This window comes from Alteromonas sp. ABH2_165, assembly GCF_056159945.1.
Window position 1 is genome coordinate 1 of sequence record NZ_JBSWWF010000009.1, and the last position, 115,343, is coordinate 115,343.

Annotated in this window: 100 protein-coding genes and 1 pseudogene (1 of these 101 running past the window's edge); 74 read left to right on the forward strand and 27 right to left on the reverse strand. The window is 45.7% G+C overall.

Features of this window, described 5'->3' with window-relative positions; genetic code table 11:
- Nucleotides 1-60 precede the first annotated feature (60 nt).
- Both ACXAFQ_RS16760 and ACXAFQ_RS16765 read right to left on the reverse strand, forming a co-directional pair.
- On the reverse strand, nucleotides 61-342 hold the full coding sequence (locus tag ACXAFQ_RS16760) for a type II toxin-antitoxin system RelE/ParE family toxin (protein WP_303575698.1): 282 nt from the start codon (nucleotides 340-342) through the stop codon (nucleotides 61-63).
- Nucleotides 339-623, reverse strand: coding sequence for a type II toxin-antitoxin system TacA family antitoxin (locus ACXAFQ_RS16765; RefSeq protein WP_474824576.1), 285 nt, complete (start codon nucleotides 621-623; stop codon nucleotides 339-341). The genes ACXAFQ_RS16760 and ACXAFQ_RS16765 overlap by 4 nt, the downstream gene beginning before the upstream one ends.
- Before the next feature lie 205 nt (nucleotides 624-828).
- Between ACXAFQ_RS16765 and ACXAFQ_RS16770 the strand changes: the two genes are divergently transcribed.
- Entirely contained in the window at nucleotides 829-1,452 is a 624-nt protein-coding gene (locus ACXAFQ_RS16770; protein ID WP_474824577.1) for a Type 1 glutamine amidotransferase-like domain-containing protein, read from the forward strand.
- 585 nt (nucleotides 1,453-2,037) lie between these two features.
- A complete protein-coding gene (locus ACXAFQ_RS16775; RefSeq protein ID WP_474824806.1) occupies nucleotides 2,038-2,415 on the forward strand; it encodes a hypothetical protein in 378 nt (125 codons plus the stop codon).
- Here ACXAFQ_RS16775 and ACXAFQ_RS16780 read toward each other — a convergent pair.
- Nucleotides 2,341-2,685, reverse strand: a complete 345-nt coding sequence (locus ACXAFQ_RS16780; protein ID WP_474824578.1) for a sulfatase-like hydrolase/transferase — start codon at nucleotides 2,683-2,685, stop codon at nucleotides 2,341-2,343. The genes ACXAFQ_RS16775 and ACXAFQ_RS16780 overlap by 75 nt on opposite strands.
- A 592-nt stretch (nucleotides 2,686-3,277) precedes the next feature.
- On the opposite strand from ACXAFQ_RS16780, the gene ACXAFQ_RS16785 reads away from it, so the two are divergent.
- The 3 genes from ACXAFQ_RS16785 (at nucleotide 3,278) to ACXAFQ_RS16795 (ending at nucleotide 9,868) form a co-directional block, all read left to right on the forward strand.
- Nucleotides 3,278-5,617 (forward strand): TonB-dependent receptor, encoded by a 2,340-nt coding sequence (locus ACXAFQ_RS16785; protein ID WP_474824579.1) that lies wholly within the window; start codon nucleotides 3,278-3,280, stop codon nucleotides 5,615-5,617.
- A gap of 226 nt (nucleotides 5,618-5,843) precedes the next feature.
- Complete coding sequence (locus tag ACXAFQ_RS16790; protein ID WP_474824580.1) at nucleotides 5,844-8,150, forward strand: beta-glucosidase; 2,307 nt, start codon at nucleotides 5,844-5,846, stop codon at nucleotides 8,148-8,150.
- Between the two features lie 11 nt (nucleotides 8,151-8,161).
- Nucleotides 8,162-9,868, forward strand: a complete 1,707-nt coding sequence (locus ACXAFQ_RS16795) for a sulfatase family protein (RefSeq protein ID WP_474824581.1) — start codon at nucleotides 8,162-8,164, stop codon at nucleotides 9,866-9,868.
- A 243-nt stretch (nucleotides 9,869-10,111) separates the two neighbouring features.
- Here ACXAFQ_RS16795 and ACXAFQ_RS16800 read toward each other — a convergent pair whose 3' ends face one another.
- Entirely contained in the window at nucleotides 10,112-10,822 is a 711-nt protein-coding gene (locus ACXAFQ_RS16800) for a GntR family transcriptional regulator (RefSeq protein ID WP_474824582.1), read from the reverse strand.
- A 210-nt stretch (nucleotides 10,823-11,032) separates the two neighbouring features.
- On the opposite strand from ACXAFQ_RS16800, the gene ACXAFQ_RS16805 reads away from it, so the two are divergent.
- Both ACXAFQ_RS16805 and ACXAFQ_RS16810 read left to right on the forward strand, forming a co-directional pair.
- Nucleotides 11,033-12,076, forward strand: a complete 1,044-nt coding sequence (locus ACXAFQ_RS16805) for a Rieske 2Fe-2S domain-containing protein (protein ID WP_474824583.1) — start codon at nucleotides 11,033-11,035, stop codon at nucleotides 12,074-12,076.
- 19 nt (nucleotides 12,077-12,095) lie between these two features.
- Nucleotides 12,096-13,049: a PDR/VanB family oxidoreductase gene (locus tag ACXAFQ_RS16810; RefSeq protein ID WP_474824584.1), complete on the forward strand. Its 954-nt coding sequence runs from the start codon at nucleotides 12,096-12,098 to the stop codon at nucleotides 13,047-13,049.
- An 85-nt stretch (nucleotides 13,050-13,134) separates the two neighbouring features.
- On the opposite strand, the gene ACXAFQ_RS16815 is transcribed toward ACXAFQ_RS16810, so the two are convergent.
- Genes ACXAFQ_RS16815 through ACXAFQ_RS16840 form a run of 6 tightly spaced genes read right to left on the reverse strand, consistent with a single transcriptional unit; the run spans nucleotide 13,135 to nucleotide 18,554 of the window.
- On the reverse strand, nucleotides 13,135-14,268 hold the full coding sequence (locus ACXAFQ_RS16815; RefSeq protein ID WP_474824585.1) for an FAD-dependent oxidoreductase: 1,134 nt from the start codon (nucleotides 14,266-14,268) through the stop codon (nucleotides 13,135-13,137).
- Nucleotides 14,265-14,627 carry a Rieske (2Fe-2S) protein gene (locus ACXAFQ_RS16820; protein ID WP_474824586.1) on the reverse strand — a complete coding sequence of 121 codons (363 nt, stop codon included), beginning with the start codon at nucleotides 14,625-14,627 and terminating at the stop codon, nucleotides 14,265-14,267. Before ACXAFQ_RS16820 ends, ACXAFQ_RS16815 begins: the two co-directional genes overlap by 4 nt.
- A gap of 9 nt (nucleotides 14,628-14,636) precedes the next feature.
- Entirely contained in the window at nucleotides 14,637-15,560 is a 924-nt protein-coding gene (locus ACXAFQ_RS16825) for a VOC family protein (protein WP_474824587.1), read from the reverse strand.
- Nucleotides 15,561-15,572: 12 nt separating this feature from the next.
- Nucleotides 15,573-16,730: an alpha/beta hydrolase family protein gene (locus ACXAFQ_RS16830; protein ID WP_474824588.1), complete on the reverse strand. Its 1,158-nt coding sequence runs from the start codon at nucleotides 16,728-16,730 to the stop codon at nucleotides 15,573-15,575.
- Nucleotides 16,731-16,783: 53 nt separating this feature from the next.
- Nucleotides 16,784-17,572: a cyclase family protein gene (locus tag ACXAFQ_RS16835; RefSeq protein WP_474803103.1), complete on the reverse strand. Its 789-nt coding sequence runs from the start codon at nucleotides 17,570-17,572 to the stop codon at nucleotides 16,784-16,786.
- Nucleotides 17,565-18,554, reverse strand: a complete 990-nt coding sequence (locus ACXAFQ_RS16840) for a fumarylacetoacetate hydrolase family protein (protein ID WP_474824589.1) — start codon at nucleotides 18,552-18,554, stop codon at nucleotides 17,565-17,567. The genes ACXAFQ_RS16835 and ACXAFQ_RS16840 overlap by 8 nt, the downstream gene beginning before the upstream one ends.
- Before the next feature lie 150 nt (nucleotides 18,555-18,704).
- Between ACXAFQ_RS16840 and ACXAFQ_RS16845 the strand changes: the two genes are divergently transcribed.
- Nucleotides 18,705-19,604: a LysR family transcriptional regulator gene (locus ACXAFQ_RS16845; protein ID WP_474824590.1), complete on the forward strand. Its 900-nt coding sequence runs from the start codon at nucleotides 18,705-18,707 to the stop codon at nucleotides 19,602-19,604.
- 203 nt (nucleotides 19,605-19,807) lie between these two features.
- Here the strand turns inward: ACXAFQ_RS16845 and ACXAFQ_RS16850 are convergent.
- Nucleotides 19,808-20,160 (reverse strand): annotated as a pseudogene (locus ACXAFQ_RS16850) (IS110 family transposase); the annotation flags it as partial.
- A 108-nt stretch (nucleotides 20,161-20,268) separates the two neighbouring features.
- Between ACXAFQ_RS16850 and ACXAFQ_RS16855 the strand changes: the two are divergent.
- The 8 genes from ACXAFQ_RS16855 (at nucleotide 20,269) to ACXAFQ_RS16890 (ending at nucleotide 24,301) form a co-directional block, all read left to right on the forward strand.
- A complete protein-coding gene (locus tag ACXAFQ_RS16855) occupies nucleotides 20,269-20,544 on the forward strand; it encodes a type II toxin-antitoxin system RelE/ParE family toxin (RefSeq protein ID WP_474824591.1) in 276 nt (91 codons plus the stop codon).
- Nucleotides 20,531-20,827, forward strand: coding sequence for a HigA family addiction module antitoxin (locus tag ACXAFQ_RS16860; protein ID WP_474824592.1), 297 nt, complete (start codon nucleotides 20,531-20,533; stop codon nucleotides 20,825-20,827). The genes ACXAFQ_RS16855 and ACXAFQ_RS16860 overlap by 14 nt, the downstream gene beginning before the upstream one ends.
- A gap of 139 nt (nucleotides 20,828-20,966) precedes the next feature.
- Nucleotides 20,967-21,200, forward strand: a complete 234-nt coding sequence (locus ACXAFQ_RS16865) for a helix-hairpin-helix domain-containing protein (RefSeq protein WP_474824593.1) — start codon at nucleotides 20,967-20,969, stop codon at nucleotides 21,198-21,200.
- Between the two features lie 543 nt (nucleotides 21,201-21,743).
- The gene (locus ACXAFQ_RS16870) at nucleotides 21,744-22,043 is read left to right on the forward strand and encodes a hypothetical protein (RefSeq protein ID WP_474824594.1); all 300 of its coding nucleotides are present in this window, start codon (nucleotides 21,744-21,746) and stop codon (nucleotides 22,041-22,043) included.
- A gap of 280 nt (nucleotides 22,044-22,323) precedes the next feature.
- Nucleotides 22,324-22,557, forward strand: a complete 234-nt coding sequence (locus ACXAFQ_RS16875; protein ID WP_474824595.1) for a hypothetical protein — start codon at nucleotides 22,324-22,326, stop codon at nucleotides 22,555-22,557.
- Nucleotides 22,558-22,668: 111 nt separating this feature from the next.
- Nucleotides 22,669-22,923: a PspC domain-containing protein gene (locus ACXAFQ_RS16880; protein WP_474824596.1), complete on the forward strand. Its 255-nt coding sequence runs from the start codon at nucleotides 22,669-22,671 to the stop codon at nucleotides 22,921-22,923.
- A 76-nt stretch (nucleotides 22,924-22,999) separates the two neighbouring features.
- Complete coding sequence (locus ACXAFQ_RS16885; protein WP_474824597.1) at nucleotides 23,000-23,608, forward strand: HAD-IB family phosphatase; 609 nt, start codon at nucleotides 23,000-23,002, stop codon at nucleotides 23,606-23,608.
- A 21-nt stretch (nucleotides 23,609-23,629) separates the two neighbouring features.
- Nucleotides 23,630-24,301, forward strand: coding sequence for an HAD family hydrolase (locus tag ACXAFQ_RS16890; RefSeq protein ID WP_474824598.1), 672 nt, complete (start codon nucleotides 23,630-23,632; stop codon nucleotides 24,299-24,301).
- 32 nt (nucleotides 24,302-24,333) lie between these two features.
- Here the strand turns inward: ACXAFQ_RS16890 and ACXAFQ_RS16895 are convergent, their stop codons facing one another.
- A complete protein-coding gene (locus ACXAFQ_RS16895) occupies nucleotides 24,334-24,555 on the reverse strand; it encodes a hypervirulence associated TUDOR domain-containing protein (protein ID WP_474824599.1) in 222 nt (73 codons plus the stop codon).
- A gap of 143 nt (nucleotides 24,556-24,698) precedes the next feature.
- Here ACXAFQ_RS16895 and ACXAFQ_RS16900 point away from each other — a divergent pair, with 143 nt between their 5' ends.
- Nucleotides 24,699-25,298: a class I SAM-dependent methyltransferase gene (locus ACXAFQ_RS16900; protein WP_474824600.1), complete on the forward strand. Its 600-nt coding sequence runs from the start codon at nucleotides 24,699-24,701 to the stop codon at nucleotides 25,296-25,298.
- 219 nt (nucleotides 25,299-25,517) lie between these two features.
- A complete protein-coding gene (locus tag ACXAFQ_RS16905) occupies nucleotides 25,518-27,998 on the forward strand; it encodes a patatin-like phospholipase family protein (protein WP_474824601.1) in 2,481 nt (826 codons plus the stop codon).
- Nucleotides 27,999-28,059: 61 nt separating this feature from the next.
- Here ACXAFQ_RS16905 and ACXAFQ_RS16910 read toward each other — a convergent pair whose 3' ends face one another.
- The 4 genes from ACXAFQ_RS16910 to ACXAFQ_RS16925 form a co-directional block, all read right to left on the reverse strand.
- Nucleotides 28,060-29,250 carry an NRAMP family divalent metal transporter gene (locus ACXAFQ_RS16910; protein ID WP_474824602.1) on the reverse strand — a complete coding sequence of 397 codons (1,191 nt, stop codon included), beginning with the start codon at nucleotides 29,248-29,250 and terminating at the stop codon, nucleotides 28,060-28,062.
- Between the two features lie 145 nt (nucleotides 29,251-29,395).
- Nucleotides 29,396-29,863, reverse strand: a complete 468-nt coding sequence (locus ACXAFQ_RS16915) for a hypothetical protein (RefSeq protein WP_474824603.1) — start codon at nucleotides 29,861-29,863, stop codon at nucleotides 29,396-29,398.
- Entirely contained in the window at nucleotides 29,863-31,023 is a 1,161-nt protein-coding gene (locus tag ACXAFQ_RS16920; RefSeq protein ID WP_474824604.1) for a PepSY-associated TM helix domain-containing protein, read from the reverse strand. Before ACXAFQ_RS16920 ends, ACXAFQ_RS16915 begins: the two co-directional genes overlap by 1 nt.
- An 86-nt stretch (nucleotides 31,024-31,109) precedes the next feature.
- Nucleotides 31,110-34,976 carry a S8 family serine peptidase gene (locus ACXAFQ_RS16925; protein WP_474824605.1) on the reverse strand — a complete coding sequence of 1,289 codons (3,867 nt, stop codon included), beginning with the start codon at nucleotides 34,974-34,976 and terminating at the stop codon, nucleotides 31,110-31,112.
- Nucleotides 34,977-35,371: 395 nt separating this feature from the next.
- On the opposite strand from ACXAFQ_RS16925, the gene ACXAFQ_RS16930 reads away from it, so the two are divergent.
- The 7 genes from ACXAFQ_RS16930 to ACXAFQ_RS16960 all read left to right on the forward strand — a co-directional run bounded on the left by ACXAFQ_RS16930 (nucleotide 35,372) and on the right by ACXAFQ_RS16960 (nucleotide 44,507).
- Complete coding sequence (locus ACXAFQ_RS16930; RefSeq protein ID WP_474824606.1) at nucleotides 35,372-36,559, forward strand: thiamine pyrophosphate-dependent dehydrogenase E1 component subunit alpha; 1,188 nt, start codon at nucleotides 35,372-35,374, stop codon at nucleotides 36,557-36,559.
- A complete protein-coding gene (locus tag ACXAFQ_RS16935) occupies nucleotides 36,559-37,536 on the forward strand; it encodes an alpha-ketoacid dehydrogenase subunit beta (protein WP_474824607.1) in 978 nt (325 codons plus the stop codon). Before ACXAFQ_RS16930 ends, ACXAFQ_RS16935 begins: the two co-directional genes overlap by 1 nt.
- 10 nt (nucleotides 37,537-37,546) lie before the next feature.
- Nucleotides 37,547-39,271, forward strand: coding sequence for a dihydrolipoyllysine-residue acetyltransferase (locus tag ACXAFQ_RS16940; RefSeq protein WP_474824608.1), 1,725 nt, complete (start codon nucleotides 37,547-37,549; stop codon nucleotides 39,269-39,271).
- A 94-nt stretch (nucleotides 39,272-39,365) separates the two neighbouring features.
- Nucleotides 39,366-40,223, forward strand: coding sequence for a 23S rRNA (adenine(2030)-N(6))-methyltransferase RlmJ (locus ACXAFQ_RS16945; RefSeq protein WP_474824609.1), 858 nt, complete (start codon nucleotides 39,366-39,368; stop codon nucleotides 40,221-40,223).
- Entirely contained in the window at nucleotides 40,220-42,076 is a 1,857-nt protein-coding gene (locus tag ACXAFQ_RS16950; RefSeq protein WP_474824610.1) for a serine/threonine protein kinase, read from the forward strand. Before ACXAFQ_RS16945 ends, ACXAFQ_RS16950 begins: the two co-directional genes overlap by 4 nt.
- Nucleotides 42,069-42,929, forward strand: a complete 861-nt coding sequence (locus ACXAFQ_RS16955) for an acyl-CoA thioesterase domain-containing protein (RefSeq protein WP_474824611.1) — start codon at nucleotides 42,069-42,071, stop codon at nucleotides 42,927-42,929. The genes ACXAFQ_RS16950 and ACXAFQ_RS16955 overlap by 8 nt, the downstream gene beginning before the upstream one ends.
- Nucleotides 42,930-43,385: 456 nt before the next feature.
- Entirely contained in the window at nucleotides 43,386-44,507 is a 1,122-nt protein-coding gene (locus ACXAFQ_RS16960; protein WP_474824612.1) for a pyridoxal-phosphate-dependent aminotransferase family protein, read from the forward strand.
- Nucleotides 44,508-44,551: 44 nt separating this feature from the next.
- Here ACXAFQ_RS16960 and ACXAFQ_RS16965 read toward each other — a convergent pair whose 3' ends face one another.
- Both ACXAFQ_RS16965 and ACXAFQ_RS16970 read right to left on the reverse strand, forming a co-directional pair.
- Entirely contained in the window at nucleotides 44,552-45,292 is a 741-nt protein-coding gene (locus tag ACXAFQ_RS16965) for a DUF3307 domain-containing protein (protein WP_474824613.1), read from the reverse strand.
- Nucleotides 45,293-45,298: 6 nt separating this feature from the next.
- Nucleotides 45,299-45,931, reverse strand: coding sequence for a hypothetical protein (locus ACXAFQ_RS16970; protein WP_474824614.1), 633 nt, complete (start codon nucleotides 45,929-45,931; stop codon nucleotides 45,299-45,301).
- A gap of 302 nt (nucleotides 45,932-46,233) precedes the next feature.
- Between ACXAFQ_RS16970 and ACXAFQ_RS16975 the strand changes: the two genes are divergently transcribed.
- The 21 genes from ACXAFQ_RS16975 to rmf all read left to right on the forward strand — a co-directional run bounded on the left by ACXAFQ_RS16975 (nucleotide 46,234) and on the right by rmf (nucleotide 77,304).
- Nucleotides 46,234-47,463 carry a nucleoside recognition domain-containing protein gene (locus tag ACXAFQ_RS16975; RefSeq protein WP_474824615.1) on the forward strand — a complete coding sequence of 410 codons (1,230 nt, stop codon included), beginning with the start codon at nucleotides 46,234-46,236 and terminating at the stop codon, nucleotides 47,461-47,463.
- A 59-nt stretch (nucleotides 47,464-47,522) separates the two neighbouring features.
- On the forward strand, nucleotides 47,523-48,224 hold the full coding sequence (locus tag ACXAFQ_RS16980; RefSeq protein WP_474824616.1) for an SIMPL domain-containing protein: 702 nt from the start codon (nucleotides 47,523-47,525) through the stop codon (nucleotides 48,222-48,224).
- A 14-nt stretch (nucleotides 48,225-48,238) separates the two neighbouring features.
- Complete coding sequence (locus tag ACXAFQ_RS16985) at nucleotides 48,239-48,694, forward strand: GAF domain-containing protein (protein WP_474824617.1); 456 nt, start codon at nucleotides 48,239-48,241, stop codon at nucleotides 48,692-48,694.
- Nucleotides 48,691-48,981 carry a hypothetical protein gene (locus ACXAFQ_RS16990; RefSeq protein ID WP_070124669.1) on the forward strand — a complete coding sequence of 97 codons (291 nt, stop codon included), beginning with the start codon at nucleotides 48,691-48,693 and terminating at the stop codon, nucleotides 48,979-48,981. Before ACXAFQ_RS16985 ends, ACXAFQ_RS16990 begins: the two co-directional genes overlap by 4 nt.
- A 17-nt stretch (nucleotides 48,982-48,998) precedes the next feature.
- Nucleotides 48,999-49,658: an RNA chaperone ProQ gene (proQ, locus tag ACXAFQ_RS16995; RefSeq protein WP_474824618.1), complete on the forward strand. Its 660-nt coding sequence runs from the start codon at nucleotides 48,999-49,001 to the stop codon at nucleotides 49,656-49,658.
- A gap of 1 nt (nucleotide 49,659) precedes the next feature.
- Entirely contained in the window at nucleotides 49,660-51,711 is a 2,052-nt protein-coding gene (gene prc / locus ACXAFQ_RS17000) for a carboxy terminal-processing peptidase (RefSeq protein WP_474824619.1), read from the forward strand.
- Between the two features lie 93 nt (nucleotides 51,712-51,804).
- Nucleotides 51,805-53,139 carry a sodium-dependent transporter gene (locus ACXAFQ_RS17005; RefSeq protein ID WP_474824620.1) on the forward strand — a complete coding sequence of 445 codons (1,335 nt, stop codon included), beginning with the start codon at nucleotides 51,805-51,807 and terminating at the stop codon, nucleotides 53,137-53,139.
- A gap of 26 nt (nucleotides 53,140-53,165) precedes the next feature.
- Complete coding sequence (nhaC, locus tag ACXAFQ_RS17010) at nucleotides 53,166-54,641, forward strand: Na+/H+ antiporter NhaC (RefSeq protein WP_474824621.1); 1,476 nt, start codon at nucleotides 53,166-53,168, stop codon at nucleotides 54,639-54,641.
- A gap of 23 nt (nucleotides 54,642-54,664) precedes the next feature.
- Nucleotides 54,665-57,259: an aminopeptidase N gene (gene pepN / locus ACXAFQ_RS17015; protein ID WP_474824622.1), complete on the forward strand. Its 2,595-nt coding sequence runs from the start codon at nucleotides 54,665-54,667 to the stop codon at nucleotides 57,257-57,259.
- Nucleotides 57,252-57,485, forward strand: coding sequence for a DUF2835 family protein (locus ACXAFQ_RS17020; protein ID WP_474824623.1), 234 nt, complete (start codon nucleotides 57,252-57,254; stop codon nucleotides 57,483-57,485). The genes pepN and ACXAFQ_RS17020 overlap by 8 nt, the downstream gene beginning before the upstream one ends.
- Nucleotides 57,486-57,687: 202 nt before the next feature.
- Nucleotides 57,688-59,748: a DUF1302 domain-containing protein gene (locus ACXAFQ_RS17025; protein WP_474824624.1), complete on the forward strand. Its 2,061-nt coding sequence runs from the start codon at nucleotides 57,688-57,690 to the stop codon at nucleotides 59,746-59,748.
- A 10-nt stretch (nucleotides 59,749-59,758) separates the two neighbouring features.
- Nucleotides 59,759-61,123, forward strand: coding sequence for a DUF1329 domain-containing protein (locus tag ACXAFQ_RS17030; RefSeq protein WP_474824625.1), 1,365 nt, complete (start codon nucleotides 59,759-59,761; stop codon nucleotides 61,121-61,123).
- Nucleotides 61,124-61,201: 78 nt separating this feature from the next.
- Nucleotides 61,202-62,236, forward strand: a complete 1,035-nt coding sequence (locus tag ACXAFQ_RS17035; RefSeq protein ID WP_474824626.1) for a WD40/YVTN/BNR-like repeat-containing protein — start codon at nucleotides 61,202-61,204, stop codon at nucleotides 62,234-62,236.
- An 8-nt stretch (nucleotides 62,237-62,244) separates the two neighbouring features.
- Nucleotides 62,245-64,572 (forward strand): efflux RND transporter permease subunit, encoded by a 2,328-nt coding sequence (locus ACXAFQ_RS17040; RefSeq protein ID WP_474824627.1) that lies wholly within the window; start codon nucleotides 62,245-62,247, stop codon nucleotides 64,570-64,572.
- A 175-nt stretch (nucleotides 64,573-64,747) separates the two neighbouring features.
- Nucleotides 64,748-69,586 carry an NAD-glutamate dehydrogenase gene (locus ACXAFQ_RS17045; protein ID WP_474824628.1) on the forward strand — a complete coding sequence of 1,613 codons (4,839 nt, stop codon included), beginning with the start codon at nucleotides 64,748-64,750 and terminating at the stop codon, nucleotides 69,584-69,586.
- Nucleotides 69,587-69,649: 63 nt separating this feature from the next.
- Nucleotides 69,650-70,657, forward strand: coding sequence for a quinone-dependent dihydroorotate dehydrogenase (gene pyrD, locus ACXAFQ_RS17050; RefSeq protein WP_474824629.1), 1,008 nt, complete (start codon nucleotides 69,650-69,652; stop codon nucleotides 70,655-70,657).
- A 62-nt stretch (nucleotides 70,658-70,719) separates the two neighbouring features.
- Nucleotides 70,720-72,819 (forward strand): bifunctional 23S rRNA (guanine(2069)-N(7))-methyltransferase RlmK/23S rRNA (guanine(2445)-N(2))-methyltransferase RlmL, encoded by a 2,100-nt coding sequence (gene rlmKL, locus ACXAFQ_RS17055; RefSeq protein ID WP_474824630.1) that lies wholly within the window; start codon nucleotides 70,720-70,722, stop codon nucleotides 72,817-72,819.
- Entirely contained in the window at nucleotides 72,816-73,049 is a 234-nt protein-coding gene (locus ACXAFQ_RS17060) for a glutaredoxin family protein (RefSeq protein WP_070124644.1), read from the forward strand. Before rlmKL ends, ACXAFQ_RS17060 begins: the two co-directional genes overlap by 4 nt.
- Entirely contained in the window at nucleotides 73,046-74,974 is a 1,929-nt protein-coding gene (gene uup, locus ACXAFQ_RS17065; RefSeq protein ID WP_474824631.1) for an ATP-binding cassette ATPase Uup, read from the forward strand. Before ACXAFQ_RS17060 ends, uup begins: the two co-directional genes overlap by 4 nt.
- Before the next feature lie 12 nt (nucleotides 74,975-74,986).
- Nucleotides 74,987-76,756, forward strand: a complete 1,770-nt coding sequence (locus ACXAFQ_RS17070; protein ID WP_474824632.1) for a DUF3466 family protein — start codon at nucleotides 74,987-74,989, stop codon at nucleotides 76,754-76,756.
- Nucleotides 76,757-77,127: 371 nt separating this feature from the next.
- Nucleotides 77,128-77,304, forward strand: coding sequence for a ribosome modulation factor (gene rmf / locus ACXAFQ_RS17075; protein WP_070124638.1), 177 nt, complete (start codon nucleotides 77,128-77,130; stop codon nucleotides 77,302-77,304).
- Nucleotides 77,305-77,394: 90 nt separating this feature from the next.
- Here the strand turns inward: rmf and fabA are convergent, their stop codons facing one another.
- Nucleotides 77,395-77,913, reverse strand: a complete 519-nt coding sequence (gene fabA, locus ACXAFQ_RS17080) for a 3-hydroxyacyl-[acyl-carrier-protein] dehydratase FabA (protein ID WP_070124636.1) — start codon at nucleotides 77,911-77,913, stop codon at nucleotides 77,395-77,397.
- Between the two features lie 131 nt (nucleotides 77,914-78,044).
- On the opposite strand from fabA, the gene ACXAFQ_RS17085 reads away from it, so the two are divergent.
- Entirely contained in the window at nucleotides 78,045-78,305 is a 261-nt protein-coding gene (locus ACXAFQ_RS17085) for a hypothetical protein (protein ID WP_474824633.1), read from the forward strand.
- Here the strand turns inward: ACXAFQ_RS17085 and ACXAFQ_RS17090 are convergent.
- Together ACXAFQ_RS17090 and ACXAFQ_RS17095 are read right to left on the reverse strand one after the other, a co-directional pair.
- Nucleotides 78,302-79,822 carry a cryptochrome/deoxyribodipyrimidine photo-lyase family protein gene (locus ACXAFQ_RS17090; protein WP_474824634.1) on the reverse strand — a complete coding sequence of 507 codons (1,521 nt, stop codon included), beginning with the start codon at nucleotides 79,820-79,822 and terminating at the stop codon, nucleotides 78,302-78,304. The two genes, ACXAFQ_RS17085 and ACXAFQ_RS17090, sit on opposite strands and share 4 nt — an antisense overlap.
- Complete coding sequence (locus ACXAFQ_RS17095) at nucleotides 79,819-81,084, reverse strand: DASH family cryptochrome (protein WP_474824635.1); 1,266 nt, start codon at nucleotides 81,082-81,084, stop codon at nucleotides 79,819-79,821. Before ACXAFQ_RS17095 ends, ACXAFQ_RS17090 begins: the two co-directional genes overlap by 4 nt.
- Nucleotides 81,085-81,174: 90 nt before the next feature.
- Here ACXAFQ_RS17095 and ACXAFQ_RS17100 point away from each other — a divergent pair, with 90 nt between their 5' ends.
- The 3 genes from ACXAFQ_RS17100 to ACXAFQ_RS17110 are packed head-to-tail and all read left to right on the forward strand — an operon-like array spanning nucleotide 81,175 to nucleotide 84,279.
- A complete protein-coding gene (locus ACXAFQ_RS17100) occupies nucleotides 81,175-82,599 on the forward strand; it encodes a cryptochrome/photolyase family protein (protein WP_474824636.1) in 1,425 nt (474 codons plus the stop codon).
- Nucleotides 82,600-82,601: 2 nt separating this feature from the next.
- Complete coding sequence (locus tag ACXAFQ_RS17105) at nucleotides 82,602-84,143, forward strand: cryptochrome/photolyase family protein (protein ID WP_474824637.1); 1,542 nt, start codon at nucleotides 82,602-82,604, stop codon at nucleotides 84,141-84,143.
- On the forward strand, nucleotides 84,130-84,279 hold the full coding sequence (locus ACXAFQ_RS17110) for a DUF2256 domain-containing protein (protein ID WP_474824638.1): 150 nt from the start codon (nucleotides 84,130-84,132) through the stop codon (nucleotides 84,277-84,279). The genes ACXAFQ_RS17105 and ACXAFQ_RS17110 overlap by 14 nt, the downstream gene beginning before the upstream one ends.
- Nucleotides 84,280-84,324: 45 nt before the next feature.
- On the opposite strand, the gene ACXAFQ_RS17115 is transcribed toward ACXAFQ_RS17110, so the two are convergent.
- On the reverse strand, nucleotides 84,325-84,684 hold the full coding sequence (locus ACXAFQ_RS17115; RefSeq protein WP_474824639.1) for a DUF4870 family protein: 360 nt from the start codon (nucleotides 84,682-84,684) through the stop codon (nucleotides 84,325-84,327).
- 266 nt (nucleotides 84,685-84,950) lie between these two features.
- Here ACXAFQ_RS17115 and ACXAFQ_RS17120 point away from each other — a divergent pair, with 266 nt between their 5' ends.
- From ACXAFQ_RS17120 to ACXAFQ_RS17135, 4 genes are all read left to right on the forward strand, one after another.
- Entirely contained in the window at nucleotides 84,951-85,745 is a 795-nt protein-coding gene (locus ACXAFQ_RS17120) for a 3-keto-disaccharide hydrolase (RefSeq protein WP_474824640.1), read from the forward strand.
- 143 nt (nucleotides 85,746-85,888) lie between these two features.
- Nucleotides 85,889-86,779, forward strand: a complete 891-nt coding sequence (locus ACXAFQ_RS17125; RefSeq protein ID WP_474824641.1) for a LysR family transcriptional regulator — start codon at nucleotides 85,889-85,891, stop codon at nucleotides 86,777-86,779.
- Between the two features lie 328 nt (nucleotides 86,780-87,107).
- Nucleotides 87,108-89,798, forward strand: coding sequence for a TonB-dependent receptor (locus ACXAFQ_RS17130; protein ID WP_474824642.1), 2,691 nt, complete (start codon nucleotides 87,108-87,110; stop codon nucleotides 89,796-89,798).
- A gap of 123 nt (nucleotides 89,799-89,921) precedes the next feature.
- Complete coding sequence (locus ACXAFQ_RS17135) at nucleotides 89,922-92,297, forward strand: glycosyl hydrolase 115 family protein (protein WP_474824643.1); 2,376 nt, start codon at nucleotides 89,922-89,924, stop codon at nucleotides 92,295-92,297.
- A gap of 90 nt (nucleotides 92,298-92,387) precedes the next feature.
- Here ACXAFQ_RS17135 and ACXAFQ_RS17140 read toward each other — a convergent pair whose 3' ends face one another.
- Both ACXAFQ_RS17140 and ACXAFQ_RS17145 read right to left on the reverse strand, forming a co-directional pair.
- On the reverse strand, nucleotides 92,388-93,581 hold the full coding sequence (locus tag ACXAFQ_RS17140) for an MFS transporter (RefSeq protein ID WP_474824644.1): 1,194 nt from the start codon (nucleotides 93,579-93,581) through the stop codon (nucleotides 92,388-92,390).
- Between the two features lie 247 nt (nucleotides 93,582-93,828).
- On the reverse strand, nucleotides 93,829-94,155 hold the full coding sequence (locus ACXAFQ_RS17145) for a hypothetical protein (RefSeq protein WP_474824645.1): 327 nt from the start codon (nucleotides 94,153-94,155) through the stop codon (nucleotides 93,829-93,831).
- 958 nt (nucleotides 94,156-95,113) lie between these two features.
- On the opposite strand from ACXAFQ_RS17145, the gene ACXAFQ_RS17150 reads away from it, so the two are divergent.
- The 6 genes from ACXAFQ_RS17150 (at nucleotide 95,114) to ACXAFQ_RS17175 (ending at nucleotide 100,555) form a co-directional block, all read left to right on the forward strand.
- Nucleotides 95,114-96,244, forward strand: a complete 1,131-nt coding sequence (locus ACXAFQ_RS17150) for a ThuA domain-containing protein (protein ID WP_474824646.1) — start codon at nucleotides 95,114-95,116, stop codon at nucleotides 96,242-96,244.
- Nucleotides 96,245-96,491: 247 nt separating this feature from the next.
- Nucleotides 96,492-97,556 (forward strand): tyrosine-type recombinase/integrase, encoded by a 1,065-nt coding sequence (locus ACXAFQ_RS17155; RefSeq protein WP_474824647.1) that lies wholly within the window; start codon nucleotides 96,492-96,494, stop codon nucleotides 97,554-97,556.
- A gap of 75 nt (nucleotides 97,557-97,631) precedes the next feature.
- Entirely contained in the window at nucleotides 97,632-98,255 is a 624-nt protein-coding gene (locus ACXAFQ_RS17160) for a flavin reductase family protein (protein WP_474824648.1), read from the forward strand.
- 86 nt (nucleotides 98,256-98,341) lie between these two features.
- Nucleotides 98,342-98,695 carry a hypothetical protein gene (locus ACXAFQ_RS17165; RefSeq protein WP_070123728.1) on the forward strand — a complete coding sequence of 118 codons (354 nt, stop codon included), beginning with the start codon at nucleotides 98,342-98,344 and terminating at the stop codon, nucleotides 98,693-98,695.
- Nucleotides 98,696-98,786: 91 nt separating this feature from the next.
- Nucleotides 98,787-100,040, forward strand: a complete 1,254-nt coding sequence (locus ACXAFQ_RS17170) for a DUF945 family protein (RefSeq protein ID WP_474824649.1) — start codon at nucleotides 98,787-98,789, stop codon at nucleotides 100,038-100,040.
- 155 nt (nucleotides 100,041-100,195) lie between these two features.
- The gene (locus ACXAFQ_RS17175; RefSeq protein ID WP_474824650.1) at nucleotides 100,196-100,555 is read left to right on the forward strand and encodes a hypothetical protein; all 360 of its coding nucleotides are present in this window, start codon (nucleotides 100,196-100,198) and stop codon (nucleotides 100,553-100,555) included.
- Between the two features lie 32 nt (nucleotides 100,556-100,587).
- Here ACXAFQ_RS17175 and ACXAFQ_RS17180 read toward each other — a convergent pair whose 3' ends face one another.
- Together ACXAFQ_RS17180 and ACXAFQ_RS17185 are read right to left on the reverse strand one after the other, a co-directional pair.
- Entirely contained in the window at nucleotides 100,588-101,010 is a 423-nt protein-coding gene (locus ACXAFQ_RS17180; RefSeq protein WP_070123725.1) for a universal stress protein, read from the reverse strand.
- A gap of 69 nt (nucleotides 101,011-101,079) precedes the next feature.
- Nucleotides 101,080-102,708, reverse strand: a complete 1,629-nt coding sequence (locus ACXAFQ_RS17185) for an FMN-binding glutamate synthase family protein (RefSeq protein WP_474824651.1) — start codon at nucleotides 102,706-102,708, stop codon at nucleotides 101,080-101,082.
- A gap of 164 nt (nucleotides 102,709-102,872) precedes the next feature.
- Here ACXAFQ_RS17185 and ACXAFQ_RS17190 point away from each other — a divergent pair, with 164 nt between their 5' ends.
- The 4 genes from ACXAFQ_RS17190 to bfr (ACXAFQ_RS17205) all read left to right on the forward strand — a co-directional run bounded on the left by ACXAFQ_RS17190 (nucleotide 102,873) and on the right by bfr (ACXAFQ_RS17205) (nucleotide 106,597).
- A complete protein-coding gene (locus ACXAFQ_RS17190; RefSeq protein ID WP_474824652.1) occupies nucleotides 102,873-103,856 on the forward strand; it encodes an alpha/beta fold hydrolase in 984 nt (327 codons plus the stop codon).
- 91 nt (nucleotides 103,857-103,947) lie between these two features.
- The gene (locus tag ACXAFQ_RS17195; protein WP_474824653.1) at nucleotides 103,948-105,528 is read left to right on the forward strand and encodes a cation:proton antiporter domain-containing protein; all 1,581 of its coding nucleotides are present in this window, start codon (nucleotides 103,948-103,950) and stop codon (nucleotides 105,526-105,528) included.
- Between the two features lie 125 nt (nucleotides 105,529-105,653).
- The gene (bfr, locus tag ACXAFQ_RS17200; protein WP_070123721.1) at nucleotides 105,654-106,130 is read left to right on the forward strand and encodes a bacterioferritin; all 477 of its coding nucleotides are present in this window, start codon (nucleotides 105,654-105,656) and stop codon (nucleotides 106,128-106,130) included.
- Nucleotides 106,130-106,597, forward strand: a complete 468-nt coding sequence (gene bfr, locus ACXAFQ_RS17205) for a bacterioferritin (protein WP_474824654.1) — start codon at nucleotides 106,130-106,132, stop codon at nucleotides 106,595-106,597. The genes bfr (ACXAFQ_RS17200) and bfr (ACXAFQ_RS17205) overlap by 1 nt, the downstream gene beginning before the upstream one ends.
- A gap of 44 nt (nucleotides 106,598-106,641) precedes the next feature.
- Here the strand turns inward: bfr (ACXAFQ_RS17205) and ACXAFQ_RS17210 are convergent, their stop codons facing one another.
- Entirely contained in the window at nucleotides 106,642-107,094 is a 453-nt protein-coding gene (locus ACXAFQ_RS17210) for a hypothetical protein (RefSeq protein ID WP_474824655.1), read from the reverse strand.
- Nucleotides 107,095-107,325: 231 nt separating this feature from the next.
- On the opposite strand from ACXAFQ_RS17210, the gene ccoN reads away from it, so the two are divergent.
- The 10 genes from ccoN to uspE all read left to right on the forward strand — a co-directional run.
- Nucleotides 107,326-108,759, forward strand: a complete 1,434-nt coding sequence (gene ccoN, locus ACXAFQ_RS17215; protein WP_070123718.1) for a cytochrome-c oxidase, cbb3-type subunit I — start codon at nucleotides 107,326-107,328, stop codon at nucleotides 108,757-108,759.
- 12 nt (nucleotides 108,760-108,771) lie between these two features.
- Nucleotides 108,772-109,377, forward strand: a complete 606-nt coding sequence (ccoO, locus tag ACXAFQ_RS17220) for a cytochrome-c oxidase, cbb3-type subunit II (protein ID WP_070123717.1) — start codon at nucleotides 108,772-108,774, stop codon at nucleotides 109,375-109,377.
- Nucleotides 109,378-109,379: 2 nt separating this feature from the next.
- Nucleotides 109,380-109,553 carry a CcoQ/FixQ family Cbb3-type cytochrome c oxidase assembly chaperone gene (locus ACXAFQ_RS17225; RefSeq protein ID WP_070123716.1) on the forward strand — a complete coding sequence of 58 codons (174 nt, stop codon included), beginning with the start codon at nucleotides 109,380-109,382 and terminating at the stop codon, nucleotides 109,551-109,553.
- Nucleotides 109,554-109,557: 4 nt separating this feature from the next.
- Nucleotides 109,558-110,517, forward strand: coding sequence for a cytochrome-c oxidase, cbb3-type subunit III (ccoP, locus tag ACXAFQ_RS17230; RefSeq protein WP_070123715.1), 960 nt, complete (start codon nucleotides 109,558-109,560; stop codon nucleotides 110,515-110,517).
- A 144-nt stretch (nucleotides 110,518-110,661) separates the two neighbouring features.
- Nucleotides 110,662-111,141, forward strand: a complete 480-nt coding sequence (locus ACXAFQ_RS17235) for a FixH family protein (RefSeq protein ID WP_474824656.1) — start codon at nucleotides 110,662-110,664, stop codon at nucleotides 111,139-111,141.
- Nucleotides 111,138-113,510, forward strand: a complete 2,373-nt coding sequence (locus tag ACXAFQ_RS17240; protein ID WP_474824657.1) for a heavy metal translocating P-type ATPase — start codon at nucleotides 111,138-111,140, stop codon at nucleotides 113,508-113,510. The genes ACXAFQ_RS17235 and ACXAFQ_RS17240 overlap by 4 nt, the downstream gene beginning before the upstream one ends.
- A 5-nt stretch (nucleotides 113,511-113,515) precedes the next feature.
- Complete coding sequence (gene ccoS, locus ACXAFQ_RS17245; protein ID WP_070123712.1) at nucleotides 113,516-113,707, forward strand: cbb3-type cytochrome oxidase assembly protein CcoS; 192 nt, start codon at nucleotides 113,516-113,518, stop codon at nucleotides 113,705-113,707.
- On the forward strand, nucleotides 113,700-114,365 hold the full coding sequence (locus ACXAFQ_RS17250) for a sulfite exporter TauE/SafE family protein (RefSeq protein WP_474824658.1): 666 nt from the start codon (nucleotides 113,700-113,702) through the stop codon (nucleotides 114,363-114,365). Before ccoS ends, ACXAFQ_RS17250 begins: the two co-directional genes overlap by 8 nt.
- A 29-nt stretch (nucleotides 114,366-114,394) precedes the next feature.
- Complete coding sequence (fnr, locus tag ACXAFQ_RS17255; protein WP_070123710.1) at nucleotides 114,395-115,132, forward strand: fumarate/nitrate reduction transcriptional regulator Fnr; 738 nt, start codon at nucleotides 114,395-114,397, stop codon at nucleotides 115,130-115,132.
- Between the two features lie 101 nt (nucleotides 115,133-115,233).
- Nucleotides 115,234-115,343, forward strand: the start of a protein-coding gene (uspE, locus tag ACXAFQ_RS17260; RefSeq protein ID WP_474824659.1) for a universal stress protein UspE. It continues 811 nt past the right edge of the window; the window shows 110 of its 921 coding nt (coding positions 1-110); its start codon is at nucleotides 115,234-115,236; the stop codon falls past the right edge of the window.

The following is a 115,343-nucleotide window of genomic DNA, read 5'->3' on the forward strand; positions in this document are numbered from 1 at the left end:
AGCGGCTGTGTCACTTCGTTCCGATTATAGCCGCCGTGTTTGCGCCCCTAAGCAGGGCGTTCAGTTGCCTACAGGAAATTTTTGCTTCTGGTGTAAAACCCTTAGAATATGAATTACGTCTTCTCTTATGAAGTACGAAACAATCATTGACACCTCTGGGATAATTAAAAGCCGTCCAGGTATTCCTTCTCTTTCAACGCCCATCAACGGTTGCTGTATCAAGTTTTCAACTTTAGTCTCAATAATAGTGTCAGTTTTTTCAGCAGCAAGTGGGTTAAATTCGTATAAAAATTCGAAAATCACTTCTCGATCGTCCAATGAGTCTTTTTCCCAAACGATCATTTTTTGGCTCTATTCCTAATTTTCATCTTTCGCGCTTCCATGTCCAAGGAAGCTTCTTCATGAGTAACAAACTCACTTTTCCCACTATCCAATTTGCTAAACGCGGCGTTAACCTGTTCGGTAAGCCATTGGTCATGCGTCATAACTTTGCGTTGCTGCTCAGCTAGTTCTTCAGTAAGCTCTCTACAGGCATCACTTAAAGTACGCCCTTGGCTTTCAGCCATTAATTGAGCAAGGCGTTTCGTTTCTTCGTCTACTCTGAATTGTATGCGGGTATCCATTTTCAACTCCGTCTAGGTGTGCACACAAACGTTAGCACGGAATTTGAGTTTACGGCAACTAACAATTACATTAAGTCGCTCGCAGGCACGCTGGGACAGTAACACTGTGGTCTCTGTCGCTTCGCTCGGATTTTAGCCCACGTGTTACTGCCCCTTATGTGGGTGTTAAGTTTCTAGAGAAGTACGTGGGCAGGAAGGAGGTTTAATGAAAAAGATGTTTTTAGCTTCATCTTTCGTGGATGTGGCCGATTTATTCGTGAAATTCACCGAGGAAAAATGTGCAGGCAAAACAGTTACATTTATACCTACCGCGAGCCTTGTCGAAGAAGTGAAATTTTATGTAGACGCTGGAAAAGAGGCCCTTGAAAAATGTGGGCTAATTGTTGATGAGCTTGAAATTTCAACGGCAACAAAAGAAAAAATAGAATGCACGATTCAAAAAAATGATTACATCTATATTACTGGCGGCAACACTTTCTTTTTACTTCAAGAGCTGAAAAGAACAAGTGCGGACAAATTAATATCAGAACACATAAATTCAGGAAAAATGTATATTGGAGAGTCTGCCGGTTCCATTGTGCTTTCATGCAATATTGAGTATGTAAAAGACATGGATGATTTCACTGCCGCGCCGAACATAGGTACGTTTTCATCATTAGGTATGATTGATATTTATCCGGTTCCTCATCATACAAACTTTCCATTCAAAGAGTCAGTAGAGAGCATCATTTCTAGTTATGAAGGGAAGATGGCTCTTTGCCCAATTAGCAACACACAAGCAATTATCGTAAATGGGAATAAATTTGAGATCTGGGGCATCGAAACATAACAAATTACTGCACCGGAAAAATAACTCGCTGGCGCTCGTCATTTTCAGGTGAGTAAGGCGTTTTCTGAGTGCCTAGCCGCGCAAGGTTGTTTCTTCTGGGGCTAATTCAGTGACAGGCGAGGGTGGTTGTTCAACCGACAAGTCAATGAAGGGTGTTTCCAAAATCGCAAAGCCAGCACCCAGGCATTTGGCGTTTCTCAGCATAGCCATGTTGTATCGGCACGAACATCAGCGCTCTTTTGGTATCAGGCTTTAGAAGCGTTGCACTGTTAGACAGCAGTTGAAGAAGTAACAGCCATCGGTTTTCAGGTGTATCAGCACCGCCACCTCTCAGGCAACTTTTTCACATCTGGCTTTTCGTATCAGGTTGTTTTAAAGTCAGTTTATTGCTTCGAGTTATCAGAATTTTTATACCAGTGGTGGCAGCAAAGCTGCGAACGTTAGTCTCTGCGGTATCTAACAATCTGCTGTAGCCGCTCGCGGGCTCGCTGGGACACAAACACTGCGGCTGTGTCACTTCGTTCCGATTATACCCGCCGTGTTTGCGCCCCTAAGCAGGGCGTTAGGCATTTGAGATTGAGCACAATGAGCTTTAAAACACTTAATTCCATCACATCAGTTATCGCTCTCATATTGTTTGCCAACTTTCTAGTCGCCCCTGACTTGTTATTTTACATTTTTGGCGTTGATGGATCCGGTAGTGCATATTTCATTGGGAAACGGCTATCTGTTTTGTTTCTCGGCATTTCCGTATTAACTTGGTTTAGTCGTAATGCCAAGTATTCTGAAGCGCGACAAGCAATATGCCTAAGTATATTTATATCCATGTTTGCAATGGCTTTCCTCGGCCTTTTCGAGTACTTTCGGGGCTTTGCAGGCATCGGAATACTAATTGCTGTACTTACAGAAATGTTGATTGGGTATCTGTACTTTAAAAAATGGAACAGTGGTAAAAATGCCTAACAAACTGCTGTAGTCGCTCGCAGGCTCGCTGGGACACAAAGACGAAGTCACCAATGCATTTGTGAAGTGCACGCCGGTTGAAGCCAATTCATCAATATTGGGGGTTTGGTGCGTAGGCTGAATGAAGCCCATTCCGTCATATCGAAGATCATCAACTAATACAAATACAATGTTTCCCTTCTGGCCATGCTCGCTTTCAGTTGCCGAGGCCTGGACAAAAAGAGTAAATACACTGCAAACCGTGATTAAAACCTTTAATGTGCGCTTCAATTTATGCTCTCCAAAAAAAGTGCGCTGCCCTAGCGACTCACACTATTGCGAAACTTCTCAGTCGTCTGATGGTTCAAGCGAGATGTAATGTGATCATGTCGAGGTGAAGTAGGATATGGAAAAGTAATGCGTGCCCCAATCAAGCGCTGAGCTACCTGCAGTGAATGTAACCTACGGCGTGTATTTCGTCGCTGGTCATGAAACAAATTACTTTTAACATTTCAGTAACCACCGATCCTAGAAAAAGCCGCGGTCAGTTAAAAATCGAAATTACAGATACTAAATATCTCCATACTCGATAGACGTTGTTGCCGTTATTTTTTTCGATGTTTACTCGGCTCAATAGAGGAACGAAGTCCACGGTTTTAGCTGCGTTTAGAGCTCAGGTGTTAAACGTTTTGCTATGTATCATAGTTTGCGATAGGTGGGTATCACGAAATCGGAGTGTTCAAACGTTTCTATTTGGTTAAATTCTTGTAAACCGTTGAGTGGCTAGATTCAAAGACCGCTTTGTGAAACTAGCTAGCACATGTCGCACTTTAATAACGCGGCACAAATAACACTCTCGAATGACTACTGAGAAGAGGGACACATGAAAAGCACATCAAAATTTAAACAGTCAGCGCTGGTAACCCTTATAGCAGCTGTTTTTGCTCAATCAGCCGTTGCGCAGAACGCTGAAACCGAAGCCAAAGACTCTGAAGGTTTTGAAGTTATTATGGTTAAAGCACAGCGTACTTCGCAAGATATTCAGAAAGTACCGGTAAGTGTACAAACATTATCTTCTGACGATTTACAAAAACAAAGCATCAATGAAATCACTCAACTTTCAACGCTGGCGCCTACATTACAACTAGGGCAAGACAACACCTTTGCCATTCGCGGTATTGGCACTCAAGTGTTTGCAGAAACCATTGACCCGAGTGTGGCGTTGGCAATTGACGGCGTAAGCTTAGGGCGAAATGCGCTTGCTGGCCAACCATTCAATGACATTGCCTCCGTCGAAGTACTTAACGGTCCTCAAGGCTTGTTATTTGGTAAAAACGCATCAGCAGGTTTGGTAAACATTACAACAAGAAGGCCTGAGTTTGATGAATTCTCAGGTAATGTCTCATTAGAATATAACTACAGAGATACCACGCCCACAGATGCCAAAGGGCACATTATCAGAGGGACGGTAAATGTTCCTGTTTCAGATAATTCAGCGCTTCGTGTAAATCTGCTCAAATCGTCTCAAGATCCACTTATCGAAAACGTGTTTCCTAATGACGATGTAAGAACAGACTTAGGTCAGGATAAATCGGGGATTAAAGTTAAGTACCTTTATGAAGATGGCCCCTTTTCTTTATACGCGATTGCCGATTACAACGAAAACGAAGGCACGGCTGAGCGCTACAGCCGAACCTATCGAACCGTAGATCCAAACAGTGAGTTATTGGATTTTTTTGAGCCAGACAATATTGTTCCAGGCCCTGAAAATATGACCAACAATTCAGATGGTGCAATGTTTAACGACGTAGAGACAGGTGGAGCACAAGTTGAGTTGGCGTATGAGTTTGATAGCGGTATAGAGCTCATTAATATTGCTGCGTGGCGTTACTTCGAAAGCGATACTAATTTGCACAATGACTTTGCATCTAGAAGAGACATTGTTGATAACCCAAATACCAACGACTACGAGCAATATTCAAACGAAGTGCGACTCGTATTCCCAAAAAATGACGATTATTCAGGGCAGGTCGGACTTTTCTACTTTAATTCTACCTCTGATATGACCAACAGCTTAGACGTTGAAGGCCCTCCTCCATTTGTTGCAGTTGAGTTCCCATTTTGCGTTGGCGCAGAGATTTCTGGACCGCCGCCAGAATGTCCGTATAGCAATGACGTTTTCTTAGGGAACGACAGCGATACTGAGCTAAAACAGGAAAGCTATGCTGTTTTTGGTCAGTTCGACTTTTACTTGACCGATAAATTAACGGCTGTCGCAGGTGCTCGCGTTACGCAAGACGACATTTCAACAGACGTTTTACAAATGCAACGTAATTACTTTGTAGGGATAGGTGGCCCGCGTGGTCGATTCCAAGAATCAGTCGATAATACCAACGTCAGTTGGAAGCTGGGCGCTAACTATGAGTACACCAATAAGGTCATGCTGTACGCATCGATTGGGCAAGGCTATAAAGCACCTGGATTTAATACAGATAACCAAGGTAACCCTGATATTCCATTTGCAGTTGAAGATGAAATATCGACCACGTTCGAGGCCGGTGTAAAGAGCAGACTGCTAGATAACAAGGTTATCTTGAACGTGTCTGTGTTTAACACTGATTTTGATAACTACCAAGCGCAGTCGTTTAATCTAGACGCTCAAGCGTTCATTATTCAAAATGCGGCAAGCGTAACGTCCCGAGGTGCTGAGATTTCATTAAAGGCCATGGCAACTGAAAACCTCACGCTCCAATGGGACACGTCATTACTAGACGCAACGTTTGATAACTTTGAAGGTGCATCGTGTACGCCGGATTCTGAAGTTTGTGGTCCTGACGATGCGTTCTTTGATGCCTCGGGTTACACGCTTCCAATGGCACCTGATATTACTTCAACGCTGCAAGCAAACTATGAACAAGAGTTGACCGAAAACATGTACGGTTTTGTGAATGCAAACGTATACTATCGCTCGGAAACGTCTTATGGAATTGGTTCGCCTCAGAGAGAACTTGATGCAATAACAACCTTAAATTTGAGTGCCGGTATCTCTACCTACGATGGCTTAAACGTCTCTGTTTTCTGCAACAACTGTACTGATGAAAAGTATCCTGTTTCTATCGGTTTTGATGCAGGTGAAAACAATGAAGGGTTAGCCTCAACTGTACAGACATGGGGACTTAACTCAATGCGTACCATTGGTGTAAGAGTATCTCAAGATTTCTAATCAACTAAAGCGCTAGGCCTGCGCCTAGCGCACTTTTCACTCATTAAAGACCCAAAAAATTCGATATCCTGTAACTATCGTTTTTAACGATAGTTACATATCCAAATTATCAACTATTTCTCACTTTGTGATTCATTTAACATAATTTGTTAATTTTGTTTTAAAATTTTTCGACGATGTTGCGATTTACATGGCCTGGCAAACAGGGCAAAAGCGCGCATACTGCATGGAAAAAATTCATATGAAGTTTATAAAAAGATGCTCTGTTTTGATGGTTTTTCTTTCCGTACCCACTTTTTCTTCAGCTAATACGTCAGACGAGCTTAAACTTGGCCACGCGCCAGTTGAAGACATTGTTAGAGCAATGACACTAGATGAAAAAGTAATGCTTGTTCGAGGAACGGGTATGGCCATGGAAACAGGTGGCCCGCAAGTCGGTGTAACTAAAGATAAAGTGCCTGGGGCCGCAGGAACAACTTATGCGATAGAGCGACTAGGTATTCCTTCCATCGTTTTTGCTGACGGCCCTGCAGGTGTGCGTATTTCGCCCACTAGAGATGACCATGAAGCAACCTTTAACGCCACTGCTTTTCCTATCGCCACCTTAATCGGTTCAAGCTGGAACCTTTCTCTTGTTCAAAAATTTGGGCAAGCGGTAGGTAATGAGGCCAAAGCGTACGGCATTGATGTGATGCTAGCGCCTGCATTGAATATACATCGGCATGCAATGGGAGGGCGGAACTTTGAGTATTTTTCTGAAGATCCCGTTGTAAGTGGAATGATGTCTGCTGCGTATGTTCAAGGCCTGCAATACCAGGGGGTAGGTGCAACGCTAAAGCACTTTGTTGCTAACAACCACGAATGGAATCGTGATCAAATTGATGTAGAAGTAGATGAAAAAACGTTTAGGGAAATCTATTTAAAAGGGTTTGAAATTGCCATAAAAGAGAGCGCACCATGGGCGTTAATGTCTTCGTACAATAAAGTTAATGGCGAATATACATCCGAAAGCAGTGCTATTTTAACGGACACCCTTCGTCACCAGTGGGGGTTCGACGGCGTTGTGATGACGGATTGGTTTGGTGGCGATAATCCCGTAAAGCAAATGTCGGCGGGCAACGATTTACTGATGCCTGGTATGGATCATCAAAATGCTATCATCAAAGGTGCCGTTGAGAACGGTGCACTAGAAGAGTCTGTTTTAGATCGTAACGTTATCAATATTTTGAATCTAATTGTCAAAACCCACTCGTTTAAGAAAAGCACGGTCACCAACAAACCACCCCTTCAAGAACATGCCAAACTCGCTCGCGAAATCGCTACAGATGGGATGGTACTGCTTAAAAATGAACACCAGACACTACCTTTACAGGCTGGTGCTTCAGTTGCGTTGCTTGGTAATAGTTCGTATCAAACAGCGATTGGCGGCACTGGCAGTGGCGATGTTCACGAAGCTTACAGTATTTCAATAGCGCAAGGGCTTAAGAACGCAGGAATACGTTTGAGCGAGGAATTATCATTACGTTACGATAAACACATCGCAAGTGAAACTGCCAATTTGCCTGTATCCCACCACCCTTTAGCGGACATGATGCCAAGCCCTGCATTAGGTGAATTAGACATATCAACAACACTGGCTGAAGCGCTTGCACAAACCCACGATGTTGCCATCTTTACTTTAGGTCGCAATTCAGGAGAGTTCGTAGATAGAGAGCGTGAAGACTTTTATCTTACAGAACATGAACAGGCTCTTCTGACTGAGCTATCACGCGCTTTCTCGACCAAAAACAAACCTTTTATCGTTCTTTTAAATGTTGGCGGTGTAATCGAGACGCAGAGCTGGAAAGAAAAAGCTGACGCCATATTGCTTACTCATCTACCTGGACAAGAAGCGGGTAATGCAGTGGCTGATATACTTACTGGTGAAGTAAGCCCGTCAGGCAAGCTTGCATCAACATGGCCACTTAAGCTTGAAGATTATCCATCAGATAAAGGCTTTCCTGGTTTTATCACCGATAAAGAAGCAGAACCAAATGGCATAACCGGCTCTCAACCTTCTAAAGTTGTTTATCAAGAGGGGACACGAGTAGGCTACAGGTACTTTGATGCGGCGAACGAAGCGGTAGCTTTTCCTTTTGGCTTTGGCCTGTCATACGCTAACTTTAGCTATCAAAACGTGTCTTTAAGCAGTACGTCTTTTTCAGATGAGGTGAAAGTTAAGGTAACGGTTACTAATACCGGGGAGGTGCCAGCCAAAGACGTCGTTCAGCTTTATATTGGTGCACCACAAGGCCCACAATCCTTAATTAAAAAGCAGTTGAAGCATTTCGCTAAAACAACGCTGTTAGCGCCCAAGGCGTCAGAAGATGTAGTGTTTACCTTAACCGCAGAAGATCTCATGTCGTTCAATACAGAAAAAAACGCTTGGTACGCCGAGGCCGGGTTGTATGACGTGCATCTTGCTTCTTCATCTAAAAACATTTTTTCAACCCAGCCCCTTGAGTTGAAAAGCTCCATTTACCAGCCGCTTTAAAGGAGATTGCGATGTTAAGAAAAATTATAGCGATAGCATTATTAGCGGCGAATACGTCACAGGTAATGAGCGCTGAATTTGATGAGCAACGAGACAGCGAAAAGCCGAATATCGTTCTTGTTGTGGCAGAAGATTTAAGCGCGCGTATTGGTGCCTATGGTGACGACGTTGCGCGTACGCCAAACTTAGACAGCTTGGCTAACGAAGGCGTAATGTTCAACAATGTGTATACCATGGCTGGTGTTTGCGCACCATCTAGAGCGGGGCTTATCACTGGTGCTCCGCCACACAGAGTAGGTCTTCAGCATATGCGTACTGCAGACAGAGAGTATTTTGGTGTTCCGCCTGCACAGGTCAAAGCCTATCCTGAAATTCTTCGTAAAAATGGGTACTTTACTTACAACGATATCAAGACCGACTACCAATTTGCCAAAGGTGCCGTTGGCGTGGGGCCTTTTACTATTTGGAGTGCTAACGGAAATGTTCGCAACCCTGAAGACTCTCTAGTGCCTTCGGCATGGAGAACAAATGACCTGCAGGGTAAACCGTTTTTCCTAAACTTAAACCCTTTTATTACACACGAGTCAGCGCTGTTTATACCAGAAAATACGCCACCTCATTTAGAGCAAATGAACCAAATCAGTGAAGGGATCCGCGCAAACTACCAATTCAGTACACCCGACTTATATAAAATTACGGTGCCTCCTTATTTAGTCGATACAAAAGAAACGCGGCAGGAAATCGCGAGGTTTTATGAGAATATCGAGGTGATGGACCAACAAGTTGGGGCTGTCATCGAGAATTTGAAGAAAGATAAACTGTGGGACAACACCATCTTTATTTTTACCACCGACCATGGTGATGCGTTCCCTCGCAGTAAGCGCGAAGGGTTAGTTTCAGGTATCAAAGTGCCAATGATTATGCACATTCCTGAAAAATATAAACCTGATTGGATGCCAGGAAGTGGTCAAACGATAGACAGGTTAGTGTCTTTTGAAGACATAGCGCCAACCCTGTTGGGTTTTGCAGGCATCGAAAGGTTACCCTATATGCAGGGGGTTGATTTGTCTGATGACGCACCGGTCAAACGGCACTATATTTTTGCTGATCGTGCCAGAATGGACGCTGTCGATCTTCGCTCTTACTACGTGTTAGACGAAAAATATCAGTACGTACGCAACTACGCTACCCAACCAAATGGCTCTGAAATTAAATTCAGAAACGTACTCTCATCAGTTAAAGCGTTGAACAATGCTAAAGCGAGCAACACGCTTACAGCTCAGCAGAAAAAATGGTTCGACAGCAAGGTGGCAGAGGAGCTTTATGACTTATCAAAAGATGCTGAGCAGCTTGTTAACTTAGCGAGCAATCCTGATTACGCGCATGTTCTGTCGCGTTTCAGAGAGCAATTGGATAACTGGCGTAATCTTGGTAGTGACTACAACTTAATTGAAGAGAACGTATTAATTCAAGATAGCGGAAATCGTCATGACGCGCAGCAAACAACCCTTCCTGCCGTTGCCGAGATTGATGAGATCACAGGTAAAGTTTTCATAGCCCCTAGAACAGAAGGTGCATCCATAGGCTATAGCTATGACAACAAAGTATGGCAAGTTTATGATAAAAGCTTTGTACCAGATAGTGCGCACAATAAGCTTTTCATCAAAGCGGTACGCTATGGCTGGGCAGAAAGTGAAGTTATCACATTAATGTACTAGCAACCACTAAGCTGGCTCTGCAAGGCAGCGCCAGCGCCTTCAAAGGGATCTCTCTTTAAAAAAATCTGCTACAGCCTTCTAGTCCAGCTGTAGCTATTTTTGTAGTCTTTCAATACCTAACTATTTGCGGCGTTAGCGTTTTTGGCCGCGCTACTAGCGCTTGTAAAAACAAAGCATGCGCAGCCGCTTGTTGCAAAATAGCCGATAATTAAGATTCTCAGCGAGCCCTCATGCACCTAGGGCCTACATTTTTCTAGGCTTGTATAGCTTATACGTATTGGAATTAAATAAGTCGATATGATTGATAGTGGCAAGAGAGTGCTCTTTTAATAAAGCCTCCACACGCGCACCTTGGCCTTTGATCATGGCATCTGCAATAGCATGATGCTGAGTATGAGCGTATTTGAGGCGATGAAACTCTCTGTTTAATTGGTTCGGGTCGTATGCAATGGCACTTACCGAGGCGAAAGGAAAATGTTCATTTAGCTGCAACGCACTTTTAATCGACGTGTTTCCGCTTGCGTTGATAATAATATCGTGAAACGTTTCGTTCATCTGTTGATATGCTTCTATGCCAGCCTCGTCAATGCTGCCATCAACAAATAGTGCATCTCCCTGTGCCAAGCACGTTTTTAGCTGTTCAATTGTGTGCTCGCTGCATCCTATCTCAACCGCTTGTCTGGCTGCTAGCCCTTCAAGTACACCGCGCACTTCTACCGAATTCGTAATTTCTGTGACGGTGACTTCTTTTACTCGATAGCCTCTAGCAGGAAGCTTTTCAAGAAGTCCTTCCTGCGCTAAAGAGCGCAGCGCAATACGAACCGGGGTTCTTGATACTCCTAAGGCTTCTGCAGCTTGCGTTTCTGCCAGACGCTTCCCAGCAGGGAATTCACCCATCAATATTTTCTCTCGAAGAATACTGACTACGGCTGGGTTCGTTTTTGTCTCGCTCATAATTCACTTACATACATCGAAATTGGATCCAATTTACCGTTTTTAATCAGTGCAACTCAAGCCCTGTTTCCTGCTAGTTGGCGATTATCAAGGGTGCTTAGGACCTTAAAGGACACGTTATTTAATTATTGGATCCAATTTACGTTTAAATAACTTGATTTTAACGTATTATGGCATATATTGGATCCAATTTTGGATGGGGACAACAATATGAAAGAAAAAATTTATCCGCTAAATACCTGGTATGTAGCGTGTTATTCACATGAAGTAAATTCTGACAAACCATTAGCACGTACAATTTGCGATGTGCCACTGGTTTTTTTCCGCGATAGCAGTAAAACCGTTGCTGCGGTAGAAGATTTTTGTCCTCACCGCGGCGCACCTCTTTCGCTAGGCTATGTTGAAAATGGAAAGTTGGTGTGTGGCTATCATGGCCTCGTGATGGGGAGAGAAGGTAAAACCGACGCTATGCCCAAGCAGCGGGTAGATAAATTTCCATGCATCAAAGCGTTCAAAGTCGTCGAAAAGTACGGCTTTATCTGGCTGTGGCCGGGCGAACAAGACCTTGCAGATGAAGATGCGTTACCTAATCTATTTTGGGCTGATAGCCCTGACTGGGCTTATGGTGGTGGGCTGTATCACATTAATTGCGATTATCGGTTAATGGTAGATAACCTGATGGATCTCACCCACGAAACCTACGTGCACTCAACAAGTATCGGGCAATCAGAAATAGAAGAAGCACCAGTAAATACAAAAGTTGAGGGTGCACAGGTTGTGACCTCACGCTTTATGGAAAATATTGTAGCCCCTCCATTTTGGCAAGCGGCTTTGGAAGCTAATGATTTACCTAAAGAAGGAAGCGTAGACCGATGGCAAGTTTGTCGCTTCGACTTACCCAGCCACATTATGATTGAAGTGGGCGTAGCTGTGGCGGGAGAAGGCGGTATTAATGCGGCACCAGATAAAAGGGCTGGCAGTATCGTTGTCGACTTTATAACGCCAGAATCTGACCAATCCATACATTATTTTTGGGGAATGGCGCGAGATTTCAAAGTTGATGATACAACACTAACTGAGCAAATTAAGCAGCAGCAGGGAGCGGTATTTGCTGAAGATCAGGAAATCTTAGAAGAGCAACAGAAGAACTTAAACTTATATCCCGATAGGCAGCTTCTCATGCTGGATATCGATTCTGGCGGCGTTATGGCCAGAAGAATGATAACCCGCGCTATCAAAGCTGAAAGCCGTTAAGTTAAGGGAGATAAAGTTTATGCAAAACGTTAAGATAACACTTAAAGAAAAGCTCACCGATAACATTACAAGGCTTAAGCTAAGTGCCGTTGATGGTACAAGTCTGGCGTCATGGGAACCCGGTGCACACATAGAACTGCATTTAGCCAACGGATTACTCAGACAATACTCCTTGTGTGGCGCTACTAACAATAGCGTTTACGAAATTGCAATTCTGCGTGAAAGCAATAGCCGTGGTGGCTCGTCGTTTATTCACGATGAGTTGGAAGCAGGTCATGAGCTACAAATTAGTGAACCCAGAAATCACTTCCCGTTTACCCACACCGCTAAGGATACTACTGTGCTATTTCTTGCCGCAGGAATTGGCATTACGCCTATTTTACCTATGGCAGAGTTATGCGAGGAAAAAGGGCTGCCCTTTGAATTTAGTGTGTGTGCAACTAATTCCTCTGCAATGCCCTACGGCAACAGAATAAGGCAGTTGCCAAATACGAAGTTCTACTTTTCTAACGATACTCAGTCGTCTCGACTTAGCGTAAAGGACTATTTGAAAAGTAAATCTACCCATATGCCTATTTATGTGTGCGGCCCTCAGCGATTTATTGATGATGTTATAGAAAGTGCACTTGCGCTTGGTTGGAATAACACGCTAATAAACCGAGAGTACTTTTCAATCGATAAAAGTAGTCTTGAAAGTGACGAAGATAAAGCTTTTGATGTCGAGATAAAAAGTACCGGTCAAATAATTCACGTTCCAGCAGATGAAACCATTCTTACCACATTAGAAGACAGCGGCATTTTTCTTCCTGTTGCGTGTGAAGAAGGGGTCTGCGGTACATGCGTAACTAAAGTTCTGGAAGGTGACGTCGAGCATCGTGATGTGTTTTTAAACGAAGAAGAAAGAGCGGATGGCGCCTTGATGACACCGTGTTGTTCTCGAGCAAAAGGCACAAAGCTGGTATTGGATCTTTAACTTTAATAGGTTTTAGTTTTTTATATGTAAAGCAAAAAAGCTAGCAGTAAACTGCTAGCTTTTATTTTATAAGCACTTTAAAAGTTTAGATAGGCTGTGCTAAAGCAATAATAGATTCGCGCATAATTTGTGTGTGCTCTTCTTTATCGCCACCTTCTATTTCTATATGACATAAGCGAGCAGAATTTTCGACAACCATTCTACAGCGCTCCCAGCGTCTTTCTAAGAACGAATTGAGTGCCTGTTCAACTGTAACATCCTTTGCTAACTCTTCAGCTAAAACGATGGCACTTTCAATGCCTATGCACGCCCCTGAAGCTAAATGCGGAGTGGTTGCGGCCACAGTATCTCCAATCAGCACCACTCTTTTTCTATGCCAGGGGGCAGGTACTAAAAGATTTCCCAAAGCTCGAAAATCGATAAGTGAATTTTCATTCAGCATATCTTTAAACTGATTAACCATGGGGGCAGGGAAGGTACCCATTAATTCTTTCAGTTTTTCAACGTAAGTGGCGGGGTCGTATTTAGGTCTTTCCTTTTTGTCTTCTGTCAAAAACAGGTACATTTCATCTTTAGACATAGGGTTAACACCAACTTTCAAGTGCGGACCTACCCACATCATCGTATTTTTTACTTCAGGAAGTTTTGGCAGCACAGCGCGCCACACACCTTGGCCGATATATTTTGGTGCTTCAACTTCAGGAAATACATCTTTACGTACTTGCGAGTGCACGCCGTCTGCACCGATAACTAGGTCGTAGGTTTTGGTCGTACCGTCGGTAAAACTGACTTCTACTCCCTCGTCGGTATTAACCATTTCTTTATAGGTACAGCCTAAGCGCACATTCGCACCAGACGCCAGGGTTTTTTCGGCAAGGATCTTTGCAAGGGTAGGTCGCATAATTGCGCCTGCGCCTGGTATACCGTCAGCGTTGGCAACAGAGGGCGTAGGAACATGCGCTAAATGCAAGCCGTGCGGCGCAAATAAATCTAATCCGTCGTGTGCATGGCCTTGCTCTAAAAACTCATCCAATATCCCAATCGTTTTGAATGCTCGTAAAGTTGCACCGCCAATGCTGATACCCGCGCCGTCTGTACGCCAGTTTTCATCTATCTCCACTAAGTCTGTTTCTATATTACGCTTTCTCAATTCGATAGCGGCGGTCATACCTGAAAAACCGCCCCCAATTATTAAAACATTGCTCACACTTGATTTCATAATTTAAAGGCCTTTATTGTTTTTTTTGAAATCCAAATTTGTTGGTTCGATTCAATTCGTATTGGTATTTTTTGAATTCGCTGATGTTTACAAGGTCCTTGAATACAAACACCCGTCGCTATGTCGAATAGCGCGCCATGTGCAGCACAAACAATATGCTCGCCTTTTACATCAGTGTACTCATGTCGCTTCCATGGAAGTGTAGTATTGTTGTAGTGAGGGCAAACATCTAAATAAGCGAAAAACTGGTTGTTTTTTCGAGTAACGAAGAACGTATCTTTACCATTTTCGCCTATCTTGAACCCTTTTGCCTTCCCCTCCGGGATCTCTTGGGTACTGCACACTAAGTGTTCGTCCATAACGGCAGTCTATTTAGCAGGCGGTCCACCTGAAGGTGCCCACTTCTCTCTATGTTCTAACAAAAAGATTTGAGAGTAGTCTGGCCCCATGTTCGCTGCGCGCTCCTGCCACGTGTCGTCATGCTGATCCATATCGGCATCAAATTCCATATTGCAACCAAACGGACTTTTGAAATACCAAAACCAATTCGACCCATAAATGTGGCGACCGGGCCCCCAAAAGCTCTGATAACCTTTGTTCACCATGTTCGTGCCCGCCCTGACAACATCTGTCGGGCCGCCAAGGTGGAACGTAAAGTGCTCAATACCCTTCATGTGAGGTGGGGTCTTTATAAAGAACAACGTGTGATGGTCCGTTGTACCTGCTGGGCGCATAAACGCCCCAACACCGTTAAACCTGTCAGTGGTTTTAAAGCCCAGGCGCTGTTCGTAAAACTGTTCCATAGCGGCTGAGTCAGGCACAAAATATACAACGTGAGATAATGAGTGGATCTTCGGTGGCGTTGATTCGTCTACTCCGTTCACATTCACGCCACGGTTAATATCGCCCGGCGCATTTATTTTTTCTGACTGTAAGTCTGTTGTGTTGCGAAGGGTAATTTGAAAACCTAATACAAAGCCTAAATCGTCGACAGCTTCAATACTTCCGTCAGAAAGTACTTTTACTTCTCTGTCTTTAGACAATTCAGCGTTAATGGCATCTAAACTCGCTTGATCCGGAACACCGTAAACCGTTTTTCTAATGCTAGCGCCGGTTTCTAACGGTGCAGGTAATGAGGGGTCGTCTTTCAACCAAATTTCTAGGCCGGTACCGTCTTGAGCAACAAAATTGTGCTCATCTACTTGTTTAAGCCCATAATCCAAAACGAATTGTGTTGTTGCGTTTGTGTCATCTACACCAAAGACTAGCTTGTCTAAGCCAATAATATTCATCGTTTTTTCCTTCTAGGCAGTACGCGCGTTAAAGGTTTCAGCAACCCAGTCCGCGATGTATTGACCCGCGTTAGCACTGTTATCGAAACTCGAGTGTTGAACACCACCTTCTCGCTCGGTAAAAATCTTAAGTTCTCGTTTCGGGCTGTTTACAAGCTGCTCATAGGTTCTTTCTGCCCATTTAAGAGGGATTTGTGAGTCCTTCGAACCATGGGTGACCAAAAATGGCACTTTGATCTTTTCAACTTGCCCGTCTAAGTGAACGTTCTCGGCGATTTCCATGAATTCTTCCATGGTTTCTGCACCCCATACCCATTTCACGTGCGCCCAGTAATGCGGCACTGGAAAATCACCTTCCTTTTCTAAGCGACGCTTCTGAACATCTCGCCAATCATGGTTTGCACCCCAGCAAACACCCAAGGCTAAACGTGGCTCGTTAGCGACGGCGCGAGGGCAGAAATAACCGCCAAGCGATACGCCTTCCATGCCAATGCGGCTGCTGTCTATCTCTTCGCGCTGCTCTAGCCAATCAACAGCTGGAGACGTCCAGTGCTCGCTGTCGTAACGGGCATTAAGGCCCTGTAGTCTTAACGCTTCACCTGTTCCAGGCTGATCTAAAATCAACGAAGAAACCCCACGCTTGGCAAGCCAACCCGGTAAGCCAACGCGATATTTCATTTCTTTGGTTGAGTCTAAGCCGTTAACCTGGATTAACACGGGGGCGGGGCCTTCTACATTTTCAGCTCTGACATACAGTGCTGATATGTGTTTGCCTTCATAAGGAATTTCCACACGCTCACAGTTTTCTTTGCCCAAGGTAATAGATTTTTGAAAAAGCTCGAGCTGATGCTTATACAACTCTAGGCGTCCTGGCGCTTTGTGGGCTTGTAGGCGTTCGCACGTAATTAAGTACGAGGAAGCACGGTTGTATTTTTCAGCCGCTGAAAACAATCGGCCTTGGCTTTCATCTTCTTCGGCAAGCTCGACGAGTTTATTTGCCATTTTTGCCCAGGTATCACGAAATGCCTGCACACCTTCTTTGTCGGGTTGTTTTGCCGCTTCTTTTAATGGCGCACACATTTCTTCAATTTCGCCAATACGTGCACCCATTTCTATGGCCAGGTCGACTGACAGGTTCCAAACATAGTTTGTCGGGAAATATTTAAACATTGTAGTTTCCTGATTTTTCTGCGGCGCAAATGCGCCAAGTTAGCTCTGATAATTTATTTTTTTATAAATGCAACTGCGCGAACAAAGCCTGCAGAGGCGTGTTTAATTTTGTAAGGAAAACAAGAGATCAAAAATCCAGTTGCGGGCAACGCTTCTAAGTTGCTCAATTTTTCCATTTGACCGTAACCAATATCCCGACCTGCTTTATGGCCTTCCCAAATTAAGGATGCATCGCCGGTCTCGGCAAAGCGTTCACGTGTGTATTTGAAGGGAGCGTCCCAACTCCAGGCGTCAGTGCCCACCACTTTTACGCCTCTTTCAAGTAAATACATTGTGGCTTCGCGGCCCATGCCGACCCCTGCGTCTAAGTAACCTGGTTCACCAAATATCTTGCCTGCACGGGTGTTAACCACAACAATGTCCAGCGGCTGTAAATCGTGATTAATGCGTTGCAGTTCTTTTTCAACATCGCTGGCCGTAATAACGTAACCGTCTTCAAAGTCGCGAAAATCTAATTTCACACCCGGTTGAAAACACCACTCTAGAGGCAATTCATCAATACCGAATGCCGGCTTACCGCCATCAGTAGTTGAGGCATAGTGCCAGGGTGCATCCATATGGGTGCCGCTATGGGTGGTTATTGCAAGTCTTTCTGCCGCCCATGATTCGTTGCCAGGTAACTGATCGAGGGTCAGCCCCGGAAACATTGACGCCATTTCGGGCCAGCCTTCCTGGTGGTCCATGTAATCGATTTTGGGCAATAAAGGCGGTGGGTCGGTGTGTGGGTTATTATCTAAGGTCACCGACAAGTCGATAATTTCGTACTCTCTTGGGTTAAACATTCGAAGTCTCCAACTCTACGTTTTGGATAATGTCGCCAAACAAGCTGAAGCCATTTTTATCTGGCGCTCGCATCGTTATTTTTTCGCCCACTTTTAAGAAAGGCGTCTTGGGCTCGCCAAATTGAACAAGCTCTTTCGCGCGGAGTTCTGAAAGGCAGGCTTGGCCTTTGTTAGGTGTGTTATCAGATACCGTGCCCGAACCAATGACTGAGCCAGGTGGAAGGCTTCGTGCTACAGTTATATGCGCAATCAGTTGGTCAAACCCAAAGAACATTTTTGCGCCATCAGGTGCACCAAACCACTCGTTGTTTCGATGGATTTCTAAAGGTGCACAGACTTTTGAATCTTGCCAATGCACACCAAGTTCATCTGGCGTAACGGCAATAGGTGCGAAGGCTGTGTCGCCTTTTGCTTGTAAAAAGCCAAATCCCGTTTTCATTTCGCGGGGGGCTAGGGCACGGAAACTGACGTCATTTAACATGACGACCAAGCGAATGCTCTGCTTGGCCTCTTCTTGTGAAGCGCCTATAGGAACATGGCCGGTTATGACGCCGAACTCACCTTCAAAATCGATACCGTGTTCTTCTTTTGCGGCAAAAAGCGGTTCGCGTGGCCCCCTAAACGAAATGCCAGAGCCTTGGTAAACCAAAGGGTATTTGTCGGCGCCTTCAATAGGATCTAAGTTGAAGGCTCTTTGCATTAAGTGTCCGTGATTTAAGTAGCAAGAGCCGTCAAGCCAGCTCCAAGCACGGGGTAGGGGCGCTAAACATTGCTCGGGCTTAAAGTGAGACGCATTATTCGCGTTCCCATTATTAAGTAACTGATATCGCTTGTTAAGCTTGTCATAACACGCATCCCAATTATCCAGTGCAAACTGCATAGTAGGGGCAATATCACTAACCTCTGTACACAAACTATGGTCCTTAGAAACAAGTACTAGCTTGCCATCAGGCCCATTGCCTTTGAGTGACGCTAACTTCATTGAATAAAGTCTCTTCGTAATTAAAAGTTTTAATTATTGTTAACAGAAGATGTTAGTATTCAAAGTTACTAAGCAAAAATCGTTTGTGCCGATACGTGATATCTCAAAAACCGTTGGTACAAAATAGGTAGATAAGTTCTCGGGGTAGAAATGCGGTACGAAAAACTAGACTTAAACCTGCTGGTGGCGTTAGAAATTTTACTAGAAGAAAAAAACATTACGAAAAGCGCTTATCGACTGCACCTTTCGCAGTCGGCAACAAGTGGTATTTTATCTCGTTTGAGGGACTATTTTGATGATGATTTGCTTGTACAAATGGGTAAGCAAATGCACATCACGCCACTTGCCGCTGAAATGCAGCAGCCAGTCAGCGAAGTGCTAAGCACTATTAGAAACCGCATTATAGATAAGAAAATAAACACACCAGAATTATCAAATCGTAATTTCAAAATTATTGCGTCAGACTATGTAATGCAGGTGGTGCTGGCTGATTTATTGGCCTACGTCACGAAAATAGCGCCGAACATAACATTTGAATTTATGTCTACTTTTGCTGGTGATTTAGACAACCTCGCAAAACAAGGCGCTGACCTTATTATTGCCCCTTCTGCTTTCATGCTCGATGGCTATTCATCCCAAGAAGTTTTAGATGATGAGTTCGTTTGTATAGCGGATGAAAACAACAGCAAGCTAAATGGCCAAATTACCCTAGAACAATTCTCAGACATTGGTCATGTAACCATTGGCTATGAAAAAGCGAGTCAATTGAGCATAGAGAAATGGATGGTAGACTCAGATGAAGTTAACCGCCGCGTAGAAGTCATCGTCAACGATTTCTCTAGTATGTTTTTTACAGTTATAAATACCGAAAGGGTGGCCCTAGCACCAAAGCGTCTTGCTGAAATTAACGCAAAACATCTCCCTATAAAGATTTATGATATTCCGTTTAAAACGCCACAGTTGAATGAGTCTATGATGTGGCACCCAAGTTTAAATAACGACCCACTACACAAGTGGCTGCGAGAACAAATTCTTAAACATAGGCCCTAAAAAGGTTATAAAAAAGGCCTCTACGGCCTAGTATTGCTGCTGCCTAATCCCCCAGCCGTTGGGGCTTTTTCAATACAGCGTTAACCGTTGTCCCATAATGGTTAGTGCTGTATTTGTACCAAAACCATGCGTTTACTCACCTTCGACAAAAATCTATGAAATGAACAAATATTGATGCGCTTTCGCCATTATAAAAGCAGGGTGTAGTGGTGTAAGTCGCCTAATTCAGCTACAACACCCACAGCCACCAATAACCTGACACCCCGCATAGCTTGAATAGCTTTTACCACAGGATAATACCGCCACTGGTGAACATGATGAGTTAGCTCATTATCCAGCCGTTCTAACCGCCTGATGCGTTCTTCGATGGTTTGCAGCTGTTCCTGCAAAACGATTTGCTGAGCAGGGTGAGGTAATATGAGTTCGGTGAGCCAGCGTAAATGTTTCTTCGACCAGTTGACGTGCCTTCGTAACGAATATTGTTTCGAAGCAGTAAGGCTTTAAGCTGGTACTTGGCTTCTTTTAAATCCTTCATTACCGCTTCGCGCGCACGGGAATGCGGAGGCTAGCATTTCACAGGGAGTCATTGTGTCTATACGCGCCGAAAATTCCACTAGCAACTCGTAACCCATAGGGTTACAATGATTGCATGATTAAGAGTTTTATGCATAAAGGCCTGCAGAAGTTTTACGCTAAAGGAACCACATCAGGAATTCAGAAGAAGCATGAAAATAAGCTTCGTCTGATCCTGTCCAATCTCGATCAAGCCGAAACACCTGATGACATGGATTTGCCCGGTCTTTATATGCATAGACTCAAAGGTAACAGAAATGATATTTGGTCTGTCAGAGTGAGTGGTAACTGGAGAGTTACATATCGCTTTATTGGACGAGATCCGAAATCGTTAATTACGAGGATTATCATTAATGAATATGCATAACCCAGCACATCCCGGTGAGATACTCAAAGAACTTGTTATTGAAGCTCTAGAACTCACTATCACTGACGTCGCTCAGCATTTAAATGTTAGCCGCAAAACACTGTCAAAAGTTGTTAATGGCAAAGGAGCCATCACCCCAGAGATGGCACTTCGACTGGAACTGGTCTTTAGTAAGCCTTCAGCTGACCATTGGCTACGTTTGCAAAATGCTTTTGATTTATGGCAAACCCGGCAATATCAAAGTTCTTTACATGTCTCTCCCTACAATCTGGCGGCGGTATAAAGACGCTTATAACAATCACATTAAGCCGCTCGCAAGCTCGCAGGGACGCAAACACATGGGCAGCGTCACTTCGTTCCTAATTTTAGCCCATGTGAGATCGCTCCTTTTGCGGGTGTTATTTGTTTAAAGGATTATTGAAATGGCTTTCTCTGAATCAGAAAAAAATTCATTATTAAACGTCAAGGGCGTTGGCCCAACAGTCATCAAGCGGTTCGAAGAAATCGGGTTGGATTCTTTTGAAAAGCTCTCTGCACACAATGCCACTGAAGTTGTGAATCTTGTGGCTTCAATGCTTCACTCTAGATGCTGGAAAAATACGAAAGCCGTTGAGGCTGTAGAAGCTGCTATTAACAAAGCGAAGGAAAGCGTTTAGTTTATAGTGTGCTGAAGTAACCAATCCGTAGGCCGCAGATTGTTTGTCTTCGCAGATAATAATCGCATTAAGTTGTGTTACTGCCCTTAATTGGGCGTTATACCGATGATTAAACTATAAAGATTTATTACTTAACTATCGGAATATTCTTGTTAGTTGATTCAGCAATCTTGCAGTTATATAGGATTTGGTTTATATGTCGAGCAAGAACAGATAAGCGCGATTATTGTAGACAAAATCTTTCGTAATACGAGTAGCGAAACGCGTTCAAGTAGAGCGAAGGTTTTAAAGCTCAGCTACGATCATCCGTCTTTTGGACCAACAAATTATGTTTGCGATACCAGTATTCTTACGCCACTTTTTGATATAAATGACAAATTAAAGCTATCCATTTGGGGCAATAAAGTGTTAATAAACCACTGGTTTATGTGATGTTGGCACTGGCGTCATTATTGGTTTTCGGCATTCTATGCATTTATGTGTAGTATCAAATATAGTGCAAAGGTGTTAGCTAATAAGTGCAACCATTCATAAGGAATATAAATGCAAGATGCCACGATAAAATCGACTACAGCCACAGTTCAAAATGGTGTAGCAAAAGCTGATGGAAAATTTTGGATTACTGAAACTGAAATTCATTTTTCCCCATATAATAAAGACTTTGGACTTAGGCCTCTTAAAATTGAAAGGAGTTCAATTTCAAAAGTAGAAAAATGCTCTGGTAAAGGTGCGGGTATTCTGCCTATAACAACTGATGCAATCGAAGTTTCATTACTTGATGGTAGTTCATTCCAATTCATTGTGGCAAATCCTAACGAGTTAATTGTACTCCTTGGAAAATAACCAGATAATAGCAAAATTAAGCGGCTAGCAGGGACGCTCAAGCATGGGCCCAGTCGCTTCATTCTAATTTTAGTTGATGTTGATCCCATTTCATATGGGCGTTTTCGCTAATAGGATGCTAACAAATGAAAAAAGTTTCGAGGGTATTTTTCGTTCTCTTGCTATCAATGAATATCTCTGGGTGCGCAACGCTTGATATCAAGCCTTGGACCCTCGATGGAAAGAAATTAATTGGCCTAAAGTACATCATATTATGTTTATTTAAAGAAAAGGAGTTTCGATGACTGAAAAAGAGATAACCGACCTAGTGCGAAAGCACAGTGCAAAGCCATTATTTGGGGTAATTTTAACGCTATCAATCTTAATGTTTATCGTCGGTAAGGACACAGAAATTATAGCGATAAGTGTGGGTATCTTTGGTGCCAGTGTAGGGGCCTGTATGTATATCATCCGAAAAGTTCTGATTGATGTCTTTAAAAACAAAGGAAGTTCATCGCCTATTCCCCCAAGTTAAAGGGCGAGGTCAGGAAAGCTAAGTCGGTGGTTGTCGCTGTTTGATAGGGATTGCCTGTTAGGCTAAAGTAAAGGGACTGAGTTCATATGCTAAGAGCATCAAGGATGTTTTATGGAAACAAGGAAATTTTCAGTTCTCACGCGAGGCGAGCGCAGCGTTATCGCAGGCGTGTGTTCAGGCCTCTCTGAATACTTCGGGTTTCGAAAGAACGGCCTTAGAATTGCGTTTGTTGTCTTTTCATTTTTCTTCGCTTTACCGGTAATGATTTATCTCACGTTCTGGTTAATATTACCGAAATACCCAACTAGTCAGGCTATGGCCAGGCAATTACGAAGACAAGCGGGGCGTTTGAGTCTCGACAAGTGATAAAGATCGTGGTGAAGAAGATCTATCGGCGCTTCACATCAAGGCCATGATCCCAAAACAAAGAACAGTGCTTTAAATGAAACTAGTTTTAATCGACTTTGATGGCACTATCACCACCAAAGAGGTTTATACAAAATTTGTTTTAACGGCTACACACCCAATACGATTAGTTTTGGCTGGGCTACTTATTTCACCTGCCATCGTTTTGTATAAATCAGGGTTGTTACCGGCCAATAAAATGCGTCCACTGGTAGCAAGGGCCGCGTTTTTTGGTGTGTCGGAAAAATCATTAACCGAAAAAGCAGAGCGTTTTGTGGAAGATTATGTGCCCACGGTGCTTCGAGCTGACATGCTTGATACTATTCGTGGGCATCAAGAAAATGGTGATCGTGTCGTTGTCGTTTCCGCATCGCTATCGCCGTACTTGAATATTTGGTGTAGTCAGATGGGCATAGAAGTCTTGTGCAGTGATTTGGTAGTACGACGAGGGCGCTTTACCGGAAGATATCGTTACGGTGATTGCAGCTTGTATAACAAAGTTGAAGCAGTGAAGCGTCTCATCAATCTTAATGATGTCTCACATATCACCGCTTACGGCGATACCCATGAGGATTTTGCGATGCTTGATATGGCAAACACCGGTGTGTATCGCGGAAAGGCCTATGTGAAAACTACCGTTGGATGAACAAGGTCTCAATATAGTCCAATGCATGATAGGAATTTGGTTCTAGTAGATTTCGACAAAACGATAATTAATCGAGACACCGGCGACGCGTATATTCGTTTTATGTTGAGGCGTAGCCTGCTGCGAATGATCTGTGTCGTGCTATTTTCACCGCTAATATTCCTATTCATCTCATTTATTAAAACGAAAAAGTTCGGCTTATCAATATTGCTTTGGTTGCTAACCGCAGGAATGGGGCGGCGAAAGCAGGCTGATTTAAGACGCCAATTTATTAGTGCGTATCTGGCCGAACCCAACACGCGTATATTTGTTTCTGCGAAAAAAGCGTTAGCGCATCACATAGAGAAGGGGGATGAGGTTGTTATTGTGAGTGGCGCTTCTGCTTGGATGGTTAAGAGAATTGTCGCAGCTTTACGCCTGCCGGTTTCACACTTTTTGTGTTCGCAAGAACGGACCTTTATGCGTGGTCGCATTAGTCAATTTCACTGTTACGGCGCGAATAAAGTGAGTTCAGTAGAAAGACACTTTAATCTACAAGGCTATTTTCAAGTTATCGGTTATTCAGACAGCGCTTCCGACATTCCTTTGTTAGCGCTGTGCAATAAGCGAATAGTGATAAACCCAACATCGAAGTGCCGTAAGCGTTTCGTAGCTGCATTTGGAAACCACATCGAGGTGGTGAGATGGAAATGATGCGGCTTCCAAAACGTACCGAATGCTTCATTTTAGCCGGAAGATTTTTTGATTTCACTGTGTGATTTTAGCACTTCGCTGCCGTCAGCCTGTTCTATGAGATAAGCCGGGTCGTCGTCGCTCGCTTTGCGGGTAACTTTCGACCCCTGCAGTGTTTTTTCCACATCCTCATTATATTTTTTTCTAATCTTGCCTGACGCAGAACCATTACCCCATTCCCATTCAACTTCAGTGTTAATCGCAAAATTCTTCATTTAATGATGTCCTCAAAGGTATTTGGGATTTAAACCAATAAGCTTGCGTGTAAGATCAATGAATTATTGTTAATCGACTGAAGGCTGATAACATCGAAATAGAAACGCAAACATTTCACTGATTTACGGCTAAGGAATGAAGGATGACACCAGAGCAAACAGGGTTAGCCTACGACCAGATCACCCACCTTTGGACGCGGGATGATTTTAATCGTAAAAACGGTGTAGCTCAGCATAGAAAAGCGATAGCGTTTGCCAAAAATAAACAGAATGCGCTGGATGTTGGCTGCGGTTGTACCGGGCGTTTTATTGATTTGCTGCTAGAAGATGGCTTCGCTGTGTCAGGGATAGATATCTCAGCGAAAATGATCGCACTTGCTCGCCTACGTCATCCGCACTTAGATTTTTATCACACCGATATTTTATCGTTCAGCTCGAGTTCCCGATTTGATTTTATCACTGCATGGGACAGTATTTGGCATGTGCCACTACGTGAACAGCGGACTGTGCTTGCAAAAATTGTTTCCCTTCTTAAACCAGGTGGCATACTCATATTCACTTTTGGTGGTACCGACGAAGAAGGCGAACATTGTAATAATGCAATGGGCCCACAGGTGTGCTACTCAACGTTAGGGACGAATGGCTTTATAGACTGCCTGATGGCATTAGGCTGCAAAATAAAGCACCTTGAATATGACCAACTGCCTGAATTACACACTTATCTCATTGTGGAGAAAATCTGAGAAGTAAATTGGTCAAATGGCCTGGTTTATTTTTAATCATTTCTATAGGATGGCATGCGATGGAAACGCAGTGTTTGCCATTCGGGCTATCAGCAAGGGATTTGCTTTAGAGGCGCGGTTCTCTCTCGCTTTGTCTTACTGGTTTTCTTCCATCCATTTCAACTTTACTTAACGTTTAGGCGCAATGCCTGTTATTCAATTTTTTAAAGGACATAAGAAATGGGTAAAACTTTGAAACTTGGCTTCGCTATGGGCGGCGGCGTTTCTCTAGGATCATTCTCTGGCGCAGCACTCACGGAGTCAATCAAACTCGCCTTGTTATACGGCACAGATAAAGACGGTAACCCCTACGAAAACGTCGTTGTAGATGTGTTTTCTGGTGCCAGTGCTGGTGCAATGAGTTTAGGGGTGATGTTACGGGCACTCGCGTTTCCAGCGAAAGACACTGCGGTGCGGCAAGCGGCCTGGAAGAAACTGGCAACCGATTATGAAATCGATACCGCGTCTTGGACAGATCAAAAGCGCAAAGAGCAACTCATCGATGCTGAACTTGCTCAGCAAAAAATGAATAAGATCTGGACTGAAGAAATAACCCTCGACAAACTGCTTGAGCCTGAGGAAGACGGATTCCCGCCATTAATTAAACAAGCCGGAATTTTAAATAAAGCGGCTGTGACGAATATTGCGAAAGAATATCTGTTTCCTGATAACGGTGATAGTTACAACGAACCAGACAAAGCAACGCATCCTGTTCTGGCAGAAAGGGTGTTGTATAGCTGCAGTATTTCGAATCTGAATCCAATTATCGCCAATGTCGATGCGAAGTACCTCAAGGCGGTCAGCGATGATGAGCAGCCTGATTTAGCATCTGCCGACGCGCTAACGTCTAAATTTCACCAGGAACACCGAATCTTTGATATTAACTTTGGTTCGGTGTCTAACGATAAATTTTCAGACACGGATATTCACCCTAAGCGTTGGGTTCGCTTTCATTGGGGCGACAACATCGATAATGTCGCGTTTGATATTCGCGCAAGAAAGGACTGGCGACATATTGTCGCCACAGCCATTGCAAGTGGCGCATTTCCGGCAGCATTTGAACCAGTATCCCTTAGGCGTTGGCAGTGGGAATATCCCGCAGGCTTATGGATAAACCCATCTGTGAGTAGCTATGTTTACACTTATGTTGATGGCGGTACTTTTGCCAACTCTCCGGTAACCGAAGCCTTTAAGTTAGCGTCGCATATCGATTCTATTTCCCATTTAAACGACAAGGCGCCTTTTGAACGTCGCATCATCTTTGTCGACCCATTTGTTGGCGAAGAGGTATCTTATAACCTTCCTCATCTTAAATCTTTTCGTGATCAAAAGCCGCTGTCGTTGGTCAGTACCTTTGATGGCAACGATTTACTGTCACTTACTTCCTTGGATAAATTACTGCCAGCAGGAAAGAGTTTGCTTGGTGCAATTCATTCTCAAGCTTCTTCACAACACCACCATCGTAATTTTCAGATTGCAAATAAGCTCAAAATGCGAAATGAACTTAGGGATATGTTAGCGAAAGGCGTCATTGCCACTGAACAGGAGTTTCTGGATTTACGCGACAAACTGGGTGTACTGCTCAGCCAGTTTTCAAATAAAGCGCTTATTCCTACATTGTCTGCAAGCGTGGCGAATGAAATAGAGCGGCTTGCCCGTGAACCGGGTTCACTAGTAAGCGCACTAGAGGAACACGGGAAGGAAATAGCAACATCAACGTGGGATGTCATTACCGGTAAAGGGTTAGAGCATGTTGCTATGCAAGCCATGTTGTTTAGTTATATCGACTTAATTGCTGATCTGGAAGCCAAGAGCCGAAACAGTCAGTTGATCTCAATTGCACCGTTGGATTTTGACGACAACAATGAGATTAAAAAAATGATATTCCTTCCCGGCTCTCCGCTTGCGGGATTTGCGGGCTTTATGTCGGAACTGCCGAGTAAGTATGAAGTAAAAGTGGCTCGCTATTGCAGTTTTATCAAACTTCGAGAATCCCTTTTGTTCCCCAGAACACTGGCGCCGACGCGCGCCAATAAATATCCAGAAGAGTTTACTGATAAGGCCGCATTTAACGAAGAATACAAAGGCGGTTTGAAAAAACTCGCTTATCGAGTTGGAGAACTCGTCAGCACCTCAAATTTCATCAATCTGGGTTGGGCCAATGACGTCGTACTGACCTTCATCAAAAGTCGCATTGAAAAAGCGATAAACGAATTGAGTTACGTAAATAAGAAAACCGAATACGAGTTTCGCGTAAGGGTTGATAATAAGAAGTTTGAACTGGATGGCAAAGGCGTTGCCGATAATGATCGACACCCAGTGATGTTGTCTGAAGATGCAAAGGAACTCTATCTTATCTGCTTTGCCCAACGGGATTGGGCCATCAATGAGAGTGAAAGCGCTGCATTAAAATGGTCGGGCTACTACATTGAAGATGGGAAATTGGGTATCGATTTCGATTCCTGGGCATCTATTAATGATAATGACTTTGTTCAGATCCCTATGCCTAGCGACAAACAGCTCACGGATGCGGCAAAAATTGCAAATCCTATCTTCTATACGAAGGACGTGCTTAAAAAAGACAGCAAGCCGAGTACCAATGCGCTTAACGCGTTTTGGGAGCTTAGAAATGAAGTAACCCCGTATACGGATTTACTTTGAAAGTAAGTTTTTGTTCTGTAAAACTTGCAACAGTAAGGAGAGCGGCTTCATAGCCGCTCTATTAAAGAAACCACTTCCAGGCAATGAATATGGCTAGAAAGCCAAACAGATATGCCAAACCAATGTAGCTCAAGGTTGTGATGAAAGGCCCGGCTTTAACGCTGTCATGCAGTTCAGCTTTGCGCACCAGTTTGTGATTCAGCAAAGCAAACATGGGCGTGGTTATGAAGGCTAGCGTCATGGCAAATCCCAGCATGGCGAGCAGTGCAGATTTGAAAAACAGCACAATGATAAAACTTAATACGGCAACAAGAGACAGCACCAGAACAACATTGCGCTCTGGCATTTCTTTTTTACCATTCAGTAGCAAAATAGCCTCGGTAACGGCGCGGGAGTAACCATCGTAAACGGTGAGTGCTGAACCGAAAATACATAAAAATGCCACCACGGCGATAAGCCAGCGCGCCCATTCACCAATGGTACCCGCATACAAACCCACAAGCTGTTTGGAGAAACCGATACCGCCAGATGCGAGCGCTTCGCCACTTCCATGCAGTACCAGGGCACCCAGGGCCAGGAAAACCAGCGCAAGGATCATGGTAGTGAAGTATCCAAGGTTAAAATCAAATAAGGCAGACTTCGCGGTAACGGCTTTTTCTTCACACTGCTTTTTAAGCCATAAAGAGGTAATACCGGATATCTCAATGGGGGCCGGCATCCAACCCATAGTAACCACTAAAAAGCCGATAGCGGCCATGGTCCAAGGGGAGGGCGACACGTAATCATCGGGTGCTACTGCGCCGTTTTGCCAAGCGATGAAAGTCGCTGAAATTGTGGCGATGACGAGGGTGATCATGATTGCCTTCGATATCTTCTCTAGTGCCGCAAAATGACCGCCAATGAGAATAACCAATATGGCGATAAGAATAACGGCGGCAAGCAGCGGAACACTGATATCCATTGGCATGAAATAGCCGAGAAGACTGGCTGAAAACATCAATAACGCCGCCGAATTCACGACAGCTGAAATGATGTTCAACAATAATGCCATAAGCAGATAGCCTTTACCCAAGCGAAGATAGCCCGTTTGCAAGGTTTCACCAGCGCTGATGGTGTAACTCACCCCCGCACGGAAAAAAGGGTACTTAAGCAAATTTACAATGAAAACCAGTAAAGCAAGTTGCCAGCCGTATATTGCGCCCGCTTGTGTTGAGGCAACAAGGTGGCTGCCGCCAATTGCGGCAGTGGCCATGAGAACGCCGGGGCCTAGAAGTTGAGTAAGGTTACGTAAGGTGTTTAAAGAAAGTGTGGGGTGTGCCAACTCTGTGTTCCTGCTACAGATCCGTAATTAAAAACGCGTTGGCACAGTTTACATGAACAGTATAAAAATGCAGAGGTTAAACGTCGCTCAGGAGGTACGATGGAACTTGCCACGCACCCTGATGCAGTTTTCCATCCCAGGTTTGTAGTGTGATCCACACCTTATCACCGGGTTTGATAACTTCACTACTGAGTCCATGTACGTGTTGCCCGTGTTTCGTACCGTGAAGTACGCCAAGCTCATAAGACTGCGCCTCTTCAAAGGGTAGTGGCGACTCGCCAATGTTTAGAAAGGCCATACGAACGTCATCAACACTGCCTTGCTGAAATATAACCAGAAAGTCTTTTACGAATAAGCCGTCGTGCTGGTAGGGCATATTTTCATCATAAGGCATCGCAGTAAGCGAAAAATCACCGGCTTTAATTTCAGGTAGCACGGCGGGGAACTGCGGATTCAGCGCCTTGTAGATGAAATAAATAGGCAATGCCAGAATAAGCCCATTGATTAAATAACGAAATGAGGATTGCTTTTGTAAACGCGCCATTATGCCTCCTGAATGGGTGAGGTAGCGTTGCGTGTTTGGGGCTTTTTGAGTTTATTCACGCGTAAGTACCACATGATAAAGCCGCTAAGCGACATACCGCTAAGCAATAAGCCAAATACAAACCAAATGATTTTCGTCCAAATGCCACCAATAGTGCCATAGTGCAGTGGGTCGGCAATATGCAAAATGGTTTGTGCGGCATTCATGGTTGCAGGAGAGATCGTCTGCGTAATTTCGCCGTTCCACGGATTAATCGCCAATTGGAAACTGGCTGCGTCGTAGAATGGGTTAGCGCCACCGCCATATACCTTAAAGGTGTCGCGGTTGTGTTCAGGTAACATCACATATCCTGGACGAAAGCCTGGAAACGTTTGTTCAGCCTGTTCAAGCGCATTACTCAAGGTTACCGGCATCGCTGGTGTACGGTTTGCTTCAGGTGACAACATAGGTAATGACTGCTCTGAAAGGTGTTCGGGCCAGGGATCGATCTCTACATCGTTTTGCCATAGGACGGCTTGAATCAAATACCACAGCCCGGTGGCACTCATTATGAGAAGAAACCAAAGCGACCAGACACCAGCTAGCTTGTGCAAATCCGCCGTTAATGTGCGCGGGCCTTGATGACTCCTGAGTTTGGGATTGCGATAAGCCTGCCAGAACTTCTTGTACACCAACAGACCCGTAACGAGCGCACCGAGCATCACGATTGATAATGCGGAAACCAGGTAATAACCCACACTGTAGCTGCCATGCCAGGGAAAATATAACCAGCCGTGCAGTGTTCGCATAAAGTTGATAAACGTACTGCCGTCGTTAACTTCTTGAATTTGATGAAGGTAAGGATTCACATAAGCGACGGCATAGGGTTTGTCGTCTGCAGTGAACATCACCTCGTGCACCATATAGTCTTCGCGAACGGCAACGCCGGTTATATCTGCAGAAGGATAGGTTTCATTTACCAGTGCAACGGAATCGGCAGCAGTCCATGCTGATGTGTTTTCAGGGTTTGTGGCACGTACATTGGCATTAGTCAGCCAAGCAAATTCGTGACTCAGCACGGCGACGGTGCCGGTAAGACACACAAAAAAGAATAAGATCCAGACTGGCAGAGAAAACCAGCCGTGAAGTTGGAAAAGGAAGCGATTAGACACCCGAGCCATGAAACCCCTTTATAGCTATTGTTATTAGGATAAAGGGGATTCTAGTGAATATCGCCTCCAATGCAAATGATATTGATTCTTTTTTACTAGAGGCGACCTTTTCGAGCCACTCGGCGCCATGCAATAAGCGGAACAAGTAACAGAGTCATCATGCCAAAGCTACCGCCACCACTGCTTCCACCATTACCTCCCGAACTGCTACCGGAAGATTGTGCAGTAACACTCACCGATACCGTATCAGTTACGGTATTAGTACCATCAGATACGGTAACAGTATAAACAACGGTTGACCCCGCAGACGCGCTTGATGCGGTTTCAGAGAAAACTGCACCGTCTATACCGTTAATGGTGAAAGATAGGGTATCGCCTTCAGGATCGGTTGCGGTAGCTCGTATAGTAATTGTTCCGCCGACAACAACCGAAGATGGCGATGTAATCGAGAGCGTAGGGGCCTGATTAGCCGCACCTTCAATTCGTACGCCAGTGTAAGGTGCAGTAATTTCACTTTGCGTACCTGGAATGTTTGTCACCAAGGATGTGGTATTAAACACCAGCGATGCCGGCGTAGCATTGTCTTCTACGCGTACGGTAAAATTGAGTGTGGAAGCCGCTTGCGTTTGCGCACCTAAAGATTCTGAATCAGGCTGCGTGACCTCCCAGATGATCTGATCGCCAGTGAGCATGCCACCGTCAGATATTGAACCTTCAATGAGTGTGACGGTGTCAGGTAGGGTAACTGCAACACGATAATCTCTGTCTTCACCTGTCGTATTGTTGGCAATATTGACGTTAATGGTTTGCTCGCTACCGAGGGCGACGATACCGTCGTCTGGTACTGAAAGATAAACATCATCCTCACCCCGGTTTATTTCTACATAGCTGACGCCAATGTTGTCGGGTTGCGACGCATCTGTACCCAATGCGAACGCGCCAAAATAGCGTTCACCTTCTTCGCTGTTTTCCAGTTCCCAGATGACACGAATATCAAAAGGCGTAAGAGCAGAATTACTTTGTGGCCCAGTTACGGAAAGGTTACCTTCATCATCTGCATCAACAAGTACATAATCGATCATTAAACTATCTGTCCCTGATGTTGCTGCATCCCAGCCTTGAATAACGATGAACCAGGTTCCCGCCTCGGGCCGCAGTACATCCACTACTTCGTCAGAGTTGGAGGACGTACTTTCTTCTCTAACTTCGTCTTCATCTGCGCGACCATTACCGTTTTCGTCGTAAGCGAGGTATAAATCAAGATCGTCAGAATTGGAATCATATATTTCAGCGTAGAGCCGAAGGGCATTTTCGCTAACTTCAACATCAATGGTTACTATTCCGTCGTCACCATCAAAAAGGTCTTCAGGTGTGGGATCCTGTGAAATGGTTAGTGCCTGTGTTGTTAACGGGGTAAGTCCGTAGGAAACATAGTTAAACGATTCGATTTCTGTGGCGGCAATATCGCTAATGATACGGCTGTCTGCATCCCGCCGTGCTTCTATATTGACGTATTGCGGAATCGAACCATTCGTCGCGTAAACCGCTACAGGAATGTGAAGGAGTGGTGAGTCAGCATTAGTCAATTGAACAGAGCCAAAAGCCCATTCGTTACTACGAACAGACAATGAATCAATAGTGAACGTCAGCGTTTGCGACTGCCCGGCATTCAACGAAAAACTAGATGGGGTAACCGAAATATCCAGTCCGCTGGTCATAGTTTCCGAGGCAACGCTCCAACTTCCACTGCGGGTGGCAGTAACGGTACGCGTCCAGCTACAACTGAGCAGGCAACTTTCATCGACAACTGCCGGAATATTAAGTGAACGAGGCTCCCCTCCGTTTCGAGGATTAGCAGCCTGATAATTTGCCCGAGTCTCATTCATGATAAGGCCTGTCTGGGTTGCTGCTTCGACCTGTAATCGGCCTGCACCCATCTCGAACCAATCAGCATTAGTTTGCTGATCATCCAATTGAATATCGGTTTTAGCCGTCATCATCATCGCAGAGCGGATATTGTCAGGTGTCCATGTTGGGTGATCTTGTTTGAGAAGCAACGCGGCACCAGCAACATGAGGGCTCGCCATGGATGTACCCGATGAATAAGCATAATCAGCAGGTGCAGGACCGGTTTCGTCATGACCATAGTGTTCATCTGCCCAGGCAGCGTAAATATCGACTCCCGGTGCAGCAATCATTGGCGTAAGTGTACTAATAGACGTATTTGGTCCACGGGATGAAAAGTTTGCCACATTGTCTGCACTTTGTTCATCGGTGATAACGTCTGCAGTTGAAGCTGTTATCGTTGCAGTATGATTGCTTCCTGAAGCAAGCCAGTTTTTCAGTCTGTCGCCATCATCAGCATCAATATGGATTCCCGGAACGGCATAAGCATCACTTGCTAAGAAGCTATCGCCGCCCTGGACATTTGCCAGCACGTATCCACCCGCACCGCCGTCGGCAACATTTCGGGCTTTTTGAATGCGGGCAATATCGCCCCGATCACAAACAACAATCTGACCACTAAACGTATTGGCAGGATATGGCTCCAGACATTGTCCCGGATCGCCATTAGGATCATTGGCATTGAAGTAATCACCAGCGTAAACAATAGAGGCAGTTATCGCGTCAGTATTACTAAAACCACTTATGGCAGCTAATGTTGAATTACCGCCAGAAAAACCACGGATCTGCTTTGGATAAGAAACGGTGATACCGTGTGTTGTTGCAGCAACGGCGGTTAACCAGGGCGCATGTTTGTCTGTGGTAGAACCTGAAGGGCCATCGTTACCTGCTGAATGCGCAAGAAATATTCCCGCTGAATGCGCATTAAGCCATGCGGCATTGACAGAGGAATCCCAGGGGAATTCTCCGCCAGATATAGACATATTGATGGCGTCTACCTCACCGCTATCAATTATGTCTTCAAGTGCCTGTAGGATGATGGAATCAAGGCAACCTGTGTAGGTATCTTCTTCGTCACCGGGATAACAAACCTGGTAAGAAATAATATTTGCATGGGGCGCAACACCTGATATCTCTTCAAAAATATAACCGGTTTCAACACCACTACTGGCGGTCACGTCGTAATCAGGAATGACTTCGCTTACATTATAAAGCACGTTACCTGCTGCTGTTGCCGCAACATGTGAACCGTGACCATTGTAATCTTCACCATTTCTAGGAGGAGGCGAGGGGAATACATCAGAATCATTATAGGCACTTAGAATGCCCGAGTAACTGTACACGCCAATAAGTTTGTCATTACAGAGCGACGGATAGGCGCCTGCACAGTCGCCCAGGTAATTTCCGTTTCCGAGTGGATTGGTATGATTGTATCCATCCCCTCCGACATCCGCAAAAGAGGGGTGGTCGGTGTTGATGCCGGTATCCAGTATCGCAACCACCATACCTTCACCCATCACATCTGAGCCTGATGTTGTTTCAGTTCCATCCCATAGCGACGGTGCCCCAATAGTTTCAGCGCCAACATACGCATTTAATTTATGGATGGTATCTCTTCGAACTTTCTTTACGCCTTCGACATTTGCGAGTGATTCAGCCTGGCTTGCAGACATCTTGATAGCAAAGCCATTAAACGCTAATTGATACTGTGCTAACGGTGTCGGTAATGTGTCGTTCTCTTTAAGATAACTCAGCGCGCGTTGCTGACGGTTTTGTAGGTATTGCCGATATTGCTTTACCGCAGTAGTTCGCGTATTCAATTTAGACTGCGAACCCTTTGTACTTGTTGAGCGAAAGCCTGCGATATTTCCGTTGTAAGTTACGACTGGCTCTTCGTTCAGTTCGACAATATAAACCGCCTCGCCCGATTTATGATTAGCTGCGACGGTTGTGGCTTTATTTTTATTCGTTGCTGTTTCAGCTGCAAATAATGGCGGTGTGGTAAGTAGACTAAAGCTCAGCGCACATGAAACCGCAATGGCGATTCTGTCATTCATATTATTCTCCTTTTCAGGCGCTACTGTCTGGCAGGTCAAGACTACCCGGTTATCCAAAGTTTATCCTAGTTCCTGAATTTTTCTGCAGTTTTACATGTTCAGGGGACTAGAAATCAATCTTAGAAATTATACGTCGTGATATATGAACGACTAATGAACAGTTTCAGATGCAAAAATGAAAGTGCGATGCATTAAATGTAATTAATAAATTTTATTTATTTTAATGGATTGTTAATTCAGTAGGATGGGAGTACTACTTATTGCCTATGGACAAGGATGAAACTTCTTCCTAAGTGAATGGGCGGGCTCGAATAAGCAAGGTCTTTCCGATGAAACCACACTAGCATATTGAGTATCGATATTGCCATTGTGCATCACTCAATGAGGGCTTAGTTGTGCAAGACAGAAATCATCTCGCCAGCGTAAAAACCACCCATCAGGTAAAAATAATAGAAAATGGCCTGATAGACATTCCCATGCTGCAAATCTTGCAGCCAGATGGCAGCTTGCATGCGCAGGCTGACACACCAGATATAGCCAAAGAAACCGCAACCCGCATGTTGGATGTTATGCAATATATTCGCATATTGGACGAGCGCATGGTGGGTGCTCAGCGACAGGGACGGATCAGCTTTTATCTGGCTTCAACCGGCGAAGAAGCCGCTGCAGTGGCCAGTGCCGCAGCACTATCTGAAAACGACATGATCATGTCGCAGTATCGCGAGCAGGGGGCGTTAGCCTGGCGCGGTTACCGTACTGACCAATTTATGAATCAAATGTTCAGTAACGAAAAAGATCCCAATAAAGGTCGGCAAATGCCTATTCACTATGGTGACAAGGCGCTTAACTTTATGACGATTTCATCTCCATTAGGTACCCAAATTCCGCAGGCGTCGGGTTATGCCTATGGTCAGAAAATGGCGGGCAAAGAAGCCATTACCATTTGTTACTTTGGTGAAGGCGCTGCATCAGAAGGCGATTTTCATGCGGGTCTCAATATGGCGGCGGTACTACATTGCCCGGTAATATTCTTCTGCCGCAATAATGGCTACGCCATTTCAACCCCTGCCGAAGAACAGTTCGCTGGTGATGGTATTGCCTCTCGAGGTATAGGTTATGGCGTGAAAACCATACGTGTAGACGGCAATGATCCCTTGGCCATTTATGCTGCTACCCGACAGGCAAGAGAAATAGCGCTCAGTGATTCCTGCCCGGTGTTGATTGAAGCTATGACATATCGCCTAGCAGCTCACTCTACGTCCGATGATCCCAGTGGTTATCGCTCTAAAAACGAAGAGGAAAAGTGGCGTTTAAAAGACCCAATTTTGCGCTTGAGCAAATGGCTGGAAAATAAGTGTTGGCTCGATACCGATGCTTTCGAAAAGCAAAAATCGGAAACCCGAGAGAAAGTGCTTGCGGCGCTTAAGGAAGCGGAAAAAGTGCCGGTTAATCCCATTGACGATTTGGTCACCGATGTTTTAGACCACGTTCCCTGGCATTTAAAAGATCAACTTCAGTCTCTCAAACAACATATTGCCAAATATCCTGATAACTATCCTAAAACAGCAGGGAGAATAAAGTAATGGCGAAAATGAACCTGCTGCAGGCAATTAATAACGCCCTCATCACCGTAATGACAGAAGACGAACGGGTGATGGTGTTTGGTGAAGATGTGGGCCATTTCGGTGGCGTTTTTCGAGCTACCAGCCATCTTCAGGAAAAATTTGGTAAGGGGCGCTGTTTTAATACACCGCTCACCGAACAGGGCATTATCGGATTCGCTAACGGACTCGCAGCTCAGGGCTCAGTGCCTGTGGCTGAAATCCAGTTTGGCGATTATATCTTTCCGGCCTTCGATCAAATCGTCAATGAAACCGCTAAATTTCGCTACCGTTCAGGGGGGCAGTTCAGTTGCGGTACATTAACAATAAGAACACCTTACGGTGGCGGCATTTCCGGCGGTCATTACCACAGCCAGTCGCCAGAAGCTTTTTTTGCACATTGCCCTGGCTTGCGAATTGTGGTGCCGCGTAACCCATATCAAGCGAAAGGCTTGTTGCTGGCATCAATACGAGACGACAACCCGGTCCTGTTTATGGAGCCTAAACGCCTCTATCGGGCGTCTGTGTGCGATGTACCTGAAGATGATTATGAATTACCACTCAGTAAAGCTGACATTGTGCAGGAAGGGAAAGATATCACGCTGGTGGGCTGGGGCGCACAAATCGAAATTCTCCAGAAGGCTGCAGAGAGAGCGCTGGAAGATGGCATTAATTGCGAAATTATTGATTTACGCAGCATTGCGCCATGGGATGCCGAGACAGTCGCAGGATCCGTAATGAAAACCGGACGATTATTGATTAACCACGAAGCGCCGTTAACCGGCGGTTTTGCCAGTGAAATTGCCGCCACCATTCAAGACAAGTGCTTTCTGTATTTGGAAGCGCCCGTTGCGCGGGTTTGCGGTCTTGATACGCCGTATCCACTTTCTCACGAGAAAGAATACATGCCGGATGAGCTAAAGACGTACGAATCCATTGTAAAAACCATGCATTATTAAGGGCAATCTGATGAATACTGAATTTATTTTGCCTGATATTGGCGAAGGGATCGTTGAATGTGAGCTGCTGGAATGGCTGGTGGCTGAAGGTGATGTGATTGAAGAAGACCAACCGGTTGCTGAAGTGATGACAGACAAAGCCACGGTACAAATTCCGGCCATGCATGCTGGTACCGTGCGTACACTTCACTATCAGCCTGGTGATATTGCGAAAGTACATGCTCCACTTTTTGCTATGACAGTAGCGCATAACGATGTTGCACACGACACTGCTTCACCAGATAACGTTTCCCACGACGTAAAGGCCCATGGTGGTGCTGTGTCAGAAGATAAGCGAACTGATGCAGCTCAAACTGTAGAAAAGGCGAACACGTCAGATTCCACCTCTAATCAGGGAGAGGACTTTCTGCTTCCTGATATTGGTGAGGGTATTGTTGAGTGCGAAATTGTCACTTGGCAGGTGACTGAAGGCGATCAAGTTGCCGAAGATCAGGTCATCGTGGAAGTGATGACAGATAAAGCCGTGGTAGAAATTCCAGCCAAACATGCTGGCAAAGTAAGCCGTCTTTATTACAAAGAGGGTGAAATTGCCAAAGTCCATGCCCCCTTATTTTCTCTACTCGCTGACAATGTTCATGCATCGGCGAGTTCTGATAAGCAACCGCAGGAGCTGCAATCTCCAGAACAGCCGTTGCAAGGTCAAGAATCGTGGGCGCCATCACAGGAGCATTTAATAAATCGAGCTGAAGCCGCCGACCCGAAAGTGTCATCGAGGGAAGGCCAATTCGAGCCACCTGTGGTCATACCGGGTAAAGTGCTTGCCAGTCCAGCCGTGCGTCGTGTTGCCCGTGAAAAGCAGATAGATTTAACAGCCGTTAAAGGAACGGGTAAAAAAGGCAGGGTTCTCAAGCAGGATGTAGTTGCGCTAAGCGGAGTGTCGTCATCCACATCATCATCAGTTTCGCAAAGCCATAAGTCTGGTCAATCGACTTCCCATGCAGTAACAGAACGTCAGACACCTGTGATAGGAAATACCCGCACTGAAAAAGTTCGCGGCGTGCAGGCGACGATGGCCAGGCAGATGCAGTTGTCTGTGCAAACCATTCCGCATTTTAGTGTGAGTGATGAGTTGCAAATGGACAACTTAATTGCGCTTCGTAATGAACTAAAGCCTGTTTTTGAAGAACAGGGGGTTAAGCTCAGTTTTATGCCGTTTTTTATTAAAGCCCTGTCATTGGCTTTATCGGAGTTTCCCATCCTGAATAGTCAACTCAATGATGACGCTACAGAGCTGACCTATTTCGATGACCATAACATCGGTTTTGCGGTAGACAGTAAAATCGGTTTGTTGGTACCTAACATTAAGCGAGTGCAGGATTTATCGCTGTTCGATTTGGCTAAGCAAATGCAGCAACTTATTGATCAAGCTAGAGAAGGAAAATTATCCGGTGAGTCATTGAAAGGCGGAACTATTTCAATTTCCAACATCGGTGTGTTGGGGGGCATTACGGCCACGCCGGTCATAAACAAGCCCGAAGCCGCGATTGTCGCATTGGGTAAAACCCAGAAGCTCCCTCGGTTTGACGAAAAGGGAACTGTTACTGCCCAACATATCATGCAGGTAAATTGGTCTGGGGATCATCGCATTATTGATGGTGCTACCATGGTGCGTTTCAATAATTTTTGGTGCAGCTACCTGCAAGCGCCGTCGACAATGCTCATGCATTTGCGCTAACTAGAGGGAAAAGAGGAGCGATGGCTCCTCTTTCTGTGTTCGTTCAGGTTTCATGGTACAATGTGCATTCCTCTTCATTCGTAACGGATTGTTTGTGCTAAGTTATAAACATGCCTTTCATGCCGGTAATCACGCAGATGTGATTAAACACATGTGCTGGTTGGGTGTGATCAACTACCTCAAGAAAAAAGAAAAGCCTTTTACCTTATTCGACACCCATTCAGGGGCAGGCTGTTATCCGCTAAACAGCGAACAAACCCAGAAAAATCGAGAATACGAAAGTGGTATCGATCCGCTGGCAAATGTTCAACCTAATGCTGAACTGCTGAAGATGTACCTGGATGCTATGGATTTTTATTGGCAGCAACAGCAGTATCCCGGCTCTCCACTGATTGCCACGCGTGCATTACGTCCTCAAGACAGTGCCCATTATATGGAACTGCATCCAAATGAAGCTGACATCTTAAATGACGTAATTCGTGGTGTCGGTATGGGTAACGCACACGTTCATCATCGTGACGGCTTAGAAGGGCTAATCGCCATGACGCCGCCTAACCCCAATCGTGGTGCTGTGCTTATCGACCCGCCGTATGAGCGGTTTGATGAATATCGCGAAGTCAAAGAGGCCGTCACTAAATTGTTCCGTCGTTGGCAAAACGCCCAATTGGTGCTGTGGTATCCGTTGTTGTCTGCGCGAGCAGATAAAAAAACCGGTGCCAGCGAAGTCATGATTGAGGCACTTGCCCCTATGGCAAAAACAGCGTTTAGCGCAGAATTACACATTGATAAAAAAGAAAATGACACCGGCATGTATGGTTCTGGTGTGTTGGTCATGAACCCGCCATGGCAACTCGATGTCCAGCTTGACGCCGCATTGCAGGAAGTGTGTGGTCATCTTGGGCCTAACGCTATCAGCAAGATACGCTGGTTGAAACAAGAGAGCGACCAGTGACACAGGTCCGTGGTATCCGGCATTTTTATATTCCTGAAGATCAATCAGTCTATCTGTTGTCGCACAAAGATGCGGAAAAATTGAGAAACTGGGTTGAGCTTTGCACTCAGCAACTTCAGGCGCTGGGATACCGTGACATCGCATTGATTGGCAAAGGCGCCTTTGGTTTTGTGTTTGCCGGTGTGGCGCCTTCTGGCGAACAACTTGTGTTCAAATTCTCCCGTATTAATTTACCTGAACACGTTCAAGCCCGCTTAGAGGAAGAAGCCTTCATGCTTTCTCAGGTCGAACACGTTCGTGTGCCGGCACTGAAAGAATTCCAGCAAGTCGGCAAGCAGGCTATTTTGGTGATGGAACGGGCAAAGGGTTTGGATTTCGAACAAATCAGTTTGCAACAGGGCGCCTTATCTCCTCGCATCATTGTTCGTCTCGCTGTGCAGCTTGGAGAAATTTTGTTGTCTTTGCGTAGCCATCAAATGCGCAGTGAAATACGGCCCGTTGTTCATGGCGATATCAAACCTTCAAACCTAATGTGGGATGCCAGCAGTGAAACCGTCGGTTTGATTGACTGGGGATCATCGGTTTTTGCTCAGCTTGACGAGCATGGTCAACACGTTGGTAATAATGTGATGGATCTCATGTCCGCCGACATTCAGCAGACCAACTCCCGTCTTGGTGATGTATATTTTATCGGTAATGAACAGTTAAATGGTGCGTTGTCTTCTCCCCGTTTCGATGAACAAGGGTTGGCGAGCACACTCTATGCGCTGGCGTCCGGCCAGTCATGTCGCTTTGGTACTGCGGTAATCACTCCGCGCGCGCTCGGACTGCCTAAAATGCTCGCAAACATCTTAGAGTATATGCTCAGCGATGATCCGATAAAACAACGTCAGGGGGGCGACTACTTTTTTAATCATTTGCATGTGTTTAAAAGTATGGTGTTTACCCAAGATAAGCCCGTTGATCACAAAGCAATGATACCCACCTGGTGCACGCCGGTGAGTAAAGATATAGAAACCGTGGTGTACAGTTCCCGTAAATCATTTTTACGCGAAGTGGCTTCTGTTACCGACAGCGATTTACGTTACATCAATGATGCGCAGTTCGATCGCTACTATAAAAATTATCTGCAGGGCATGGGTGAAACCGAAAAAGCGTTTATCGCAGCAGTGAGTCGCCTTGGTCGTTATCCGGTGGTCGGCGGAATGGCGATTCGCTGGATGCCTGACGGTATTTATGTAGATTCAAGTTTAAACCTGTATGACGAATCATTGAAAATAGCTTTTGAGCAATCGGTCAATAATGTTATTACGCTTGCCAGGGCCATCCATCGCAAAGGCATTTTCAAATGCTGTTTGTTCAATGCTAAAGATACACTGCACATTGAACGAGCAAGCGAAGATGAACCTTTTGTGCCTCATGCTAACTGCGTTATTCCGTTTGAATTGTCTCGAATATCAGTGTTACAGGACAACAGTCGAACCCATTCTTATTTTGAGGATGGCGAGGATCCTGATGAACTGTTGCAACTGCCTGTCAGTATTATGTCGGTACTAAAAGAATTAAACACGATTCATCACACTGGCTGTGTAATTTTCGAGGCGCTACCCACCCATCTTAAAATACACAGTTATTACACGTTGCTCGACCACGAACAGCAGCAACGTTTTACCTTATTACTGGGCAAACTGGTTGCTGCGGTTCCGGATATTACCGGCATCGGGCTTTCCGGCTTTATGAAATTACCGTATAAAGATACGCGCTATTTTGAGCATCGGGCCGAATTACCCGAAAAATATTATCCCCGAAACCCCAAACAAGCGAACACGGAGACATCTGAAATCAATGGCTGATGTAAAACTTTCTTCACTGATGGAACTTGAAACTATCGAACAGGGCATTTACCGGGCACAGAGCTGGGATCTTGGCTTCCGGGCACTGTTTGGCGGCCAAGTTCTTGGACAGGCGTTGTCTGCGGCGTATAAAACGGTGGAAGAGGGCTTTGGTGCCCATTCATTTCATTCTTACTTTCTGTTACCGGGCGATGCAAAAAAACCGGTGATGTACGACGTTGAAATTGTGCGGAATGGTCGCAGTTTCTGTACTCGTCGGGTAAAAGCCATTCAGGAAGGCCGCAATATATTTTACATGACGGCATCGTTTCAATTACCGGAAGACGGTATGGAACATCAATTTGCTACGATGCCAGATGTGCCAGCACCAGAAGACATCACGCCGGATATCGCGTTTTACGAAGCCAATTTCGACAAGCTTGCCCGTCCTATGCAGGAAGCACTGAGCTATCACAAACCTATCGATATTCGTACTGTTGATGCGGTGAATTCATTTTCTGCTAAAAAGCGTGATCCCCAACGATACATCTGGTTACGGGCGCAGGAGTCACTTGAACCAGGCGCGCAAATCAATCAGGCCATGCTGGCCTATGCATCCGACTACCATTTTCTGAGCACAGCGCTTCAACCTCACGGGGTGTCTATGGCCGACCGGGCTTTACGCATAGCCACCATCGATCACGCCATGTGGTTTCACAAGCCGGTAAACTTCAATGAGTGGTTGCTCTATGTGGCTGAAAGTCCGTTCAGTGGAAATTCGAGAGGCATCGTTAAAGGCCAGATTTTCAATCAGCAGGGTGAGCTTATTGCGTCGACCATGCAGGAAGGGCTGATGCGAAAAGTGGATAACTGAGTCTTATCCTATCTGTACGGTATTTCTTCAACTGAATAAAAATGGCCCAGAACTGTCGTTCCGGGCCTAGGGGAATGGCTCATTGCTGAGCCGTGCGCTAACTTTTACAAGGGAGAAGTATTGTGAAGTTATTCACAACGGACTGTAACTATAGAACAAAACCGCTCACTTTATAAACAATTTTTTGAAAAAATTTAGTTATACATTATCAGAGACTTATTTTGAGTTCCATCCCTGATTAAAAAACAACAGCTTATTTCTGGTCTGACTTGCCTTCGAGGTGTTCAAAATTTACCCACAGGATGGTCACATTTTATTCAGCATTAGAGTGCTAATACCTTGTGAATGATCTATCAGTTTTCCCATTCATATCATTTATACTCGTGATGGGCAATTGTTCCATTGGGATGATAATGCCACAATAGTTTTACAGATAAATTGCAGCGAGGCACGACAATGACTACTCCTACGACTTTTATTCCACCTGAGCGTACCTTAATGGGGCCGGGTCCTTCAGATGTTTCTCCCCGTGTGCTGAATGCAATGTGCCGTTCTACACTGGGCCACCTCGATCCTTTATTTGTAGAGCTGATGGATGAAACCAAAGCCCTACTACAATATGCATTTCGTACTGAAAATGCGCTGACAATGCCTGTTTCTGCTCCGGGGTCGGCCGGTATGGAAGCCTGTTTTGTGAATCTTATTGAGCCTGGCGATAAAGTCATTGTTTGTATTAACGGTGTGTTTGGTAACCGCATGGTGGAAAATGTTATCCGCTGTGGTGGTGAGGCGATTAAAATTGAAGATGACTGGGGAAATCAGTCAGATTTAAATAAAGTGGAAGACGCCCTGAAAGCCCATCCTGATGCAAAAATTCTGGCCTTTGTGCATGCAGAAACGTCAACTGGCGTACGTAACGATGCGGAAACGCTCTGCCGGTTAGCGCAGCAATATGACTGCCTTACCATTGTTGATGCTGTGACATCATTGGGCGGTATTGATGTGAACGTAGACGGTTGGGGCATTGATGCCATTTATTCCGGTTCACAGAAGTGTTTAAGTTGCGTTCCAGGTTTGTCGCCAGTTTCGTTTAGCGACCGTGCGGTGTCTGTAATACAAAACCGTAAAACGCCCGTTCAGAGTTGGTTTCTTGATATGAACCTGATTGTAGGTTACTGGGGCCAGGGCGGAAAGCGTGCTTATCACCATACAGCGCCAGTAAATAGCATCTACGCGATGCATGAATCATTGGTGATGTTAAAAGAAGAAGGCTTAGAGAATGCCTGGGCTCGTCACCAGTCTGGTCATAAAAAGTTGGTCGCGGGTCTTGAGAAACTGGGCCTTTCCATGGCGGTTGATGAAGCATACCGTTTACCGCAACTGAACTCCGTAGTTATTCCTGATGGTGTGGATGATGCTGAAGTGCGCAGCCGCCTGTTGAATGAATTTAATCTGGAGATCGGTGCGGGATTAGGTGCACTGGCAGGTAAAGTCTGGCGAATTGGCCTTATGGGCTATGCGTGTAAAGACCGTAATATTGATCATTGTGTGGCGAGCCTGGATAAAGTGATCCGCTAAGTTCAATGACAAACTCTCTTGAAAAGCCGCATTAAGCGGCTTTTTTATCCTTTCAATGCCAGAATCAACCAGCCAACAATTAACGCCACCGCAAAGCTCATTAATGTACCCAACATCATGTACTCCGTGAGTCGCATGTCTCGCTCGCGAGAGAGGTCGCCCACCCGGAAAACGGTTTTGGTGGCCACCAGAAAGCCTAAGCCTGTGAATTCATCTACCAGAATAAAAGAGAGTGCGAGCAAGCGTTCCACATAGCCTATCCAACGACCCGCATTACTCAGGCTTTTTTGTTCTGGTGTTTGCGCATTTTGTTGTTTTAGCTTTTCGGTGTGTGTCGCCAACAGCTGTCCAATAAGAATACTGGCGGGTTTGAAAATGACGATGTATCCAAGCACATATAACAGATTGTTTTTGGTTAGATAGGTGTCGGTTTGAGTGATGACATCCCAAACCGGCTTTTCTTCCAGCAGCAACGCAACTAAGGCTATGACCGCGATGTGTGCCACTTGATCTATGACAAATGCGATGACACTGGTTCGGCCCGCTTTAGCCCAGTCGATTATAAAGTGCGTGGCGGTGATCAGTCCGGCTGTCATTAGCGCTTGGTCAAGGGTGACATCAGCCAGCCACAATGCCACTAAAGCGAGTATGGCATGAACACTGGCATGCAAATAGAGGGCAGGAGAGCGTACGCCTTTGTCGTTTCGGCTACTGATCCAGCGGTCTGGTTGCAAATAAAAGTCGCCGATAAAATGGGCAGCTATCAGTAGTAGAAACAGCGTCATTAAGCCTCATCCTTTTAGTGCATTAATGTAATCAATAAAGGGGGCCAGCAAGTCCCCACCGGCCGATTTTAGTCGCTCGCTGACATTCTGCCTTGAGGTATTGTTATTGTCAGCCAGAACTTGATGCGTTGGGAAGTTTTGTGACAAATATTGATACAGCAGATCCGCTTGTTTTTTACTGAGGCGGTTTAATACGTAGCTTAATTGACTACACATGATGTCCAGCGCGGTTTGTTGACCCTTTGTGCCTGATTGACCTGGCGCTAAAATAACCCTGAATTCTCTTCCTCGGGTGTTATCCAGGGTTCGGCCTGATAACACAAAGGCTTCGCCGTTAGAGGTCCCGGGACTTGATTCCGACAGCGTACCTTCACCATACGCTAGGGCCTGTGTGCAGTTTACTGCTACCTCGCTAATCTGGCTGTTCAGATAGAGCCTGATAGTAAATAATGCATGAATGGCGTGTTTCGGGTCGGGAAATACAACTTGAAAGCCATCACCTCGAAACAGTTCATAGGTACAACCTGTTTGCTTTTGAAGGTGATTTAGCACCGTGGTGAGCGCATTGATGGTTTGCGCATAATGTGTCGATGACAATCGGGTCGATTCGACTAAATCACCGGTCAGCACAGCAATCATTTCGCCTCCTGGGTAACAGCTCATGGCCATTGGTGGGTTTTATGCAAGGTTATAATCTTGCTTTATTAAATGCAAGTCTATAGCCTTGCTTTTATCAATGCAATACTCTGGGCTTGCAAATGCGGATTAGCGGTGAACGAAACCATTGTTATCATTTAATGATGTGAATACAAATTACCGTCGCCTGGTATCAAGGGCCGCTAAGAAGTTAAGGGCAAAAATAACCGCAAAAGTAGGCGAAATCAGCAGTACTGATCCGTTACACTGCCAGATAAAACCACTAAAACCAAAAATAAGGGATTATGCTTCATCGCATCTGGCTTTCATTTATCGTTCTGGCATTTATCGCCACTGTCTGGCAAGCCTTTTTCGGCCATGCACCGGGTGGGTTTCAGGATGTCATGCAGTCTGTTACCAGTATGGCTCAGCTCAGTGTGGATATCGCCATTGGACTTATCGGCGTATTAGCGTTTTGGCTGGGGATATTTGAAGTGGCCGAGAAATCCGGCCTCATCAGTAAATTTTCTCGTGTTCTGGCTCCTTTCCTTTGCCGCATTATGCCTGATATTCCTCGCGATCATCCTGCGCTTGGAAGCATCACCATGAACATGTCTGCCAATGTACTCGGACTCGACAATGCAGCCACTCCTTTTGGCATAAAAGCCATGCAGGACATGCAATCATTAGCCACAGACAAAGAAACCCTAACAAACAGTCAGATCCTTTTCTTAGTTCTGAATACGTCATCAGTCACCTTGTTTCCCATCGCGGTATTTTTGTATCGGGCAGAGCAGGGCGCAGCGCAACCCACGGATGTGTTTATTCCCATTTTATTGGCAACCAGTGCGTCAACGTTAACCGGATTAATTGTCACCTGCCTGATTCAGCGGGTAAATTTATTTAATCGAGTCGTACTTTTTTATCTGGTAGGTCTGTTTGGCTTACTGGGTGCTGTTATCGTGTATTTTTCGCATTTAGCAGCCAGTGAACTGGCTTCCCAATCGGCCATTGTTGCTAACTTTCTACTGTTTTTATTCATCGTGGTTGTGCTTGTTACCGGATGGAGGCGCAATCTCAATACCTATGAATTGTTTATCGATGGTGCGAAAAAAGGCTTTAATGTGGCTATTTCTCTGATCCCGTTTCTATTAGCTATGCTCATTGCCATCGGCATGTTACGGGCCAGTGGCATTCTTGATATGGTCAGTACGGGTATTGCCTGGGCTGTGACTGCGGTAGGTGGCGACGCCCGCTTTGTGGATGGCTTGCCCACGGCCATCATGAAGCCGCTAAGTGGCAGCGGTGCTCGGGCGCTGATGATTGAAACCATGCAGCATCATGGCGCAGATTCATTTTCGGGTCGCCTCGCGTCAGTGCTGCAAGGTTCAACGGAAACCACGTTTTATGTTCTGGCGGTTTACTTAGGCGCTGTGGGCATAAAACACGCTCGCTATGCCGTTGCGTGCTGCTTAGCTGCGGATTTCGCCGGAATATTTGCTGCGATTGTCGTGAGTTACTGGTTTTTCGGTTAAGCCCGTGTTCAGTTTACCTAGTAATAATGAGGTCTTTTCTCAATAAAAGGTAATTCACTATGACCAAACACATTTCTGTGCTCAAACCTGTTTCTTTAGCACTTGCACTGTGTCTTTCTTCGGCCATTGCCCAGGCCCAGACGACTGAACCTGCCATTCAAGTAAACGGAACCGGGAGTTATGCCGTTGTGCCGGATGCCTATACCATTACTTTCGTGATGGAAGAAAAAGGTGAAACGGTATCCAAGCTGAACACCAAAATGCAGGATGACATGCAATCGGTACTTAAATTTCTGCTCAAAGAAGGCATAGAGGAGAAACATGTACAATCGATGCAAATCAGTCTGAATCCCTATTACGAGTCAACGTCACAAGGTCGTGAACAGCGAGGATTTGTCCTTAGCAGACAAATTCAGGTAACCGATACGGATATAAATCATTATGATCGTATCATTGACGGTGCTTTATCCCGCGGTATAGATCGTATACAAGGGTTTGAATTTATCGCCAGCCAGCAGGACAATGCCTATGAAAAGGCCTTGATAAATGCTGTTAAAGACGCAAAATTACGGGCTAGCCTGTTGGCCGACCAACTAGGCGTAAAAATTGGGAAGGTATTGTCGGTAACTGAAACCGGTAATAGCTATCCTATGCCGGTGATGAGAATGGAAATGTCAGCCAAAGCTGATTTCTCTTCGGCAATGCCAGGAGAACAAATGATCGAAGCCCGCGTTAACGTGAGCTTTGCGATTGATGAATAATTTTGAGGTAATTTTTGAAAAGTACGCTTTACGCTGAATTACTGGCCCAGGCTAAAGGCCTGATGGCCGGAGAAGCTGACCTGATTGCGAATATGGCCAATCTCAGTGCACTCATGTTTAATCGTTTGGAAAACGTGAACTGGGCTGGCTTTTATCTTTATAAAGAAGAACAATTGGTGCTTGGTCCGTTTCAGGGCCAACCGGCTTGTATTCGAATTCCCATGGGACGTGGTGTGTGCGGCACCGCCGCGGCTGAGCGAACCTCCCAACTGGTAAAAGATGTTCACGCTTTTGATGGTCACATTGCCTGTGACGCTGCCTCAAACTCTGAGATCGTGATTCCACTGGTGTTGAATAACGAACTGATTGGCGTTCTTGATATAGACAGCCCAATTTACAGCCGCTTTGACGAAGACGATAAACTCGGCCTAGAAGCCTTAGCTGCTGCATTAATGGACAGTCAGCAATGAAAGAATACGTAGACATTCATGTTGTGCTGGCAACGCCAGCCGACATGGAAGACAATTTCGATGAGCCGGAAGAGGCTGCTGAACGAATAAATTTTATTCTTCACTGCATTTACGACCGTGCTGACGAAGACGTTGATACCCAGTGGCTTGAGCGTTTATTGCACTACACTTGGGAAACATGGCATCAAACCGGCAATTTATTGGACATTGAGGACGATGAATTGCTTGATTGGGTTGACCACACGCTGGCAACTTGGGATGATGCTGACAATGAAGAAGATTATTAACCACACGTAAAGTATTGATGGAATCCACAGAGAAGTTTGCAAACAGTAAAGAAGTCATCGCCTTTCTGGCAGAAACCTTTCCAAACTGTTTTTCCACCGAGGGCGAAGCTCGACCTCTGAAAATTGGTATTTTTCAGGATTTGGCTGCACGCCTGGAAAACGAAGAACGCGTAAGCAAAACGCTATTGCGCTCAACGTTACGCCATTACACTAACAGCTGGCGCTATCTGCACAGCATCAAGGAAGGCGCATATCGTGTCGATCTTGATGGCAATCAGGACGCGCAGATTGAGCAGGAACACGCTGATCACGCCAAACAACAGTTGGATGAAAGCAAAGCGAAAGCGGCTGAAAAGCGCAAAGCAAAGCAAAAACCAGCCGGCGATAAGCGACCTCCCCAACGTCGTCTACGTAGCGAAAACGGCCAAAAGCCTCAGCCACGGGTGAACAAGGGAACTAAATCCAATTCTGAAAGACCAACTAGAACACCCCCTGCAAAATTAACAGATGCAGATTGCCAGCCAGGCACAGCGGTTACCGTAAAACTCGGTAAAGCGCCAATGCCAGCAGTTATCACTGAAGTAGCCAAAGACGGTATTCACGTTCAACTCGATTCAGGCATGGTGGTGAAAGTTAACGCAGACGCGTTACGTTTGGCTAATACCAAGAGGTCGTAATATGAAAGAACTCCTTCGCATTTCCATTGCCAGTGCATTCCTCACCGTAGGAGTGGGAGCTGGAGCCACTACCACCACAGAACAGGCAGACGATACGCTGCCGGTACTGGAGCAGGAAACGCAACATAGCGTTGCTGCAAAACGGGTAGGGGCACTGTTCACACGGGCGCATTACAAGGAAATTGCGTTGGATGACGCCCTCTCTGAAAAAATCTACGATCGTTTCCTGCGCTCGCTCGACAGTAACAAACAAGTGTTATTGCAGTCTGATATTGATGATTTCGCAAAGTATCGTGATGCATTCGATGAAGCGCTGGCAAGAGGCAACTTGTCGGTTGCGTACAACATGTACAATGTGAGCGCCAAGCGTCGGGTAGAGCGATTCGAGTACGCGTTAAGCTTGCTTGACGAAGAGTTCGATTTTGAAAAAGAAGGCGATAAGTTTTATTACGATCGCGAGGAAGCCAGCTGGCCCGCAAACGAAGCTGAGCTTAACGAGTTATGGCGTCAGCGTGTTAAATACGATGCGCTGAACCTGATCATGGCTGATAAAACTTGGGAAGAAGCAAAAGACTTACTGACCAAGCGATATCAGCGGGCAATTAAGCGTTTACAGCAAGCAGAAAGTGAAGATGTGTTCCAAACCGTCATGAACTCTTTTGCTCGCAGCGTAGAAGCGCACACCAGTTACCTTTCACCTCGGAACGCCGATCGTTTCCAAATGGAAATGAACCTGTCTTTTGAAGGTATTGGTGCGGTACTCCAAAGTGAAGATGATTTCACGGTAATTAAAAGCATTGTACCGGGCGGCCCGGCTGACAAATCGAATGCACTTAAGCCAGAAGATAAAATCATCGGTGTGGCGCAAGACGATGAAGAATTCGTCGATGTTGTTGGCTGGCGCCTAGATGAAGTCGTTGACTTGATTAAGGGGCCAAAAGGCAGCACGGTACGTTTGCAGGTTCAAAAAGGGGCTTCTGACAGTAAATCTATGGCGGTGGTCAGCATGACGCGCGACAAGATTAAATTGGAAGACCGCGCTGCGAAAGGTGAAGTTTATGAGCCTGAAACCGGGCCATATGCGGGCGAGAAATTAGGGGTTATTACGATTCCCAGTTTCTACAACAACCTTAGCGTTGATGTGAAAAAAGAGCTGGATACGCTAAAAGCCCAGGACGTGAAAGGCATCATTGTCGATTTACGCGGCAACGGTGGTGGTTCACTTACCGAAGCAACCTTACTGACCGGTTTATTCATTGAAAAAGGTCCGGTGGTACAAATTCGCTACGGTGAAGGCAAGGTCAGTGTTAATCGCGATACTGACGGGCTGGTGACCTACGACGGGCCGCTGACAGTTCTGGTTGACCGTTACAGCGCATCTGCGTCGGAGATTTTCGCGGCAGCCATGCAAGATTACAGTCGTGCTTTAATTGTGGGTGAGCAGACCTTTGGTAAAGGTACGGTTCAGCAGCATCGTGGCTTAGGCCGGATTTACGACCTTTATGAAAATCCACTCGGCAGCGTTCAGTTCACCATTGCGAAATTCTACCGTATTGATGGCGGCAGTACGCAACATAAAGGCGTTGTACCAGACATTAAATACCCGTCACCTATCGATCCGGCTGACTGGGGAGAAAGTCAGGAAGAAAACGCGTTACCGTGGGACAGTATCGACCGTGCTAATTACACCACTTTTGGCGATAGCCAAAGTGCACTGGACGTATTGGCCGCCAAGCACAGCGCCCGGGTGATGAAAGATCCTGAGTTCATCTATCTTGCTGAAGATATTGATGAGTACAAGAAGAATAAAGACAAAGAATTTATCTCTCTTGTGAAGTCTGAGCGCGAAGCGAAAAAAGACGAAGCGCGCGAGCACGATTTGAAGCGTGCCAATGAGCGCTTAGCACGAATGGGCAAAGAGCCGGTGGAATCTTTGGACGACTTACCTGAAGATTTAGAAGAACTGGATCCGTTCCTCGATGAAGCAGCAAATATCACCTACGATATGCTGGATACCGGTAAGTACGCAATTCATCAACAAAAAACGCATTAATATCAAGACTACAGGGGCTGGTGCCAAGGCCAGCCCCTTTTTTGTGTCTATAAGAAAAATAAAACACTACAACAATAATAAAGGGAAACATCCATGGCAACGCGAGGTGAATTTTCATCACGGATAGGCTTCGTTCTGGCTGCAGCTGGCTCTGCGGTGGGACTGGGAAATATATGGGGCTTTCCTACACAAGTTGCGACCAACGGTGGCGCTGCATTTGTATTAGTGTACCTGTTACTGGCCTTCGTATTGGCTTATCCGGTACTCATGGCAGAGTTGATCATTGGTCGTTCTACCCGGGCCAATATGGTCGATGCGCTCACTAAAATATCCGGTAACGTCACAGGAACGCTAACTGGCTTATGGGGCTGTTTGACTGTTTCCGGCATTCTTGCTTTCTATGCCATTGTGGGCGGTTGGATGTTGTCATTTTTCTTAGATGGCATTGTTCGCGCACTTGGGCTAAACGACCTGTCACCGTGGATCACGGAATTCTCTACTTCCAGAAATATTCTATTTTGCCTCTGTTTCATGATTATGACGGCGGGCATCGTTTTGGGTGGTGTGAAGTCCGGGATTGAAAAATGGTCAGTGCGTTTAATGCCGTCACTGGTGGTTATCATTCTTGCGTTGATCGTTTATGTGAGTCTGCAACCCGGTGCAGGTGAAGGCTGGGCAGCGTACCTTTTGCCAGACTTTAGCCGCGTGACGGATCCTGACTTGCTCATAAGTGCCATGGGCCAAGCGTTCTTCTCCATGTCTTTAGGTGTCGGTACCATGCTGGTTTACGGCTCGTATGTGTCGAAGAAAGAAAACCTGCCCTCCATCGGTATGTGGGTTGCACTGGTAGATATCGGCGTGGCTATCATTGCCGGTATGCTGATCATTCCCGCCATGTACGTTGCATTAAATAACGGCGTAGAAATCTTTAATGCAGACGGCGCGCTTATTGACGGCGACCAACTGATTTTTACCGTTTTACCCGCATTATTTAACACCATCGGCACCGTGGGCATCTACTTATCCATCGCATTCTTTGCACTGATGGTGATTGCCTCGTTAACCTCTTCTATTTCTATGCTCGAAGTACCCGTTGCTTATCTGGTAGAAAATCATAAGAAAAAGCGCAGTACCGCGGTGTGGATCATGGCGGCGATTATTTTTGTTTCCAGTTGTACCATTATTCTCAATTTCGACGCTTTATTTGTATTGGTGATCACCGCTACTACTGAGTATAGCCAGCCGTTGCTTGGTTTGGTTCTGTGTATTTTCGCGGGTTGGGTATGGCGAAGAAATGCTATTCTCGAAGAGCTAAAAGACGGCTTTGCAGAAGCGGAGCATAGTTTGTTCTGGAAAATCTGGCCCTGGTATGTGAAGTTCGTCTGTCCGGTGGTTATCTTCCTGATGTTTACTCGTTCGGTTCTGTAAGTTTCATAATAAGAGTCATAACTACAATGAAAAAGACAATAAAAGATCCTTCACTTCTCGACGCACTCATTCCTATTGTCGCGCTTGTTATCATGATGGGAAGCGCGGTTTATCTGTTTGCAGACAACTCGTCTTACGGTCCTAATCAGATTGCACTGTTATTAGGAACGGGACTCGCAGCCATCATCGGCATGAAAAATGGCCATAGCTGGAAAGAAATAGAAGCCGGCATCGTTAAAGGTATTTCGATGGCACTGGGCGCTTGTTTGATTCTTCTGGCGGTGGGCTCCCTCATTGGTACTTGGATGTTAGCAGGCACCGTACCTACGTTGATTTACTACGGCCTTGAGCTGCTGAATCCTTCGTTTTTCTACGCCGCTACCTGTCTGATTTGTGCGGTTGTGGCTATGAGCATTGGTAGCTCCTGGACCACCGCAGCCACAGTGGGTGTAGCGCTCATGGGCGTGGCGACCGGTATGGATATGTCACCGGCGATTACGGCTGGCGCTGTGGTATCTGGTTCTTATTTTGGTGACAAAATTTCACCACTGTCTGAAACCACCAACCTGGCACCGGCCGTGGCAGGCACGGATTTGTTTGAGCATATACGTTATATGCTTTGGACGACCATTCCTAGTTTCATCATTGCCCTTATTCTGTTCACGGTACTGGGATTTTCTGAAACGGACGCTGCGTCGTTAGCACGTATCGAGCAAATGCAAACGCTACTGGCTGAATCCTTTAATTTGGGTTGGTATATGCTAATCCCGTTGGTTGTTTTATTAACCCTCGCTGTACGTAAAATGCCCGCCTTTCCTGCGGTTTCAATTGGCGCTTTGCTGGGTGGAATTTGGGCAATTGTATTTCAGGGCGATGTGGTGGCAGGTATGGCCGACAGTGCAGACTCAGAAGCCATCGGTACCTTAAAAGTAGTTTGGACTGCGCTGTTCGATGGCGTAAGTTTCTCCACCCCTGATGAAAATCTGAATGCGCTGCTTAGTCGCGGCGGTATGTCTTCAATGCTGAATACGATTTGGCTGATTATTTGTGCCATGTCCTTTGGTGCAGTGCTGGAGCGAGTAGGGCTGCTAAAACGTGCGGTGAGCGCTATTCTTATTGGAGCAAAATCTGCTGGTGATATGATTAGCCGCACCATACTTACCTGTCTTGGCACTAACTTGGTCACTGCCGATCAGTATATGTCTATTGTTATGCCAGGCCGTATGTACAAACAGGAATTTGAAAAACGGGGATTAAACCAACTCAATCTTTCCCGCAGTTTGGAAGATGGCGGTACACTGACGTCGCCGCTCATTCCGTGGAATACCTGTGGTGCCTACATGCAAGGTGTCTTGATGGTGCACCCATTTGAGTACATCTTTTACACGTTCTTCAACGTAATTAATCCTATCCTCGCAGTCATTTATGCGTATCTGGGCATTAAGATCCTTCGCCTGGAGCCTCCGTTCCCAAGCAGTGAAGACAAAGGGGAGCGCGCATAGTTTTTCTTTTATAAGGGGTTCTTATGAGCGTTAATGTTAAGCGTCGGCTGGATTACCAGCCGCCACTGTACACGATCACCAATGTGGTCATGCATGTACAACTTCATGCTACTGCAACACGTATCAAAACCGTGTCTACCGTCCAGCGTGTGGGTAACCATAATTCTCCGCTGTTTCTCGATGGTGAAAAAATGCAGTTGCTCAGCCTTGCGGTTAATGGCGAAGCCTACAACCTTTATTCTCACGTAGACGGTGGAATTTCACTTACCGAAGTGCCTGATACGTTCGAGCTCACCGTCGAAACTGAAATCGACCCGCAGAATAACAAGGCCCTTGAAGGCCTTTACCTGTCTAACGGTGTTTTTTGTACCCAGTGTGAAGCGGAAGGTTTCCGCCGCATTACTTATTTCCTCGACCGTCCTGATGTGTTGGCGAAGTATGAAGTTACCGTATCTGGCGACAAGAAAAAATATCCTACGTTGCTGGCAAACGGAAATCCTATCGCAAAAGGTGAACAGAGTGATGGAACGCACTGGGTAACCTGGCAGGACCCGCATCCTAAACCTTGCTACTTGTTTGCTTTGGTTGCCGGTGATTTCGATTTACTTGAAGACAATTACATCACGACCAGTGGACGCGATGTTAAACTTGAATTGTATGTCGATAAAGGCAAACGTGATAAAGGAGTCTTCGCCTTAGAATCACTCAAGCGAGCGATGAAATGGGACGAAGATACCTTTGGCTTGGAATACGATCTCGACATTTATATGATTGTGGCTGTTGATTTCTTCAACATGGGTGCAATGGAAAATAAAGGTCTGAATGTCTTTAACAGTAAGTTTGTTCTGGCCGATCAAGACAGTGCTACCGATGAAGACTTCTTCAACGTGGAATCTGTCATTGCCCACGAATACTTCCACAACTGGACTGGCAACCGGGTAACTTGCCGCGACTGGTTCCAACTGAGCCTGAAAGAAGGTCTTACCGTGTTCCGTGATCAGCAGTTTAGCGCTGATATGACCTCGGCGTTAAGCAACCGTATTAAGCACGTGCGGGTGATGCGAGAGCATCAATTTGCGGAAGACGCCAGTGCCATGAGTCATCCGATCCGCCCTGATGAAGTTATCGAGATGAATAACTTTTATACGGTGACGGTTTACGACAAAGGCGCTGAAGTCATACGCATGTTCCACACCTTGCTAGGTGCTGATGGTTTCCGTAAAGGCATGGATGAGTACTTCCGTCGTCACGATGGCCAGGCAGTAACCTGTGATGATTTTGTCGCTGCAATGCAAACCGCCACTGAGCGAGATTTATCGCACTTTGCCAAATGGTACAGTCAATCGGGTACGCCTGTAGTTGGTGTTTCACGCATGTACGACAAACAAAAGCGTACGTTGCATATCTCGCTTTCTCAGCACACACCTGCCACTGCAAACCAACAAGAAAAAGAACCTTTATATATTCCTGTGGCTTTTGAGTGTATCGACGATATCGGCAAACATTATCCCGATGACGACGGCCTGATTAAAGACGGTTTGGTTATTCTCGATAAGCCTAATGTTTCATTGATGTTTTCTGATGTGCCAGAGTCATGTCTACCGGTTGTGTTAGGGAATTTCTCTGCACCGGTCAAAGTGGAAAATCCTCTTTCGGCCAAGGAACTGCTGCAAATATTCCGTTTCGCAGACGATCCATTCAATCGCTGGGATGCAATGCAATCTCTGTATGATTGGTGTATCACGCAAATTGAGCTCGATAAGAAGGTACCTGACTCTGTGTGGAAAGCACTCGCCGACGTGATTGCTGCAGAAAAAGACAATCATGAGCTTTTAGGCGAATGTTTATCGATCCCAAGTTTTGAAACCTTATGCCAAAATCGCGTTGGTGTGGATGTGGCTGAGTTGGCTTCTGCCCGTCAATCATTCTGTGCGCAGTTTGCGTCAGAACTGCATAGTGCATTGTTAACTGTGTGGAACGGTTTTTCGTCAGTCAGTTATACGTATAAGCAAACAGACGTGAATGCGCGCCGCTGTAAAAATGTGGTGTTAGGTCATCTTGCCCGCACCGCCGACGGTGAAGCGCTTATCGAAAAGCAATTTGCTGAAGCTGATAATATGACGGATTCGCTCGGTGCATTGCGTGCAGCCCAAAGCGGCAGTGCTGAAGTATTCAACAGCTTAATGACCGCCTTCGAACAGAAGTGGAAGCATGATCCGCTGGTGCTAGACAAATGGTTTGCACTGAATGCGACCACTGAGCGTGAAGATATACTGGCCCACATCACCATGCTTAAATCCCATCCTCAGTTCACCATGGGAAATCCCAACCGGGTGAGGGCGCTCATAGGCAGTTTTGCTTTCTACAATCCGGTTGGCTTCCACCAGCCAGACGGGAGTGGTTACCAATACGTCACCGATTATTTGCTTGAATTGGATCAACACAATCCACAAGTGGCCGCGCGCATCGTGACACCACTAACGCAATGGCAAAACTATGCGGAGAAGCATCAGCAAAAAATGAAAGCGCAGTTAACGCGCCTCGTTAATCATGAAGGGTTAAGCAAGGACGTGTTCGAAAAAGTGAGTAAAAGCCTGGCTTACGAGAAAAGTGAATAAACCTGACGCTTTTTATTTTTTTACCTTGTCAATGTCTTATACAGACTGCCAGGCGCTTTATCAAAGCGCCGGCCAGTCTGCCATCCTGCTTTCTGAATCCGGCATTCGGGTTCAAGTTCCTGTTAGCCGCCTGCGTCCGTTTATCGACAGTCGTGGCCTGAAAGGGCGTTTTCGCCTGGTCGTGAGTGGCGATAATAAGATCAAAACATTCGAAAGATTACGATAATTTCAGCCAAAAACTGGCGATTCTTCTGATTCTGTTCAATAACTAGTTGAAAGAGAAAATTTTATTGCCAGTGTTAACTGGTACGATTAGTTCTTGCGAAACTGACAAAATGATGTAATCATTTTGTTAACTACCCAAGTTGGTCACACGTCTGCGCGTCGCTACCTGGTATCGTCAGCGCTGGATCAGGAGAATAAAAACTATGATAAACGGGCATAGCACATTTAAAAAGACACCAGTTGCCGCTGGTATCATTGCCTTACTTGCTACAGCCTCTCCGGCTACTGCCGCGAATTGGGAATTCGGAGATGCAACCATTACTCTGGATTCTACTTTCACCTTAGCGACAAGCATCCGTACTGAGGATCGTGATTATCGTCTTATTGGTAACAGCAACCACCCAAAGTTCGATTGGACAGGGTATAACGCCGCGACCAATGTGATTTATCAGCCTGCAGATGTGTGGGCCCAAGCCAGTGGTGATTATTCCTCGAATAACGACCTCGGCGATTTGTCCTGGGACCCGGGTAAAGCCTTTTCTACACAGATTTCTGGTAACCATGATTTAGACATTAACATGGGCGACTGGGGTTTCTTCACACGCGCTTTCTGGTTCTATGATTTCGTTCAAAACGACAACGATAATGTCGCGGTAAATCCTATCACGGGGCAGAAGCCTGATCTCTGCGCGTCACCCGGTGCTGAAGAGTTGCTTTGTAATGATTTTCGTATCTTAAGTTCCTACTTTTACGGTGACTTCTGGATTGACGACAAGCCGTTTTCTATCCGTATTGGTGATCAAGTCGTGAGTTGGGGGGAAAGTACGTTTATCCAGCACGGTATCAATACCACAAACCCAATCGATGTTAACCGTGCTCGTTCGCCGGGTGCTGAAATTAAGGAATTTTTTATTCCTGTTGGCATGGTGTACGCGTCTTTGGGTTTAACTGACGAAGTTAGTATTTCTGCATACTATCAGTATGAGTGGGAACGCAGCTGGTTGCCGGTTGCAGGCAGCTATTTTGCTACCAACGATTTTGCCAGTGAAGGCGGTCAGGCTAACAATATTCAGCTTGGTTTTACCGGTAACCCGGATATCGATCTGGACTTCCTGTTAACTTCGTTAAATGGTTTGGGTGACGCCCTACGTGCGGGTGCTGATGCAGGTACCATTGGTCAAGCGTATCTTGCTTATCCTACCAAAGTGGCAGTGCGCGGTTATTCTGATGACGCCCATGAAGATGCCGACGATCAAGGTCAGTACGGTGTTCGCCTGACCTGGTATTCTGAGGCATTAAATAATAGCGAACTTGGCTTCTACCACATTAATTATCATAGTCAGCGCCCACTGATTTCCGGTGTGACATCTGACTTTACCCAAGCCGGTATTGCCAGTGATTTAGCGCTAATCGCACAAAATCAAATTACCCGGGACAACATCACCGATTTAGAGGCGTTTACAGAAGCCCGTTTCTATTATCCTGAAGACATTAAACTGTACGGATTTAGCTTTAATACCAACATTGAAAGTTGGGCATTGGCCGGTGAAATTGCTTACCGTGTAGATGAGCCATTGCAAATCGACGATGTTGAACTGCTGTACATGGGTATGCCAGAACAGTTGGCCAACACGGGCTATCGTCCGGACCTGGCTGGTATTTCACAGCTAAACAATATTGATCGTGCGGTGGGACCTGGTGAAACCGCGCAAGGTTTTGTGTTCTCAGATACGGTACAGGCGCAGTTTACGTTAACCCAAGTATTCGGTCCTGCACTGGGCACAGACAATCTGATTTTCCTGGGTGAAGTCGGTTACGTGAGCGTATTGGACTTCCCCGATCCAAGTGTACTGCGTTTGAATGCGCCGGGAACGGGTAGAACACCGTCACTGGAGCCAACGGAAAGCGGTAACCCACGATTTGGTTTACACACCGGTTTGTCAAATGGGCCGGAAACAAACCCCTTTGCCACCGAAAATTCATGGGGTTATCGACTGTTGGCTGTCGCTGATTTTAATAACGTATTCTCAGGTGTGAACTTACGTACCCGAGCCACGTTCTCTCACGATGTAAGTGGTACCACACCGGACCCACTGTATGTCTTTTTGGAAGATTCAAAATCCGCCAGCCTGGCCTTTACGTTTAACTACTTAAATTCCTGGTCTGCGACGGCGTCATACAGTGCCTTCTGGGGCGGTCTGGGAACAACTAACCAGTTAGCCGATCGCGATTTTGTGTCGTTCAATATCAAGTATTCGATCTAAGGAGTATCGCATGTTTAGAAAAGCAGGACTTATCGCTGCTGCAATGACCTTAGCCCTGTCATCGACCACCGCATTGGCTGCGGTGAGTCAACAGGAAGCTGACAAACTGGGTAATAGCCTCACGCCATTAGGTGGTGATGCGTCAGCGAATGCGGATGGTAGCATTCCGGCTTATACCGGCGGCATTACTAGTGCACCGGCGGGTTACTCTGTGGGTGATCACCATATCAATCCATTCCCGGAAGATAAGGTGTTGTTCGAAATTACTTCGTCTAACTATAAAGAATATGAAGAGTTTCTGGCGCCAGGACAAATTAAGCTGTTTGAAACTTACCCAGACACTTATCGCATGCCGGTGTATCAGTCTCGTCGTTCGGCATCCAACCCACAGTTTGTGTATGATGCCACCAAGAAAAATGCGGTTAACGCTTCATTGATTGAATCGGGTAATGGTGTGACCGGTGCCGCAACCGGTATTCCTTTCCCAGTGCCGCAAAATGGTCTTGAGGCTATCTGGAACCATATTCTGCGTTATCGTGGACAGGCCGTGCAGCGTTTTGGTGGTCAGGCAGCGGTAACTTCATCTGGTGATTACAACCTGATTGGTTTCGATGAGAAACTGCTGATCCAGTATTCCGACGAAAACGCGAAGCCAGAAGAGCTGGAAAAAGACAACATCTTGTTCTTCTTCAAACAAAGTGTGACCGAGCCTGCACTGCTGTCTGGCAGTATTCTGCTAGTAAAAGAAACGGTGGATCAGGTTAAAGAACCGCGTAAAGCCTGGAAGTACAGCAGCGCCACCGGCCGCCTGAACGTTGTTCCGCAAATTGCGTACGACACCCCGGGAACTGAAGCGGATGGTCTGCGTACCACCGATGATTTTGATATGTTCAATGGTTCCCCAGATCGCTACACGTGGGAACTGAAGGGCAAAAAAGAAATGTACGTGGCGTACAATAATTACGATTTGCACAGTGATGAGGTGAAGTACGAAGACATCCTCAAGCCAAATCATATTAATCCGGATCTGACCCGTTGGGAAAAACACCGCGTTTGGGTGGTAGAAGCCAACTTGAAAGACGGTTTCCGCCATATCTATCAGAAGCGTACTTTCTACATCGATGAAGATAGCTGGCAAATCCAGGAAGCGGATATGTACGACAAGAACGGTGAGCTTTACCGTGTCGCATTTGCTTACGGCATCAATTACTATGATGTTCCAACCCAATGGTCGACACTGGATGTTTATCACGACTTAAACTCCAGACGTTACCTGGCTATCGGCCTGGATAACGAGACCAAAATGTATGATTTTACTATCCGTCCTCGTGAATCAGAATTCACCCCTAACGCGCTGAGACGGAGAGGCCGTTAATTTCATCCATGAAAAAACGGTTGGCAATGCCAACCGTTCTTTTTTCAACACTATGCGCTATTTAGGAAAATAATTTTTATGAAAAGCACGTTGATGGCAATCTTCGTATTATCTGCCGTGTTCAGTGCACAGGCCCAGGAAGCCTATCAGGCGCCACGGGTTACCGAGTCATTGCTTCTGGATATCGACCACACGGATTTTGTTGTTGCTGTGGGTGAACGCGGTCACATTCTTACTTCCTCCGACGGTGAAGTCTTCGACCAACAGGCCGTACCGACGACGACAACGCTCACTGCGGTCACGGTATTAGGCGATAAAGTCTGGGCAGCGGGTCATGATGCGACAATTCTGTATTCTGCCGATAAGGGTAAAACCTGGGTAGTGCAAATGGCAAAACCCGAGCTGGAAAAGCCCTTTTTCGATATCACTTTTTTCAATGAGCAACAGGGCATTGCCGTAGGTGCTTACGGGCTGTTTTTCCGCACTAACGACGGCGGCAGTACCTGGAAGCAAGAGCTTCACGCATCAATTTTAAGTGCAATGGATCAAGAGTACCTGGAAGAAGTAAAACAAGACTCGCCTGAATATTATGAAGAAGAGTTAAGTCTGATATTGCCGCACTTTAATAAGTTACGCGTTATTAACGATAAACTGTACCTGGTTGGTGAAGCGGGTCTGGTGGCAAGCAGCGACAACATGGGCGCATCATGGCAAAGACTGGAAATGGAGTACCAGGGCTCGTTTCAGGATGTCGCGCTTATCAACGATTCCACCATTATGTTAGCTGGCTTACGTGGAAATGTGTTCGTTCAACGTAACAACGAGGCATGGGAACAAGTGCCCACTTGCTTATCCGGTACATTAAATTCAATTTTGACCGACAACAGCGATGCCATCAAATTGTATGGCAACAATGGCATGATGGTAACACTCGAACATCCCATCCATGCCGTGAGCTACGACCCATGGGCCGCGCCTGGCCAATGTACGCCAGCAAATGGTTTCACTGCCCAGCAAACCAAAGATAAAGCCAGTATTGTCAACGTAACGCGATTCAATGGCCATCTTATCGCCGTAACGGCAAATGGCATTCAGCAATTAGAAACGGAATAAAATAACAAATGGCTAGCTTTACCACGCTATTAGAACGATTAATTTTCGGTTACCGAAAAGTGGTGGTGGCGCTCTTCGCTCTTGTCACCCTTTACCTCGGTTTTCAGGCGTCGATGATGCACCTCGATGCCGGATTCGAAAAAAACGTGCCGCTAAATCACCCGTATATGAAAACCTACATGGAACACCGAGAAGATTTCGGTGGTGCTAACAGTGTGCTGGTTTCAGTTTGTGATGCGAACGGCAATATTTATAACCAGCAATTCATGGACACGCTCCAACAAGTTCATGATGCGCTGTTCTTTGTTAACGGTGTAGACCGTTCCTCAGTAACCAGCTTGTTTGCTGCCTCAACCCGATTTACTGAAATCGTTGAAGGTGGATTTTCTGGTGGTCCGGTGATTCCGGCAGATTTCGACTCTTCCCGACAGGCCGCACTCGATCAAGTCGCCGTTAACGTGGAAAAAGCACGTATTGTGGGCCGTCAGGTAGCCAACGATTACAGTTGTGCCATGGTTACAGCGCGCCTGCTGAATCTCGACCCCAAAACTGGCGAATCGCTGGATATGCTGCAAGTGGCATCCGATTTAGAATCAGATGTTCGCGGGAAGTTTGAAAATGATGCAGTGAGCGTACACATCATCGGTTTTTCCAAAATGATTGGTGATGTAGCCAATGGCGCGAAGGATGTTGTGTTGTTCTTTGCCATTGCACTGGCAATTACTGCCGTGATGGTGTTCTTCTTCTCCCGTAATATCATGATGACCATTCTGCCTTTGGTGTGTTCAGTGGTGGCGGTAGTCTGGCAGTTAGGTTTACTTACCGTGTTGGGCTTTGGCCTTGATCCCATGTCAATTCTTGTCCCTTTCCTGGTCTTCGCTATCGGTGTAAGCCATGGCGTGCAAATGATCAATGCGGTAGAGAAAAAAGTGGTTGCTGGCATGGGTGCGCAACATGCTGCAATGAGCGCGTTCAGAGCACTGTTAGTGCCTGGTGGTGTGGCTTTGCTGTCTGATACCGTAGGCTTTATGACACTGCTGGTCATTGATATTGGTATTATTCGTGAGCTGGCCATCACCGCGAGTTTGGGTGTGGCAGTCATTATTCTTACTAACCTTATCTTACTGCCAGTGCTGATGAGCTTTCTATCGCTTAACGACAACTACGTTAAGCAATTTAATAAGAAAGAACAGCGTAACTCAGCTTTCTGGAAAGCCATTGCGTCGTGTGCCAATAAGAAACCGGCCACCATCATTATGCTGGTAACTGTGGGGCTGTTCATTTTTGGTTGGTTCCAGTCACAGCAAATGAAAATAGGCGATCTGCACGCTGGGGCCCCTTCGTTGCAAGAGAGTTCTCGTTACAATCAAGACACTTTCCTTATCACTGATAAGTATTCCCTCACCGTAGATTATCTGTCAGTGGTGGTGGAAACCTCACCCGAAGCCTGTACGTCTTACGGCGTAATGCGTGCCATGGACGATTTTCAGTGGAAGATGGCCAACGTAGAGGGCATTCAGTCGACCGTTTCTCTGGCATCAGTGGCGAAAAACGTGAATGCAGGCTTTAATGAAGGTAACGTTAAATGGCAGGTGCTACCCCGAAGTAACCAGATGTTGGCGCAAGACATTTCTATGGTGCCTACGTCATCGGGTTTACTTAACGGCGATTGTTCCGTGATGCCGATTATCCTGTTTATGGAAGATCATAAAGCAGAAACGATCTCTCGGGTGGTCACTGCCGTAAAGACGTTCCGAAATGAATATGAAACCGACGACATGCAGTTCAAGTTAGCGTCGGGTCCGGTTGGCGTAATGGCGGCGACCAATGAAGCGGTGGAATCCGCCCAAGGGCCAATGATGCTATACGTTTTCGGCGCGGTGATCATTTTATGTCTGATCAGTTTCCGCTCGGTGCGAGCCACCTTATCAGTGGTATTGCCGTTATATGTGGTATCGGTTCTGGCCCAAGCACTGATGACGTATCTGCAGATAGGTCTTACCGTCTCAACCTTACCGGTAATTGCATTAGGCGTAGGGATAGGCGTGGACTACGGTATTTATATTCTTTCTACCATGAGTCATAAGCTCAAAGCGGGTGCCACTGTACAGCAAGCCTACCTCGATGCATTAAAAGAACGGGGTAGTGCGGTACTGTTTACTGGAATTACGCTTGCTGTTGGCGTGAGTACCTGGGTATTTTCATCGCTTAAATTCCAGATGGATATGGGTATTTTGCTGACGTTTATGTTCTTGGTGAACATGCTGGGTGCCATTATTGTGCTTCCAGCACTGTCCAGATTTCTCTGGTTGAGTAAAAATGACCCTGATGCATAAAACTTTTTTTGCATAGTTACTTACAAAAAAGGGCCTGATGGCCCTTTTTTTTATGCCTTTTCTGCATAGTTATCTATGCTGTTAATAAAGCGTTAAAACTTCCCTTTCAAAAGGACTGAAGATTAGCGAAAATAGGTAGGGATTCTGTGCACTTACGACTAATTAAGGTTTAACCATGACAGTCACCTCACAGCGGCAGTCGGTGCTGCTTGATAATGTTTTTTCACTTATCGATAAAAAGATTGATGCGCAACAAAAAGCGTTGGTAGAACAATTTGGCCAACATTTATTTAAAACGATTTCAAATGACGACCTGGAAGATCGAAACGACAGCGATCTCTACGGTGCGACGCTTAGTTTATGGCACGTATTTTCTTCTTTTGATTCTTCAGCTCCTTACATACGTGTTTTTAACCCGGAAATTGCCAAGCATGGCTGGCATTCCAGTCACACCATTGTAGAAATTATTGTTCGCGATATGCCGTTTCTGGTGGATTCGGTTCGCATGTGTCTTAATCGTCTTAACATCACCTCGCACTTAATGCTTCACAGCCCGGTTTGGTTGAAGCGCGACGATAAAAACCAGGTAGAGTCTTTCGTTGAACACGGCAGCAAAGACAAGCATGCCTTGAAACAAACGGTGTTGTTTATCGAAATCGACAGACAAACATCGAAGAAAGATATTGACCTGCTAACAAAAGAACTTCGTTCTGTTGTTGATGAGGTATCGCTTGCGGTAGAAGACTGGCAAGCCATGTCGACAAAGTTAGATACCGTCATTAAGACGGCTAGTAAACTCAACTGGCAGGTATCTGATGAACGCAAAAAGCAAGCAGTACAATTTCTCGAATGGTTAGCTGATCATAACTTTACCATGATGGGTTACCGGTATTACGATGCCAAAGCCATTGAAGGCGACTACCGTTGGATACCGGTCAATGACAGCAGCCTAGGCTTGATGAAAAAGTCAGTCAGTGACCGCGAACGACTCATTTCTAATTTGCCTCCTTCAGCCCGTGCCGAAGCCTTGAGTCAAAAACCGTTAATGCTAACCAAAACGAATTCCCGAGCCCGCGTACATCGCCCGGCTTACATGGACTATGTTGGCGTTAAAGTATTCAACAAAGAGGGTGCCGTAGTGGGCGAGCATCGCTTCCTTGGTTTGTACAGCGCGTCTTTCTATAACTCCAGCGCCACTGAAATTCCAGTCTTGGCCAGTAAAATCAGTGAAATTTGCTCGTTGTCTGGTTATGAGCCTGGAACTCACGCTTACAAAGCGTTCGTGAATATCATCGAAACCTATCCCCGTGATGAGTTACTGCAAACCCCTGCAGATGAGATGGCGCAGATCATAATGGGCATCTTTCAAATGCAGGAACGGGGTATCACCCGCCTGTTTATGCGTAAAGACGTGTTCGGACGTTTCTTGTCGTGCATGGTTTATGTACCCAGAGAGCGCTACAACACGCAGCTAAGAAAAGATACGCAAGCATTGCTTCAGCGTTCGTTTGGTACGGAAGAAGACGTGGAATTTACCACTTTCTTCTCAGAATCGGTTTATGCCAGAACGCACTATATCGCCCGGGTAAAAAACAACAATGTGGATTACGATGTGAAGGAAATTGAGCAGAACATCATCGAGCTGAGCAAAACCTGGAATGACCGCCTCGCATCAGCGATTAAAGCTGCCCACGGTGAAGCTTCGGGTAAGGCGTTAGAGCGCAAGTATACGAATGCGTTTTCCCGTAGCTATATGGAGCAAAACCTGCCCAGCGCTGCGCTCATTGATATTGAGAAACTTGAGCTGCTAAGCGACGACCATACGCTGGATATGTTGTTCTATCGTCCGCAGGAAGAAAATGTCAGCAGCGAAGTGGTGAAACTGAAACTGTTCCACCGCGCGGAACCTATTCACCTGTCTGATGTGCTACCCATGCTGGAAAACTTTGGCTTGCGCGTTATTGATGAGAGTCCATACAAGGTGCACTGTTCAGATACATCGCTGAACTGGGTGATGGATTTCACCATGCTGCATAAATCAGGTAGTCACCTGGATATGGAACAGGCACAAACACTGTTCCAGGATGCCTTTGCCAAAGTTTGGGCAAATACGCTGGAAGACGATGCTTTCAACCGCCTGATCCTGGGCGCAGGCATGACCGGACGAAAAGTGACTATTCTACGTGCTTACGCAAAATACATGCGTCAGACCGGCAGTTCTTTTAGCCGCGACTACATCGCCAATACGCTGTCTGCTTATCCTGATATCGCCAAGAAGTTAGTGGCTTTCTTTGATACGCGCTTCGACCCGTCGAAGAAACGTAATAAGAAGAAAGAAGACACCTTGCTTGATGACATCAAAAAACAACTGGATAACGTTAGCAACCTGGATGACGACCGTATAATTCGCCGCTATCTGGATATGATGCTGGCGACTTTGCGTACAAACTTCTACCAAGGCGATGCAGAAGGCAACGAGAAGCCTTATGTGTCATTCAAAATGAGCCCGGATATGATCCCGGAAATGCCATTGCCACTACCGAAGTTTGAAATTTTCGTATACAGCCCCCGGGTTGAAGGTGTGCATTTACGTGGCGGCAAGGTTGCACGTGGTGGTTTACGCTGGTCTGACCGACAAGAAGATTTCCGCACGGAAATTCTCGGTTTGGTTAAGGCGCAGCAGGTTAAGAACACTGTAATCGTGCCAGTTGGGGCTAAAGGCGGATTTGTTTGTAAACAATTGCCGACCACAGGCGGTCGTGCTGCATTCCAGGCCGAAGGTCAGGCGTGTTACCGCACCTTTATCCGCAGTTTGCTGGATATCACCGACAATATCGTTAATGGTGAAATCGTACCGCCGAAAGATGTGGTACGACTGGATGAAGACGATCCGTACCTGGTAGTGGCTGCCGACAAAGGCACCGCCACATTCTCAGATATTGCTAACGGCATTTCTGAAGAGTACAACTTCTGGTTAGGTGACGCCTTTGCGTCTGGTGGTAGTGTCGGATACGACCACAAGAAAATGGGGATTACTGCCCGTGGTGCGTGGGAATCGGTTAAGCGTCACTTCCGTGAAATTGGTATCGATTGTCAAACCACCGACTTTACCGCCGTGGGTATTGGTGACATGGCCGGTGACGTATTCGGTAACGGTATGTTGTTGTCGCGCCATACGCGTTTGATTGCAGCGTTCAACCACCTGCACATTTTCTTCGACCCCGACCCAGATGCAGAAAGTTCTTATAAAGAACGTCAGCGTTTATTTGAAAACCCCAGTCTGAGTTGGGAAGACTATGACAGTGCATTGATTTCAAAAGGCGGCGGTATCTTCAGCCGTGCCAGTAAATCCATTAAACTGACTGCTGAAATGAAGAAGTGGCTGGGTACCCGCCAGGTGTCGATGACGCCTAACGAGTTGATTCACAATATTCTGAAGATGTCTGTGGATCTTATCTGGAACGGGGGTATCGGTACTTACATTAAGAGTAATAAAGAATCCCACGCTGAGGTGGGTGACCGCGCCAATGACGATTTGCGGGTAAACGGTAAAGACGTGAATGCGAAAATCGTAGGCGAGGGCGGTAACCTGGGTCTCACCCAACTAGGTCGTGTTGAATATGCGGCCACTGGCGGTCGTGTGAACACCGACTTCATTGATAATGTGGGCGGTGTAGACTGTTCAGATAACGAAGTTAATATCAAGATCCTGCTCAACAGCTTGGTGAGTGCCGGTGATCTTACCGTTAAACAACGTAACAAGTTGCTTTACGATATGACCGACGATGTGTCTCGCATCGTGCTTGAAGACTGTTACCGTCAAACCCAGTCTATTTCGATTACTGAACGGGCCGGGGTATCTCAGCTTAAAGAACAGTTGCGCTTTATTCATGGTCTTGAAAGAGAAGGGCGTTTGAATCGTGAACTGGAATTTATTCCTACGGATGACGAGATTTCCGATCGCGTTGCGAAAGATCGCGGCCTGACACGTCCTGAACTCAGCGTACTGATTGCCTACGGCAAAATGGTGCTTAAAGACGCGTTCAATATTCCCGCTATCACCGAAAATCCTTACCACGGAAAGCTGCTGGTTAATGCATTCCCTCCTGTGTTGCGTGACAAGTATCCGGAGCAAATGGAGCAGCATCCACTACGCGGTGAAATCATTGCCACCAAGCTGACTAATAATATCGTTAACGATATGGGTCTGAACTTCGTGTTCCGTATGCAGGAAGAGACGGGCGCAACCGTTGATGAAATTGCAGATGCTTATGCCGTAGTAAAAGGCATCTTCAACATCGACCCGCTGTGGCGCAAAATTGAAGCACTCGACAATGTAATTGATGCTGATTTACAGCTTAAGATTCTAGAGAGTGCCCGTCGAATTATGCGTAGAACAGCACGTTGGTATATTCGCCATGGCAATAAGTCACTGGGTATTCATTCGGCCATTGAGGCGTATCGCGCCACGTTCGACAATCTTGCTGCCAATATGCAAACGTATCTGGTACCAGAAGAATATGCCGCACTGAAGAAAGAAACGGCGAAACTGGTAGATAAAGGCGTGCCAGAAGACATTGCCACCCAGATCTCGAGCTTCTCGAATCTGTTCTCAAGTCTGGATTTGGCACAAATCGATGATGTAGACAGCCATGATACCTCGGTAATTGCGAAGCTTTACTTCCAGTTAGGTTCGAAATTAGAGCTACACTGGTTCCTCGCGCAAATTACCAACCAGAATGTCAGCAACCATTGGCAGGCGTTGGCCCGGGCATCCTACCGGGAAGAGTTAGACTGGCAGCAGCGTTCAATTACACTGAACCTGCTTCAAACACGGCCTGACAGCCAGGATGCAGATGAAATTCTGCAAACCTGGATGGACAATAATCAGGCGCTGCTGAAGCGCTGGTATCATATGATGAGTGAGTTCAAAACCAGCTCCACACACGAATTTGCAAAATTTTCTGTGGCTTTACGTGAATTGATGCTTTTAAGCGCCAAGTCTAGCCATTAGAATACGCATATTCAAAAAAAGACGAAGCCCTGTTTTGACAGGGCTTTTTGTTAGAGAAAGACCATGCAATCCATCGCTCAAAAAATTTTACTGCAGTGTGAGCCCGAGAATAGCCACGATTTTGCCATTAAGTGGTTACACCGCACCCAGCACACACCGTTAAAGTGGCTTTACAGCAATGAAACCATTGCGAAACCGGTAAAAGTAGCCGGTATTAGCTTTCCAAATCCAGTTGGCCTGGCCGCTGGGCTGGATAAAAACGGAGAATGCATCGATGCATTCGGCAGTATGGGCTTTGGCTTTGTGGAAGTGGGTACGGTAACGCCAAGGCCACAACCGGGTAACCCGAAACCACGCATTTTCCGTTTGCCGGAAAAGCATGCCATCATCAATCGAATGGGCTTTAACAATCAGGGCGTCGATCACATGGTTAGCCAGGTAAAAGCGTCAAAGTTCACCGGACCTATTGGCATTAATATCGGTAAGAACAAAGATACTGAAGAAGCGGACGCATTATCAGATTATCTAATTTGTCTGAATAAAGTCTATCCGTATGCCAGCTATATTACGGTGAACATTTCGTCACCAAATACGCCAGGGTTACGTAACCTCCAATATGGTGAAGCACTGGACAAATTACTTAATGGCCTGAAACTGGCGCAGGATAAGCTTTGTCAGTCGCACGGAAAATACGTACCGTTGTTTATTAAAATTGCACCAGATCTGGCTGACAACGAAATCGATAGCATCGCCCGTTCGCTGATCAACAGTAAAATGGACGGTGTCATTGCCACCAATACTACACTAAGCCGTAATGCGGTTCAGGGACTGAAACACGCAGATGAAGCCGGCGGTTTAAGTGGTGAAGTACTGACAGAGATGAGCCTGGGTGTGACCCGCAAGCTGTCTACGGCATTAGATCGCGCCATTCCGATTATTGGAGTTGGCGGTATTCATGATGCGCAAACAGCCAAAGACAGGTTGGCCGCGGGTGCGTCTCTAATCCAGATTTACTCGTCGTTTATCTACCAAGGCCCCAAACTGGTCAAAGACATTGTAAAGGCGCTGTAGTTAACCGCCTTTATCCGTTATTTTACTGCATCGCTGCGGCGGTGCAGCTTACATAGAAAATTATGAATCAAATACTTGTTACAACCAGTCGCGGACTGGACGAGCTGCTTAAATCTGAAATCGAATCCTTGTGCCCGGATGTTAGCTGCCGTCTGTCGCCGGGAACGGTAAGTTTCTCCGGTACCCTCGAACAGGCATATACGCTTTGTTTGTGGTCTCGTCTGGCCAACCGTGTGATATGGGTGTTAGCGGAAGGTCCATGTGACTCTGCTGACGAACTCTACGACACGGCATCGTCTGTTGATTGGCAGCAACACTTACGTCCAAGCGACACCTTAAGCGTACAGTTCAATGGTACCAATAGAGCGATCAAAAACTCGCAATTTGGTGCGGTTCGAATAAAAGACGCCATTGTCGATCAGTTTATGGAAGAGTTAGATCAACGTCCTTCTGTTGAGAAAAAACTGGCTGATTTTCCAATTTGGGCACGCTGTCACCGTGAGAAGGTTACCATTGGTCTGGATTTGTCTGGTAACAGTCTTCATCAGCGCGCGTATCGCAGTAAAACCGGTGAAGCACCGCTGAAAGAACATGTCGCCTGCGCCATGCTTATTCGTTCAGGTTGGACACAAGACACGACTAAACCCTTAAGTGATGTCTTTTGTGGCTCGGGTACCATTGCCATTGAAGCCGCTTACATTGCGCGTAATATTGCCCCTGGTATTAAACGTTCTTATTGGGGATTCAACCGTTGGTTGCAGCATAATCCATCCCTGTGGAACGACATCAATGACGAAGCATTGGCAAGCCAGAAAGCCTGCGATACGCCGATATACGCATCAGACATCGATAGTAAACTGGTGAATATCGCGCGTAAAAACGCTGATCAAGCCGGTGTATTCAACGATATCCGATTTGATATGTGTGATGCATTAAAAGCGTCTCCACTGTCGAAAGAACCCGGTTACCTTATTTCCAACCCGCCTTATGGTGAGCGTTTAGGTGAACTGACTGATCTAATCCCCACCTTTGCAGAACTTGGCAAACAGCTGAAAAACGCTTGGGGTGAATGGCATGTATCCCTGCTAAGCAGCAATCGCGATTTGTTGCGCGTTCTCAAACTTCGCTCCGGTAAAGAATATGGCCTGAACAACGGCAAGCTAGAGTGTCGCTTCGTTAATTACCTGATGGATGAAGACAATTGCCGTCAATATGGTAGCGATGGCGACAATCACGAGTTTGCCAATCGCTTGAAGAAAAACCTGAAAAAGCTGAAGGGCTGGATCAAGCAGCAGGACACAAACTGCTATCGGATTTACGATGCCGACTTGCCAGATTACAACGTTGCTATAGACGTGTACGGTGAGTGGTTGGTGGTTCAGGAATATGCACCGCCTAAAACCGTATCAGAAGACAAAGCCCGTAAACGGTTACAGGAAGTGTTGCTGCATTTGCCTGCTGTTACCGGTGTGGATGCGAAGAAAATTGCACTTAAAGTACGTAGCCAACAAAAAGGCACTAAACAGTACGAGAAGATGGACCAAAAAGGCGAACGCTTAACCGTATATGAAAATGGTGCGCGCTTGCTGGTTAACCTCACAGACTATTTGGATACCGGTTTATTCCTTGATCACCGTGTCACCCGTCAAATGGTGGCGAAACGGGTAAAAAATAAAGATGTATTGAACCTGTTTTCTTACACTGGCAGCGTTTCGGTGCACGCGGCACTGGGTGGCGCGCGTTCAGTGACCACTGTTGATATGTCAAAAACCTATCTCGACTGGGCCAAAGACAACATGCACCTGAATAAAGTAAAAGGGGCGCAAGCCTTTATTCAGGCCGACTGTACCACTTGGCTTAAAACCCATCCGGGTAAGTATGATTTTATCTTTATTGATCCACCGTCGTTTTCGAATTCAAAACGCATGCAGGATACTTTTGATGTACAACGCGACCATGTCGCCTTGCTGAAAGATGCGTTCCGTTGCCTTAACGACGGTGGCGAGGTGATGTTTTCGAACAACCGCCGTGGCTTCAAGCTTGATTATGAAGCACTGGAAGAGGGCGGTTATAAAGACATTGAAGATATTTCTGCGAAGACAATTCCGGATGATTTCGCCCGCAACAGCAATATCCATAAATGCTGGGTGCTTAAAAAGTGAAATTAGCGTTTTACACCGGTCCACAGTGTCATTTGTGTGAACTGGCTGACGAGGTTCTGGCAAAGACATCACAGTCTCAGCAGCTCAACATCACCAAATATAATATCCGCGAAGATGCTAACCTGTATCATCTTTATGCCGTGCGTATTCCGGTAATTAAGCGCCTTGATACTGGCGCAGAACTCGGTTGGCCTTTTGACGTAGAACAGGCAGAAAATTTCTTATCATGAGTGTGATTCAGTTAAAAGATATTACCGTTATTTATGGTAATCCACCGTTACTCGACGGTGTAGATTTAGTGGTTCAACCCAGAGAGCGTGTGTGTTTAGTTGGTCGCAACGGCAGTGGTAAGTCCACGCTTATGAAAGTGATTGCCGGTGATATTATTGCAGACGATGGTCAGCGCATTATCGACAGCAAAACCGTGGTTGCCCGCCTTGAACAAGATCCTCCCCAAACCGTCGATATTTCGCTATTTGACTACGTGGCAGAAGGGCTTGCTGATGTGGGCGAGATCCTGAAACAGTATTTTCATCAGACACGAAAAGTGGCTGATGATCCGTCTGAAGCAAATCTGAATAAGCTCCAACATTTACAAGAAGCGTTGGAAACCCGCGACGCCTGGCAATTCGAACAACAGATTGAACAAACGCTGACTATGCTGAAGCTTGACCCCGACATGTCATTGTCGACATTGTCCGGTGGTTGGCGACGTAAAGCCGCGTTGGCAAGGGCCTTGGTAAGACAGCCCGATCTGCTTTTACTCGATGAGCCAACAAACCACTTGGATATCGAAATGATCCGCTGGCTGGAACAAAGCTTAAGTGCTTTTCAGGGCGCGATTGTTTTTATTAGTCACGACCGGGCGTTTATTCGCCAGATGGCCACACGGATTGTCGATCTTGATCGCGGCGCGCTGACAAGCTATCCGGGCAACTACGCCACTTACCTCGAAAAGAAGCAGCAGGATCTTGACGTTGAAGCCGCGCAAAATGCTGAATTCGACAAAAAACTTGCTCAGGAAGAAGTGTGGATACGCCAGGGCATTAAAGCCCGACGAACACGCAACGAAGGCAGGGTGCGAGCCCTTAAAAAATTGCGTGAAACCCGTAAAGCCCGGCGTGAAACCCAAGGTAATGCTGTGGTGGCACAGTCGACTGCCGCACGCTCAGGGAAGATGGTCTTTGAAGTGAACGACGCAAATTATGCGTACGGTGATAAATCCATAGTCAGCCGCCTGAACCTAAATGTGTTGCGCGGTGACAAACTGGCACTGATTGGTCCGAACGGTAGCGGTAAATCCACGCTTATAAAACTGCTGCTGGGCGAACTGACACCGAATACCGGTAATATTCGTCAAGGCATGAACTTAGAAGTGGCGTATTTCGATCAGCATCGTCAGGGGCTGGATTTAGAAAAATCGGTCATCGATGCGGTGGGCGATGGAAAGCGCGATTTGATGGTAAATGGCGCGCCTCGCCACGTTATTAGCTACCTTCAGGATTACTTGTTTACACCAGAACGGGTAAACGCACCGGTGAAGTCATTATCTGGTGGTGAGAAAAACCGCTTAATGCTGGCCAAACTCATGTTGAAGCCAAGTAACGTACTGGTACTCGACGAACCCACCAACGACTTGGATGTGGAAACCCTGGAAATGCTGGAAACCTTACTCAATGAGTACGAGGGAACTGTTTTACTGGTAAGCCACGACCGTGAGTTTGTTGATAATGTCGCCAATAGCTGCGTAGTGTTCGAAGGTAATGGCGCGCTCAAAGAATTTATCGGCGGCTTCAGTGATGTTGAAAGCTGGTATAAACAGCAACAAATGGCACAGAGAAATGCTGAAGCAAGAGTAAAAGATGAAACTAAATCGGATCCGCAGAGTCCTAAGCCAAAGTCTTCTCCGCGTAAGACGAAAAAGTTATCATACAAAGATCAACGTGAGCTCGAATCGTTACCTGCAGAAATTGAATCGCTGGAAGAAGCGTTAGCCACATTGCAGGAAAAGGTGAATGATCCTGAGTTTTTTAAACAGCCTGCGGATGCAACAGCTGGTACACTTGCCACGTTATCAGAAACAGAAGAAACCCTGTCTCAGAAATATGCGCGCTGGGACGAATTGGAAAGCATGCTGGAAGACACTCAGCAGTAATTAGGATATTAGATGAAATTAACACAGCTTGCCGCCGCTATGGCGCTGACCACTGCGTCAGCAACTGCCCTGGCCGCTACCTATTCCGTTACGCCACTACCGGTTACTGATCGCAGTATTCACAACTTTGGACAGTCTATTGATGAATCAGGTCAGATGCTCACCATTACACAGAGCAGCCTGAATCTTTCTGTCGATGCAGATTTCCTTGAAGAGTCAGGCTTTATCGATACTTACGCTTCAAGTTTCGAAAATGAAGAAGATGTACGTCAGGGTGTATTTTCCACCGTTGACTATAACTACATTATTGCACAGCTGACTTCTCATTCCTCAACGGCCAGAAACTACTTCTTGTACCAGCACATTGGCACTTACTCCTCATACCTCTCTGATGGGGTTGATGTTGATTTGGTACCTGGCCTCGATGCGATATCGGAAGACACCAATGAGTACGAATTCGCGGTAAACACCTACGCTCGCGATAGCTTAAATGGCGACTTTGTTGTGGGTTCTACTGAAGGGCCGTACTACCGGTTAGACTACGAGAATGAAGATGGCGATACCACGATTCTTGTTCTAAACGATATTGAAAAAACCGCATTTGTCCAGGTGAATGGCGAGACCAAACTGCTTCCTGCTGAAGATGATACCCTTGGCGGATTAAGCGAAGCTTTCGCGATTAACAATAGTTTACAAGTGGCAGGGAACAGTGCCGTTGATTATATCAGTGCCATTGATGACGCTGTTGAGAACTGCGAAGATCCTGAATTTCTGGGAGACATACCGGAAGCCTATTGTAAGCGCAATATCAGAGTAGATGCCTCTGGTGACAGCACAAGCTATGGTTTCAGATTACCCGATGTAGGTGATACGTCATTCCCTGGTACTTACGCACGGGCGACAATTTGGCAACTTGATGCAAATGGAAATGTTATCTCTAGCGAAACCTTTCCACCTGTATTTGAGCCAGAAGCAGAAGATGAATCACCTTACTGGTCATTAGCAAACGATATCAATGATCAAGGTGTGGCCGTCGGAGCCTCTTCAATAGATGAGCGTCAAAATGTGCGTCGTCCAAGCTCAAGCAGCTACTACAACTACGAGTACACTAACGTGGCGGTGAGTTACGCCGATGGCGAAACCACTGAAATGTTACCTCGTGAAGATAATCTGCAATCTGAAGCGTTGTCTATCAACAATGAAAATTGGGTAACAGGCTACGTTCTTCGGGCACCGAATAGCACTGCGCGAAACAGAATATTCATCCATAATCTGGACAGCGGTGAAACGCTCTATCCGCAAGGCTTCTTTACCAACGCGGGCGCGGAGGGCAAAGCGATCAACAATAATAATATTGTTGTAGGTACTTCTGAATATGATTCTACTGTGGATACCAATCGTGAAACTCACGGCTTTATGTTCGACGTGGCATCTGGTGAGCTCACTGATTTAAATGATCTGTTGCCCTGTGATTCGGCCTACACCATCGTTGATGCAATTGATATCAACGACAGTAATGAAATCATCGCTAACGCGCGTTTCAGCACGGCAGAACGTTATGCGAATGGTGAAGAAGTCATCAATGACGAAGGTGAAACCGAGATGGTAGACGTCATTGTTGCAGTTAAACTTTCACCTCTTGGCAGTGAAGTTGACGACAGTTGCGATGCAGACGATGACGAGGAAGACACTGGCTATGAGCGTAAGGGCGCGTCAATTTCACCGTTGTGGATGTTGTTGACAGCCGGCTTATTGGCTTTCCGTCGTCGCAAAAATGGCTAAATTAGACTTTCGTATAATGCGGTTTTTATCGAGTTAACAGCGTGATAGCGCAATAAATATACGAATCGAATTGTTTTAGCTTAAAACATAAACAGCAAAAACCGCACCCAGTTGCGGTTTTTTTGTACATAGAGAAACTCGTTTTAAAAAACGTCATAATTATGCAAAAAAAATGTAATGTTAAATTAGACAAAATTTCATTACGTTACTATTTGTCAAGCCTGAAATTGAAGAAAATAAGTTGAACCTAACTGCCGGGTGCACTATCACATATATGTGCGCAACAGAAATTGACGGCACCCGCAAAATACTATGTTAGGGGAGCCGAACACCGGTTGCGACACAAGTTAATCACAAATAGAGGCTTATCAATGAAACGACAAAAAAGAGATAAATTGACGCGTGCACACGCAAAAGGGTATCAGGCTGGTATCAGCGGTCGTTCAAAAGAGAACTGTCCATTCCAGGCTTTCGACGCTCGTTCGCAGTGGCTCGGTGGCTGGAGGGAAGCTGTTGAAGACAGGCAACTAGGATTCAACGTACGTTAAACATCTCTTTCAATAAAGGTAAGCCCCGATTAACGGGGCTTTTTTTCGTTCGAATTTCGGCATATAAGCACCAAGGTGCTATCAGGATAATCAGAACTTAGACGTATCCTGGAACAAGCCAACTTTCAAATCTTTGGCTGTGTAGATAACGCGACCGTCTACTTCCACCTGACCGTCTGCCAGGCCCATAAACAGCTTACGCTTAACAACACGTTTCATGTTGATGCGATAGGTGACTTTCTTTGCGGTTGGCAGGATTTGCCCGGTAAACTTCACTTCGCCTACGCCAAGTGCACGACCTTTACCAGGACCGCCGCTCCAACCCAGGAAGAAGCCAACCAGCTGCCACATGGCATCAAGACCAAGACAACCAGGCATTACCGGATCGCCAGGGAAGTGACAATCGAAGAACCAAAGATCTGGTGTGATATCCAGCTCAGCAATGATTTCACCTTTATCGTATTCACCGCCTTCTTCACTGATATGACTAATGCGATCCATCATTAGCATATTAGGTGCAGGTAACTGGCTGTTACCTGGGCCGAACATTTCACCGCGGCTACAGGCCAGTAAATCTTCACGGTTAAAGCTATGTTGTTTGTCGGACATGATATCCCTTTGTTGTTAGATTTTCAGCGTGGTAATTTAGCGAACACTTGTACGCTAAACAACTCTGAACAGTCATTTATTGTGAAAAAATCCATGTTACACTGCCAAGGTAACCAGGAGATGACATCCGTATGACTGAAAAGAAAAAGGCTAACCCTACCGCCAATGCAGATAAACAGCGTCGCTTTCGTGAGCGACAGAAAGCGGCTGGGAAGAAAATGGTACGGGGTTATGTGAGTCCGGAAGCGATGCAATGTTATGATGAAATTCGTGACAAAACAGGCTGGAGCGACAGTGAAGTACTCTCTAACGCGTTACGCATAACCTTTGCAGCGTATAAATGCGGACAAATTAGGCTACTTAATCAATGGCTTAAAGAGCAAGACCGCTAAGTCTTACTGTTTACTTGTTTCAGCCATTGGCGGCTAGGGCTTCGGCGAGTGGTATGCCGCTGAACAATCCGGGCCGCTTCTTTCACCACATCATCACGTTGACGATATCCCCACAAACGGTCTCTCACCTCACCGTGCACTGCACCAATATCAATAATGGGTAAGACATAATCCACGGCACAGTCAAAATTTAGCATCATGGCTTCAAGTGGCGGAATTTTATCTGGCTGATGGCAAAGAGGTGCTGGTAATCGGTCTAGTTCAGGCACCCACTTTTTGATAAAAGCAGCTTCAGGGTCGAGTTTGCTCGATTGACTTGACGGGTTATACAAACGAACCGTATGAATACCCGTGATACTGGCCTGCATTTGAATTTGTGGATAATGAATACCAGGTTCAAAATCAAGAAACTGGTTTGCCAGATATTCTGCTGCATGTAACCAATGCACATTTAAATGGTGTACTAAAAAACTGGTTACCATGGCCCGCATTCGAAAATTTAAAAATCCTGTTGCGTTAAGCGCTCGCATGCAAGCATCAACCAACGGATATCCTGTGGTACCATTTTTCCAGCGTTCGAAACGACGCTGCGCTTCTGGGCCTTCGATGTAGGGAAAGCTGTCGTATGCGCGGTTTTGTGCGCGCCATTCCATTTGATGTTCGCTCTCGAACTTTTGGATGAAATGACATCGCCAATGTATGCGAGAAAGTAACGCATTTACGGCGGGTTGCCAGCGACCACTTTGCTGCGAGTGTTTGAGGTGCGACTGTTGGAAGCGGATATATTGATAAACTTGCTTAATTGACACATTTCCCCACGCCAAATAGGGGCTCAGGCGAGTGCAGGATTTCCGGGCTGCGAGGGGCTTTGAAATATCTTGATGATATGAAATACCACGGCCAGCAAAGAAATCTTTCATCACAAACCAGGCAAACCGTTCACCGCCTTGCTGCATCCGATTATCACTCGGATAAGACGGGGTATTTTGCATCGCCCTTAAAGGCGACGCTTCAACGGAATACCAGTTCACTGTGCTCAGTGTAACGTCATCTGTGGGTTGTGACATCACTTGTTGCCAATAAGACTCCCAATGTTGTCTGTTGGTGAGTCCACGGGTTACTGCACCATAATTATGCTCTATCCATTCGATGTTGTGTGCACGGAACCAGGTAGCCATTTCACGATCCCGTCGAAAGGTAACGTCGAGGCCCACTTCTTCATAGCTGAATACGCGACTGATATGACAATGCGCGTTTATGTACGAAAAAGCCTCACGCACTTCATAGCAGGTTGAAAGCACCGAAATCCCATCGGGTAACTGCCCGTTCATATCAGTAATGCTTTCAGCTAAAAAACGCCAATGTCGCTGACTCATGTGTGGGTCGGCCATTAACGAAGGCTCAAAGCAGAACAGTAGCACGACAGGCAGGCCGGTTTTACTAGCTTCTAGCAGGGGCTTGTGGTCGCGTAGACGTAAATCGCGCTTTAGCCAAACCACCGCGACTTGAGGTTTCATTTTCGCCATGTATTGATGAAGGTTCTTTCGGGATCATAGCGTTCAGTTTGCTTTTGCAAATCGAATTGGCGATGGCCTCTGGGATCGTGGCCTACGCCAGCAAGATATAACCAGTTGCCCCAGTTACTGCCAACATCGTAGTCTACCAGCATGTGTTCAAACCAAGCCGCGCCATACTGCCAATTTTGCCCGAGTTCGTGAACAAAGCAGCTTGCCACCAGCTGGCGACCGCGGTTCGACATAAAGCCAGTCGTTTTTAATTGCTTCATACAAGCATCTACGATGTCGTACCCAGTTTCTCCGTTTTGCCACAGCCGGATCTTCGCTTCATCATGGGAAAATGGCCTTACCTCACCGCGACAGCCTGCTTGGCTAAACCAATCTGCACCATGGCGTTGCTGTATCCAGAAGAAGAACTCTCGCCACAATAACTCAAAATAAACCCAATACGTCGAATCGTTCGCGCCATGCGCTGCTTCATATTGCTTTAATTGCTGATAAATCCATCGTGGAGATAACGAGCCACTTGCCAGCCAAGGAGAAAACCGGGTGCTGGCATTCGCATCGTCCAATGCGTTTCGGGTTTCTTTGTAATTTGACACATGGTGATCATTAAAAAAGTAGTCTTTCAACCGCTGTTGACCCGCCTTTTCGCCACCGCGGAACAAGCCATGGTCAGATATCTGTGCTTTCAAATTCTCTTGTTCAGATTGCAAATGGATTGGCGGCGGTAGTGACGAAAGTGCAGTAAGAGGCGCTGCTGGCGTGGTGTGATTCTCTATTTTCTTTCGAAACGGGGTAAATTGCCCTGGCATATCGCTAAGTAAAAAAGGCAATTGCGCGCGGTCAAACAGGCTAATGCCATCTCGTTGGATGAATTTCACTTCAGGAAAGGTACTTTCCAGCCTTTGCCAGTCCTGCATTTCGTAAAAGCCGCCGTGAAAATGGCTGGCAACATGGGTTATGTCATCGTTCTGTATAAGCGAATTTAGTACCGATACCGGCGTTCCCGTTTTTATCACGAGATGTTGACCCAATGTCGCTAAGTCATCGTTCAACTCGCTCAAACACGCTTCAATAAATTGTCGGCGGTGAGGGCCCATTCCCGTAACGCCATACTGATTTTGCCCGGTGCTACGTTCGTCAAAAACATACACCAATAAAAGCTCATCAACTAGCTTACTCATTTCCAACAGTGCTGGCATATCTGTCAGTCTTAAATCGTGTCTAAACCAGAACAAACCCCGGGTAATTACTTTCATTACAAAACCTTAATTTTCATCGCCAGTGAAACAGTTTGGATATAATTGCGTATCACTTACTTAGAATGCATAAATAAAAAGGACATCGATGTGACGGTACCTGTCAGTATCGTATGGTTCCGCCAGGACCTGCGCGTAAAAGATAATCCGGCGCTACATGCTGCCTGCGATCTTGGCAAGATCATTCCAATTTATATTCACGATACGTCGTTGCCGGAAAAAAGACTCCCAGGTAGTGTATCGAAATGGTGGCTTCATCAATCATTAAACTCCCTTAATGATCGCCTTAATGGGCATCTTCAGGTATTCGAAGGCGACCCGGAAAAATTACTGCCCGAGCTCATGGACACGTTCAACGTAGAGCATCTGTTTTGGAATCGGTGTTATGAGCCATGGCACGTTAAACGAGACAAAACGCTAAAAGAATCGTTAAAAGACAACGACAAAATCGTGAAGAGTTTTAATGGTTCACTACTCTGGGAACCGTGGGACATCGAGAATAAGTCTGGTAGCCCCTATAAAGTATTTACCCCGTTTTATCGAAAAGGCTGCTTACAGGCCAGTTCTCCACGTTATCCGCAAGCAGCAGTGGCGAGAATTACCTATGCTGACGTGACAAACAAAGGCGTGAGTATTGATTCACTGGGACTAATGCCAGACATCAAGTGGTATGACGGAATTGCCGAAACATGGAAACCTGGAGAGGAGGGGGCGGCAGACAGATTGGCAGATTTTATTGATGAAGCGGCCAAATCATATAAAAAAGATCGGGATTTTCCTGCTATTCGTGGAACCTCTATGTTGTCTGCGCATTTGCATTTTGGTGAAATCTCTCCTAATCAAGTCTGGTATGCCATCCTTGATGCGTTCGGCAACGCCGACGACAACAATATCGATACCTTCCTAAGCGAACTGGGCTGGCGTGAATTTGCACATAGCTTGATTTATCACTTTCCTACTTTTCCGGATAAAAACTTTAACGAGAAATTTGACAAGTTTCCCTGGCGTTCCAGCAAAAAAGATCTGGAAGCCTGGCAAAAAGGAAAAACCGGTATTCCCATTGTCGATGCGGGTATGCGGGAGCTGTGGCATACCGGCTATATGCACAATCGGGTAAGAATGATTGTCGGTTCATTTTTAGTAAAGAACTTACTCATTGATTGGCGCGAGGGCGAGGCCTGGTTCTGGGACTGCCTTGCGGACGCTGACGGTGCCAATAATTCTGCAGGTTGGCAGTGGGTCGCGGGCTCCGGTGCCGACGCAGCGCCCTATTTTCGCGTGTTCAACCCCGTATTGCAGGGTGAGAAATTCGACAAACAAGGGGAATATGTGCGTACCTGGTGCCCGGAACTGAGTAAGCTTCCCAACAAACTTATTCATAAACCGTGGGAAGCAGACAGTGCCGAGTTGAAACAAGCCGGAATCGTGTTAGGCGACCAATACCCTGAACCGATTGTTGATTTAAAAACATCTCGGCAGCGCGCCCTCGATGCCTTCGCTGAAATAAAAGGCTAGTTATGACAGGTAAACTGCGATTAATTCTCGGCGACCAACTCACGGCCACGCTACCGGTACTTACTGAAGCAAATAAGAGTCAGGACATTGTGCTGATGGCGGAAGTTCGGGAAGAAGCGACCTATGTGAAGCATCATAAAAAGAAAATCATTTTGTTGTTTTCAGCCATGCGTCATTTCGCGAAGAGCCTTAAAGATGATGGTTTCAAGGTTATTTATCGGTGTTATGACGACAAAGAGAATCAGGGCAGTTTACTCGGTGAAGTGCAAGCCGCCGCAAAAGCACATAACTTGAGTGAGGTGGTGGTAACCGAACCCGGAGAATACCGGTTATTAAAAAGCATGCAACAGTGGGAGCATCAAATCGGTGTGCCCGTTACTGTGTTGCCAGATGGGCGGTTTTATGCCACTAAACAAGAATTTTCCGCTTGGGCAGATGGCCGAAAAACCTTGCGCATGGAGTTCTGGTACCGTGAAATGCGCAAAAAGCACGGTATTTTAATGGATAACGGGGCACCTGCCGGTGGCGACTGGAATTATGACAGTAAAAATCGTGAGTCTATGCCCGCCAACGTGTCACCGCCAGAACCTTCCCGATATAAGCCCGATGCGGTAACAGCAGAAGTGATCAAGCTAGTGGAGCGCGAGTTTGAGTCTCACTTCGGTGATAGCGACGGCTTTCACTACGCAGTAACCCGTGAAGAGGCGCTAGATGTGCTCAATACGTTCATTGAGCAACGGCTCCCCGATTTTGGTCGCTATCAAGATGCCATGCGACACAACGCCGTATGGCTATTTCATTCTCACCTTTCTTTCTATATTAATTGTGGGTTATTAAGCCCGCAGGAAGTAGTACAGCAGGCTGAATCCGCCTACCATGCGGGAGAGGCGCCACTTAATTCTGTGGAAGGCTTTATCAGGCAAGTTATTGGCTGGCGGGAATTTGTTCGCGGCTTCTACTGGTACTATATGCCTGGACTACAGTCTGATAATTACTTCAATGCCAAGCGTGACCTCCCATCGTTTTTTTGGGATGGGTATACCAACATGAACTGCCTACGACAGTGCATCACAGATACCAAAAAACACGCTTACGCCCATCATATTCAACGTTTGATGGTACTGGGTAATTTTTCATTGCTGTGTGAATTTGCCCCGGAGCAAGTTCAGGAATGGTATTTGTTGGTGTATGCAGATGCCTATGAATGGGTAGAGCTGCCCAATGTCGCCGGCATGATATTGTTTGCCGATGGGGGCAATCTTGCTAGCAAACCGTACGTGGCCAGTGGTAGCTATATCAATAAAATGTCTGATTATTGTAAGAACTGCGGCTACAGCGTGAGCAAGAAAACCGGAGAGGGCGCATGCCCATTCAATTATTTATATTGGCGGTTCCTCGATGCTCACCAGGATAAACTTCGAAAAAACCCTCGTATGGGCTTGGTTTACAAAAGTTACGACAGAATGGCGACAGAAAAAATCGAAGCCATGAAGCACGACGCCAGTCGCTTCTTAACCAAGTTGTCTAAGAATGAAGAAGTCTGAACTTCCCGAGAAAACGTGCCCGGTATGCGAACGCCCTTTCGTATGGCGAAAGAAGTGGGAGAAAAACTGGGAAAGCGTGAAATACTGCTCTAAACGCTGTGCGGGGCAGCGCAGCAAAATGGTTAGCACTGATTAAAGAAAAAATGCGGCATCTGCCGCATTTTTTGTTATTCGATATTAATTAAAACATCCAACCCGTTGGATCTGGGTGCGCTTGTTGGTTATCGAGGTATTTCATGCCCTTCACACAACGAACAATGAGCCACACCATCCAGAACAACAGCACCAGGTAACCTACTAAGATGATGGAAAGAATAGAGCCAATGAACATGTATAGGAAGCCAATCCAGAATGTTCTGATTTGGTACTGGTAGTGCGTTTTTAGCCATTCAGGCGCATCTGATTTATTTACGTATGCGATGATCACGCCGACGATGCCGGTGATACCCACTAAAATACCAGCCAAGTAAAGAATGTAGACAACTTTTGCCATGCTACCGTTGTCGCTAGACGTTGATGGCGTTACCGGAGTTTCGTTCATGTTTGTTTTATCCTTTTCACAAGTTTTGTTTTCCATTGTATTTCGCGACAACCTATCGGTTAATCTGCAAAACATTTTCAGATTTTGTAGAGTTATCAACGATAAATCAATAATAAATAGAAAAACGTGATAAAAAAGTTGTATACGCAATCAATCTTGAATTACCGATTCGAATTCACAATTGAAACTTATTTATTTTTGTCATTTCTTTTGTGGTAGCGCGTGATGCAAAGTGGTACACAAAACATTCAATTAAGGATTGTGGAATGAAAATGAGCAAAAGCAAAACGGCTTGTTGTGCGTTATCACTGGCAATGTTGCTGCTACAAGGGTGTACGAAACCGACTCAAAGTAACAATGCGCAACGTATATTTAATGGTGAAGATCTCGACGGTTGGGTGGTAAAAATTCATCATCATGAGACAGGAGAAGATCCCCTTAACACGTTCCGTGTAGAAGACGGCATGATCTCAGTAGGCTATGAGAAGTACGATGCATTCAACGAACAATTTGCTCATCTTTTTTACGATAAGCCGTTAAAGAATTTCCGCCTTACCTTTGATTATCGGTTCAAAGGTGAATTTCTAGATTCAGCCCCTTCTTATGCCTTTGCCAACAGCGGCGTGATGTTCTTAAGCCAACCGCCTAATACCATCAATAAAGAACAAAACTGGCCAATATCTATCGAATTTCAATTGCTGGCAGAAAAGGAGCCGGGCAAATCCAGACCAACCGGCAATATGTGTTCGCCAGGCACTGAGATCTATTATCAGGATTCACTTTATCCTGAACATTGCCTCAACTCTGCATCAAAAACCTACCCAAAAGATGTTTGGGTGAACGCTGAACTTGTTGTCAACAACGGCGAAGTCATTCAAAAAATTAATGGGGAAACTGTACTGGAATATCAGGTCGCTTTTGCTCAACCCGATGGCCTAGTAACTGGCGAATCTGCTGACATTTGGGAGCAAGTAAAAAGTTTACAGGAAGGCTATATTGCTTTTCAAAGTGAAGGGCAGCCGATTGATTTTAAAAATATCGTATTAGAGGAGCTGCAATAATTTTAAGCAATGTGTGCCAATAGTCGCTTCTATTTATTAACTGGACTAATTGATAAGCTTTCACCTATTAGATTGAATCAGAAATTCTGATAGGCTAAATGCCATTAAATATTTAGTGTTAATCAGTACTGACGGAAAAATATATGCGTGAGAACTATAGCGACATATTGGCATTTATTGCGGTAGCCCGGGAGAAAAGTTTTACGCGTGCTGCTGCGAAATTGGGTGTATCCCAATCCGCACTGAGTCACAGTATGCGCGCGTTGGAATCTCGTTTGGGTATTCGTTTACTCACAAGAACAACACGTAATGTCTCTACTACCGAAGCCGGTGAGCGAATTTTAAATCGCATTGCCCCGCGATTTGAAGACATTGATACTGAACTTGAATGTTTATCTGAACTAAGAGACAAGCCCGCCGGTCTTGTGCGTATTAATTGCAGCGATCATGCAGCGAAAACCATCATATGGCCCAAACTCGCCCCCATGCTTGAAAAATTCCCTGATATTCGTCTGGAAGTCAGTATGGATAACGGTTTTACTAATATCGTGTCTGGCCGCTTTGATGCCGGAGTGAGACTAGGGGAAGCGGTGGAAAAAGACATGATTGCGGTAAAAATTGGCCCTGAATGGCGAATGGCCGTTGTCGCAACCCCCGAATACCTCGACAAATTTGGTCGTCCTGAAACTCCAGAAGATTTGTTAAAGCATAAATGCATAGGCATGCGCATGATAAGCGCTGGCGGCGTTTACGAATGGGAACTCGATAACGGTGACAGAGAAATTACGGTTAAACCCCAGGGGCAGGTTATTTTCAATAACCCGTACTTGATTCATCAAGCTGCCCTGGATGGTTTTGGCCTCGCTTTCCTTCCTGAAGATATCTTTCTCGCCGACTTTGAAAGCGGCAAATTAGAGCAGGTATTGACGGATTGGTGCTTACCGTTTACTGGTTACCACCTGTACTACCCAAATCGCAATAATCATTCTCCCGCGTTCAGTACCGTGGTTGATGCGTTAAGGCATCGTGTCTAAATTCTGCTGAAGTTACGATGTGGTAATTTACGATGTTGTAATAGCAGTAATCCCACGGCAACCGATGCATTCATTATGATGTAGCACTCATAAACAATACCCATCTCTTGAATAAGCATTTTAAGAGACTTTTTGCTTCGTGATGCGTGCTGCTACCTTCTTTAAAATTTTCACAATTGAAACCAAAGTACCAAAAATGGCGCATATAAATTGGTATTGATTGACCTTGCACGAATATGAAAATAGCGTGTTTGAAATGTTAACTGCGCGTTAACTCGGCAAATCTGCATTGCCTATTTCAATAACGCTCGCTCGTGGAAGGTTTACTATGAAATTGAAAAAATTAGCTTTTTCTATTGTGATTGCATTGCAATCGGGTATCTCGCTGGATGTCCTAGCGCAACAGGAAAATGATGAGTCAGATGATGTAGAAGTCATAGAAGTCCAAGGTTTTCGAGGCTCATTGAATAAATCACTCCTAACAAAAAGGGCGAACGTCAATTCAATGGAATCAATATCTGCCGAAGATATTGGGAAATTTCCCGACTTAAACCTAGCTGAATCCCTGCAACGGATATCAGGTGTCTCAATAAGTCGAGAAGGAGGTGAAGGGCGACGAATCACCCTTCGCGGTCTTGGCCCTGATTTTACTCGCGCGACCCTAAACGGCATGGAGATCCCGGCAGAAACCGATCAGCTCGATTCGTCAATTTCGGCGCTTAGTGGCGGCAGGGCATTTGATTTTAACGTATTTGCCTCAGAGTTGTTCAACCGGGTAGATGTGCAAAAGTCGCCTACAGCGTCGATGGAAGAAGGGGGAATAGCGGGCTCGGTTAACCTCTACACCGCCAAACCTTTCGATAATCCAGGCTTTCACTATGCGGGCTCTGCTCAAGTAAATTATAACGATGTTGCAGACAAGACAAATCCGCGCACGGCGGTCATGGTAAGCAATACATTTGATGATGATAAGTTCGGTGTACTTTTTTCCGTTGCCTATTCGACACGTGATGTGAATCAACAGGGATTTGGCACAGTAGGCTGGCAGACGCCAGTGAATAATAATATGACCTACGCCGACACTAGCGACCTGCAGATAAATGGCACGCCTGCCAGTTCATCCTGTTCGCTGGGCGATGATTCTGTCGATCCAGTAAACTGCCTTTATACACCACGGATACCGCGTCCTGATTATTTTGGCAACGGTCAGAAACGACTGGGAATAACGACAGCGTTTCAATATGCACCCACAGATAATGTGGTACTGACCTTCGATTACTTGCACTCGCAGCTAGAAAACGAGCGTTCGTATTACCACATGTATGCCATGTTCAGAAACTACTTTAATCAAATTACCCCGACCGAAGTAACTATTGCACCCAATGGACAACAGATTATCACGGGACAGTATGATGGTGTGACAAATCGTGTTGAAAGCCGTGAGACAACCAGTGATACCGCATTTAATCAGTATGTATTATCTGGTGAATTTGCGTTAACCGACAGAGTGGTGGTTGATGCCATGGTCGGTTTTGCTGAGATAGACTTTTCCAGAGAAGAATTCAGACACATTATGGACAGTGTTGATCCGCATTCCTTTGCGTTTGATTTTTCCGGTAACCCTAACGCGGCAATGCTGGATTTTCAGTTCGATTACAACGACCCGTCGCTTTACAATCTGTCATCTTACGACTTGAAAGACCAGACTGATAAAGAAAACGTAACCAGTAAAATTGATGCCAGATATGTTGGTGACGATGTTGAGGTGAAAGCGGGCTTCGCGTTCAACAATCGGAAAGTCTCCCGAGCTTACTCAGGTTTACCTACGTTCTCTGTTGATTCAGCAGAAGGACTGACTCAAATGCTTCCCGTTGATAATTTTGGTGACGGTTTTGACGGCAATTTATTCCCGTTTGTAGTCGCTGATTTTGCTGCTGTAAAGAATGCGATAGGCCCACTAAACTGGGAATCGCAGAAGCAGAAAGACAGCGAAGTTGAAGAAGAAACCATGGCGGTCTATCTCGAGTTCAATACGGATTTTGATATCGCAGATATGATACTTAGAACGAATTTCGGCATGCGCTATGTGGACTCAACCGCCACTTCCACGGGTTACATTAGATTGGCAGACTCCATTGAAACAGTAGAGGCTGAACACAGTTATAAGAACTTCCTGCCGGCATTAAACTTGGCTCTTGAACCTACTGATGATCTGATAGTACGTCTGGGTTTAACACGCTCAATGACCCGGCCCAGCTTGAATACACTGAACCCTGGTAATCCTGCGTTTCGTTATATAGAAGGCTTTGTCACCGTTGGTAATCCTTATCTAGATCCTTATGTATCGAACAACGTGGACTTCGGCGCGGAATGGTATTTTGATGAAGAATCGTTACTGTCAGCAACTGTGTTTTATAAAGACATCGAAACCTATATTCGCAGCACTCAAGAAGACCGCATGGTTGACAGTATCTACTATACAGCCATCGAAAATGATCCCGTTTACGATCCTGCAATCACGGTAAATCCGTTTACGCAGCCATACACCCATTATTCCTATGATAACGGTGAGGGTACGTCGATAAACGGCCTGGAGCTAAGCTATCAGCAACCGTTCAGTTTTTTGCCTACACCGTTTAACGATCTTGGTATGGTTGCGAATTATACCCGAGTTAGCTCTGGTGAAATTGTTGGTGTTTCTGAAAACTCTTACAATCTCACCTTCTATTACGAAACGGAGAAATACGGGGCGAGGGTATCAGCCAATAGTCGTGACGATTACTTTATTGAAGTACCTGGGATCACAGGAAACAGAGAGAACGGCGTGACCGGTCCGACCAATATTGATTTTTCATCTTTCTATAACTGGTCTGAAAATCTGACGTTATCCTTTGAAGTGATCAATGTAACTGATGAGTACTCCCGCTTGTTCGTAACCGGAGATGGCTCTCTCGACATGGTGCGCGAATATAACAATACCGGACGACAGTTCTTCCTCGGTGTGCGTTATCACAACTAAATGTTGAGTTTATCGCCGGCCCTCTGTGCCGGCGTTTTTTCCGCTTTCAGTACTCTCTTTCCAGGACACATTATTATGCAGCTTCGCTGGGTTCTTTTACTCTTTTTAGTTTTCAGATGCGATATGGCACAAAGTGAAGATACCACTGATGCATTTGTGTTTGATGTTCAGTCTGACCACGGTGAAATACGGGTTCAAAGCGACAGTAAATTAATCAATTGGGCCGCCGGCGATGTTGCTGGCGACCTTTCCGTTCGTGTGGGCATTCCGTTTAGCGCGAGTACTGGAAGTGGGGAAGTACCAAGAAAAACAGCCATTACCATAATTGTTGACGTAGATAGTGCCAATAGTCAGCTCAAACAGCGAAAGTCAGAATACGGTATCTGGGAATCTTTTGTAATCTACAAAGAGTTAGACGCTCTTCATATCACCGGTGCCGATGAACGAGGCGCGGTATACGGTTTGTTTACGCTCGCCGAAAAGCTAGGCATTTCACCCTGGCAGTGGTGGGCCGATGTGCCACTGACCAAAAGTGAGACCTCCCTGAAGATTGACGGTTTACCGCTCGTGGATGGGCCAGCGGTAAAGTACCGAGGCATTTTCATTAATGATGAAGACTGGGGGTTGTTACCTTGGGCTACCAAAACATTTGAACCGGAATATGGCAATATCGGCCCGGTTACCTATGAAAAAGTGTTTCAGCTGCTTCTGCGCTTAAAGGCGAACACGCTGTGGCCTGCGATGCATCCAGGAACCCGTGCTTTTTTCAAAGCGCCAGCGAATAAGGTGATGGCACAATTGTATCAAATCCACATAGGCAGTTCCCACGCCGAGCCCATGCTAAGAAATAATGTGGATGAGTGGGATTATGACAAAACTGGCGATTTTAATTACGTCACCAATTCAGATACGGTAGATAAATACTGGGCTGAGCGTATTCGGCAAGTCAGTGATATGCCCGAACTCTCTATGTTCACGCTGGGCATGCGGGGCGTTCACGATAGTGGGATGGAGGGCATAGAAAATGATGCTGATGCCAGAGCCATTCTGCAAACTATCATCGACAGGCAAAGAGGGATGTTGGCTTCGATATTTAACCAAGCCGCTGCATCGCTCACACAGGTATTCACGCCTTATAAAGAGGTTCTAAAGCTCTACGAGCTTGGCCTTGATGTGCCCGATGATGTAGCCATCGTATGGCCAGATGATAACTATGGTTATATTCGCAGGCGTAGTTCAACCGCTGAACAACAACGTTCAGGCGGAACAGGGGTTTATTATCATCTCAGCTATTGGGGGCGGCCACATGACTATTTATGGTTAAGCTCTACCCATCCCGCATTAATAAAATTTGAAATGCAGCGTGCTTATGAAAACGGTGCCAGCCAGCTGTGGGTAGCCAACGTTGGCGACATAAAGCCCATCGAGTACAACATGGAATGGTTTTTACATCTCGGGTGGGCTGGTCCTGAAGATGACTCGGCCGGTGTTGTTGATTTTCTTAGACATCAATTGGCCCGGGATTTCAGTCCAATAGTTGGGAGTAAATTGACCGACTTAATGCTAAATTACTATCACCTGGCATTTGTGAGACGTCCTGAATTTATGGGTTGGAGCCAGACAGAACCCACGACATCGACACGCCTGTCTTCCTGGTCAAATGAACGGATTGAAAAGCGTCTGGCTGACTATGCCGTACTGGAAAAACAGAGTGAAGACATCTCTCGCTTAATGCCTAGCTTGTACTCATCATCTTTCCTTGAACTCGTTGGTTATCCCGTTGCAGCATCAGCCGAAATGAACCGTAAATGGTTATTGCGACATTTAGCTTCAATCTCAGGGAATTTAAAAAAGAAGGGCTCATTGATAAAAGACGCTCAACACGCACATGACAATATTCAAAAGCTTACTGCTCAATACAACGCTGTAGAAGATAAAAAATGGGCGTTTATGATGAATGAAAAACCGCGAAATTTGCCTGTTTTTGAAAAACCCCAAATATTGAAAGTAGGGAATGCAGAACTTGATAAGAGGGTTCCACAGCGAAAAAACACAAGGATGATAAAACCGGCTCTGGTAAAAAGAATCGCGCCGGCGGGATTTAGTTGGGTTCAGTTAGAAGAGTTAGGCTACTCACGAAGTGCGCTGAGTATATTTCCTCTTACCATGCAAACATTCGACGCTGGGGAAGCAGAACTTACATATAACTTCGAGAATGAAAAGTCGGACAGCCTTTCCCTGTTCATTGCCACACTGCCTACTCATGCAAATAACTACGATCAAACACTTACTGTCAGCGTAGATGGGCAGCAACTTCAAATCGTTTCATTAAATACAATAGGTCGAAGTGAGGAGTGGAAGCAGGGTGTTTTAAATAATCGAGTGCAAAGTGAAATTAAACTACATCACCTAGCTGAAGGGTCACATAGTGTAACGATTGAAGTAAACCAGAACGGCATTGTCATTGATGATGTATGGCTAACTAATGCAACGAATTAGCAGGGTTTTGAGGTACCGGTTGCACAATAACGTGCGACCAGTACGTGTTAAAAAACCTCGTGAAACAGACGCTGAAACTTAGCTATTTTATTACTTGGAAATCCGCGCCGTCCACCAAGTAAATGATGCTGCAACCAATAGAACCGTTGCACTGAAGATATAGGTTGTAACGTAACCCTCAAAATCATACAACACGCCACCTAATGTAGAGCCAAGCCCAATGCAAAGCTGTACAACGGCTACCATCAAACCACCACCGGCTTCAGCATCGTCAGGGAAGTTATGTGGAATCCACGCCCACCAACCAACAGGTGCAGCTGTGGCAATAAAGCCCCACAGTCCAAGTAATACTATCACAATCCACATTGAATGACCGAACATGGTTAAACTAACCGCAATAGCCGCAAGCATAAGAGGAATAGAAATTAGGGTAGGGTAGAAGGCATGCTTTAACGGTAAATTAATTAACGACGTGCCGATAAAACCCGTCACACCTATTAACATAAGAATAAGGGAAAGTGTGCCTACATCTACCTGAGTAACATTTTCGAGAAACGGACGAATATAGGTATATAAACTAAACTGCCCAAGGAAGAATAAGCCCACAGCAAGCATGCCGATGACAACTAATTTTCTTCTTAACAGCGCGAATACGGCAAAAAGTCCCGCACTCCCGTGATCTCTAGATGCAGGTGGCATAGAGGGCAAGCTTAGCCACTGCCATAAAAAGGTAATTACCGAAACCGGTATCAGGCTAAAGAATGCCCCACGCCAACCAATCAGCGCGCCCAGGTAGGCGCCTAGAGGCGCAGCAATAACGATGGCTAATGCGTTTCCACTATTAAAAATAGCCAATGCTTTCGAAACCTGATCTTCCGGTACCAGCCGCATGGCAATGGCAGCAGACATAGACCAGAAACCACCAACAACAATACCAATCATGGCGCGTCCAATCATGTAAACAATGTAGTTATTGGCGAGACCGACAACCGCACCAGACAGCCCCATGAGCACCGTTAGAAATAACAGCAACGTTTTACGGTTTACGTTAGACGCAACTGATGAAATAAACAGGCTTGTTACTACTGCGAACGCGCCGGAAATAGCAATACCTTGACCAGCCATGCCGTTAGTCACATTAAGTGAATCGGCGATAGGCGTAAGCAAACTCACGGGCATAAATTCAGAGGCAACGAGAGTAAAAACGCAAACGGTCATGGCAAAAACGCCACTCCAATAAGCTTGCGGCTCGTCATTAACGATAGTGTTTTGTTGAAATGTCATGAATGGATTTCTACAGCAATAGTTGGTAACAAACAGTGCGCTGAAAGTTCTGCACAGTAGCCTGAGATAAAATAAGGAAGGTGCTATATTCTTACACAGGGGGGTTTTTGAATTAACATGGAAAGCATAAATACACTTATGAATGGTGTTCATTGAAGAGCCTGAAAAATAATAATCGATGTAGTGCAACAACGGGGCTGTGGATAGGAATTCGCAAAGGATTGATAAATAATGATATTTTAACGCACTATTTAACATAATATACATTATGCGCAATTAGGTAATGATGTATATTGGAAGTTGTAGTGCGTATTTCCACTTTCATTGAGATTTCACATCCGTTGATATCTACATCGCTGTGACTGTGAACCTGAGCTTTGTGCTCAGTGACCACATTCTTATCAAGCAACTTGGTCACGACATTATCAAATGACCGGAAGCTCTGACCCGGTAGTCTTTCCATACGCAGCGAGATTAACTGGTACTGCAATGTGTTGATGCCGTTATTGAGATAAACGTTATTTGCCTCGCTCCACAGCCCTCGACCGCTCGATACGCTCAGAATTTCTATCACACTAAATCCTGCCATTTTCTTTCAAGTTAAGCTTGACCGTTAAAGCCAACTAGGAATTTTCAGCAACTAACTGTTTTCCAGTTACTCATCGATCAACAGCTTCATGTGCTTCGATTGCCGAAAAATGTCAAAACTGCATCGTGCGCTACGTAAAATCTGCTGAGTAACACCTCGCAAAATAAATCAGATTTCACGTAGCGCACGGATAGATTTTCGGAATTCTGAGCTTAATTTGCCAAGCGTGTTCAGACAGACAATCCTGTTTTATCTTCTAACCAGAGTATCTATTTATAGATGTCAGATATGTAGAAAACGCCAGACCCGCATTTCAAAGGCTCGGAATTACGCTGCAGAGCACGAGCACCACAGCAGGAAAATTCACATGCATGTTGTGCCCAAACCATTCACAAAACAAAAAGCTGGAAATTAACGTAAACTGTATACACATACAGTCTTAATCAGTATCCGTGATGTGCAATTTAGCGAGATATAAACCCAGATCCATCACGCATGATAATTCCAGTTATCATGCGTGATGTGAAAATAAGACCATATTAATCAATGACTTAAAAGACATTCCACAGTGCCATGAAAATTGCTAGTCACCACATTTCTATTTCATTTTTTTGTTCATAATCGTCAACTTTCATAATCTCTTCATTGTAGAAAGCTTTCACAATCAACCCTCAACACCATAGTGCTACGCCAGTACATCGAAATATCAAGCGACAAATGCTAGCGATAATGAAAACTATCCTGTCACTCTCAAAGAAAAAACGTAATTAACTTACTAATGATATCGATGACATAAATACATTATAGTGTTACCAAATTTACTTTTTGTTAACCATATTGGTTACAAATATCTTTGTTCGCGTTAAGGTAAATTTTATCGTCGCCCTGCTCTATCACGAGCTTTAAGGCCCCTTAACCGAATGTGGTCGCTGTAAGGAATAAAATGATAAACAAGAATATGCTTAATACCATTATCGCAGGCAGCCTGGCGTTAGGCACAATGGTGAGCACAAGCAGTGCATTAGCCGCAGAAGAATTAACCGATTGTTCATTACGTGATGTGCCTTTTTCAAGCTCAATGCCAGCTTATGATGTAGTGATGCGTCCGAAAGCCAGAGCCATCGTTGAGAAATACTATCCTGGTGTTTTAGAAAAAGTACCAGCATGGATTTTAAGTGAATCCATGCCCTCCTTCAGTACACTGATTACTCTTGATCAACTTCTTGCTCGCATGGAGATAAAAGATGACGCTAACGCGCAATCCATGCGTAAAGAGCTTGCAGCGCTGCCGGTTACCCGTGAAGACAAAATTTCCCGCTGCGCGCGGTTTGATGCAGAACCCGTAAACTTTGATTTGGGTGATGAGCCCGTTCAGGTTCTGATTTATCAGAAAATAAATGGTTACGACCACGGTGAATCTGTGACTGCTGCCACTGAAAACCTGACCAAACTTGCCACAGAAATGGGATATGGCGTGTCGGTTAGTGCTAAAGGAAGTGCATTTACGCCTGAAAACCTCGCTGAATTCGATGTGGTAATCTGGAACAATGTCAGTGGAGATACTCTCACTTTGTCTCAGCGCAAAGCATTTGAAGACTACATGAATAATGGTGGTGGTTTCTTGGGTATTCATGCTTCAGCTGGTGACTCTGTCTACTTCTGGGACTGGTATCGTGATGTATTGATTGGTGCCCAGTTTATTGGCCATCCAGGTGATGACAATTGGTTTCAGGATGCCTCTTTAGATGTTACTCATCATGACTCGGGCGTTGCTGAAGGCATTCCCGCTCGTTGGGAACTTAATGATGAGTGGTATTCATTCTCAGACAGCGTGTCGTCGAAAGGTTACGACATCGTTATGGCTATTGATGAAACGACTTATGAGCCAGGTAAGGAGTTGGAAATGGGTGAAGACCATCCACTTGTTTGGACACACTGCATCGGTGAAGGTCGTGCGATGTACAGTGCTATTGGGCACCGAAAAGAAGTGTACAACGCGGAATACAATATAAAATTGCTAAAAAATGGTATGAAATGGACTGCGGGCCAAGGAAACGACACCTGTAAAAACTAAGCCTACCAAAAGAGCTTATCATGAAGCCCGGTCAGTCCGGGCTTTTTTATGATTGCTGTTTGAACCTGACCCGATACTACCACAGTGCCATTCTCTGTTCGTGTTATCTTGTAGCTATCTGCAAAAGCTGTATGTATATACATATTTATTCGTATGTGTATAATGCAATTAGACTCAATATGGTTACGCATAACCCTTCTCCACCATTTGAACGCACATACTTTTACATGAGCAATCAGAGGCTTAAATGAAACTCCCCGCAGCACAGCAACTACAGTTTACTGAGTGCTACCGCGATGCGGTAAATCAGTATTTCAATGATATTTTCTCTCGGCTTCCTAAAAATACGCAGCGGGCCTATATCAGTGATTTCAACGAGTTTGCTATCTTTTGCCAGCAAGCTGCGCTGCCCGGATTCAACTCTTCTTTCGAGAACAATGAGCAGTGTGTAAAGGAATATGTAGAAATGTTGTGTCAGTCACCACTGGCATATCGAACGATAAAACGCAGATTAAGTGCATTGAGTAAATTTCTGGGTATTGCAAAGTTACCGAACCCCATTGTGCAATCGGTGTATTTGAAAGACTTTATTCGCCTTGCTCTGGCCGAGAATGAAAAGTACCAGTTTAGTCAGCACCAAGCTGTGCCACTAACCGTGGATCTGTTGGAGCTTATCAACGAGCGCGTCATACCTGATTCTTTGTTAGAATTGCGCGATCTGGCGCTAATCAACCTCATGTTTGACGGGCTGTTACGGGCTGATGAAGTGATCAGGGTTTGTTGTGAGCATATTGATAGACGAAGTAATGCCCTACTCGTTCTCACCTCCAAAAGTGATCAGGCGGGTAAAGGGCAATATCGCTATGTATCGCCGAGTACGCTGGATATGCTTGATGAATATATGGCGGAAGCGAATTTCGATCCCAGCCGTCAATGCGAACGGCACAGCGTTGATCCCAGGCGAATCAATAAAGGTATTGTATTCCGTCGCGTATCTAACAGAGGCCATGCACTGCTTCCTTATGATGAATCAGCAAGCCTGAAGCAGTCATTGAAACTTGAGTATTCAAGCATTTATCGGATCTGGAAACGTATTGCTAAACTGGCGGGAATAAAAGAGAATATTACACCACACAGTGGCCGAGTCGGTGCGGCAGTTTCGCTTGCCGAAGATGGCGCGACATTACCAGAAATGCAACTCGCAGGAGGCTGGCGTTCTCCAGAGATGCCTGGACATTATGGCCAGCAAGCAGCGGTAAGAAAAGGTGGGATGGCAAAGCTTGCGAAAAGAAAGGGCCGTTCAGGCACTTAAGAGTGTTTCGGGAACGGTAAATCATCCCTGCAACCCATTCAGATTCGTTCTTTTTTCCAATAATTTTGAGGTGTTATGACAGCACGTTTTCATTCTTACTCGGTTTCTGCAGGTCACGGTCTACCTCACGACCCGTTTAAAGCCATAATTGCCCCGCGTCCTATAGGCTGGATTGCCTCGCAGAGTAAACAAGGCACAACTAATCTGGCGCCATACAGTTTTTTCAATGCGTTTAGTAACACGCCGCCATTGATTGGATTTGCCAGTATTGGATTCAAAGACAGTGTAAGCAATATTCAAGAAACTGGGGAGTTTTGCTGGAGTCTCGCGACCTATGAACTTGCTTCTGCTATGAATAAAACCAGTGCATCGGTAGACAGCAATATTGATGAATTTGAATTGGCAGGCTTAAAAAAGCGTCAATCCGATATTATCGATGTGCCTCACGTTGAAGCCAGTCCCGCCTCGATGGAATGTAAATTAACGCAGCTTATTCCTTTAACCGATCTCGACGGGAAAGAAACCGACGCCTGGCTTGTTATTGGTCAAGTGGTTGCTGTACATATCAATGAAGCCTATCTCACCGAAACAGGTTTGTTCGACACGGTAAAGGCCGATTCAATAACCCGAGCCGGTGGCCCTGCTGATTATTTTCGCGTAATAGAAGCAGCAAAATTCCAGTTAAAGCGACCAGGATAATTTTTACTTGGGAGAATCGCGGATAACATTGACTCAGTTACCTGTAACTCGAATAATACGCGTCCCACCAGCAATGAGCTAAAAACATGAAAAAACACCTGATACCTGCTGTCGCTTTGCTGCTTACTGCCTGCCAGCCAGAAAACAACATGGCAGGACTAGACCGTGTGTATGTCAAGCCGGTCACCACGCAATGCCTCACTGATGTGATCACCGCACAACCTTTTGTTGCTGATTTTTCTACCGATAAAGATGTGTTTCATTTCACACTCGATGGGTATGAAACGCGTATGTTGAATAAAAAACTCGATGGTAAAATTTCAGGGTATGCAATGACCATCGATGGCATGCGCCGGGGTGACGATCCAAACGCTTTCTATAAGAAAGTTCGTGAAATGGAAACCACCATCTTTACCACCATTACTGAAACTTGCTACTAACCCTGAAAAACTTACTCCTCTCGGGTATTGCACTTGTATTCAACGCTTTATCCTGTAGGGTTAGGCGCTTTGTAGTGTAAAGGATGAATGAATGAAAACAGGTATTGTTCTTGGTGCTGGCGTTGTAATTGGCGTAAGCCTTGCCGGTATATCTATGACCAAAAGTGGTTACGAGGCGTTTATTAACGAGCAGTCACAGCGATTGCTGACCGACGTTGCGCCGGGCACAACGATTACGCGCACCATTTTAAATGATGGTTTTTTCACTGTTGAAGACGAGTTCGTCTTTGCATTCGACCCCACTGAAACAGGGTTAAGCAGTGATGCGAGAATGCAATTGAAGGTACAAAACAATTGTACAATATTGCCATTTTATCTTTCTTGTAACGATACGTTTAGCTATAAGGCCTCTGCTGAGCTTGAAGCGTTGAAACAACAATTCCTCGACTACAACTATGAGGCAGGCTGGAATGCCAGCCCTTTAACCCAGAATATTACAGGTTGGCTTCAAGGTGAATCGTATACATCGAGTTCAGAAAGTGCCCTAACCTTAGGTAAACTTGATCTTACGTTAGACACAGACTTTGCTTTCTCAGCGGTTGGTGTCGACTTTACGCTGGATTCAGCTAGCATGAATGCCGATAGCGCAAACCTGCGCTTATCTGATGTGGTGATGACGGCAGATCTTACCGACATTCAGCAAAACTCCTGGATTGGTACGAATACCCTCACCCTTGAGGGCTTCACTGCAAATTCCGGGGATGGTAGCGAAATATCGCTCGAGGATGTGTTGGTAAGCAGCGTCACCACTGAATATGAAGAAGATAAATACGACCTTAATTATATCGTGCGTGCGCAACGACTTTCAGTTAATCAACCGGGTTTAACGTCGCAAGCGGATGACATCAATTTTGACATTAGAATGTATGGCATTTCTGCCGAAGCGTTAGATTTAATACAAGAGTTTGAACAAGCGAATTTAACGGATGCCGCCATTCTGAAACAGCTTATCGAGCAGCTTGGAAAGAGCGAACCTGGCCTTACACTAAACACTTTATCGCTGACGCTAAACGAAGCGCCCATCAATGCGACTGGCGAATTAAGCTTTGATCCGTTTACGTTCCAGGACTACGAGAATATGGCTGTCGCGGGTAAAGCTCACGGCAAGGTGCATGCTATGTTCAGCGGCGAACTCGAAACTGCGGCGCCAGCACTATTACCGGTTCTCCAACAAAGTGTACAAACCGGTATGCTAACCCAAGATGAAAACGGTGATTTTGTCACAAATATACTTCTCGAAGGTGGTACAATCACTGTCAATAGCACTGTTATCGGCCAGTTTTAACACTTCATTTGGGAGATTGCTATCTATTAGCATCTCCCTCATTTCAATGAGTTAACCGCCTATCCCAGTTACGCATAACCCTGAAAACTCATTGTCAGCAAACCAATTCATCATTGTTGTCGTAAAGAACCCCATAAACAATGAGGAGCAAATTTATGAGTTCAACAATCGATGCTAAACATGCAAAACTGCTCGCGGAAGTTATCGATCAGTCTTCAAAATGGCAATTGCAGCCTGAGAAAAAAACACCTTTCAAATCTACCGATGAAGCATTTGCTTATATCGAAGCGCACAACGAACCGCTATATATTCTTGTTCCAGTGAATGACTCAGAAGAAGAAGAAGTGATGGTTAAAGCGTCTACCGAAGGTGACGACGTTTTACTGCAAACGGTGTCGATGCAAAATATGCAAGAAGCAAAGGTGCACCATTCACATTTGAAACTGGTGGAAAGTACTGTTACAGAACTGGTTAATGCCCAGTTGTCTGATGGGAAAAAAGCGGCGTCTTTTTAAAAACCTTAAAAGCGTTTACTGGCAGTGTGGGTTTACACCTTCACTGCCAGCACATCAACCTGTACCCCATGTAAAACGGCATTGGCGGTAGAGCCTAACAATAAGCGCATACCACTGCGACCGTGGGTACCAATTACAATTAAATCGCTGCCCAGCTTTTTTGCCGCCTCGTGTATTTCATCGGCCGCCCCACCAACCACGACGTGGGTGTGCGATATAGGAATGTTATGACGATGCGCAATACCTTCAAGTTTGTCTTTTGCCTGCTGACATATCTCATCTGAGAAGTCACTTTCAAGAAATAAACCGTAGGGCTCTATGCTTGTCTGCGGATACACCACATAGAGCAGATTTAATTTTACATTATTTCCCGCCAGCTGCATTGCCCGATGGACCACAGCTTCATAGTCAGAATAAATATCAATTGCGACAAGAATGGACTCATAAGCGGCCATGTCAAACTCCTACTTGGTTTTATATCACTATAGTTGAAAAGCGCACTTTCGTGTTGACGAGAATCAAGCTTAAACCGCTTTTGTGTCTTCTTCTATATTTGCAAGGTGACTCGTTGGCATAAAGCTGCGGGCACTGCCTTCTTTCACATGTAATTTAAACGCGTCAGCAATGTTGTCGGTAAGAAAGCTGCCACGCTTTACTAATGGAAAAATATCGTCGTAGCGTTTTACTTCAAGCTGACTGACCCGACGGAATATATGGGTACGATTTAATGATGATGGTGAACCGTGGCCTGTTGAAGACAAAATGTCCATGACGGCTTTAATGGTTTTTCGATGAAAACGGGCCACACGTTGGTATTTATCTTCAACAACTAGGCCTTTTGCCAAAGATGGATCTTGCGTGGCCACGCCGGTTGGGCAGCGATTGGTATGACACGACAACGACTGCACACATCCGAGCGCTAACATCATGCCCCTGGCACTATTACACAAGTCGGCGCCCAGGCTCAGATTTTTGACAATATCGAATGCGGTAATGACTTTTCCTGACGCAATCAGACGAATATCTTCACGTAAATCAAAACCGATAAGGCAATCTTCAATAAATGCCAACGCTTCACGCAGTGGAAAACCAATTGAATTTGCATATTCTAATGGCGCTGCACCTGTGCCCCCTTCTCCACCATCAACGGTAATGAAATCTGGCTTGATACCCGTTTTTATCATCGCTTTACAAATTGCCACAAATTCACTTTTACGACCTAACGACAGTTTGAAGCCGATAGGTTTACCGTTAGAGAGTTCACGCAGCTCACTGATATATTCCATCATTTCAATTGGCGTTGAAAACGCAGAATGACGAGGGGGGGAATCGACTTGTGTGCCAGGCTCTACGCCCCGCACTGCGGCAATTTCAGGGGTGTTTTTGTGAGCAGGGAGAATACCGCCATGCCCGGGTTTAGCGCCCTGGCTGAGCTTTATTTCTATCATTTTCACATTTGGATGCGAGGCTTTTTCGGCAAATTTCTCGGCGTTGAATGTGCCGTCGCTGTTACGGCAACCAAAGTAGCCCGTTCCGATTTGCCACACAACGTCACCGCCATTGTTTAAATGATACGGTGTTAAACCGCCCTCGCCGGTGTTGTGGTAGAAGTCACCTTTGGCTGCCCCTTTGTTCAATGCTTCTACTGCATTGGCACTCAGGGCACCAAAGCTCATGGCAGAAATATTAAGTAGACTGGCGCTATAGGGTTGCTTGCATTCCTTCGAGCCAATGACGACACGAGGATTACGGTTCATTTCCTTAATGCCCATTGCAGAAAGTGAATGACCAATCCACTCGTATCCATTTTCGTAGGTATCTAACTGCGTGCCATAAGGTGAACTGTCGATATCGTCTTTTGCCCGTTGATAGACGATAGAACGGTGCATTCGGCTAATGGGCCGACCATCGGTTTCTGATTCAAGTAAGTACTGTTGTAAGAACGGCCGCAAACCTTCGACAATCCAACGTCCTCGTCCTATAAATGGGTAATTAATAAGAATAGAGTGATGTGTCTGCTTGGCATCGTATAACCCGATCGCTAAACAAAGGCCGCTGACGGGCAGCAACCAGAGCATTTCGTGCCACACGAGCCCGATGAGCAAATTAATGAAAACGATGATGACTAAGCCCGTTAAGATGGGTTTTTGCATGGAAAATACCAGTCCTTGTAGAAATGGGTAACACTATGTGTGCGACCATAACAAAGATCATCTTATTAGCGGAATTATTCTAACGATGATCCGGTCAGAATATGAGACGTTTAAAATTCATCACCTGAATTTGCTGTCCGGTAACGGTTGCAGCAGGGAATAATATGTCTCTACTCCTGCTTTTTCTTTTTGCATTGTCAATCATAACGGTGTGGCGCACTTACCCAGATATCGGTCGCGTGGTATTGTCTTTGCGCAAATTCTGGCTTTGCCGTCGACACGGTTTTACCAAACTGACCTATCATATCAATGGGGTCCCTTTGAGTTGTGAAGACAACTACAATCGTGACAAACCTCTACTCATTCTGATCCACGGTATGAGTGCCGACAAATCAGTTTGGTATCCGCTGTTAAAATCGTTAAATAGCGATTTTCGTGTTGTGGTGCCCGATTTATTAGGGCACGGAGAATCGCGCTACTCGCCGAGCTTTCGCTATGACGTACAATCTCAGGCACAAATTATAAACGCGCTTATCTGGCAGATAGGAACAACGCGGGCTCATGTCATCGGAAGCAGCATGGGCGGACATATCGCAGCTTATCTCGCGAGTACCTATCCAGAAACGATTAAAAGCTGTACGTTAATTAATCCAGCCGGTTTGCCAGCGTCGAAACAGAGTGAATTTGAGCGCTTGCTTGCACGGGATATTAATCCTTTTCTAATTACGGGTTCACGTACGTACCGAAAACTGCTTAATCTGACCATGGCACGCCCACCGCTGATTCCCTTTATGGTAAAAGATGCTTTATGCCAGCAGCATATGGAGAAGAATGAACACTACCGACATATTTTCCATGATTATCTGCAAAGTGGTTGGCTGTCGATGGCGCAATTAGAAAGTATATGTTGCCCGACACTGGTAGTTTGGGGCGCAAAAGATACCGTGATTGATGTAACCGCACTCGACAACTGGCAGCGAAGCCTGAATACACTAAAGAGTAGCCAAATCTACCCCGAGCTCGGGCATCTGCCCATGGTTGAGTCGCCCAAACGCGTGTATTACAGCTTCATGCATTTTTATCAGCACCACTGTGTCAGCAAGCCAGTTGCACAAGAAACGGTGGAAAATCGAAAAAATGCGGGTTAAATCAAAGGTTCAGCCGGTCTTTAATTTACAAACTGCGTTGTGTACCGCATGCTATTGGTAAGCTAAACGAAAACTTACACTACGCACTTTCATGGAATACACCTTTCTTCTTTTTGCATTCATTTGTGGTTTGTCAGTTAAAATGATTGGCATCCCTCCCCTTGTTGGCTATCTGATTGCTGGTTTTGTTTTGAATGCTTTTGGGCACCAAATGACACCAGATCTTCAGCATATCGCCGATCTTGGCATCACTATCATGCTCTTTACCATTGGGTTAAAGCTCAACGTTCGCGATTTAAGTAAACGTGAAGTCTGGTTTGGCAGTATCGCCCATACCCTGATATGGGTTGGTGCGGTTTCTCTTGCACTCTATGTGATTGCGGCTGTAGCTGCTTTTATGTTCGGCGAGCTAAGCTTCCAAAGTGCCATGCTTATTGCCTTCGCTCTGAGTTTTAGCAGTACTGTGTGTGTAATCAAAGTGCTGGAAGAAAGTGGCGAAAGCAAAACCCGTCACGGCAAACTGGCCATTGGTATTCTGGTTATGCAAGATGTGTTTGCTGTCGTTTTTCTAGTAGCGGCTACGGGTAAATTACCGTCTGTTTGGGCCCTTGGATTATTAGCCATATTCCCATTAATGCCGTTGATAAATCGTATTATCGATAAATCCGGTCACGGTGAATTGCTTCCATTAACTGGCTTTGTGCTGGCGCTGGGCGGTTATCAACTGTTTGATCTGGTCAACATCAAAGGTGACCTTGGTGCGTTGCTGGTGGGTATCATCTTAGCCAAACACCCTAAAGCCACTGAGTTATCTAAATCACTATTGGCGTTCAAAGATTTATTTCTCATCGGCTTCTTTTTATCCATTGGCCTTACCGCATTACCTGATATGAAAATGATGGTTGCCGCAGTGATCATCTGTCTCTTCCTGGCCATGAAAGCGGCGCTATTTTTCGGACTGTTCACCTGGCTTAAACTGCGCGCCCGAACCAGCTACCTTACGTCATTGGTGCTCGGTAACTACAGTGAGTTTGGATTAATTGTTGCGGCGCTGGCAGTGAGTTTAGGCATGCTCAGTGAAGACTGGCTGGTGATTATTGCCCTTGCCGTGTCGGTGTCGTTTGTTGTTACCAGTATTCTTTACCGCAATAGCCACGGGCGATACCTGAAAATCAAAGACTTCATCCAACGATTTGAAAGTAACAGTCGTCTTCGGGAAGATATTTATCCGGTGGTCACCAACGCTGAGTTTCTTGTTATTGGCATGGGCCGGGTGGGCATCGGCGCATTTAATTCTTTGCACAAATTGGCCGAAACCCGAGTCTGGGGGATGGACGCTGACAGGGTTAAAATTCAGCGCTTGCAACAGGATGGCCTCAATGTGATTTGCGGTGATGGTGAAGACGTTGATTTATGGGAAAACCTTGATATTCGCAGTGTAAAACTGGTTTTACTTGCCCTGCCCTCTATCGAAGATGCCATAAACATCACCCGTCAGTTAAGATTTTCAGGTTATCAGGGCAAGGTTGCAGCTATTGCCCGCTATGAAGATGAGGTGGATAAGCTGCTAGACAAAGGTGTGGATAAAGTCTTCAACTTCTTTACCGAAGCAGGGCTGGGTTTTGCCGAAGAATCATTGGCTTACGTAAAAGAAGAAAGCGTAATCGCTTAACTAATGCGAAATAAGGACGACATGGGAATCGTTATCATTAGCATCCGATTGATTTTTAAAGGTTTTTTTGATTTCACGCAAAATTTGTCCTATACTGCAGGCAACTCAAATAAGGAATCGTTTTTATGAAAGGTGATAAAAAAGTCATCGCCAAACTCAACGAGGTGCTGACCAGCGAGCTCACCTCCATCAACCAATATTTTTTGCATGCACGCATGTATAAAAATTGGGGGTTCGGCGAACTTAATGAAAAGCTGTACAAGAAATCAATCAAAGACATGAAACAGGCAGATGCGATTATCGAGCGCGTACTGTTTCTTGAAGGACTACCTAACCTACAAGCGCTAGGCAAGCTTTACATTGGTGAAGATACAGTAGAAATGTTGAAGTGCGACAGTCGCTTCCAGCTTGAGCAAATCCCGTTAATTAAAGATGCTATCCAGTTATGTGAAGAGAAGCAGGATTACGTAAGCCGTGATTTGCTTGAAGATATTCTTGAATACGAAGAAGAGCATCTCGACTGGATTGAAACGCAAGAATACCAAATTGACGCCATGGGTATCGAGACCTACCTGCTGAAACAAATTGAGGGAGACGAATAATGAAAGGTAACGCGAGAATTAATGACGCGCTCAATGAGCTGTTGTCTTACGAACTGGCGGCAATGGATCAGTATTTCATTCACTCTCAGATGTATCTGGACTGGGGCCTAAACAAGCTTTACGAACGCATCAACCATGAGTTTGATGACGAAAAAGGCCATGCAACCAAGTTAATTGAACGTATGCTGTTCTTAGAAGGTACGCCGGACATGGTTACGCGCACCGGTTTCAAAGTGGGTCACGATGTGCCTTCTATGTTGGAAAGTGACCTTCGTGTTGAGTACGAAGTCGATGCAAAGCTAAAAGAAGTCATAGCCTTGTGTGAACAAGAGAGCGATTACGTCACTCGTGACATCCTGGTTGAACTGCTGGACGATACAGAAGTTGACCACGCACACTGGTTAGAGCAACAACTTGGCCTTATTAAGCGCTTAGGTCTTCAGCTTTACATGCATTCTCAAATGTAACCCCTTCGCGAAGTTAATCCTTGCATTAAAAATGCCCTGCGATGTCAGGGCATTTTTGTTTCAAAAAACATCACATAGGGTGTCTCTTCATTTTCTACATGGATGAGCATCTTCCAGCGCATTGTCGGCTCTGAACAACTCCCCAGCATAAACCAACCTGACCAATCGCCATTGTCCTGTTGTTCGGCTAGCACGGGAATCTTACCCATATACATGTTTACCCCTTCAATCCAGATACTTTGCACTTGTTTTGAAAGTGGTAACGACAAGTTAACGGTTATCGATTCTTCGACAACCGGTGATTGAGCAAATTCCGCATCAATATTGTCGTTTTTCATTACGATACTGCAATGCAGATTGACAAACTCACACTGATTGCCTAAACCCTTTGTTGGGGTTGGCGTTATGCGAAAGTACTGGGTGCAATAAACGAGAATGGCTATGGCTAATATCAGTGTGGGAACCAGAAGTTTCTTCGCTTTATTTGTTGTAATCATGTGAAAAAAACATCCTATTCTTTCGTGGTTCAATGATACTTTTGACGGAGATCAACCGCGACTAGTTTATGGTATCTTTTTGTTAATAAAAATCTTATTATCCGCCTACCAGCTGACCTGTACAAAAACACCACACTTAATAAAAGGTTCAGTGTTTAGCCTGCAACTTGCATTAAAGCCTAAAAGTGGCAGTTGGAAACCCATTTACCATTGAAGTGGAATATCAATCAAATGAGTGAAATAAGCCAAGCACAACCTGACTACAACTATAAAGTTGTCAGGCAATTTACCATCATGACTATTGTCTGGGGTATTATCGGCATGGGCCTGGGAGCTTTTATTGCAGCACAATTGTTTGCACCCGCCCTCAACTTCGATACACCCTGGTTAACCTTCTCGCGCTTAAGACCGTTACACACGAACGCGGTAATCTTCGCTTTCGGCGGATGTGCGCTGTTTGCTACCTCTTATTACATCGTGCAGCGAACGTCTCAAGTGCGTTTATTCAGCGACAAGCTCGCTGCCTTTACGTTCTGGGGATGGCAGGCGGTTATCGTTGCCGCTGTGGTTACTTTACCGTTCGGTATCACCGCCAGTAAAGAGTATGCTGAATTAGAGTGGCCAATTGATATTTTAATCACCTTGGTATGGCTCGCGTATATCATTAATTTTTTCGGTACCATCATTATTCGAAAAGTGTCGCACATATACGTAGCTAACTGGTTCCTTGGCGCATTCATGCTAACGGTTGCGGTGCTGCATATTGGTAACAGCATGGCGATTCCAGTGTCGTTCACTAAATCTTACTCACTGTATGCAGGTGCAGTGGATGCCATGATGCAATGGTGGTACGGCCACAACGCGGTTGGTTTTTTCCTGACAGCGGGCTTCCTGGGCATGATGTACTACTTCGTGCCAAAACAAGCTGGTCGTCCGGTTTATTCTTACCGACTTTCCATAATTCACTTTTGGGCACTCATTTCACTGTATATCTGGGCGGGTCCGCACCACTTGCATTACACCGCACTACCAGATTGGACTCAGTCTTTGGGTATGGTGATGTCAGTGATCCTGTTTGTTCCCTCCTGGGGCGGCATGATCAACGGTATCATGACCCTATCTGGTGCATGGCATAAACTCCGCACTGACCCCGTTCTGCGTTTCCTCATTGTTTCACTGTCGTTCTACGGTATGTCTACCTTCGAAGGACCAATGATGGCAATCAAAACCGTAAACGCCCTGTCTCACTACACAGACTGGACCATTGGTCACGTACACTCCGGTGCTCTGGGCTGGGTTGCCATGGTATCGATTGGTTCTATTTACCACCTCATCCCAGTACTGTTTGGACAACGGGCCATGTACTCAACCAAGCTGGTTAACGTGCACTTCTGGTTAGCCACCATCGGCGTAGTGCTGTACATCGTCGCCATGTGGATGTCGGGTGTTCTGCAAGGTTTGATGTGGCGTGCAGTTAATGCTGACGGCACGCTAACCTACAGTTTTGTTGAGTCGCTTGAAGCATCCTATCCTTTCTATGTGGTTCGTTTCATCGGTGGTGTGTTCGTGGTAGCCGGTATGCTGGTGATGGCTTATAACACCTGGAAAACGGTACGTGCGCCGAAAGGCAGCATTGCACCTGAGCCAGCAGCGCAAGCAGCATAAGGAGACGTTGTCGTGAAAAATCCACATGAGTTAATTGAAAAGAACGTCGGCCTGTTAACCGTTCTAATTCTTATTGCAATCAGCTTCGGTGCCTTGGTGCAAATCATGCCGCTGATGTTTCAGCAGCAAGTGCTTGAGCCGGTAAAAGGCCTTAAGCCTTATACCGCGCTTCAACTGGAAGGCCGTGATATTTACATTCGTGAAGGATGTGTAGGTTGTCACAGTCAGATGATTCGTCCGTTTCGTGCTGAAACTGAACGTTATGGCCATTACTCAGTCGCCGGTGAATCTGTTTGGGAGCATCCGTTCCTGTGGGGTTCTAAACGTACGGGGCCAGATCTGGCTCGCGTAGGCGGTCGATACAGTGATGAATGGCATCGCGTTCACCTGCTTAATCCTCGTAACGTGGTTCCTGAATCCAATATGCCGGGCTTTCCCTGGCTGGCGGAAAACACCCTGACGGGTGAAGACACGGCCAAGAAAATGGAAGTGTTCCGCGGATTCGGTGTGCCTTATACCGATGAAGATATTGCTGGTGCACAAGACGCAGTTAAGGGCAAAACAGAAATGCAGGCTCTTATTGCATACCTTCAATCCCTCGGCACATATCTGAATTGATTATGGATCAGGGAATTGCAGGCAGCATATTTACTGTCGTCGTGTTTGTATCCTTTGTTGGCGTAGTTTGGTGGGCATTTAACGGTCGAAATAAGCAAAGATTCGACGAAGCCGCCAACCTACCGTTTGCTGACGAAGAAAAAGAAGAATCGCAAAAAAATAAGCAGGAGTCTTGAACTCATGACCACGTTTTGGACAATATGGATTTCAGTGATAACACTGGGTCTCATCATCGGATGCTTCTTCCTGTTGCGTTGGGCGCTGGCCAACAAAACAGGCGTGCCTGAAGGTGAGTCTATGGGCCACGCTTTCGATGGAATTGAAGAGATTAACAATCAACTCCCTCGTTGGTGGACCATCCTTTTTTACATCACAATTGTGTGGGGTTTTATTTATCTGGCGTTGTACCCTGGTTTGGGCGCGTATCAGGGGCTCTTAGGCTGGAAAAGCTCCAACCAAGGTGTACTTTCTTTAGAAGAATCGGCGCAAGCGCGCGCAGATGCCAAAGAAGAAGGGTTGCTGGTTGAGTACGACCGTGAACTCGATAAAGCCGCCGACGTTTACGACCCCATTTTTGAAGAGTATGCCAAAGTGCCGGTTGAAGAACTGGTTAACGATCCGGAAGCGGTAAAAATAGGTCAGCGTCTGTTTTTACAAAACTGTGCGCAGTGTCACGGCTCCGACGCCCGCGGTGCGAACGTTGGCTTCCCTAATCTCACCGATGACGACTGGTTATATGGTGGCAGTGGTGCGAAGATCAAAGAAACACTGATGCTTGGCCGTCGCCCTATCATGCCCGCCTGGATTGACGCCATGGGCGAACAAGGTATCAAAGAAACGGTTGCCTATGTGCTTAGTTTAAGTGGCCGCGAGCAAGAACCTGAAATGACCGCACTTATCGATGCTGGTAAGGCACGTTTCATGGTGTGTGCAGCTTGTCACGGTATGGACGGTAAAGGGAACCAAATGCTCGGTGCACCGAACCTGACAGACAATGTGTGGTTGTATGGCTCCACTGAGCAATCCGTTACTGACACCCTGACTTATGGGCGTAACGGCGTGATGCCTTCATTCAAGAAAACCTTGGGTGACGATAAAATTCACGTTGTAGCAACTTATGTATACAGCTTGTCTCATTAAACGCTGACAGCACACCAAAAGCCCCGTGTTTGCGGGGCTTTTTTGTGGGAGAATGGGAAAAATATTGATAGAAATCATAAAACAACCGTGGTTAATCCTTTAGTCTTGGCGCTCATTCCGGGCATTAATTGAATGTGAAGTGTTATGCATACTCCCTGGTACAAACAGTTCTGGCCGTGGTTCCTTATCGCCGTGCCGGTTATCACCGTCATCATGAGTGGTTTTCTCATCCATTTTGCAACGTCTACACAAGATACGCTGGTCATCGATGATTACTACAAAGAAGGTAAAGCCATCAATGCAAGGCTCGATAAAGTCGAAGCAGCGCGCCGACTGAATATCACCACCGATTTAATGGTAGAAGACAACCGGGTTTCAGTGAAATTTCATTCAGGTATACCGCAGGAAGGTACGGCGCTCAAAATTGCGTTTTATCATGTTACCCTGGCTGAACGGGATACCGAACTCCTCTTAACCCGGGATGCCTCGGGTGTGTATCGGGGAACCACTGAAGCCGTACTCGACGGAAAGTGGCGAATCAGCCTTACCCCAATCGATGAAGCCTGGAAGATTCAAAATACCGTACTATTGCCTCAATCTCAGAAAATCGCCTTTAATCCGTGAGTACTGAATCTTGCTATCACTGTGGGGAACCGAACGACCACCGTCAGCTTTTCTCCACAATTGTCCTTGGTGAGCCCAGACAATTTTGCTGTCCGGGTTGTTTAGCTGTCGCCGAAGCCATTGTTGATAACGGCCTGGAAGATTACTATCAATTTCGTACCGAGCCCGCCGCGAAAGGCACTACTTCACCTGAAAGTGCACTGGATAAATTAGTACTTTATGACGAACCGGCACTCCAGGAAGAATTTGTCTACGACGAAGGTAAGCACAAGCAAATAGAATTTACTCTCGAAGGCATTACCTGTGCCGCCTGCGGCTGGCTAATTGAAAAGCAGTTATCAAAGGTAAGCGGTATAAAACAAATCGCAGTTAATGTGGCGCAACGGCGGGCCGTCGTGACCTGGGAGCCCGATACACTATCGCTAAGCCAAATTATGGCATCACTTCAGCGTATTGGTTACCCAGCATTACCTTTTCAGCCCGACCAACATGAAGCCACTTACAAAGCTGAAGATAAGCAATTCCTGAAAAAGCTGGGGTTAGCTGGCCTGATGACCATGCAAGTTATGATGCTTGCCGCCGCGCTGTATTTTGATCTTCTGGATGCAATGGATGCACAAACGGTGTCTTACTTTCACTGGATTGCGTTAGTGCTTACCACTCCCGTCGTATTTTATTCAGGCAGTACGTTTTATCTGGGGGCACTGAAAGCGCTAGCGGCCCGCAGCGTGAATATGGATGTACCCATCACCATTGCGGTGTTCGCTACGTATTTGTCTGGCACCTGGGCAACCATTTCCGGTGGCGGCGATGTATTTTTCGAAAGCATCTGCATGTTTATCTTTCTGCTTTTGCTCAGTCGGTTTCTCGAACACCGAAGCCGTCATCGAGCGGCGCAAATCTCTGCCAATATGCTGCAATACATACCGGTTACGGCGAATAAACTGAACGCCGACGGCACATTGGTGCAAAGCCTTGCCAAAGCGTTAAAAATTAACGATACCGTGGTGATAAAAGCCGGAGAGACGGTGCCTGTCGACGGCATCATTGTGGATGGCAGCAGCGAATTTGATGAATCTATGCTTACGGGTGAGTTCAACCCGAGCAGAAAAACCGTCGGCGACACGATTTTTGGTGGTACCAATAATCTCAATAACAGCGTAACAATACACGTTACGCAAACGCTCAAACATGCGCTGGTTAACCAAATTATCCGCCTGCAAAGTGTTGCTATGGCTTCAAAACCCAAGGTCGCGCAGTTAGCGGATAGATTTTCCAGCTTGTTTGTATCGTTGGTACTTTTCATTGCAGCGCTGACCTTCGTTTACTGGTACTGGCAGGACGATCCGCGTGCATTCTGGATCACGATTTCCGTATTGGTTGCAACCTGCCCTTGCGCGCTTGGGTTAGCAACCCCCACTGCACTTACCTGCGCCATGGCGACGCTTAACAAGCAGGGAATATTGCTGAAGCGAGCCGATGCCCTAGAGCAACTCGCCAGTATTACAACCGTTGTGATGGACAAAACCGGCACACTGACAGAGGGTCGTTTTGCCATCACCGAATGCTGGTTTGCTGATAAAGAACAACAAGACATTATCATGCACGTGATGGCGTCGTTGGAATCCCGTTCAGAGCACCCTATCGCCGCCGCATTTAGCGCAGACGATCTTGCTCCGGTAACGAATGTGACGATAACGGCGGGTAAAGGAATCGAAGGCGATATACATGGCCAATGTTACAAAGCGGGCTCAGCACGTTTTACAGCCTGCGATAAGTTAGAAATTCCGATAATCGCTAATGTATACCTTGTGTCGAATGATAAATGCCTTGCCGCATTCAGAGTGACTGATCAAATAAAATCGGATGCTGAAGACGTTCTAAGCGCGTTCTCGAACTACAAAAAAGTGTTGTTGAGCGGTGATATCCAGCAAAACGTAGACGACATTGCCGCGCAATTACACATCGATGAAGCCATAGGTGGAAACAGTCCAGAAGATAAGCTCAATGTTGTACATGCGCGCCAGGCAGCTAATGAGCACATTTTGATGATGGGAGATGGAATCAATGATGCGCCAGTACTGGCTGCCGCGGATGTTTCGGTGGCGGTTGGCAATGCTACAGACATTGCCAGAAGCGCCGCTGATGTGATTTTCCTCAATGAGAAGCTTACGTTGATGCGTCATTTGTTGAGCATGGCGAGCCGGGTGAAACGTGTAATCCGCCAGAATATGGCGTGGGCCATTGGCTATAACCTGATTGTATTACCCTTTGCAGTCAGTGGCATTTTAACGCCCTGGATGGCCGTTATTGGCATGAGCCTCAGCAGCATTATTGTGGTGACTAATTCTACCAAACTGTTAAAGTAATTCTTATGAGTATAATTTATGTACTAATTCCGCTGGCCATTATCATTGTGGCTATTGCTATCGGGGTATTCTTTTGGGCTGTGAAATCTAATCAGTTCGAGGATCTCGATCGTCAGGGGTACAGCATACTCTTTGACGATGACCTGTCGCCCGAAGAGAAAAAACTCGCTGAAGAACGAAAGAAACTGAATGAGTGAGTTTTCTTTTCTATCGGCCTTTTTGGTTGGTATTGCCGGTGGTGTCCATTGCATTGGCATGTGTGGTGGCGTTTCAATTGCGCTTTCTGGCGCAATTCCCAGAAATGCCAATGGCTTTCCTTATGCACTGGCCTACAACTTTGGTCGCATTACCAGTTATATTCTGGCTGGTGCAATTACGGGGGCAGTTGCGCAAATCGCCAAAAAGTACCTGCCATTATCGGGGCCGATCCTCGCTATTCTAAGTGGAATCATGCTGTTATCTATGGCGTGTTATCTTGGCAATTGGTGGAGAGGCATTACTCATATTGAGAAGCTAGGCAGTCATTTATGGAAATCTATACAGCCAACCGCTAAACGTTTTTTACCTTTCAGGTCTCCTCTCTCCGCTATTCCTTATGGTATGATTTGGGGGTGGTTACCGTGTGGGCTGGTTTATTCCACTCTCACCTGGGCATTAGCGTCTGGTACAGCCTTTTCTGGCGCGGTGATCATGGCGGGATTTGGATTAGGTACACTTCCCGCGTTACTTGCCACCTGGGCAGGAGCGAACTGGGTCCTAAAAGGGTTCAGACAGCCGATGGTACGGCAACTAATCGCATTGAGTCTGCTGATATACGCGCTTTATATTTTATGGCGGGCAGTCAGTAGTTTTTAAAAGCAGTTACGTAAAAATGGTAAGTAAGCATGCAAAAGCGTTCGGATTTCTCTATCCACTGTCAAAACTGCAGTTTTAGTCACTTATGTCTTCCAGTTGCTTTAAACAAAACTGAAATTGAATCGCTGGACGATATCGTTGAACGAAAAAAGCCGCTTCATAAACATGACACCTTGGTTGAAGCGGGTGATAAATTCACGTCCTTGTACGCTGTACGTGCTGGCTCTTTCAAATCATTTGTGACCGACAGAGAAGGTGAAGAGCAAATTATTAGTTTCCACTTTCCGGGTGACATTATCGGTTTCGATGGATTACGCGACGATACGCATCAGAGTTATACCCAGGCGCTGGAAACGGCCATGGTTTGTGAACTTCCCTATGCCACGCTGGAAAAGATGTCAGAACAGTTTCCTAAGTTGCGAAACCAGGTCATGCGCTTTATGAGTGCTGAAATCAAGCAAGATCATCAAATGATGATGTTATTGAATAAACGCACCGCAGAAGAGCGATTGATTTACTTTATTGCTCACCTTTCTGGTCGTTTTGAAGAGCGCGGTTTCTCACATCGCCAGTTTAATCTAAGTATGACTAGAAACGAAATTGGTAATTATCTTGGCCTGACGGTAGAAACCATCAGCCGCTTGCTAACCCGTTTCCAGAAAGAAGGGATCATAAAAGTCGACGGCAAGCTGATCACCATTTTGGATTTTGAGGGCATGGATAAGCGTTTACACTCTATGGATATCCCCACTACCTGCGTTGACTGATATCCGAACAGTCTATTGATCTGAAACAACGTCTCTCCTGGGAGGTTTACTATACTAAAGATGTAAGCCGTATCGCAGTCCATAGACTAAGGAGGGACGTCATGATCACTTACAACCGCATTCTCGCCGTTGTCCAACCGGACAAATCCGAACAGCCCGCCCTTTCAAGAGCCATTGAAATAGCAAATAAAACCGGTGCTGAAGTCCATGC

Excerpts from the sequence above, each read along its gene's own strand:
- ACXAFQ_RS16760 (WP_303575698.1), bottom strand. The coding sequence starts at position 342 with ATGATCGTTTGGGAAAAAGACTCATTGGACGATCGAGAAGTGATTTTC.
- ACXAFQ_RS16765 (WP_474824576.1), bottom strand. The coding sequence starts at position 623 with ATGGATACCCGCATACAATTCAGAGTAGACGAAGAAACGAAACGCCTT.
- ACXAFQ_RS16770 (WP_474824577.1), top strand. The coding sequence starts at position 829 with ATGAAAAAGATGTTTTTAGCTTCATCTTTCGTGGATGTGGCCGATTTA.
- ACXAFQ_RS16775 (WP_474824806.1), top strand. The coding sequence starts at position 2,038 with ATGAGCTTTAAAACACTTAATTCCATCACATCAGTTATCGCTCTCATA.
- ACXAFQ_RS16785 (WP_474824579.1), top strand. The coding sequence starts at position 3,278 with ATGAAAAGCACATCAAAATTTAAACAGTCAGCGCTGGTAACCCTTATA.
- ACXAFQ_RS16790 (WP_474824580.1), top strand. The coding sequence starts at position 5,844 with ATGGAAAAAATTCATATGAAGTTTATAAAAAGATGCTCTGTTTTGATG.
- ACXAFQ_RS16795 (WP_474824581.1), top strand. The coding sequence starts at position 8,162 with ATGTTAAGAAAAATTATAGCGATAGCATTATTAGCGGCGAATACGTCA.
- ACXAFQ_RS16800 (WP_474824582.1), bottom strand. The coding sequence starts at position 10,822 with ATGAGCGAGACAAAAACGAACCCAGCCGTAGTCAGTATTCTTCGAGAG.
- ACXAFQ_RS16805 (WP_474824583.1), top strand. The coding sequence starts at position 11,033 with ATGAAAGAAAAAATTTATCCGCTAAATACCTGGTATGTAGCGTGTTAT.
- ACXAFQ_RS16810 (WP_474824584.1), top strand. The coding sequence starts at position 12,096 with ATGCAAAACGTTAAGATAACACTTAAAGAAAAGCTCACCGATAACATT.
- ACXAFQ_RS16815 (WP_474824585.1), bottom strand. The coding sequence starts at position 14,268 with ATGAAATCAAGTGTGAGCAATGTTTTAATAATTGGGGGCGGTTTTTCA.
- ACXAFQ_RS16820 (WP_474824586.1), bottom strand. The coding sequence starts at position 14,627 with ATGGACGAACACTTAGTGTGCAGTACCCAAGAGATCCCGGAGGGGAAG.
- ACXAFQ_RS16825 (WP_474824587.1), bottom strand. The coding sequence starts at position 15,560 with ATGAATATTATTGGCTTAGACAAGCTAGTCTTTGGTGTAGATGACACA.
- ACXAFQ_RS16830 (WP_474824588.1), bottom strand. The coding sequence starts at position 16,730 with ATGTTTAAATATTTCCCGACAAACTATGTTTGGAACCTGTCAGTCGAC.
- ACXAFQ_RS16835 (WP_474803103.1), bottom strand. The coding sequence starts at position 17,572 with ATGTTTAACCCAAGAGAGTACGAAATTATCGACTTGTCGGTGACCTTA.
- ACXAFQ_RS16840 (WP_474824589.1), bottom strand. The coding sequence starts at position 18,554 with ATGAAGTTAGCGTCACTCAAAGGCAATGGGCCTGATGGCAAGCTAGTA.
- ACXAFQ_RS16845 (WP_474824590.1), top strand. The coding sequence starts at position 18,705 with ATGCGGTACGAAAAACTAGACTTAAACCTGCTGGTGGCGTTAGAAATT.
- ACXAFQ_RS16855 (WP_474824591.1), top strand. The coding sequence starts at position 20,269 with ATGCATAAAGGCCTGCAGAAGTTTTACGCTAAAGGAACCACATCAGGA.
- ACXAFQ_RS16860 (WP_474824592.1), top strand. The coding sequence starts at position 20,531 with ATGAATATGCATAACCCAGCACATCCCGGTGAGATACTCAAAGAACTT.
- ACXAFQ_RS16865 (WP_474824593.1), top strand. The coding sequence starts at position 20,967 with ATGGCTTTCTCTGAATCAGAAAAAAATTCATTATTAAACGTCAAGGGC.
- ACXAFQ_RS16870 (WP_474824594.1), top strand. The coding sequence starts at position 21,744 with ATGCAAGATGCCACGATAAAATCGACTACAGCCACAGTTCAAAATGGT.
- ACXAFQ_RS16875 (WP_474824595.1), top strand. The coding sequence starts at position 22,324 with ATGACTGAAAAAGAGATAACCGACCTAGTGCGAAAGCACAGTGCAAAG.
- ACXAFQ_RS16880 (WP_474824596.1), top strand. The coding sequence starts at position 22,669 with ATGGAAACAAGGAAATTTTCAGTTCTCACGCGAGGCGAGCGCAGCGTT.
- ACXAFQ_RS16885 (WP_474824597.1), top strand. The coding sequence starts at position 23,000 with ATGAAACTAGTTTTAATCGACTTTGATGGCACTATCACCACCAAAGAG.
- ACXAFQ_RS16890 (WP_474824598.1), top strand. The coding sequence starts at position 23,630 with ATGCATGATAGGAATTTGGTTCTAGTAGATTTCGACAAAACGATAATT.
- ACXAFQ_RS16895 (WP_474824599.1), bottom strand. The coding sequence starts at position 24,555 with ATGAAGAATTTTGCGATTAACACTGAAGTTGAATGGGAATGGGGTAAT.
- ACXAFQ_RS16900 (WP_474824600.1), top strand. The coding sequence starts at position 24,699 with ATGACACCAGAGCAAACAGGGTTAGCCTACGACCAGATCACCCACCTT.
- ACXAFQ_RS16905 (WP_474824601.1), top strand. The coding sequence starts at position 25,518 with ATGGGTAAAACTTTGAAACTTGGCTTCGCTATGGGCGGCGGCGTTTCT.
- ACXAFQ_RS16910 (WP_474824602.1), bottom strand. The coding sequence starts at position 29,250 with ATGGCCACTGCCGCAATTGGCGGCAGCCACCTTGTTGCCTCAACACAA.
- ACXAFQ_RS16915 (WP_474824603.1), bottom strand. The coding sequence starts at position 29,863 with ATGGCGCGTTTACAAAAGCAATCCTCATTTCGTTATTTAATCAATGGG.
- ACXAFQ_RS16920 (WP_474824604.1), bottom strand. The coding sequence starts at position 31,023 with ATGGCTCGGGTGTCTAATCGCTTCCTTTTCCAACTTCACGGCTGGTTT.
- ACXAFQ_RS16925 (WP_474824605.1), bottom strand. The coding sequence starts at position 34,976 with ATGAATGACAGAATCGCCATTGCGGTTTCATGTGCGCTGAGCTTTAGT.
- ACXAFQ_RS16935 (WP_474824607.1), top strand. The coding sequence starts at position 36,559 with ATGGCGAAAATGAACCTGCTGCAGGCAATTAATAACGCCCTCATCACC.
- ACXAFQ_RS16940 (WP_474824608.1), top strand. The coding sequence starts at position 37,547 with ATGAATACTGAATTTATTTTGCCTGATATTGGCGAAGGGATCGTTGAA.
- ACXAFQ_RS16955 (WP_474824611.1), top strand. The coding sequence starts at position 42,069 with ATGGCTGATGTAAAACTTTCTTCACTGATGGAACTTGAAACTATCGAA.
- ACXAFQ_RS16960 (WP_474824612.1), top strand. The coding sequence starts at position 43,386 with ATGACTACTCCTACGACTTTTATTCCACCTGAGCGTACCTTAATGGGG.
- ACXAFQ_RS16965 (WP_474824613.1), bottom strand. The coding sequence starts at position 45,292 with ATGACGCTGTTTCTACTACTGATAGCTGCCCATTTTATCGGCGACTTT.
- ACXAFQ_RS16970 (WP_474824614.1), bottom strand. The coding sequence starts at position 45,931 with ATGATTGCTGTGCTGACCGGTGATTTAGTCGAATCGACCCGATTGTCA.
- ACXAFQ_RS16975 (WP_474824615.1), top strand. The coding sequence starts at position 46,234 with ATGCTTCATCGCATCTGGCTTTCATTTATCGTTCTGGCATTTATCGCC.
- ACXAFQ_RS16980 (WP_474824616.1), top strand. The coding sequence starts at position 47,523 with ATGACCAAACACATTTCTGTGCTCAAACCTGTTTCTTTAGCACTTGCA.
- ACXAFQ_RS16990 (WP_070124669.1), top strand. The coding sequence starts at position 48,691 with ATGAAAGAATACGTAGACATTCATGTTGTGCTGGCAACGCCAGCCGAC.
- proQ (WP_474824618.1), top strand. The coding sequence starts at position 48,999 with ATGGAATCCACAGAGAAGTTTGCAAACAGTAAAGAAGTCATCGCCTTT.
- prc (WP_474824619.1), top strand. The coding sequence starts at position 49,660 with ATGAAAGAACTCCTTCGCATTTCCATTGCCAGTGCATTCCTCACCGTA.
- ACXAFQ_RS17005 (WP_474824620.1), top strand. The coding sequence starts at position 51,805 with ATGGCAACGCGAGGTGAATTTTCATCACGGATAGGCTTCGTTCTGGCT.
- nhaC (WP_474824621.1), top strand. The coding sequence starts at position 53,166 with ATGAAAAAGACAATAAAAGATCCTTCACTTCTCGACGCACTCATTCCT.
- pepN (WP_474824622.1), top strand. The coding sequence starts at position 54,665 with ATGAGCGTTAATGTTAAGCGTCGGCTGGATTACCAGCCGCCACTGTAC.
- ACXAFQ_RS17025 (WP_474824624.1), top strand. The coding sequence starts at position 57,688 with ATGATAAACGGGCATAGCACATTTAAAAAGACACCAGTTGCCGCTGGT.
- ACXAFQ_RS17030 (WP_474824625.1), top strand. The coding sequence starts at position 59,759 with ATGTTTAGAAAAGCAGGACTTATCGCTGCTGCAATGACCTTAGCCCTG.
- ACXAFQ_RS17035 (WP_474824626.1), top strand. The coding sequence starts at position 61,202 with ATGAAAAGCACGTTGATGGCAATCTTCGTATTATCTGCCGTGTTCAGT.
- ACXAFQ_RS17040 (WP_474824627.1), top strand. The coding sequence starts at position 62,245 with ATGGCTAGCTTTACCACGCTATTAGAACGATTAATTTTCGGTTACCGA.
- ACXAFQ_RS17045 (WP_474824628.1), top strand. The coding sequence starts at position 64,748 with ATGACAGTCACCTCACAGCGGCAGTCGGTGCTGCTTGATAATGTTTTT.
- pyrD (WP_474824629.1), top strand. The coding sequence starts at position 69,650 with ATGCAATCCATCGCTCAAAAAATTTTACTGCAGTGTGAGCCCGAGAAT.
- rlmKL (WP_474824630.1), top strand. The coding sequence starts at position 70,720 with ATGAATCAAATACTTGTTACAACCAGTCGCGGACTGGACGAGCTGCTT.
- uup (WP_474824631.1), top strand. The coding sequence starts at position 73,046 with ATGAGTGTGATTCAGTTAAAAGATATTACCGTTATTTATGGTAATCCA.
- ACXAFQ_RS17070 (WP_474824632.1), top strand. The coding sequence starts at position 74,987 with ATGAAATTAACACAGCTTGCCGCCGCTATGGCGCTGACCACTGCGTCA.
- rmf (WP_070124638.1), top strand. The coding sequence starts at position 77,128 with ATGAAACGACAAAAAAGAGATAAATTGACGCGTGCACACGCAAAAGGG.
- fabA (WP_070124636.1), bottom strand. The coding sequence starts at position 77,913 with ATGTCCGACAAACAACATAGCTTTAACCGTGAAGATTTACTGGCCTGT.
- ACXAFQ_RS17085 (WP_474824633.1), top strand. The coding sequence starts at position 78,045 with ATGACTGAAAAGAAAAAGGCTAACCCTACCGCCAATGCAGATAAACAG.
- ACXAFQ_RS17090 (WP_474824634.1), bottom strand. The coding sequence starts at position 79,822 with ATGAAACCTCAAGTCGCGGTGGTTTGGCTAAAGCGCGATTTACGTCTA.
- ACXAFQ_RS17095 (WP_474824635.1), bottom strand. The coding sequence starts at position 81,084 with ATGAAAGTAATTACCCGGGGTTTGTTCTGGTTTAGACACGATTTAAGA.
- ACXAFQ_RS17105 (WP_474824637.1), top strand. The coding sequence starts at position 82,602 with ATGACAGGTAAACTGCGATTAATTCTCGGCGACCAACTCACGGCCACG.
- ACXAFQ_RS17110 (WP_474824638.1), top strand. The coding sequence starts at position 84,130 with ATGAAGAAGTCTGAACTTCCCGAGAAAACGTGCCCGGTATGCGAACGC.
- ACXAFQ_RS17115 (WP_474824639.1), bottom strand. The coding sequence starts at position 84,684 with ATGAACGAAACTCCGGTAACGCCATCAACGTCTAGCGACAACGGTAGC.
- ACXAFQ_RS17120 (WP_474824640.1), top strand. The coding sequence starts at position 84,951 with ATGAAAATGAGCAAAAGCAAAACGGCTTGTTGTGCGTTATCACTGGCA.
- ACXAFQ_RS17125 (WP_474824641.1), top strand. The coding sequence starts at position 85,889 with ATGCGTGAGAACTATAGCGACATATTGGCATTTATTGCGGTAGCCCGG.
- ACXAFQ_RS17130 (WP_474824642.1), top strand. The coding sequence starts at position 87,108 with ATGAAATTGAAAAAATTAGCTTTTTCTATTGTGATTGCATTGCAATCG.
- ACXAFQ_RS17135 (WP_474824643.1), top strand. The coding sequence starts at position 89,922 with ATGGCACAAAGTGAAGATACCACTGATGCATTTGTGTTTGATGTTCAG.
- ACXAFQ_RS17140 (WP_474824644.1), bottom strand. The coding sequence starts at position 93,581 with ATGACATTTCAACAAAACACTATCGTTAATGACGAGCCGCAAGCTTAT.
- ACXAFQ_RS17150 (WP_474824646.1), top strand. The coding sequence starts at position 95,114 with ATGATAAACAAGAATATGCTTAATACCATTATCGCAGGCAGCCTGGCG.
- ACXAFQ_RS17155 (WP_474824647.1), top strand. The coding sequence starts at position 96,492 with ATGAAACTCCCCGCAGCACAGCAACTACAGTTTACTGAGTGCTACCGC.
- ACXAFQ_RS17160 (WP_474824648.1), top strand. The coding sequence starts at position 97,632 with ATGACAGCACGTTTTCATTCTTACTCGGTTTCTGCAGGTCACGGTCTA.
- ACXAFQ_RS17165 (WP_070123728.1), top strand. The coding sequence starts at position 98,342 with ATGAAAAAACACCTGATACCTGCTGTCGCTTTGCTGCTTACTGCCTGC.
- ACXAFQ_RS17170 (WP_474824649.1), top strand. The coding sequence starts at position 98,787 with ATGAAAACAGGTATTGTTCTTGGTGCTGGCGTTGTAATTGGCGTAAGC.
- ACXAFQ_RS17175 (WP_474824650.1), top strand. The coding sequence starts at position 100,196 with ATGAGTTCAACAATCGATGCTAAACATGCAAAACTGCTCGCGGAAGTT.
- ACXAFQ_RS17180 (WP_070123725.1), bottom strand. The coding sequence starts at position 101,010 with ATGGCCGCTTATGAGTCCATTCTTGTCGCAATTGATATTTATTCTGAC.
- ACXAFQ_RS17185 (WP_474824651.1), bottom strand. The coding sequence starts at position 102,708 with ATGCAAAAACCCATCTTAACGGGCTTAGTCATCATCGTTTTCATTAAT.
- ACXAFQ_RS17190 (WP_474824652.1), top strand. The coding sequence starts at position 102,873 with ATGTCTCTACTCCTGCTTTTTCTTTTTGCATTGTCAATCATAACGGTG.
- ACXAFQ_RS17195 (WP_474824653.1), top strand. The coding sequence starts at position 103,948 with ATGGAATACACCTTTCTTCTTTTTGCATTCATTTGTGGTTTGTCAGTT.
- bfr (WP_070123721.1), top strand. The coding sequence starts at position 105,654 with ATGAAAGGTGATAAAAAAGTCATCGCCAAACTCAACGAGGTGCTGACC.
- bfr (WP_474824654.1), top strand. The coding sequence starts at position 106,130 with ATGAAAGGTAACGCGAGAATTAATGACGCGCTCAATGAGCTGTTGTCT.
- ACXAFQ_RS17210 (WP_474824655.1), bottom strand. The coding sequence starts at position 107,094 with ATGATTACAACAAATAAAGCGAAGAAACTTCTGGTTCCCACACTGATA.
- ccoN (WP_070123718.1), top strand. The coding sequence starts at position 107,326 with ATGAGTGAAATAAGCCAAGCACAACCTGACTACAACTATAAAGTTGTC.
- ACXAFQ_RS17225 (WP_070123716.1), top strand. The coding sequence starts at position 109,380 with ATGGATCAGGGAATTGCAGGCAGCATATTTACTGTCGTCGTGTTTGTA.
- ccoP (WP_070123715.1), top strand. The coding sequence starts at position 109,558 with ATGACCACGTTTTGGACAATATGGATTTCAGTGATAACACTGGGTCTC.
- ACXAFQ_RS17235 (WP_474824656.1), top strand. The coding sequence starts at position 110,662 with ATGCATACTCCCTGGTACAAACAGTTCTGGCCGTGGTTCCTTATCGCC.
- ccoS (WP_070123712.1), top strand. The coding sequence starts at position 113,516 with ATGAGTATAATTTATGTACTAATTCCGCTGGCCATTATCATTGTGGCT.
- ACXAFQ_RS17250 (WP_474824658.1), top strand. The coding sequence starts at position 113,700 with ATGAGTGAGTTTTCTTTTCTATCGGCCTTTTTGGTTGGTATTGCCGGT.
- fnr (WP_070123710.1), top strand. The coding sequence starts at position 114,395 with ATGCAAAAGCGTTCGGATTTCTCTATCCACTGTCAAAACTGCAGTTTT.